General features: G+C 56.6%; 114 protein-coding genes and 4 tRNA genes (2 of these 118 only partly in view). 87 read left to right on the top strand and 31 right to left on the bottom strand.

Translation table 11 applies throughout. The features are described from left to right. From PQR63_RS00835 to PQR63_RS00805, 7 genes are all read left to right on the top strand, one after another. Positions 1 to 1,516, top strand: partial view of an ABC transporter substrate-binding protein gene (locus PQR63_RS00835; RefSeq protein ID WP_408164792.1) — the 3' portion only. 104 nt of this gene lie to the left of the window's left edge; 1,516 of the gene's 1,620 nt are visible here — the last part of the coding sequence; the start codon falls outside the window, past its left edge; the stop codon is at positions 1,514 to 1,516. A gap of 8 nt (positions 1,517 to 1,524) precedes the next feature. After that, complete coding sequence (locus tag PQR63_RS00830; protein WP_408164790.1) at positions 1,525 to 2,499, top strand: ABC transporter permease; 975 nt, start codon at positions 1,525 to 1,527, stop codon at positions 2,497 to 2,499. Positions 2,500 to 2,530: 31 nt separating this feature from the next. Next, on the top strand, positions 2,531 to 3,433 hold the full coding sequence (locus tag PQR63_RS00825) for an ABC transporter permease (protein ID WP_408164788.1): 903 nt from the start codon (positions 2,531 to 2,533) through the stop codon (positions 3,431 to 3,433). A gap of 10 nt (positions 3,434 to 3,443) precedes the next feature. Then, positions 3,444 to 3,989, top strand: a complete 546-nt coding sequence (locus PQR63_RS00820; RefSeq protein WP_408164786.1) for a carboxymuconolactone decarboxylase family protein — start codon at positions 3,444 to 3,446, stop codon at positions 3,987 to 3,989. Next, positions 3,986 to 5,365 (top strand): LLM class flavin-dependent oxidoreductase, encoded by a 1,380-nt coding sequence (locus tag PQR63_RS00815; RefSeq protein WP_408164784.1) that lies wholly within the window; start codon positions 3,986 to 3,988, stop codon positions 5,363 to 5,365. Before PQR63_RS00820 ends, PQR63_RS00815 begins: the two co-directional genes overlap by 4 nt. Before the next feature lie 34 nt (positions 5,366 to 5,399). Beyond that, complete coding sequence (locus tag PQR63_RS00810; protein WP_408164782.1) at positions 5,400 to 7,115, top strand: ABC transporter ATP-binding protein; 1,716 nt, start codon at positions 5,400 to 5,402, stop codon at positions 7,113 to 7,115. A gap of 128 nt (positions 7,116 to 7,243) precedes the next feature. Beyond that, positions 7,244 to 8,065, top strand: a complete 822-nt coding sequence (locus tag PQR63_RS00805; protein ID WP_408164780.1) for a MetQ/NlpA family ABC transporter substrate-binding protein — start codon at positions 7,244 to 7,246, stop codon at positions 8,063 to 8,065. 847 nt (positions 8,066 to 8,912) lie between these two features. On the opposite strand, the gene PQR63_RS00800 is transcribed toward PQR63_RS00805, so the two are convergent. From PQR63_RS00800 to PQR63_RS00780, 5 genes are all read right to left on the bottom strand, one after another. After that, entirely contained in the window at positions 8,913 to 9,779 is an 867-nt protein-coding gene (locus PQR63_RS00800) for an ABC transporter permease (RefSeq protein ID WP_408164778.1), read from the bottom strand. Between the two features lie 210 nt (positions 9,780 to 9,989). After that, complete coding sequence (locus tag PQR63_RS00795; protein WP_408164776.1) at positions 9,990 to 10,385, bottom strand: nuclear transport factor 2 family protein; 396 nt, start codon at positions 10,383 to 10,385, stop codon at positions 9,990 to 9,992. A 159-nt stretch (positions 10,386 to 10,544) separates the two neighbouring features. Continuing rightward, complete coding sequence (locus PQR63_RS00790; protein ID WP_408164774.1) at positions 10,545 to 11,417, bottom strand: ABC transporter ATP-binding protein; 873 nt, start codon at positions 11,415 to 11,417, stop codon at positions 10,545 to 10,547. After that, positions 11,398 to 12,399, bottom strand: a complete 1,002-nt coding sequence (locus PQR63_RS00785) for an ABC transporter substrate-binding protein (RefSeq protein WP_408164773.1) — start codon at positions 12,397 to 12,399, stop codon at positions 11,398 to 11,400. Before PQR63_RS00785 ends, PQR63_RS00790 begins: the two co-directional genes overlap by 20 nt. 1 nt (position 12,400) lies before the next feature. Beyond that, the gene (locus PQR63_RS00780) at positions 12,401 to 13,417 is read right to left on the bottom strand and encodes an ABC transporter substrate-binding protein (protein ID WP_094565800.1); all 1,017 of its coding nucleotides are present in this window, start codon (positions 13,415 to 13,417) and stop codon (positions 12,401 to 12,403) included. 415 nt (positions 13,418 to 13,832) lie between these two features. On the opposite strand from PQR63_RS00780, the gene PQR63_RS00775 reads away from it, so the two are divergent. After that, positions 13,833 to 15,734: a potassium transporter Kup gene (locus PQR63_RS00775; RefSeq protein ID WP_408164771.1), complete on the top strand. Its 1,902-nt coding sequence runs from the start codon at positions 13,833 to 13,835 to the stop codon at positions 15,732 to 15,734. A gap of 35 nt (positions 15,735 to 15,769) precedes the next feature. Here the strand turns inward: PQR63_RS00775 and PQR63_RS00770 are convergent, their stop codons facing one another. The 7 genes from PQR63_RS00770 to rsmB form a co-directional block, all read right to left on the bottom strand. Beyond that, the gene (locus PQR63_RS00770; protein ID WP_408164769.1) at positions 15,770 to 16,606 is read right to left on the bottom strand and encodes a DMT family transporter; all 837 of its coding nucleotides are present in this window, start codon (positions 16,604 to 16,606) and stop codon (positions 15,770 to 15,772) included. Positions 16,607 to 16,703: 97 nt separating this feature from the next. Beyond that, complete coding sequence (gene trmB / locus PQR63_RS00765) at positions 16,704 to 17,387, bottom strand: tRNA (guanine(46)-N(7))-methyltransferase TrmB (RefSeq protein ID WP_408164767.1); 684 nt, start codon at positions 17,385 to 17,387, stop codon at positions 16,704 to 16,706. A gap of 234 nt (positions 17,388 to 17,621) precedes the next feature. Beyond that, positions 17,622 to 17,879, bottom strand: coding sequence for a BTH_I0359 family protein (locus PQR63_RS00760; protein WP_050478365.1), 258 nt, complete (start codon positions 17,877 to 17,879; stop codon positions 17,622 to 17,624). 419 nt (positions 17,880 to 18,298) lie between these two features. Then, positions 18,299 to 19,036: a response regulator gene (locus tag PQR63_RS00755; protein WP_408164765.1), complete on the bottom strand. Its 738-nt coding sequence runs from the start codon at positions 19,034 to 19,036 to the stop codon at positions 18,299 to 18,301. A 212-nt stretch (positions 19,037 to 19,248) separates the two neighbouring features. After that, positions 19,249 to 21,564 carry a sensor histidine kinase gene (locus PQR63_RS00750; RefSeq protein WP_408164763.1) on the bottom strand — a complete coding sequence of 772 codons (2,316 nt, stop codon included), beginning with the start codon at positions 21,562 to 21,564 and terminating at the stop codon, positions 19,249 to 19,251. Beyond that, on the bottom strand, positions 21,561 to 22,103 hold the full coding sequence (locus tag PQR63_RS00745) for a DUF4390 domain-containing protein (protein ID WP_408165346.1): 543 nt from the start codon (positions 22,101 to 22,103) through the stop codon (positions 21,561 to 21,563). Before PQR63_RS00745 ends, PQR63_RS00750 begins: the two co-directional genes overlap by 4 nt. A gap of 127 nt (positions 22,104 to 22,230) precedes the next feature. Beyond that, positions 22,231 to 23,547, bottom strand: a complete 1,317-nt coding sequence (rsmB, locus tag PQR63_RS00740; RefSeq protein WP_408164761.1) for a 16S rRNA (cytosine(967)-C(5))-methyltransferase RsmB — start codon at positions 23,545 to 23,547, stop codon at positions 22,231 to 22,233. 375 nt (positions 23,548 to 23,922) lie between these two features. Between rsmB and PQR63_RS00735 the strand changes: the two genes are divergently transcribed. Beyond that, on the top strand, positions 23,923 to 25,140 hold the full coding sequence (locus PQR63_RS00735; protein WP_408164759.1) for an MFS transporter: 1,218 nt from the start codon (positions 23,923 to 23,925) through the stop codon (positions 25,138 to 25,140). Between the two features lie 71 nt (positions 25,141 to 25,211). Here PQR63_RS00735 and PQR63_RS00730 read toward each other — a convergent pair whose 3' ends face one another. The 4 genes from PQR63_RS00730 to PQR63_RS00715 all read right to left on the bottom strand — a co-directional run bounded on the left by PQR63_RS00730 (position 25,212) and on the right by PQR63_RS00715 (position 27,705). After that, positions 25,212 to 25,556: a DUF1840 domain-containing protein gene (locus PQR63_RS00730; protein WP_408164758.1), complete on the bottom strand. Its 345-nt coding sequence runs from the start codon at positions 25,554 to 25,556 to the stop codon at positions 25,212 to 25,214. 120 nt (positions 25,557 to 25,676) lie between these two features. Then, positions 25,677 to 26,192 (bottom strand): hypothetical protein, encoded by a 516-nt coding sequence (locus PQR63_RS00725; protein WP_408164756.1) that lies wholly within the window; start codon positions 26,190 to 26,192, stop codon positions 25,677 to 25,679. Positions 26,193 to 26,200: 8 nt separating this feature from the next. Further along, entirely contained in the window at positions 26,201 to 27,172 is a 972-nt protein-coding gene (locus PQR63_RS00720) for a DMT family transporter (RefSeq protein WP_408164754.1), read from the bottom strand. 107 nt (positions 27,173 to 27,279) lie between these two features. After that, positions 27,280 to 27,705, bottom strand: a complete 426-nt coding sequence (locus tag PQR63_RS00715; RefSeq protein ID WP_408164752.1) for a hypothetical protein — start codon at positions 27,703 to 27,705, stop codon at positions 27,280 to 27,282. Between the two features lie 149 nt (positions 27,706 to 27,854). Between PQR63_RS00715 and PQR63_RS00710 the strand changes: the two genes are divergently transcribed. Next, the gene (locus PQR63_RS00710) at positions 27,855 to 29,891 is read left to right on the top strand and encodes an OPT family oligopeptide transporter (RefSeq protein ID WP_408164751.1); all 2,037 of its coding nucleotides are present in this window, start codon (positions 27,855 to 27,857) and stop codon (positions 29,889 to 29,891) included. Positions 29,892 to 29,952: 61 nt separating this feature from the next. Here PQR63_RS00710 and PQR63_RS00705 read toward each other — a convergent pair whose 3' ends face one another. Further along, complete coding sequence (locus tag PQR63_RS00705; RefSeq protein WP_408164749.1) at positions 29,953 to 31,476, bottom strand: YifB family Mg chelatase-like AAA ATPase; 1,524 nt, start codon at positions 31,474 to 31,476, stop codon at positions 29,953 to 29,955. A 79-nt stretch (positions 31,477 to 31,555) separates the two neighbouring features. Continuing rightward, complete coding sequence (locus PQR63_RS00700) at positions 31,556 to 31,798, bottom strand: accessory factor UbiK family protein (protein WP_408164748.1); 243 nt, start codon at positions 31,796 to 31,798, stop codon at positions 31,556 to 31,558. Between the two features lie 622 nt (positions 31,799 to 32,420). Between PQR63_RS00700 and PQR63_RS00695 the strand changes: the two genes are divergently transcribed. From PQR63_RS00695 to PQR63_RS00380, 64 genes are all read left to right on the top strand, one after another. Next, complete coding sequence (locus PQR63_RS00695) at positions 32,421 to 33,206, top strand: TorF family putative porin (protein ID WP_408164746.1); 786 nt, start codon at positions 32,421 to 32,423, stop codon at positions 33,204 to 33,206. Between the two features lie 11 nt (positions 33,207 to 33,217). Continuing rightward, positions 33,218 to 33,556, top strand: coding sequence for a P-II family nitrogen regulator (locus PQR63_RS00690; RefSeq protein ID WP_007884397.1), 339 nt, complete (start codon positions 33,218 to 33,220; stop codon positions 33,554 to 33,556). Positions 33,557 to 33,568: 12 nt separating this feature from the next. Then, positions 33,569 to 35,119: an ammonium transporter gene (gene amt, locus PQR63_RS00685; protein WP_408164744.1), complete on the top strand. Its 1,551-nt coding sequence runs from the start codon at positions 33,569 to 33,571 to the stop codon at positions 35,117 to 35,119. 270 nt (positions 35,120 to 35,389) lie between these two features. Then, on the top strand, positions 35,390 to 36,685 hold the full coding sequence (gshA, locus tag PQR63_RS00680) for a glutamate--cysteine ligase (RefSeq protein WP_408164742.1): 1,296 nt from the start codon (positions 35,390 to 35,392) through the stop codon (positions 36,683 to 36,685). A gap of 34 nt (positions 36,686 to 36,719) precedes the next feature. Then, a complete protein-coding gene (gene gshB, locus PQR63_RS00675) occupies positions 36,720 to 37,667 on the top strand; it encodes a glutathione synthase (RefSeq protein ID WP_408164740.1) in 948 nt (315 codons plus the stop codon). Positions 37,668 to 37,728: 61 nt separating this feature from the next. Beyond that, positions 37,729 to 38,136: a PTS sugar transporter subunit IIA gene (locus tag PQR63_RS00670; RefSeq protein ID WP_050478379.1), complete on the top strand. Its 408-nt coding sequence runs from the start codon at positions 37,729 to 37,731 to the stop codon at positions 38,134 to 38,136. A gap of 92 nt (positions 38,137 to 38,228) precedes the next feature. Beyond that, the gene (locus PQR63_RS00665; RefSeq protein ID WP_050478380.1) at positions 38,229 to 38,498 is read left to right on the top strand and encodes an HPr family phosphocarrier protein; all 270 of its coding nucleotides are present in this window, start codon (positions 38,229 to 38,231) and stop codon (positions 38,496 to 38,498) included. A 208-nt stretch (positions 38,499 to 38,706) separates the two neighbouring features. Next, complete coding sequence (gene ptsP / locus PQR63_RS00660; RefSeq protein ID WP_408164737.1) at positions 38,707 to 40,500, top strand: phosphoenolpyruvate--protein phosphotransferase; 1,794 nt, start codon at positions 38,707 to 38,709, stop codon at positions 40,498 to 40,500. 270 nt (positions 40,501 to 40,770) lie between these two features. Beyond that, a complete protein-coding gene (gene metX / locus PQR63_RS00655; RefSeq protein WP_408164735.1) occupies positions 40,771 to 41,910 on the top strand; it encodes a homoserine O-succinyltransferase MetX in 1,140 nt (379 codons plus the stop codon). After that, entirely contained in the window at positions 41,907 to 42,509 is a 603-nt protein-coding gene (gene metW, locus PQR63_RS00650) for a methionine biosynthesis protein MetW (RefSeq protein ID WP_408164734.1), read from the top strand. The genes metX and metW overlap by 4 nt, the downstream gene beginning before the upstream one ends. A 151-nt stretch (positions 42,510 to 42,660) precedes the next feature. Beyond that, the gene (locus PQR63_RS00645) at positions 42,661 to 43,929 is read left to right on the top strand and encodes an AmpG family muropeptide MFS transporter (RefSeq protein WP_408164732.1); all 1,269 of its coding nucleotides are present in this window, start codon (positions 42,661 to 42,663) and stop codon (positions 43,927 to 43,929) included. 87 nt (positions 43,930 to 44,016) lie between these two features. Further along, a tRNA-Tyr gene (locus tag PQR63_RS00640) sits at positions 44,017 to 44,102 on the top strand. A gap of 62 nt (positions 44,103 to 44,164) precedes the next feature. Then, positions 44,165 to 44,238 (top strand) — tRNA-Gly (locus tag PQR63_RS00635). Positions 44,239 to 44,286: 48 nt separating this feature from the next. After that, positions 44,287 to 44,361, top strand: a tRNA-Thr gene (locus PQR63_RS00630). A gap of 99 nt (positions 44,362 to 44,460) precedes the next feature. Beyond that, on the top strand, positions 44,461 to 45,657 hold the full coding sequence (gene tuf / locus PQR63_RS00625) for an elongation factor Tu (RefSeq protein ID WP_116436317.1): 1,197 nt from the start codon (positions 44,461 to 44,463) through the stop codon (positions 45,655 to 45,657). 113 nt (positions 45,658 to 45,770) lie between these two features. Next, positions 45,771 to 45,846: transfer RNA gene (locus tag PQR63_RS00620), tRNA-Trp, on the top strand. Positions 45,847 to 45,881: 35 nt separating this feature from the next. Continuing rightward, positions 45,882 to 46,262, top strand: coding sequence for a preprotein translocase subunit SecE (gene secE / locus PQR63_RS00615; protein ID WP_094565775.1), 381 nt, complete (start codon positions 45,882 to 45,884; stop codon positions 46,260 to 46,262). 2 nt (positions 46,263 to 46,264) lie between these two features. After that, a complete protein-coding gene (nusG, locus tag PQR63_RS00610; protein WP_050480079.1) occupies positions 46,265 to 46,855 on the top strand; it encodes a transcription termination/antitermination protein NusG in 591 nt (196 codons plus the stop codon). A gap of 137 nt (positions 46,856 to 46,992) precedes the next feature. Next, complete coding sequence (rplK, locus tag PQR63_RS00605; protein ID WP_007875265.1) at positions 46,993 to 47,424, top strand: 50S ribosomal protein L11; 432 nt, start codon at positions 46,993 to 46,995, stop codon at positions 47,422 to 47,424. Continuing rightward, positions 47,424 to 48,119 carry a 50S ribosomal protein L1 gene (gene rplA, locus PQR63_RS00600; protein ID WP_408164729.1) on the top strand — a complete coding sequence of 232 codons (696 nt, stop codon included), beginning with the start codon at positions 47,424 to 47,426 and terminating at the stop codon, positions 48,117 to 48,119. Before rplK ends, rplA begins: the two co-directional genes overlap by 1 nt. A gap of 324 nt (positions 48,120 to 48,443) precedes the next feature. After that, complete coding sequence (gene rplJ / locus PQR63_RS00595) at positions 48,444 to 48,941, top strand: 50S ribosomal protein L10 (protein WP_094565773.1); 498 nt, start codon at positions 48,444 to 48,446, stop codon at positions 48,939 to 48,941. Between the two features lie 99 nt (positions 48,942 to 49,040). Continuing rightward, positions 49,041 to 49,418, top strand: coding sequence for a 50S ribosomal protein L7/L12 (gene rplL / locus PQR63_RS00590; protein WP_408164727.1), 378 nt, complete (start codon positions 49,041 to 49,043; stop codon positions 49,416 to 49,418). A 301-nt stretch (positions 49,419 to 49,719) separates the two neighbouring features. Then, a complete protein-coding gene (rpoB, locus tag PQR63_RS00585) occupies positions 49,720 to 53,826 on the top strand; it encodes a DNA-directed RNA polymerase subunit beta (RefSeq protein ID WP_408164725.1) in 4,107 nt (1,368 codons plus the stop codon). A gap of 279 nt (positions 53,827 to 54,105) precedes the next feature. Continuing rightward, positions 54,106 to 58,344 (top strand): DNA-directed RNA polymerase subunit beta', encoded by a 4,239-nt coding sequence (gene rpoC, locus PQR63_RS00580; RefSeq protein ID WP_408164723.1) that lies wholly within the window; start codon positions 54,106 to 54,108, stop codon positions 58,342 to 58,344. A 433-nt stretch (positions 58,345 to 58,777) separates the two neighbouring features. Further along, entirely contained in the window at positions 58,778 to 61,045 is a 2,268-nt protein-coding gene (locus PQR63_RS00575; protein WP_408164722.1) for a TonB-dependent hemoglobin/transferrin/lactoferrin family receptor, read from the top strand. Between the two features lie 45 nt (positions 61,046 to 61,090). Then, complete coding sequence (locus PQR63_RS00570; protein ID WP_408164720.1) at positions 61,091 to 62,230, top strand: hemin-degrading factor; 1,140 nt, start codon at positions 61,091 to 61,093, stop codon at positions 62,228 to 62,230. A gap of 341 nt (positions 62,231 to 62,571) precedes the next feature. Then, positions 62,572 to 62,955: a 30S ribosomal protein S12 gene (gene rpsL / locus PQR63_RS00565; RefSeq protein ID WP_094565768.1), complete on the top strand. Its 384-nt coding sequence runs from the start codon at positions 62,572 to 62,574 to the stop codon at positions 62,953 to 62,955. 137 nt (positions 62,956 to 63,092) lie between these two features. Continuing rightward, positions 63,093 to 63,563 (top strand): 30S ribosomal protein S7, encoded by a 471-nt coding sequence (gene rpsG, locus PQR63_RS00560; RefSeq protein WP_094565767.1) that lies wholly within the window; start codon positions 63,093 to 63,095, stop codon positions 63,561 to 63,563. Between the two features lie 128 nt (positions 63,564 to 63,691). Next, positions 63,692 to 65,797 carry an elongation factor G gene (fusA, locus tag PQR63_RS00555; protein WP_408164717.1) on the top strand — a complete coding sequence of 702 codons (2,106 nt, stop codon included), beginning with the start codon at positions 63,692 to 63,694 and terminating at the stop codon, positions 65,795 to 65,797. Positions 65,798 to 65,880: 83 nt separating this feature from the next. Then, positions 65,881 to 67,077, top strand: coding sequence for an elongation factor Tu (gene tuf, locus PQR63_RS00550; RefSeq protein WP_116436317.1), 1,197 nt, complete (start codon positions 65,881 to 65,883; stop codon positions 67,075 to 67,077). 81 nt (positions 67,078 to 67,158) lie between these two features. Beyond that, a complete protein-coding gene (gene rpsJ, locus PQR63_RS00545) occupies positions 67,159 to 67,476 on the top strand; it encodes a 30S ribosomal protein S10 (RefSeq protein ID WP_006464935.1) in 318 nt (105 codons plus the stop codon). A gap of 195 nt (positions 67,477 to 67,671) precedes the next feature. Then, positions 67,672 to 68,328 carry a 50S ribosomal protein L3 gene (gene rplC / locus PQR63_RS00540; protein ID WP_007875299.1) on the top strand — a complete coding sequence of 219 codons (657 nt, stop codon included), beginning with the start codon at positions 67,672 to 67,674 and terminating at the stop codon, positions 68,326 to 68,328. A gap of 3 nt (positions 68,329 to 68,331) precedes the next feature. Continuing rightward, positions 68,332 to 68,952 (top strand): 50S ribosomal protein L4, encoded by a 621-nt coding sequence (gene rplD, locus PQR63_RS00535; RefSeq protein WP_408164714.1) that lies wholly within the window; start codon positions 68,332 to 68,334, stop codon positions 68,950 to 68,952. Continuing rightward, the gene (gene rplW / locus PQR63_RS00530; protein WP_007875303.1) at positions 68,949 to 69,263 is read left to right on the top strand and encodes a 50S ribosomal protein L23; all 315 of its coding nucleotides are present in this window, start codon (positions 68,949 to 68,951) and stop codon (positions 69,261 to 69,263) included. The genes rplD and rplW overlap by 4 nt, the downstream gene beginning before the upstream one ends. Beyond that, positions 69,263 to 70,087: a 50S ribosomal protein L2 gene (rplB, locus tag PQR63_RS00525; RefSeq protein ID WP_050479919.1), complete on the top strand. Its 825-nt coding sequence runs from the start codon at positions 69,263 to 69,265 to the stop codon at positions 70,085 to 70,087. Before rplW ends, rplB begins: the two co-directional genes overlap by 1 nt. A 9-nt stretch (positions 70,088 to 70,096) precedes the next feature. Further along, positions 70,097 to 70,372 carry a 30S ribosomal protein S19 gene (gene rpsS / locus PQR63_RS00520; RefSeq protein WP_007875308.1) on the top strand — a complete coding sequence of 92 codons (276 nt, stop codon included), beginning with the start codon at positions 70,097 to 70,099 and terminating at the stop codon, positions 70,370 to 70,372. Between the two features lie 6 nt (positions 70,373 to 70,378). After that, positions 70,379 to 70,711 (top strand): 50S ribosomal protein L22, encoded by a 333-nt coding sequence (rplV, locus tag PQR63_RS00515; protein WP_183381547.1) that lies wholly within the window; start codon positions 70,379 to 70,381, stop codon positions 70,709 to 70,711. A gap of 9 nt (positions 70,712 to 70,720) precedes the next feature. Continuing rightward, on the top strand, positions 70,721 to 71,545 hold the full coding sequence (gene rpsC / locus PQR63_RS00510; RefSeq protein ID WP_408164711.1) for a 30S ribosomal protein S3: 825 nt from the start codon (positions 70,721 to 70,723) through the stop codon (positions 71,543 to 71,545). A gap of 2 nt (positions 71,546 to 71,547) precedes the next feature. Further along, complete coding sequence (gene rplP / locus PQR63_RS00505; protein ID WP_007875315.1) at positions 71,548 to 71,967, top strand: 50S ribosomal protein L16; 420 nt, start codon at positions 71,548 to 71,550, stop codon at positions 71,965 to 71,967. Positions 71,968 to 71,979: 12 nt separating this feature from the next. Then, positions 71,980 to 72,171 carry a 50S ribosomal protein L29 gene (gene rpmC / locus PQR63_RS00500; protein ID WP_007875317.1) on the top strand — a complete coding sequence of 64 codons (192 nt, stop codon included), beginning with the start codon at positions 71,980 to 71,982 and terminating at the stop codon, positions 72,169 to 72,171. Next, the gene (rpsQ, locus tag PQR63_RS00495; protein WP_007875319.1) at positions 72,168 to 72,440 is read left to right on the top strand and encodes a 30S ribosomal protein S17; all 273 of its coding nucleotides are present in this window, start codon (positions 72,168 to 72,170) and stop codon (positions 72,438 to 72,440) included. Before rpmC ends, rpsQ begins: the two co-directional genes overlap by 4 nt. Positions 72,441 to 72,642: 202 nt before the next feature. Next, on the top strand, positions 72,643 to 73,011 hold the full coding sequence (gene rplN, locus PQR63_RS00490; RefSeq protein ID WP_006464924.1) for a 50S ribosomal protein L14: 369 nt from the start codon (positions 72,643 to 72,645) through the stop codon (positions 73,009 to 73,011). A gap of 9 nt (positions 73,012 to 73,020) precedes the next feature. Continuing rightward, positions 73,021 to 73,335 carry a 50S ribosomal protein L24 gene (gene rplX / locus PQR63_RS00485; protein ID WP_094565762.1) on the top strand — a complete coding sequence of 105 codons (315 nt, stop codon included), beginning with the start codon at positions 73,021 to 73,023 and terminating at the stop codon, positions 73,333 to 73,335. Between the two features lie 6 nt (positions 73,336 to 73,341). Beyond that, complete coding sequence (rplE, locus tag PQR63_RS00480; protein ID WP_016836027.1) at positions 73,342 to 73,881, top strand: 50S ribosomal protein L5; 540 nt, start codon at positions 73,342 to 73,344, stop codon at positions 73,879 to 73,881. 7 nt (positions 73,882 to 73,888) lie between these two features. Then, a complete protein-coding gene (gene rpsN, locus PQR63_RS00475; protein ID WP_007875333.1) occupies positions 73,889 to 74,194 on the top strand; it encodes a 30S ribosomal protein S14 in 306 nt (101 codons plus the stop codon). Positions 74,195 to 74,208: 14 nt separating this feature from the next. Next, on the top strand, positions 74,209 to 74,604 hold the full coding sequence (gene rpsH / locus PQR63_RS00470) for a 30S ribosomal protein S8 (protein WP_007875335.1): 396 nt from the start codon (positions 74,209 to 74,211) through the stop codon (positions 74,602 to 74,604). Between the two features lie 10 nt (positions 74,605 to 74,614). Next, positions 74,615 to 75,148, top strand: a complete 534-nt coding sequence (gene rplF / locus PQR63_RS00465; RefSeq protein WP_408164707.1) for a 50S ribosomal protein L6 — start codon at positions 74,615 to 74,617, stop codon at positions 75,146 to 75,148. A 12-nt stretch (positions 75,149 to 75,160) separates the two neighbouring features. Beyond that, positions 75,161 to 75,523, top strand: coding sequence for a 50S ribosomal protein L18 (rplR, locus tag PQR63_RS00460; protein WP_016836025.1), 363 nt, complete (start codon positions 75,161 to 75,163; stop codon positions 75,521 to 75,523). Positions 75,524 to 75,534: 11 nt separating this feature from the next. After that, positions 75,535 to 76,053, top strand: a complete 519-nt coding sequence (gene rpsE, locus PQR63_RS00455; RefSeq protein WP_094565761.1) for a 30S ribosomal protein S5 — start codon at positions 75,535 to 75,537, stop codon at positions 76,051 to 76,053. A 10-nt stretch (positions 76,054 to 76,063) separates the two neighbouring features. After that, a complete protein-coding gene (gene rpmD, locus PQR63_RS00450; protein WP_007875342.1) occupies positions 76,064 to 76,243 on the top strand; it encodes a 50S ribosomal protein L30 in 180 nt (59 codons plus the stop codon). A 27-nt stretch (positions 76,244 to 76,270) separates the two neighbouring features. After that, positions 76,271 to 76,702: a 50S ribosomal protein L15 gene (gene rplO, locus PQR63_RS00445; RefSeq protein WP_094565760.1), complete on the top strand. Its 432-nt coding sequence runs from the start codon at positions 76,271 to 76,273 to the stop codon at positions 76,700 to 76,702. A gap of 25 nt (positions 76,703 to 76,727) precedes the next feature. Further along, positions 76,728 to 78,059 carry a preprotein translocase subunit SecY gene (gene secY / locus PQR63_RS00440; protein ID WP_007875347.1) on the top strand — a complete coding sequence of 444 codons (1,332 nt, stop codon included), beginning with the start codon at positions 76,728 to 76,730 and terminating at the stop codon, positions 78,057 to 78,059. Positions 78,060 to 78,093: 34 nt separating this feature from the next. Beyond that, entirely contained in the window at positions 78,094 to 78,312 is a 219-nt protein-coding gene (gene infA, locus PQR63_RS00435; RefSeq protein WP_005663428.1) for a translation initiation factor IF-1, read from the top strand. A gap of 36 nt (positions 78,313 to 78,348) precedes the next feature. Next, a complete protein-coding gene (rpmJ, locus tag PQR63_RS00430; RefSeq protein WP_014004415.1) occupies positions 78,349 to 78,462 on the top strand; it encodes a 50S ribosomal protein L36 in 114 nt (37 codons plus the stop codon). Positions 78,463 to 78,490: 28 nt separating this feature from the next. Next, positions 78,491 to 78,856, top strand: a complete 366-nt coding sequence (gene rpsM / locus PQR63_RS00425; RefSeq protein ID WP_007875348.1) for a 30S ribosomal protein S13 — start codon at positions 78,491 to 78,493, stop codon at positions 78,854 to 78,856. 51 nt (positions 78,857 to 78,907) lie between these two features. Beyond that, positions 78,908 to 79,312, top strand: a complete 405-nt coding sequence (gene rpsK / locus PQR63_RS00420) for a 30S ribosomal protein S11 (protein WP_007875349.1) — start codon at positions 78,908 to 78,910, stop codon at positions 79,310 to 79,312. A gap of 167 nt (positions 79,313 to 79,479) precedes the next feature. Next, the gene (gene rpsD / locus PQR63_RS00415) at positions 79,480 to 80,103 is read left to right on the top strand and encodes a 30S ribosomal protein S4 (RefSeq protein WP_016836019.1); all 624 of its coding nucleotides are present in this window, start codon (positions 79,480 to 79,482) and stop codon (positions 80,101 to 80,103) included. Positions 80,104 to 80,207: 104 nt separating this feature from the next. Beyond that, positions 80,208 to 81,185 (top strand): DNA-directed RNA polymerase subunit alpha, encoded by a 978-nt coding sequence (locus tag PQR63_RS00410; protein ID WP_007875351.1) that lies wholly within the window; start codon positions 80,208 to 80,210, stop codon positions 81,183 to 81,185. 190 nt (positions 81,186 to 81,375) lie between these two features. Then, entirely contained in the window at positions 81,376 to 81,765 is a 390-nt protein-coding gene (gene rplQ / locus PQR63_RS00405) for a 50S ribosomal protein L17 (protein WP_050479914.1), read from the top strand. Between the two features lie 280 nt (positions 81,766 to 82,045). Then, positions 82,046 to 82,987: an ATP-binding cassette domain-containing protein gene (locus tag PQR63_RS00400; RefSeq protein ID WP_408164701.1), complete on the top strand. Its 942-nt coding sequence runs from the start codon at positions 82,046 to 82,048 to the stop codon at positions 82,985 to 82,987. A 25-nt stretch (positions 82,988 to 83,012) separates the two neighbouring features. Then, positions 83,013 to 83,789, top strand: coding sequence for an ABC transporter permease (locus PQR63_RS00395; protein ID WP_094565758.1), 777 nt, complete (start codon positions 83,013 to 83,015; stop codon positions 83,787 to 83,789). Positions 83,790 to 83,824: 35 nt separating this feature from the next. Further along, the gene (gene cutA, locus PQR63_RS00390) at positions 83,825 to 84,157 is read left to right on the top strand and encodes a divalent-cation tolerance protein CutA (RefSeq protein WP_408164699.1); all 333 of its coding nucleotides are present in this window, start codon (positions 83,825 to 83,827) and stop codon (positions 84,155 to 84,157) included. Between the two features lie 121 nt (positions 84,158 to 84,278). Continuing rightward, positions 84,279 to 86,009, top strand: coding sequence for a protein-disulfide reductase DsbD (gene dsbD, locus PQR63_RS00385; RefSeq protein ID WP_408165344.1), 1,731 nt, complete (start codon positions 84,279 to 84,281; stop codon positions 86,007 to 86,009). A 323-nt stretch (positions 86,010 to 86,332) separates the two neighbouring features. Next, on the top strand, positions 86,333 to 86,971 hold the full coding sequence (locus PQR63_RS00380; protein ID WP_408164697.1) for a peroxiredoxin: 639 nt from the start codon (positions 86,333 to 86,335) through the stop codon (positions 86,969 to 86,971). 98 nt (positions 86,972 to 87,069) lie between these two features. Here PQR63_RS00380 and PQR63_RS00375 read toward each other — a convergent pair whose 3' ends face one another. Next, the gene (locus PQR63_RS00375; RefSeq protein ID WP_408164695.1) at positions 87,070 to 88,011 is read right to left on the bottom strand and encodes a LysR substrate-binding domain-containing protein; all 942 of its coding nucleotides are present in this window, start codon (positions 88,009 to 88,011) and stop codon (positions 87,070 to 87,072) included. 182 nt (positions 88,012 to 88,193) lie between these two features. Between PQR63_RS00375 and gbd the strand changes: the two genes are divergently transcribed. From gbd to PQR63_RS00360, 3 genes are all read left to right on the top strand, one after another. Then, positions 88,194 to 89,333: a 4-hydroxybutyrate dehydrogenase gene (gene gbd, locus PQR63_RS00370; RefSeq protein WP_408164693.1), complete on the top strand. Its 1,140-nt coding sequence runs from the start codon at positions 88,194 to 88,196 to the stop codon at positions 89,331 to 89,333. 14 nt (positions 89,334 to 89,347) lie between these two features. Beyond that, positions 89,348 to 90,943: an aldehyde dehydrogenase (NADP(+)) gene (locus tag PQR63_RS00365; protein WP_408164691.1), complete on the top strand. Its 1,596-nt coding sequence runs from the start codon at positions 89,348 to 89,350 to the stop codon at positions 90,941 to 90,943. A gap of 109 nt (positions 90,944 to 91,052) precedes the next feature. Further along, the gene (locus PQR63_RS00360) at positions 91,053 to 92,237 is read left to right on the top strand and encodes an ABC transporter substrate-binding protein (RefSeq protein WP_408165342.1); all 1,185 of its coding nucleotides are present in this window, start codon (positions 91,053 to 91,055) and stop codon (positions 92,235 to 92,237) included. Between the two features lie 254 nt (positions 92,238 to 92,491). Here PQR63_RS00360 and cuyB read toward each other — a convergent pair whose 3' ends face one another. From cuyB to yihA, 6 genes are all read right to left on the bottom strand, one after another. Continuing rightward, positions 92,492 to 93,193: a cysteate racemase gene (gene cuyB, locus PQR63_RS00355; RefSeq protein WP_408164689.1), complete on the bottom strand. Its 702-nt coding sequence runs from the start codon at positions 93,191 to 93,193 to the stop codon at positions 92,492 to 92,494. Next, positions 93,190 to 94,002, bottom strand: a complete 813-nt coding sequence (locus PQR63_RS00350; protein ID WP_408164687.1) for an ABC transporter ATP-binding protein — start codon at positions 94,000 to 94,002, stop codon at positions 93,190 to 93,192. Before PQR63_RS00350 ends, cuyB begins: the two co-directional genes overlap by 4 nt. Next, positions 93,999 to 94,808 (bottom strand): ABC transporter permease, encoded by an 810-nt coding sequence (locus PQR63_RS00345; RefSeq protein WP_408164685.1) that lies wholly within the window; start codon positions 94,806 to 94,808, stop codon positions 93,999 to 94,001. The genes PQR63_RS00350 and PQR63_RS00345 overlap by 4 nt, the downstream gene beginning before the upstream one ends. A gap of 28 nt (positions 94,809 to 94,836) precedes the next feature. Next, positions 94,837 to 95,868, bottom strand: a complete 1,032-nt coding sequence (locus PQR63_RS00340; protein ID WP_408164683.1) for a taurine ABC transporter substrate-binding protein — start codon at positions 95,866 to 95,868, stop codon at positions 94,837 to 94,839. Positions 95,869 to 96,161: 293 nt separating this feature from the next. Continuing rightward, on the bottom strand, positions 96,162 to 97,175 hold the full coding sequence (gene hemB, locus PQR63_RS00335) for a porphobilinogen synthase (RefSeq protein ID WP_408164681.1): 1,014 nt from the start codon (positions 97,173 to 97,175) through the stop codon (positions 96,162 to 96,164). Between the two features lie 359 nt (positions 97,176 to 97,534). Beyond that, on the bottom strand, positions 97,535 to 98,302 hold the full coding sequence (gene yihA, locus PQR63_RS00330) for a ribosome biogenesis GTP-binding protein YihA/YsxC (RefSeq protein ID WP_408164679.1): 768 nt from the start codon (positions 98,300 to 98,302) through the stop codon (positions 97,535 to 97,537). Positions 98,303 to 98,484: 182 nt separating this feature from the next. Here yihA and PQR63_RS00325 point away from each other — a divergent pair, with 182 nt between their 5' ends. The 6 genes from PQR63_RS00325 (at position 98,485) to PQR63_RS00300 (ending at position 104,703) form a co-directional block, all read left to right on the top strand. Next, a complete protein-coding gene (locus PQR63_RS00325; RefSeq protein WP_408164677.1) occupies positions 98,485 to 99,153 on the top strand; it encodes a c-type cytochrome in 669 nt (222 codons plus the stop codon). Positions 99,154 to 99,277: 124 nt separating this feature from the next. Further along, complete coding sequence (locus PQR63_RS00320) at positions 99,278 to 101,398, top strand: cytochrome c biogenesis protein ResB (RefSeq protein ID WP_408164675.1); 2,121 nt, start codon at positions 99,278 to 99,280, stop codon at positions 101,396 to 101,398. 110 nt (positions 101,399 to 101,508) lie between these two features. Then, positions 101,509 to 102,660, top strand: a complete 1,152-nt coding sequence (ccsB, locus tag PQR63_RS00315) for a c-type cytochrome biogenesis protein CcsB (RefSeq protein ID WP_408164673.1) — start codon at positions 101,509 to 101,511, stop codon at positions 102,658 to 102,660. Between the two features lie 12 nt (positions 102,661 to 102,672). After that, positions 102,673 to 103,332, top strand: coding sequence for an HAD family hydrolase (locus tag PQR63_RS00310; protein ID WP_408164671.1), 660 nt, complete (start codon positions 102,673 to 102,675; stop codon positions 103,330 to 103,332). 254 nt (positions 103,333 to 103,586) lie between these two features. Next, positions 103,587 to 104,219 carry a protein-methionine-sulfoxide reductase heme-binding subunit MsrQ gene (gene msrQ, locus PQR63_RS00305; RefSeq protein ID WP_408164669.1) on the top strand — a complete coding sequence of 211 codons (633 nt, stop codon included), beginning with the start codon at positions 103,587 to 103,589 and terminating at the stop codon, positions 104,217 to 104,219. Between the two features lie 244 nt (positions 104,220 to 104,463). Beyond that, positions 104,464 to 104,703 (top strand): hypothetical protein, encoded by a 240-nt coding sequence (locus PQR63_RS00300; RefSeq protein WP_408164667.1) that lies wholly within the window; start codon positions 104,464 to 104,466, stop codon positions 104,701 to 104,703. A 135-nt stretch (positions 104,704 to 104,838) separates the two neighbouring features. Here the strand turns inward: PQR63_RS00300 and PQR63_RS00295 are convergent, their stop codons facing one another. The 5 genes from PQR63_RS00295 to PQR63_RS00275 form a co-directional block, all read right to left on the bottom strand. Continuing rightward, complete coding sequence (locus PQR63_RS00295; protein ID WP_408164665.1) at positions 104,839 to 105,840, bottom strand: NAD(P)H-dependent glycerol-3-phosphate dehydrogenase; 1,002 nt, start codon at positions 105,838 to 105,840, stop codon at positions 104,839 to 104,841. A 160-nt stretch (positions 105,841 to 106,000) separates the two neighbouring features. After that, positions 106,001 to 106,453 (bottom strand): SH3 domain-containing protein, encoded by a 453-nt coding sequence (locus tag PQR63_RS00290; protein WP_408164663.1) that lies wholly within the window; start codon positions 106,451 to 106,453, stop codon positions 106,001 to 106,003. Between the two features lie 135 nt (positions 106,454 to 106,588). Then, positions 106,589 to 107,083 (bottom strand): protein-export chaperone SecB, encoded by a 495-nt coding sequence (gene secB / locus PQR63_RS00285; protein WP_007875372.1) that lies wholly within the window; start codon positions 107,081 to 107,083, stop codon positions 106,589 to 106,591. A gap of 56 nt (positions 107,084 to 107,139) precedes the next feature. Beyond that, positions 107,140 to 107,400, bottom strand: a complete 261-nt coding sequence (grxC, locus tag PQR63_RS00280; RefSeq protein ID WP_094565737.1) for a glutaredoxin 3 — start codon at positions 107,398 to 107,400, stop codon at positions 107,140 to 107,142. Further along, entirely contained in the window at positions 107,397 to 107,822 is a 426-nt protein-coding gene (locus PQR63_RS00275; protein WP_050479894.1) for a rhodanese-like domain-containing protein, read from the bottom strand. Before PQR63_RS00275 ends, grxC begins: the two co-directional genes overlap by 4 nt. A 112-nt stretch (positions 107,823 to 107,934) precedes the next feature. Between PQR63_RS00275 and gpmA the strand changes: the two genes are divergently transcribed. From gpmA to PQR63_RS00255, 4 genes are all read left to right on the top strand, one after another. Continuing rightward, on the top strand, positions 107,935 to 108,681 hold the full coding sequence (gpmA, locus tag PQR63_RS00270) for a 2,3-diphosphoglycerate-dependent phosphoglycerate mutase (protein ID WP_408164660.1): 747 nt from the start codon (positions 107,935 to 107,937) through the stop codon (positions 108,679 to 108,681). Positions 108,682 to 108,695: 14 nt separating this feature from the next. Then, the gene (locus PQR63_RS00265) at positions 108,696 to 110,123 is read left to right on the top strand and encodes a murein hydrolase activator EnvC family protein (RefSeq protein WP_408164658.1); all 1,428 of its coding nucleotides are present in this window, start codon (positions 108,696 to 108,698) and stop codon (positions 110,121 to 110,123) included. A gap of 3 nt (positions 110,124 to 110,126) precedes the next feature. Further along, on the top strand, positions 110,127 to 111,665 hold the full coding sequence (locus tag PQR63_RS00260) for a S41 family peptidase (protein WP_408164656.1): 1,539 nt from the start codon (positions 110,127 to 110,129) through the stop codon (positions 111,663 to 111,665). Positions 111,666 to 111,762: 97 nt separating this feature from the next. Beyond that, entirely contained in the window at positions 111,763 to 112,518 is a 756-nt protein-coding gene (locus PQR63_RS00255) for a HesA/MoeB/ThiF family protein (RefSeq protein ID WP_408164654.1), read from the top strand. 92 nt (positions 112,519 to 112,610) lie between these two features. On the opposite strand, the gene PQR63_RS00250 is transcribed toward PQR63_RS00255, so the two are convergent. Further along, positions 112,611 to 113,092, bottom strand: partial view of a hypothetical protein gene (locus PQR63_RS00250; protein WP_408164652.1) — the 3' portion only. 211 nt of this gene lie beyond the right edge of the window; the window shows 482 of its 693 coding nt (coding positions 212-693); the start codon falls outside the window, past its right edge — the gene reads right to left on this strand; it ends in the stop codon at positions 112,611 to 112,613.

Here is a 113,092-nt window from a genome sequence, read left to right as displayed (position 1 = left end):
CCAGCCCGAACCGGTGATTCTGACTTCCGCATTGAATACGGCGGCGCCGACCGGCTTCTTCAGCGCCAACGTCTTCGACGGCCTGGTGGAATACGACAACGACTTCAAGCTGCGCCCGGCGCTGGCAGAAAGCTGGGACGTCTCCAAGGACAGCAAGACGCTGACCTTCCATCTGCGCAAGGGCGTCAAGTGGCATGACGGCAAGCCCTTCACTTCGGCCGACGTCAAGTGGACGCTGGAAAACGTGTGGAAGAAAATCCATCCGCGCAATCAGATCATCTATGGCACCGTCACCGGCGTTGACACACCGGATGACTACACCGTGATCATCCGCTTCAGCGAACCGTCGCTGGCTGTCCTGAGCTCGCTCAACAGCAACGGCGCGCAAGTGCTGCCAAAGCACTTGTACGAAGGCACCGATATCCTCAACAATCCCTACAACAACAAGCCGGTCGGCACCGGCCCGTTTGTGTTCAAGGAATGGAGCAAGGGCAACTACATCACGCTGGAGCGCAATCCCAATTACTGGGACAAAAGCAAAGGCGTGAGCAAGCCTTACCTCGACAAGATCATCTTCAAGGTCGTACCTGACGCCGGTGCACGCGCTGCGGCATTGGAAAAGGGCGAAGCCCAATATGCGCCGTTCTCGCCGGTGCCGTTGAAGGATGCTGAACGCCTCGCCAAGCTGCCCGGCCTCAAGCTGGAAACCCGCGGCTACGACTGGATTTCGCCGTGGCTGTTCCTCGACGTCAACGTCGACCGGCCTTATTTCAAGGATGTGCGCGTACGCCAGGCACTGGCGTATGCGATCGACCTGAACGCCTTCAACAAGGTGGTTTGGTACGGCTTCGGCAAACCAGCGGTCAGCCCGGTGGTGTCGACGCTCAAGCAATTCCACACTGACGACGTACCGAAGTACGCCTACGACCCGAAGAAGGCGGAAGCCTTGCTTGACGAAGCTGGTCTCAAGCGCGGCGCCGACGGCACCCGCTTGCGTATCAACCTCGACTACCTGCCCTACGGCGACGACTACAAGCGCAGCGGCGAATACATCAAGCAGGCGTTGAAACGCATCGGCATTGACGTCAACGTGCGCGCACAAGATACGCCGACTTACACCAAGCGCGTCTATGGCGACCGTGATTACGATCTGTCGGTGGTGTGGTTCGCCGGCTTTGCTGATCCGTTGGTGGGCGTGACACGTGCGTACTGGAGTGATTCGGTCGGCAAGAATATCCCGTGGAGCAATGGTTCGGGCTATCGCAGCGCCGAAGCCGACAAGTTGATCGAACAGGCCCAGTCCTCGGCCAGCCAGACCGAACGCGTTGCGCTGTTCAAGAAACTGCAGCAACGCGTACAAACCGATCTGCCATCGATCCCGCTGCTTGAGCTGCACTTCTTCACCGTGCAGGCTTCCAATCTGAGAGATACCGTCACCGGTGTCGATCAGATCTACAGCTCGCTCAAGAACGCCTGGTTCGACAACACGGCCAAAGTCGCCAAAGCGGCTCCCTGAGGATAGCAATGAAGATTAACAACGTCGTCATCCGTCGCCTGCTGCAACTCGTCAGCGTGGCGCTGGGCGTGGCTGTCATCAACTTCTTCCTGCTGCGTCTGGCGCCGGGCGATGCCGCTCAGGTGCTGGCGGGGGAGGCCGGGGCGGCAACGCCGGAATACATGGCGGCGTTGCGCGCACAGTTCGGTCTGGATCAGCCTCTGCTGGTGCAGTTCGGCAAATATCTGCTGAATCTGGCGCACTTCAATCTCGGCTATTCCTTCCGTCACGGCATGCCGGTGGCGCAACTGATCGGCGAGCGCGTACCGGCGACGTTGCTGCTGATGGGCGCGAGCATTCTGTTTGCCGTGGTGGCTGGCGCGACGCTGGGAGCCATCGCTGCGTACCGTGCCGGCAAGATCGCCGACGTGGTGATTTCGACGCTGGCGCTGGTGTTTTTCGCCACGCCGCTGTTCTGGATCGGCCTGATGCTGGTGGTGGTGTTCTCGGTCTGGCTCGACTGGCTGCCGGTGGGCGGCATGTTCACGATCGAAGCCGGCTATACCGGCTGGGCGCACATCGTCGACGTGGCGCGCCATCTGGTGTTGCCGGCGGTGACCTTGGGCTTGTTCTACATGGCGGTGTACACGCGCCTGATGCGCGCGACCATGGTCGAGGTGCGCCGTCAGGACTTCGTTCGCACCGCTGTCGCCAAAGGCGCGCGGCCGCCACGCGTGCTGTTCGCGCATGTGCTGCGCAATGCCTTGCTGCCGCTAGTCACCATGCTGGGTGTGCAGGTCAGCTCCATCATCGGCGGCGCCGTGCTGGTGGAGACCGTGTTTTCGTGGCCGGGCCTGGGACGGCTGGCGTTTGAGGCGTTGTTCCAGCGTGATTTCAATCTGCTGCTCGGCATCTTGCTGTGCAGTTCCATCGTCGTGATCGTGGTGAACTGGGTGGTGGACTTTGTCTATACCCGTCTCGATCCGCGCATTCGCTTTTCCTGAACTAGATGATTTGTCTGAAAGTGACTCTGCAATGAGCGAGCTTGTTTCCACACTGGCGCTGACCAAGGCCGATGCGCCGGCCAGCCTGATCGCAGCGCCGACCACGCGCGGTTGGTTCGGCCGCCTGCTGCGCTCGCCATCGGCGCTGGTCGGTGGTGTGCTGCTGTTGGTGGTGGTGCTGATGGCGGTGTCGTCGCCGTGGCTGTTTCCCGGTGATCCGCTGGATATGGTGGCAGAACCCTTTCTGCATCCCGGCGTTGACGCCGCACATTTGCTAGGCAGCGACATGCTGGGCCGCGATTTGTTGAGCGGCATTTTTCACGGTGCGCGCGTGTCCTTGCTGATCGCTGTCGTATCAACCCTGCTGGCATTGCTGCTGGGTGTCAGCGGCGGCTTGCTGGCCGGTTACTACGGCGGGCTTGCCGATGCGGTGCTGATGCGCGTGACGGAATTTTTCCAGACCATCCCATCTTTCCTGTTCGCGCTGGCAATCGTCGCCGTCGTGCAGCCGACCTTGCTGACGATTGCATTGGCCATCGGCGTGACCGCATGGCCGAGTCTGGCGCGACTGGTGCGCGCCGAAGTGCTCAAGCTGCGGCATAGCGAAATGGTGCAGGCCAGCGCTGCGCTCGGTGCCACCGATCTGCGCATCATGCTGCGCGACATCCTGCCCAACACGTTGACGCCGATTCTGGTGTCGACCTCGCTGATGGTGGCTACCGCCATCCTTACCGAATCCAGCCTGGCCTTCCTCGGTCTGGGCGATCCCAACGCGGTGAGCTGGGGCAACATGGTCGGTTCCGGCCGCGAAGTGATTCGCACTGACTGGTACATCACGACGATCCCGGGCATTGCCATCGTGGTGACAGTGCTGGCATTGAATTTATTAGGCGACGGACTGGCCGACGTGCTCGATCCGCGCGACAGAAAATAGGAGAAACATCATGGCACGCGTAGTAACCCTGTTATCGAACCAACTGCCGGAAGGCACGGCACGCACGATCTTCGAGAAGGTCGAGAACGAATACGGCGCCTTCGGCAACATGCTCGGCGTGCTGGCGCATCGTCCGGCGTCGATCGAACACATCTACGGCCTGCTGTTGCAGTTCGCTGCGGAAGGCAACATCTCCAAACTGCATCTGGAGATCGTGCTGGTCACGGCTTCCAAGGCCAACGAATGCAGCTACTGCGTTTCGCACCACGCGCCGAAGCTGGCGGCACAACATGTATCGGCGGAGACCGTCGAACGCATCCTCGACGCTGACGTACCCGGCCTCGGTCCGGTCGAATTACTGGTGCGCGACTATGCGCTGGCCGTGACGCGGCAACGCGTCGGCGACAGTCTGGTGACGCGACTGCGCGAGCATTTTTCCGAATCGCAGGTTGTTGAACTGACCTTGCGCGCGGCACTGTGCGCCTTCTTTGCCCGTTTTAACGAAGCGCTCGACGTTCAGCTCGAGCCTGAATACGTGACCGCGGACGCAGCATGAGCAATAGCGACAAAAAAGAAATCCGCCTCAACGCATTCAACATGAACTGCGTGAACCACATCAACCACGGCTTGTGGACGCATCCACGCGACCGCTCGCAAGACTACACCGACATCGAATACTGGACCGACCTGGCGAAACTGCTGGAGCGCGGCAAGTTCGATGGCCTCTTCCTGGCCGACATCGTCGGCGTCTACGACGTGTACCAGAACTCGGTCGACATCACGCTGCGCGAATCCATCCAGCTACCGGTCAATGACCCGATGCTGTTGATTTCTGCAATGGGCCTGGTGACCAAGCATCTCGGCTTCGGCATTACCGCCAACCTGACGTATGAGGCGCCGTTCTTGTTCGCGCGCCGCATGTCGACGCTCGATCATCTGACCAAAGGTCGCGTCGGCTGGAACATCGTGACCGGCTATCTCGACAGCGCCGCCCGCGCGATGGGATTGTCCGAGCAGCTGGAACACGACCAGCGCTACGACCGCGCCGACGAGTTCATGGAAGTCGTCTACAAATTGTGGGAAGGCAGTTGGGAAGACGACGCCGTCATCCGCGACCGCGAAAATCGCATTTATGCGCAGCCGGACAAAGTCCACAAGATCCATCACAGCGGCGACTACTACAAGGTCGAGGGCTACCACCTCAGTGAACCGTCGCGCCAGCGCACGCCGGTGCTGTATCAGGCCGGTTCGTCCGGGCGCGGCCAGGCTTTCGGCGCGCGCCATGCGGAGTGTGTGTTCGTCTCCGGCCAGAGCAAGGAAGCCGTGCGCAAGCTGGTGACCGGCATCCGAGAAGGTGCCGTGCGTGAAGGCCGGCGGCCGGACGACGTCAAGATTTTCATGGGCCTGACCGTGGTGGTGGCGCCGACCGAAAAAGAAGCCCGTGACAAGTACGCAGAATATGCGCGTTACGCCAGCCCCGAAGCCGGTCTCGCGCATTTTTCCAGCGGCACCGGCATCGACTTCTCACAGTACGAACTCGACGAACCGATTCGCCAGGTCAAGACCAATTCCATCGAATCGCTGGTCAAGACTGTGACCAATCCCGAGCTCAACTGGACCAAGCGCAAGCTGCTGGAGCAACTGGAACTCGGCGGCCGCTACGCCACCATCGTCGGCTCGCCGCAACAGGTTGCCGATGAGCTGGAAGCATGGATACGCGAGACCGATATCGACGGTTTCAACCTGACCCGCACGGTGACGCCGGAAAGCTTCGAAGCCTTCGTCGATCTGGTCATCCCTGAATTGCAGACGCGTGGCTCCTACAAGCATGACTACGCACCGGGCACTTTGCGCGAAAAGCTTTTTGCCGGTGGCGCGCGCTTGCCGGAGCAGCATGCCGGCGCAGGCTATCGCAGCGGCGTTACTGCTTAAGTAGCGCTTGAGAACCGACCACAGAAAGACTCCCATGAGCCAGCTCCTCGACATCCGTAATCTGAATGTGTCCTTTCCGGGCCACGACGCCGTCAAGAATCTCAGCTTTGGCATCGAAGCCGGCGAGACGCTGGCGCTGGTCGGCGAGTCCGGCTGCGGCAAGTCGACGACGGCGCTGTCGCTGCTGCGTCTGTTGCCCGACAGTGCACGCGTATCGGGCAGTATCGTGTTTGAAGGCCGCGATCTGCAGACCCTGCCGGAAGAAGAAATCTGCGCGCTGCGCGGCAATGCAATCTCGATGATCTTCCAGGAGCCGATGACGTCGCTCAATCCGGTGCTGACCATCGGCCAGCAAGTTGTCGAAGCCATCCGCCTCCATCAACCCTTGTCGGCGCAGGCCGCCAAAGCGCGCGCCATCGAGTTGCTGGAACTGGTACGCATCCCTGAACCGCAACGCCGTTTCAACGACTATCCGCATAACTTGTCCGGCGGCCAGCGTCAGCGCGTCATGATCGCGATGGCGGTGTCTTGCCATCCCCGCCTGCTGGTGGCGGACGAACCGACCACCGCGCTGGACGTCACGATTCAGGCGCAGATTCTGGAGTTGCTGGATCAATTGCGCCGTGAGCTGTCGATGGCCGTGCTGCTGATCACGCACGATCTGGCCGTGGTCGAACAATGGGCTGATCGCGTCGTCGTCATGTATGGCGGCAAAAAAATCGAAGAAGCGCGCAGCGAGATCCTGTTCGAGCGGCCGCGTCATCCGTATACGCAAGGCCTGCTCGGTGCCTCCTTGCAGATGGAGCAGAACTATCACTATCGCGACGGACGACTCCCTGAGATTCGTACGGAACAGAAGGGCGACGAGCGCATCTTCACGCTGTCCGGGCGCGAGCATGCGGCGCCTTTGCCGCCGATTTCCCAGTCTGAAAAACCTTTGCTGTCGCTGCAGGATGTCCATACACACTATCGCTCCCGCAATGGCGTCGTCCATGCGGTGAAGGGCGTGTCCTTCGACGTCGCACCGGGCGAATCGGTCGGCCTGGTCGGCGAATCCGGTTGCGGCAAGTCGACCTTGTCGAAGACCATTGTACGTCTGGTCGCGTCCAGCGCCGGCAAGATCCTGCTGGACGGCGACGACATTGCAAAACTCGACGGTGCGCGTCTGCGTCCGTATCGCCGCCGCGTGCAGATGATTTTTCAGGATCCGTATGCATCACTCAATCCACGCCATACGGTTGCGGAGATTCTCGATGCGGCGCTGTTGATCCACGACGTCAAAGACAAGACAGAACGCCGTCGCCGCATCGAACAAATCGTTGATCTGGTCGGATTGCCGCAACGCGCCTTGCGCAGCTACCCGCATCAGTTCTCCGGCGGCCAGCGTCAGCGCATCGGCATCGCGCGGGCATTGGTGCTCAAGCCCGCACTGGTGATCTGCGACGAACCGGTCTCGGCGCTGGATGTATCGGTGCAAGCACAGATATTGAACCTGCTGGTGGATCTCAAGCGCGAGTTCGGTCTGTCGTATCTCTTCATTTCACACGACTTGTCGGTGGTGCGGTACATCGCCGACAAGGTGCTGGTGATGAACGGCGGACGCATCGTCGATTCGGGCGACCACAACAGCATCTGGCAGAATCCGCAGCATGAATACACGCGCTCGCTGATCGCAGCGGTGCCGTCCTCATCGGCACATCGACAATCCGGTCACGTCGAAGAGACGCAGCGAGAACTGCTGATCGCTTGATTGTGGTTTGATCATCGCTGGATTTCCGCACGATATGGCGGTCACCAAAAAGCAAATATTCAAGCGACAAAAGATTCGTTTTGTTCGTCGGCGGCGGCAGATAAATTAGCGCTATTTAAGGATGATTCATGGCGCGATTTTTTAACCGTCTGCTGACAGGTGTGTTGTTGGCGAGCATTGCAGTTGGGGTTGCGACGACTGCTGTGGCGCAGGACAAGACCTTGAAAGTTGGCGTCACCAGCGGCCCGCATGCGCAGATTTTTGAAGTGGTAAAACGCGTTTTTGAACGCAGCTATCCCGGCTACAAAATCCAGATCGTCGAGTTTAACGACTACATCCAGCCCGACGCCGCCCTTGATGCCGGCGAACTGGATGCCAACAGCTTCCAGCATCGTCCCTTCCTGAATGCGCAGATCAAGACGCGGGGTTACAAACTCTACGGCACCGGGCGTACCTTCATCGGGCCGATGGCGATTTACTCGAAGAAGTATCGCAGCCTGAGCGACATCCCTGTCGGCGCGAAGATCGGCATCCCGAATGATCCTGCCAACGAAAGCCGAGTCTTGCTGCTGTTGCAGAAACATGGCGTGATCAAGTTGCGTGCGGGGATTGATCCGTTGACTGGAGTCAACGCGACGCCGATCGATATTGTCGAGAATACGAAGAAGTGGAAGTTCATCGAAATCGATGCGGCGCAGTTGCCACGTACCCTGGATGATCTGGATGCGTCGGCGGTGAATGCGGACTATGCGGCGAAGGCGGGTTTGCATCCGGTGCGGGATAGCCTGGTGGTGGAGAATGGGGAGAGTCCTTATGCTTGCCTGATCGCTGTGCGGGAGAAGGATAAGGAGCAGGTTTGGTTGCCTAAGCTGGTGAAGGCTTATCAGTCGGATGAAGTGAAGAAGTTTATTGATTCGGAGTTTAAGGGGGGGATTTTGGCGGCTTGGTGATGGGGATTTCTTTTGTGTTTTGTTCCGGTCTTGCGTCAATACGTTGCTGATGCTGTTCTTTCTTCGATCGACCTTTGCCGGGGGCGGCCCGGCAGCCGCTTACTTTCTTTGCTTCGTCAAAGAAAGTAAGCAAAGAAAGGGTTGGAGCACTGCTCCAACACAACTGGGGCGTAGCCCCTTCGGGGTTCCCGGCGCCAGCGGGCGAAAATCGGGAAGGGAAAACAACTCGCTGCGCTCAAACATTTTTCCCTTCTTAATCCGATTTTCACCCACTGACACCGGCTACTCTCAAGCGGACTTCGAGACGGGCTCGCTTCGCCTCACCCTGGCTGGCTCGCCTTCGGCATTGCGGCGTCAAGTACTGGTGACGTCACAAACTTCAGTTCTCTCTTTTAATTTCGTCGTCCCAGCGAACGCTGGGATCCAGTGACGTTAGTGATTACTCAGCCGTCGTTAAGACGCTGGGTTCCAACTTTCCTTGGAACGACAAAGCAGAAGAGACTAAAGGAGTTCGCGTAGTCACCGTCCCCTGGCGATGCGCAGCGAGCCCGTCTTGAAGTCCGCTTGAGAGTAGCCGGTGACGGCGGGGTCAAATCGGAAAAAGAAGGGAAAAATGTTTGAGCGCAGCGAGTTGTTTTCCCTTCCCGATTTGAGCCTGCCGGCGCCGGGGACCCCCGAAGGGGGCTACGACCCAGCGGTCGCTTTCTTGGCTTACTTTCTTTGGCGAGACAAAGAAAGTGAGTAGCCGCCGGGCTACCCCCGGCAGGGTTGATCGAAGAAAGAAAAGAGGACACTACGACAAACCGTAGTCGGAACAAAACACAGAACAAAGCACACAACAAACCACCTACCTCTGCATCCCCCACCGCTTAACAGTAACCCTCTCAATCACATTAAACCCCAGATTCTCCACCAGCAACCCAATCAAAATCACCATCGCCAACCCAGCAAACACCTTATCGGTATACAGCTCATTGCGATTCTGAAAGATATACCAACCCAGCCCGCCCTTGCCACTGGAAGCCCCAAACACAAGCTCCGCCGCAATCAGCGTACGCCAGGCAAACGCCCAGCCGATGCGCAAGCCCGCGAGGATGGATGGCAACGCAGCGGGCACCAGCATGAAAATCACAAACCGTATTCCGCGCAAGCCATAGTTACGCCCCGCCATGCGCAAGGTATCCGAAACCCCGAGAAATCCTGCGTAGGTATTCAGTGCCAATGCCCACAACACCGAATGCACAAGCACAAAGATCAGGCTGTTCTCGCCCAGCCCAAACCACAGCAAAGCCAGCGGCAACATCGCGATGGCCGGCAAAGGATTGAACATCGACGTTAGCGTGCTGAGCAGATCGCGGCCGAGCTGCGTCGAGACTGCAAGCGTGGTGAGTGCAAACGCCAGCACGATGCCGATGAGATAACCCTTTACCAATACTTTCAGCGAAATCCACACCTTGCCGATCAGCTCGCCGGTGACAATGCCGTCGACAAATGCCTGTGCCGTCTGCACGAAGCTAGGCAGTAGTAAGTCATTGTCCTGGATACGCGCCACGACTTCCCAGATGACAGCCAGTATGAGCAGGATGACGGTCTTGCGCACCCAGCCTTGCTGCCATATCCGTTGCGGCAGGGATAGCGTGCGTTCCAGCGGGACGTTGTCCAGCGGCGTGAGCGCGATTTCATATTCGTCGCGAATGGGAGGGGAGAGATTCATGGCGGACTCGACGTTGTGGATTGCCGTACGGTGTTAAAAAATCATTCACCCTAGCGGATCTTGTCGTCGGCGCACACGAATCATTTCGCGCAAACAAATGCGTATTTTGTATATGGCGGTTTGCAGCGGGAAGCGGGACAAGCAAATCGCCGCCGGCGCCATGCGTGTGGATGGCCGGAGCGGCGATAAGGAGGCAGGAGAGGGCTTAGCTTAGCTTGGACGACCGTGGAAGGCCTTGTTGGCGATCTTCCAGCCATCGGCTGTTTTCAGCAGGACGAAATAATCGGTGAAAGTCACCGGGCCATGCACCAGCGTGATCTTGGCCGCGGCAGAGTGGCCGCCGACATCGATCCAGTCTACGGTACGGCGACGGCTCGCTTCATCGACGGCCGGCGTGCCTTTGAAGCGTTCGCAGTAGACATCCAGCGGCCATGAGGTGAAGACGCCTTCACGCATCGATTCGATATGCGCGGTCGGCAGAAAGGCTTGCCGCATGTGGCTGGCGTCGTCGCGCGCGTGGCCGAGGAAATACTGTTCGATGGGGGCCAGTACTTCGGCGTGTTCGGTGGTGTAGGTCGGCTGGGACGATGCGGTGGTTGTGCTCATGACGGACTCCTGAATTTGAGTTGCCCATGATGCGTGAACAACGCCGTCGTGGGCCGCTCGGCTGTTGATAACAGGTATATGCGAAGTCTGATAGTTGGTGACGTCTGCAGCGAGGTGGAATGCTCTCCCGCACCAACCTGCAGGCGGAAGAGCGGCACATCAATACGAAAAGCGTACATCCTTGAAATTGACCTGTGCGGCCGGCTCCGCCTGGCCTTCGTCGAACAGCAGGCGATGGATGCGCCGTGCGGTGTCCTGAAAGCCGACACTGCCCAGGCTTTGCAGATCGTATTCATGGCTGTTGATCTCGGCGCGCACCCGGCCCGGATGCGGCGACAGCAACAGAATGCGGTTGCCGACGACGAGTGCTTCTTCGATTGAGTGCGTGACGAAGAGCAGCGTGAAGCGGACTTCTTCCCACAGTATCAGCAACTCTTCCTGCATCTTGCGCCGGGTCAGCGCATCAAGTGCGGCGAAGGGTTCGTCCATGAGGAGGATCTTCGGCTGCATGGCCAGCGCACGCGCGATGGCGACACGCGCTTTCATCCCGCCGGAGAGGGTGTGCGGATAGGCATCGGCGAATTTGCCGAGACCGACCTTGTCAAGATAGTGCAAGGCGCGCTCAGCGGCTTCGCGCTTGCCTAGCGTGCGTGAAGCCAGCAGCGGGAACATGACGTTTTGCTTCACCGTTTTCCACGGTGGCAACTGGTCAAACTCCTGAAAGACGACGATGCGATCCGGCCCGGGTTGGTGAATGGCGACACCATCGAGACGGATTTCACCGGCAGCCGGTTTGAGAAAACCGGCGACGGCTTTCAGCAAACTCGACTTGCCACAGCCGGAGGGGCCGAGCAGCACGAAGCGGTCAGCCGGATAAACGTCGAAGCTGACGTCATGCGTGGCTTGCGCCACAGCGGTGGCGCTGCGGTATTGCAGGCCGACGCCGTCGACGTGCAACAGCGGCGTGTGGCTGACATTGTCGCCAACCGCATGCAACGCGCTACGCGACTGGTCAGCTGCCTGGTTGTGCATACGCTTCTTCAAAAAAGTAGTCTTTCCACGACGCCGCGCGGTTCTTCAATACGCCGATATCGTGCAGCTTGTCCGCGTAGACATAGCTGCGCTGCGGCGAGACGGTGAAATCGATTTCCGGATCTTCGACGATCTTGCGCACGAACTCCGGCGCCAGCTTAGATTTCTGCACGCGGATAAAAGTGTCGGCCGCCTTGGCCTTGTTGGCGCGGATGAATTGCGCCGCTTCGACCAGCGCATTGTAGAAGGCCTTATAGGTCTTCCGATTGTCGTCGTGGAATTTTTGCGTGGTGTAAAGCACGTTGAAGGTCGCCGGTCCGCCGAGGATGTCGTAGGAACTGAGGATCTTGTGAACGTTCTTGTTTTCCAGCGCCTGATATTGAAACGGCGGGCTGGAGAAGTGTGTACTAATCTCCGAGCCGCCGGAGATCAGGGCAACGGTGGCGTCGGGATGCGACAGGCTCACCGAGATGTTGTCGAAGCGCTTGTAGTCGGCCTTGCCGAATACCCGCGCAGTTTCGATCTGCAGCGTGCGCGACTGATAGCCGACGCCGGCCGCCGGCACGGCGATGCGGTCTTTGTCACTGAGATCTTGCAGCGTCTTGACCTTGGGATTGTTGCTCAACAGGTAGTTGGGCATGGAGCCGAGCGAGGCGATCGCCTTGACATTCTGGCGGCCGTGCGTGCGGTCCCACAACGTCAGCATTGGCGGCACGCCGGCTGAGACGACGTCGAGCGCGCCGGCCAGCAACGCCTCATTCATGGCGGTGGCGCCGGAGATGCTGTTCCATTCGACCTTGATGTCGACGCCTTGCTGCTTGCCGTATTTCTCGATCAGCTTCTGGTCTTGCACGACGTCGAGGATCAGATAGCCGATGCCGAATTGCTGGGCGATGCGGATCTGGCCTTCAGCGTGGGCGCTGGCGCTGAAACCGGCTGCCGCCGCGATGACGGTGGTAGCGATAAGTGAAGCGAAGCGCATCTCAGCTGCCTCCGTTGATATGGGCGTCGTCGAAGAAATAGTCTTTCACCGATGCCGGTTTGTTCTTGATGGCGCCGACGCGTTGCATGAATTCGGCGAGCGGGTAGGTGTTTTGCGGCGTGATCTTGAATTGCACTTCCGGGTTCTTGATGATCTTCAGCAGCAGGTCGCGGTCGATCTTGGCATTGCTGACGCGGATGTAGGTATCGGCCGCCTTGTCCGGGTTGGCGACGACAAATTTGGCGGCTTCATCCAGTGCGGCGACGAAGGCTTTGTAGGTCTTGGGATTATCTTTGCGGAATTTCTCGGTCGCGTACAGCACCGTGGCCGACGAGGGGCCGCCGAGCACCTGATACGAGTTCAGTACGATGTGTGCTTTGGGATTGCCCGCCAGTTCTTGTTCCTGAAACGGCGGGTTGCCGAAATGCGCGCTGATTTCGGTACCGCCGTTGATGATGGCGGCAGCGGCGTCGGGATGTGGCACGGCGACGCTGATCTTGTCGAGCTTGTTGTATTGGGCGTCGCCCCATTGTTTGGCGGAGGCCAGTTGCAGCACGCGCGATTGCACCGAGACGCCGACGGCAGGCAGGGCGATGCGGTCTTTGTCGCTCAGGTCGGCGATGGTTTTGACGTTGGGGTTGTTGCTCACCAGGTAGTAGGGCAGGTTGCCCAGCGAAGCGACGCCGCGTACGTTCTGGCGGCCGTGGGTGCGGTCCCAGATGGTCAGGAGCGGGCCGACACCGGCGCCGGCGATATCGATCGCGCCTGACAGCAATGCGTCGTTGACCGCCGAACCGCCAGACAGCTTGACCCAGTCAACCTTGATATCGACGCCTTGGGCTTTGCCGTGTTTCTCGATCAGCTTCTGATCCTGAGCGACATTGAGCAACAGATAAACGACGCCGAATTGTTCAGCGATGCGCAGCTGGCCTTCGGCGCGGGCAACGACCGGGGCCGTAGCGGCAGCGGCGAGCAGGCTCAGGCTCAGCGCGGCAGAGAGAAAACGTTTGGCGAACATGCATACTCCGGTGAATGCGACAGATTTTTAAAACAGTCTTAAGAACAAACAGCAGCGAAAGTCGTCCTTCCTTATGAGCTTGGAGTATATAAAGCTGAGGGAAGAATGAAAAACGTGTTTATTGCATATCTTTATGCGGTTTTCGCTGCATTTTGAAAGCCATTGGCGCACGTTCGCTGTATGGTGAAAAGCGGGCGATATGCAGAGGGGCGGGGTGCTTGGTCTTTTGCCAATGTCAAGGATGGCGCGCAAGACAGATGCCTTTGCGCAACGCAGCCTCCTATGAGGGAAATAGTGAGATAAAGTACGCGCTTACCGGTTCTGCAATCTGCGGCTGCCATCCTGCACACAACTGCACAGCCCCTGCCGGTACGCAACTCGAACTAAAAGCACCAAAACCAAATACGGGAAAACAATGAGTTCATCTCAGGTCAGACCAAATTATTCCTTCCGGTCACAAAAACTCCACATCATCACCCTGGCAGCACTGGGCGTCGTCTTTGGCGACATCGGCACCAGTCCGCTTTATGCGCTGAAAGAATGCTTCAGCCCGGAACACGGCATCGCGTTTTCGCATGACGCCGTCCTTGGCATCATCTCCATGCTGTTCTGGTCGATCACGATCGTGGTCTCGCTCAAATACGTGCTGTTCGTCATGCGCGCCGACAACAACGGCGAAGGTGGTGTACTGGCCTTGATGGCGCTGTCGTTGCGCACGGCCGTGAGCGGTTCGCCGCGTGCCAAATGGCTGATGATGCTGGGCGTGTTCGGCGCCTGTATGTTCTATGGCGACGTGGTGATCACGCCGGCGATTTCGGTGCTATCGGCGGTGGAGGGGATGGATATCGCGGTACCGGGGACCTCGCATTACGTGATCCCGCTGACGCTGGCGATTCTGATCGGCCTGTTCTTGATTCAGCGTCACGGCACCAATCTGGTCGGCAAGCTGTTTGGGCCGATCATGTTCATCTGGTTCATTTCGCTGGGCGCGCTGGGGGTATATCACATCCTCAAGGCGCCGGGCATCATGGTGGCGATCAATCCCTACTACGCCGTGCATTTCATGATCGAGCATTCGCTGCAGGCGTTCATCGTGCTCGGTTCAGTGGTGCTGGTGCTGACCGGTGCCGAAGCGCTGTATGCCGACATGGGGCATTTCGGCATTCGCCCGATTCGCTTTGCGTGGCTGTATACCGTGATGCCGTGCCTGGTGATCAATTACTTCGGCCAGGGTGCTAATCTGCTGACCAATCCCGCGGCGATTCAGAATCCGTTTTATCTGATGGTGCCGGAGGTGCTGCTGGTACCGATGGTGGTGCTGGCAACGTTTGCGACGGTGATTGCGTCGCAGGCGGTGATTTCCGGCGCATTCTCGCTGACCAGTCAGGCGATTCTGCTGGGCTTCGTGCCGCGCATGCGCATTCTGCATACGTCGGAAGACGAGCGTGGCCAGATCTATATTCCGCTGATCAACTGGATGTTGCTGGTGCTGGTGGTGGCAGTGGTGCTGGCGTTCAAGAAATCCGACAATCTGGCGGCTGCGTACGGTGTGGCGGTGACGACTACGATGGTGATTACCACCATACTGGCGGCGGTCGTGATGCGTATCGAATGGAAATGGCATCCTGTGCTGGTCACGCTGGTGATTGGCGCATTCTTTACTGTTGACTTCGCGTTCTTTGCCGCCAATTTGCTGAAGATCGCCGACGGCGGCTGGTTCCCGCTGCTGTTGGGCGGCGCCGCGTTCTTCCTGCTGATGACCTGGTATTCGGGGCGCATGTTGCTGCGCACGCGCATCAAGGACGACGGCATTCCACTGGAACCGTTCGTCGAGGGTTTGCTGGCGCATCCACCGCATCGTGTTGGCGGTACCGCGGTGTTCATGACCGGCAATATCAATACCGTGCCGGTGGCGCTGCTGCATAATCTCAAGCACAACCGCATCTTGCACGAACGCGTGTTCTTCCTGAAGATCAGTATCTGGGACGTGCCTTATGTTTCCAACGAAAATCGCCTGACGCTCAAGGACATGGGCGGCAACGTTTATTTGCTGCGTGCCGCGTTCGGCTTCAAGGAAGCGCCGGAAGTGAACAAGGTGCTGGATCTGACGGCGGCGCAGTTCAACATGGAGTTCGAGTTGATGGACACGTCCTTCTTCCTGGCGCGGGACACGGTGGTGCCGAGCAAGTTGCTGGGTATGTCGCTGTGGCGCGAACAGCTGTTCGCGTGGATGTATCAGAACGGCGCCAAGCCTTCGGACTTCTTCCACATCCCGGCGAACCGGGTGGTGGAGCTGGGAACGAAGGTCGAAATCTAAGGCTTCATTTACGTCGGTGCTATCAAGCTATCGTGCTAGCGATGCATCCCCAGCACGATAGCGCCGACGGTAATGACGATGCAGGCAAAGATGCGCCGCATCGTCAGTTTTTCTCCCAGAAAGATCGCACCGATCAACGCGGCAAACAGTACCGACGTCTCGCGCAATGCTGAGATGGTTCCCATCGGCGCCAGCGTCACCGCCCAGATCACAATCCCGTAAGCCAGCAAAGACATGACGCCACCGGCAAGACTGAGCCTGTTTTGCTTGCGCTCCGTTGCCATCGGCAGGCGTCGATGCATCCACATGAAAATCAAGGCCAGCGGAAAGCTGTCGAGCACAAACAACCAGCCTGAATAGGAGATGGAGTTGCCCGCCAGACGGGCGCCGATGCCGTCGGTGACGGTGTAGGCTGCGATGAAAGCGCCGGTGGTGAACGCGGCAATCGGGCCGGACAGGTTGCGGCGATCTTTGAGATGCGCGAGGCTGATGATGCCGATCGATACCAGGCCGACGCCGATCCAAGTGTAGCTGTTCATCTGTTCGCCGGCGAAGATCGCGGCGCCGATTGACACCAGCAGCGGCGACGAGCCGCGCGCGATCGGGTAGGACTGACCGAAGTCGCCAATGCGATAGGCACGGATCAGAAACAGGTTGTAGCCGGTATGCAGGATTGCGGAAAGGATGATGTAGAACCACGCGTCTGCATGCGGTAGCGGCGTGAACACCACCAGTGGGATAGCGGCGATGCCAGCGCCGATGGTCATGAGCGTGAGCGAAGCGAGACGGTCGCCGCTGCTTTTCAGTAAAGCGTTCCATGAGGCGTGCAACAGGGCGGCGCAGAGCACCAGTGCGATGACAGCGAGACTCATGCTGGATATCCGGGAAGAAGAGCCATGTTGGCGAGGATTAAGGGATAGGTTGAGCTTAGGTTGTGGACTCGGTGCGTGTGTTGGAATCTGGTTTATGTCAAAGCGCTGCGCTCACCTGCGCACAGCAACGCCACAAACCATGTCCCGAGGACAGGTACTTGCGCTCAAAGGGAGTGATCGGCGTTTCGGTCGCATAGGTTTCGCTGATGGCGATGCGATCCAGTCTGTCTGTGGCGACTTGATTGAGCGCTGCCGCGAATTCTTCAATGTAAATCTGCCAGTTGCTGCGGCATTCGACATACCCCCCCAAGGCGACGATCGTTGGGAACACCGCATGGCCTTGCCAGCGTCGCGCCACATGGCCGATCTTGGGCCAGGGATTGGGGTAGAGCAAATACTGACGGGCGGGGAAAATGCGTGCTTCCAGCAGCAGACGCCAATAATCGACCAGATCGGCGCGGACGAAGCACAGGTTGAGCGGCTCGGGCCCGCTCCAATGGGTATTACGCGCCAGCCGGTCTTCCGATTGATCGATGCCGATGATGAAATGATCCGGATACTGCACCGCCAGATGATAGGACGACAGGCCCACGCCGCATCCGGTATCCAGGATCAGCGGTGCTGCACCTGCCGTGCGCCATGTGGCGATGCTGCTGTCGAATGCCTTGCGATTGTAGTCAGTGACGGGCTTACGGAACGGCGTCGCCATATGTCTCACGACCAGCGTGGAGAGCTGTTCATGAATGCCGGTCTGGCTGCTGGTGATGGGAGACGAGTTCACTTCAGGCTTGAATGCGAGAGAAGCCTGACATTATAGCCGTGTGGAAAAATGCAAGTGACTGCCGGAGAATGGCGGAAACGGGAGAAAGCTAAAAGAGGGGAGGGAAGTTTTCCGCCGGATGCAGATGGATTGCCGAAGCTTGATGACGCGAAGCAATCCCGGTGGTGGCGTGGTGCCGCGGGATCGCGTCGCGATGGTCCGGAGATCTACGTACTTTATTTTTTCCGTAGGCTCTTAGTGCAAAGTCATCGGATGGCGCATCATCAGATCGTACTTGCTGAGGAAGGTATCGATGTCTTCCATCGACGGTTCCGTCGCGATCAATTCCTGCACATCCTTGCGAAACAACTCGGCGGCGGGGCCGTCGATGTAGATTTCGCGCTGTCCCGATTTGTCCATGATTTCATAACCGCCAAAGCGCAAGGCTTCATGGTCACGGTCGGCACCAAATTCAACGACGCTGTATTGCTCACTGTTGTAGATCAGGTTCATAGTGGCTCCTTATGCAAATGCTAGCTTTGTGAAGGAAGTGGCGTCATATCCGGGGATTTCAAGGTGGGGGTGTGCCCCTCTGGACTCGTTCTTTGATCTCCCTAAGTGTTTTACGGCGCAATTGGGGATAACTTGTGCCCCGGATGACAAAATGACATGAACGAACAGGCGAGCCGCCTTCAGAGTGGATAAACTTGCTGCGAGAAGGTTCCGGGAGAGAACATCCGGCGTTACCGGTGCTGAAAGTGATACGGTTAGTGTTAGCGCTTAATTAGCCAGGAACTAGCTCAAACGCACCGTAAATCTGCTGTAAAACCGCGGGTGAGTATGCCGCGCTTTTCTGTTGACGGGAAGAACCCGGTAAAAATACGGTATGCGGCAAAGCAGGTGATCCTGCTTTGCCGTGAGGCATCAACTCCTTAGATGCTCTTTTTGGACAGCTTGCCGGGTTCTACGCCCAGCTGCTTGAGTTTGCGGTAAAGGTGAGTACGTTCCAGCCCTGTACGCTCTGCTACGCGCGTCATGCTGCCATTCTCGCGCACCAGATGATATTCGAAGTAAGCGCGCTCGAACGCATCGCGCGCTTCGCGCAACGGCAGGTCAAAGGAAATATTGGAGGCATTGTCGGCGATGGGTGCGTACGCCGGGGCGATCGCCATGCCATGTCCGTGGTGCAGCGTGTCGGACGCGCTTGGCGGCGCGTAGGACGACGGCGGACTGGAGTGGTGATCGATGCTGTCGGTATTCGCCGTGACTGTCGGACGGATGTACGAGACCGGACGTGCAGGTTCGCGGCTGTGCGACAGGCCTTGCTGAACTGCTTTGAGCAGCTTTTGCAGTGCGATCGGTTTTTCCAGAAAGTTGAGAGCGCCGATGCGGGTCGCTTCGACAGCGGTGTCGATGGTCGCATGGCCTGACATCATGATGACAGGCATCGTCAACAGACCGTCGCGCTGCCATTCCTTGAGCAGCGTGACACCATCGGTGTCCGGCATCCAGATGTCGAGCAGCACCAGATCGGGAACGCTGCCCGATCTCAATTCACGCGCCTGTTGTGCATTCTCGGCGGTTGCTACGACATGTCCCTCATCGCCCAAAATTTCCGAGAGCAATTCGCGGATACCCATTTCGTCATCGACGACCAGGATGTTAGCCATGTGCCTGCTTTCCTCACTAGATATTTTTGAGATTTTCTGCGCTACCGGTGCACTCTTTGCAAAGCACCGCTACAAAATCAATCTGGCGTGTCGGCGAGGACAGTACGCATAAATGGTACGGCACGCAGACACAAAAAACGCCGGCCTAATTTCGCAACCTTACTCGGTAAAGACCCATGTATCAACGGCAGCTACGACAAAAATCTTAATCCTTATGCATCGGATGCTAACTTTAACAGCAAAATCAATATTTTTGCGCCTCTTGTTTCGCTTCTATTCTGTATATCGACTCGTCCGCCATGCTCGTCGATGATTTTCTTGACCATCGCGAGGCCTAAGCCAGTACCTTTTGGTTTCGATGTGACATAAGGTTCGAATGCGCTAGCTAAAATTTTCGAGGCGAAACCCGGGCCATTGTCGGTGATGGTCAGGCGTACCGCACTGCGTGCAGCGCCGCCCGAACCCTGATACTTGATCAATTCCGTCGCCACGTCGATATGCGGCGCTATGTCGCCATTTTCGGCGACAGCGTCTTGCGCATTCTGCAGCAGGTTGTGGATGACCTGGCGCAATTGGGTAGCGTCGCCCATGACTTTCGGCAAGTCTGGTGCCAGCTTGACGTGAATGCTGTCGCGACCGTCGCCGGCCAGATAAAGGTGCAGAATTTCTTCGGTCAGTGCGTTCAGGTCCAATGCAGAAGGTTTGGCCGGCGGCGTCTTCGCGTATTCGCGGAAGTCGTCGACCATGTGCTTCATGGCGGTGACCTGATTCACAATCGTTGTCGTGCTTTTTTCCAGTATCGCCGCGTCCTGCGGCATCAACTTGTCGGCCAGGCGCATCTGCAGCCGTTCGGCAGAGAGCTGAATGGGCGTCAGCGGGTTTTTGATTTCATGCGCCAGACGCCGCGCTACTTCGCCCCAGGCAATCGAGCGCTGGGCAGAAATCACGTTGCTGATATCGTCAAATACGACCACATAGCCCACGCCGCTTTCCACCGGCAAGTGCGAGCCGCGCGCCAGCAGGGTGATTTTGCCGCTGGCAGAGTCGCCTTCCTTGCTGTCTTCTCTGCGGGTTTCCGGGGCGGGTGAATCAATGCTCCCGGTGGTGGCATTTGTGCCGCGATGCGGCAGCTCAATCTGCTGTTGCCAGTGAAGACTGTCTTCGGCGACGTCGGACGCAAGATGGGCGCGCTGTTCCGAGAAGGCCTTGATGATCGCTTCGGCAAACAGCGCCTGGCCGTCGATGGTGTGCAGCGGCGTGCCGACACGGCCGCTGAAGTCGTAGCCGAGGATGCGGCGCACCGAGTCGTTGACGCTGACGATGGAGAACTCGCTGTCTAGCACCATCACGCCGGCGGACATATTGGCGAGCACGGATTCCAGATAGGCTTTGGCGTTTTCCAGCTCGGCGCGATTCTTCTCCACCGAGGTGCGCGCTTCCAGCAGCTGCCGCGTCATAGTGTTGAAGGATTGGGTCAGCGTGCCTAGTTCATCTGACGTGCTGACAATCGGGCGCGGTGACAGGTCGCCCTCGGCCACGGCCTTGGTGCCTTCCGCCAGCAGCAGCAAAGGTTTGGCGAGGTCACTGGCGATCAGGAAGGCGCTGGCGATGGCGCCGAAAATGGCCAGCAGCAGCGTCAGGGTCAGGGTGACGATATAAATCTTGCGCAGGCCGGAGCGTGACACCGAGCGTTGCTGGTATTCGCTGTAGGCCAGCCGCAGGGTTTCTGCATTGGTGGCGAGGTAGTCCGGCACGGGCTGCAGAATTTGCAGAAAACGATTGTCGTTTTGCAGGCCCATCGCTTTGGAAGACGTTGGTACGGAGATCACCACATGCAGGCGCAGGTTGCCGTCCGAATCCGATTCGCCGTTGAGCGGGCGTGAATCGTCGCTTTCCACGACCGAGAAGCCGCGTGTGACTTTGGCCTGGCGCATCATGGCTGCGGTCGGCACGGTCGGCGTCAGCACGCCGATACGGCCGCCTACCGCGGCCAGAACTTGGCCATTGGCATTGACGACGGTGATTTCCATGCTCTGATCGCGTTGTCGCGACAGATAGGTAACCTGCTCGGATTCAGACATGTCGGCCAGTTCCTGCGCCATGGCACGTCCACGCGCAGCCAGGTCGGTCAGGGAGGAGTCCAGTGCATTGCGGCCGAGATTGAGACCGGATTCCAGCGCTGCTTCCATCCGCACGTCAAACCACGATTCGATCGAGCGCGATACAAACTGCACCGACACCAGATAGATCACCGCGCCGGGCAGAATGCCAATCAGTGCAAACAGCATCACCAGCCGTGCCAGCAGCTTGGAGCCGAACTTGCCGCGCCGGTAGCGTTTGTACAGCCGTGTCAGCAGCAGCACGACCAGCAGCAGCAGAGCAACCGCCGCCAGTGCATTCAGGCCCAGCAGCCAGGGATAGTGCTGATCGAACAGTGCGGAGTTTTCAGAGGCCGAGGCCAGCAGGAACAACAGAATGCTGATGACACCGCCGCCCACCACCAGCAGATAGCGCAGGGTTCGGGTCATTCGACTTTGAAGGTGAATTCTTTCCAGTCGGAGGAAAGGCGCCAGTCGCTGTTATTGAGCGCGTTGATCTGGAACGGTTTGGGTAGCTGGGCCACATCCAGGCGCATGCGCAGGCCGACTTTATAGATATCGCCGGACGTGAGAGCGTTCTTGTCGGCAATGATCCAGCGTGGCGGCCGGCGGATCAGCGACATGGCATCTTCCAGCGATGAAAAACTTTGCTGCAGTTGGCCGCTGGTCGAGGCGTGATATTGACGGGTCAGCACATTGAAGGAGATGCGCACTGTGCGCGATACCGAAATCGACACCTCGTCGAACCAGTACCAGCGCCGTCGCGTCAGTTGCACGTCGGTGGTGAAGTAGAGCGGCACGCCTCGTACCAGGGCGTCTTCCAGACTGCGATTGAGTTCAAAGGCATACGACGTCGACAAGCGGTAACCGTCATCAGTGGCTTCCAGCGATGCTTGCGTGATATCGACTTCCGCGGCATGGCTGGTGGTCGGCGAGCATAGTAAAGCCAGCAAAACCAGCAGAACCATCGTCAACAGAAGCCCGCAGGTGCGCAGGCGCCACAACAGGCGGACGGCGGTGGATGCTCCCGACGACGCCGGTTGAGGACGGCGGAATGACGGCAGATGAGAGGAGATGAGAGCCGATTGCGTCAATTCATGGTCCAATTTTCTGAAACAGCGCATAAAACAGGCCGTCATGGTCGGCTTCTGCGCTGGCGGTCGGCAGCAGTTGACCTGGAGCCGGCAGTCGAAGAGCCTGGTTGCGCTGGGCAAAGGCGGCAGCCTGATCTTCCGATTCCTGCGGCCACAACGAGCATGTTACCAACAGCAATTTACCATTCGGCTTAAGCATCTGCCAAAGATTGTCGAGGATTTGCGAGGAAAGTGTTGTGAGTTGTGCCGTATCAGTTTTGCGACGCAGCCAGCGAATGTCGGGATGGCGACGCACGATACCTGAGGCGGTACAAGGAACATCGGCGAGGATACGATCGAATTGTTTGTCATCCCACCATCCGGCATCCGTTCTATCGCCGAGTGCATCGCCGGCTTTGAGCGTCGCGGTCAGTTGCAGACGCTGCAGGTTTTCTTCAATCCGGCGCAGGCGCTTGGGGTCATGATCCAGCGCGATCAGATCAATGTCGGCGCATTCCAGCAGATGACCGGTCTTGCCTCCTGGTGCGGCACAAGCGTCAAGTACAACCATGCCGTCGTGCACGTCCAGCAAAGGCGCCGCCATTTGGGCGGCGGCATCTTGTACCGACACCAGGCCATCGGCAAAGCCGGGGATCTGTGCCACCGGCGTGGGCTTGTCCAGGCGTACTGCATCCGGGCCAACCTGACGTGCGCCGACACCCTGTGCCGTCAGTGTTTGCAGGTAAGCGGCGACCGTGTTCTTGCGGCGATTGACGCGCAAGGTCAGCGGCGGCGGCGCGTTGCCCGCTTGCAGAATGGCTTGCCACTGATCCGGATACGCGCCTTTGAGGCGATCAATCCACCAGGTTGGATAATTCCATGTGCCGGCCGGGGTTTTTTCCGCTTGCGGCAGCAAGGTCGCGCGTTCGCGCAGAAAACGGCGCAGGATCGCGTTGACCACGCCTTTGGCATGGCCCATCTCGGGATCGGCAGCTGCCGCCTCGACCGCTTGATTGACCACGGTGAAATCGTCGTACGCCGGATTGGTGTTATCCAGCAGTAGGCAAAGCGCACAGGTCAGCAGTCCGTGCAGCACAGCCGGTTGCGGCGGCTTGTTGGCCAGCAGGCTGAGCAGTCCGTCAGCGACGCCCAGCTTGCGCATGCTCAGATAGGACAGATCCTGAATCGCGCCGCGCGCCTGCGGTGTGGCGTCGTAGTGCGCAAAGATGCGGGCCAATGCTTGCGGCAGTGCGGTGCCTTCGCGTACGGCGACAATCGCTTGCGCTGCGCCATGCAGGCTATAGGCCAGGGAATCTGTTTTTAAGGAGAATTGAGTCACATTAATGCAATTTAAAGGCTGGTTCGACGTCGAAGCCGACGTCCGTCAAAACGCCGCCGAGGGCGCGGTTGGTTATTTTCATCGGGCAATCGCCGATGAATCCCTACGTCCGCGCGGAGCGTCAGTGTACCAGCGACCACGGCTCCGCTGCTATTACGGATGACCGCCGTCGTCACAAAATACAAAAAAAGCGGGCGCACCGGCCCAAGGGCGGAATTCCGATGGAAGAGCGACTGCTCGGACAGCGTGAGTCGCAGCGATGCGATGGCCGCCAAATCTCTTTCCCGGTTTACAGCATGCAGATGGGCCTCACCGGCAGGATTTCGCCAATTCGGCTACAGTGTTCCCCTCTTTTTCGACCGGAAGACCCGTCTCATGGAAACCGCAACAGCAGTACAGGGCAAGCAACAGGATATCGCCGGCTGGATGATCATGCTGCTGGCCGCCGCCTGCGGCATTATCGTGGCCAATCTTTACTACGCGCAGCCGCTGATCGGTCCGATCGCCGTCGCCACCGGCATTTCTCCTGCTGCTGCCGGATTGATCGTCACGCTGGCGCAGGTCGGTTATGGATTGGGTTTGTTGTTCATCGTGCCGGCCGGAGATCTGCTGGAAAACCGCAAACTGGTGGTGTGCCTGATGGTCATCACATGCATTGCCCTGGTCGGCGCTGCCTATGCGAGCAACGCCAGCCAGTTCTTCCTAGCGGCCTTCATCATCGGCGTCAGCTCGGTCGGCGCGCAAGTGCTGGTGCCGTATGCGGCACACATGTCCTTGCCGGAAACGCGTGGACGCGCTGTCGGCAATGTCATGAGCGGTTTGTTGATGGGGATCTTGCTGGCGCGGCCGGTATCAAGTCTGGTGGCCGACTTGCTGGGCTGGCATGCGATTTTCGGCCTGTCGGCAGTCGCTACCGCTTTATTGGCACTGGTGTTATTGCGCTACCTGCCGCAACGCCGCCCGCCAGCCGGGATGCACTACTTTGCTCTGCTGGCGTCCATGTGGCATCTCGTCAAAACGACGCCGATTCTGCGTCGGCGTTCGATGTATCACGCGCTGATGTTTGCCGCCTTCAGTCTTTTCTGGACGACCTCGCCGCTCTGGTTGGCAAGCCCGGCATTCAATATGTCGCAAAAGGGAATCGCGCTGTTCGCCTTTGCCGGTGTGATCGGCGTGATCGCGGCGCCGATTGCCGGCCGCGTCGCGGACCGTGGCTGGAGCCGTCCGGCCACCGGCATTGCAATGTTTGCAGGGGCAGCGGCGTTTTTGCTGACGCATTTTTGGTCGGGTGGACGCGAGTCGTCGCTGGCGATCTTGCTGGCGGCGGCGATTTTGCTCGATTTTGGTGTATCAGCCAATCTGGTCCTGAGCCAGCGCGCCATTTATGCGCTCGGCGGCGAGATCCGCAGCCGTCTCAACGGTTTGTTCATGGCGACCTTCTTTGGCGGTGGTGCGCTTGGCTCCGCATTGGGTGCCTGGATTTATGCGGAAGGCGGGTGGGGCGCCACGTCCTTGCTGGGTTTTGCGTTTCCTGCGGCGGCGTTGCTGTATTACTTTACCGAGTTTCGCTCGGCAGCCAAAGCGGCCCTATAAGTTTTGTATGTCACAAAGCAACACAGGAGCCGCAGCTCCTGTGTTGTGTCCCAATCCTTGGCTTTTAAACTTCAAACGCCCCAGAGGATGTCGTAATTTCCCTTCTTTGCTTCACGCAGCATGTCCAGCAGCGGATAAGCGCGCGCCGAAAATGTCACCGGCTCGATCTTTTCGTGACCGTGGTCGTCGCCGTTGGCATTGTGATGCGCGTGCACATCGCGTTCCAGCGCTTCGGCGGCTTCATGCGATTTGCTGGAGTCGATTTGCTTTTCCAGCAAGGCGATCGCGTCGGCGCTCTCGGCAGCGGTGATCACACCGCGGGAGATGTCTTTGTGCAGCAGATCGAGGATGGGCTTGGCATGCGATTCATACATGACAACATCGGCAGCAGCTTTTGATTTGAACGTAACCAGCATATTTCCTCAGGGTATTGATGTTAATCAGAGCGTTTCCATTCGGACAACGCTAAATGCAACTATTCGGCGTACAGCAGTCCGATAGCATACCTCGGCATCGCTGCGCTTGTCATCCCCGCTTCAGACAGGCTTGAAGGAGGTGAAAAAAGTTTCGATGTTTTCTGGCGTCACGGCTTTTTCCTCGCCCACGATGAGTACCTGATAGATCCGCTTGTCTTTCGCGATCAGCCGCGCCATCAGCACCATGGGGCGGCCGCGTGCGACACCGGTCGCGACGACATCCAGCACCTGTGCGCCTTCAGTTTTGCCGGGAATGGGCGTGGCGCGCACAGTGCCGCCTATATTATTGATCAGGGCAGTGCGCATCGACGCCAGCCCCTGGGGCGCTTGCGCAGCGTCGGCCAGCTCAGCCGCACCGACGGCGAAAGTGACGTCGTCGATCTCGGCAGCGGTCATGGTCATGGCCACCGGTATGCCATTCAGGTCGATCTGACGCGAGAACGAGGCTGGTTTGGCAGGCAGCAAAACGGTGAACTGAATCCTGTCGCCATGCGCTTCACGCCAGTTGTATTTGGGAGAGCAGGCGGCCAGCAGGGCAAGCGTGCAGCTCAGGACGATAAGATGAAATGAACGCATGGGCGAGCTCACAGAGGAGGTGACACCGGCGCTTGCCGGGAAAAGGTGCGCACGCCGAAAACCACGCCCACGCACAGGAAGGCGACGCCGGCCAAGATCTTCATGTCCGGCGCCATGCCGCGCAACAAAAAGGCGTATAGCAGCGCGGCCAGGGTTTCGAACACGATCAGTTGGGCCACCAATGCGGTCGGCAGCAGCTGGCTGGCCTTGTTCCAGAGCAGCGTCCCGATCCACGAGGCGGACAAACCGATCAGCAGCATCATTAGAATATAGACAGTCGGGCGTGGCCCCAGCGGGAAGTCGTAGCTGTTGCCGGCGACATGGCTATAGATCCCATAAAGGATGAAGCCCACCAGCGCCATCGGTAGAGTAGCGAGACCTTGCGCCGTTGCCCAGGTTATCGAATTGATGCGGGGATGGGCGCGCAGATAGCGTGAATTGACGATCGGATACCAGGTCCAGGCCGCCACGGCACAGAGGGCGACGAGACATCCCAGCATGTAGTCCGAGGTGGAGCGCGTGTTATCCACATTGCTCCTGAGATGCTCAAGCTCGCTGCTGTTGACCAGCATCAGACCCATGCACAAAATTACCAGCGACGGCGCAAGACGGCTCCAGGCAACCGATTCCGATACATGTCCCGGCCGCCAGTTGGCACAGACGGAAATCACGATGGGCAAGGTGCCGATCAGCATCGTAGGCAACGGCGCATCGGCCAGCTGGATGGCGGTGGCGAGCATGGCGTAGTACAGCAGATTGCCGACCAGCGACAGCTTGAAGGCGACTTTCCAGTCTTCGCGACTCAGCGAAGCAATCCGCTTGCGGTCGAAGAAGGCGGGCACCAGCGCGATCAGACCGAAAGCGACATAGCGTCCCAGCGACAACACCACGCCGGGATAATCCGCCAGCAGCAACGGCGTGACAAACACCAGGCCCCACATCAGGCCCGCGCACAGGGCGCAAAGAATACCAATGAACATAGAAAACAATCGGATTTAAAAAAACGCCGGCCTCGACATTACCTACAAAGCCGAAGCAGCAATTCATCACACATAAAGCATGAAATCTGGAGCGTCAGTATCGCCGCTTAACGGCATTCGCGCTGGAATTGATCTTCGAGTCGTGCGCGCCGGCTATAGCGAATCTGGCCCAGTGTGCTGTTGGACGAATCGACCTGTATGCCGGGGATGGACGAGGGCGGAGGGACAAAACCCCCATCGCGCCGTCGCTCCTGCGGGTAAGTATTGTGATGAGTTTCTGGTTCGCCGTGTTGTGCACGGTCGATATCGGCGCGCAACTGGCGGCAGCGCGGACTGAGCTCCGGCTCTTTGACGGTTGCAGCTTTGGCGTCTCTGGCTGCATTTTCATCGAGGCTTTTTTGCACATCCGGCGGCAAAAGATTCATGGCTTTGCCGATATCGCGATCGCTGGCAATATTTTCGGCACCGAAAGCGAGTGCGCTGGTCAAAGCCAGCAACAGGGAAGCGGCGGCGATGCGGACGTGCTTGTTCATGGGGGCACAATTAGGCTGGAAGGCTCTCATGATAGCAAACGGGGCTGGTTCGGAAGCGGGTATGAAACAGACAACTATCTCGACCAAGCAGATGGAAACCATCCGGAACCAATAAGCGGCAAGCAGCGAACAACGAAGGAGACACTCCCATGCCCCATTCCACGCAACACAATCTGACCGAATTGACCGAGTTGACCGTGCGCGGCGTCATCCTCGGCGCTCTCATCACGGTGCTTTTCACCGCTTCCAACGTCTATCTGGGCCTGAAGGTCGGACTCACCTTTTCGTCCGCGATCCCGGCTGCCGTGATATCGATGGCGGTGCTGCGTCTGTTCGGCTCCTCCAGCATCCTTGAAAACAATATGGTGCAGACGCAGGCTTCTGCGGCAGGTACTTTGTCCGCCGTCATCTTCATTTTGCCGGGACTGGTGATGGTCGGGCACTGGCAAGGATTCCCTTATTGGCAGACGTTCGGCATCTGCGCCGCCGGCGGCATGCTGGGCGTGCTGTTCACCATCCCGTTGCGGCGCGTCATGGTGGTCAACAGCGACTTGCCCTATCCGGAAGGGCTGGCTGCGGCAGAAATTCTGCGCGTGGGTAACGCCAAGGATGCCGCAGGCAATGACAGCAACAGCGATGACGTGCGTAAAGGTCTCAACGATATCTGGGCCGGGAGCGTCATATCGGCGGCAGTAGCGCTGCTGACCAGCGGCTTTCGCGTCTTGTCGGAGGGGCTTAACGTCTGGCTTGCTGCAGGTACCGCGGTGTTCCGCCTACCGCTTGGCTTTTCACTGGCCTTGCTGGGCGCCGGCTATCTGATCGGCATCGTTGCCGGTGTTGCGGTGCTGATCGGCGTCATCATCTGTTGGGTATTCGCGGTACCCATCCTCACCGTATTAACGCCGACACCCGAGGGCACTGCCATCGCAACGTACGCCACCGGCATATGGAGCAAGCAGGTGCGCTTCATGGGCGCCGGTACCATCGGCGTGGCCTCCATCTGGACGCTCATTACCCTGTTCAAGCCGATGCTGGCAGGTGTGCGCGAGTCGCTTGCCGACCGCAAGCACGCAGCAGCGGGCGGGACGCGCGCGATGACTGATCGAGACTTGCCGGCACGCGCCATCGTGCTGATCGGTGTTGGCGTGATGGCAGTGTTGACGCTGATCTTCGCGTTGTTTCTGTTGGACGCTCAATTGTCTTTGCCCTTGCTGTGTGGGCTGGTGGCCATGAGCCTGTTGTTTTCTTGCGTATTCGGTTTTCTGGTGGCTGCAGCTTGCGGGTATATGGCCGGTCTGGTTGGCTCGTCCAGCAGTCCTATCTCCGGCGTCGGGATCATCGCGATGATTCTTGTGTCACTGCTGTTGCTGGCATCCGGAAGCATCGATCACTTGCTGGCGGCGCCTGGATCGAGCAAGCTGCCGATCGCACTGGCCATTTTTGTGACCTCGGCCATCATCGCGATCGCCGCTATCGCCAACGACAATCTGCAAGATCTGAAAACCGGCTGGCTGGTTGGCGCGACACCTTATCGCCAACAGATTGCTTTGTTGATCGGCTGCGTGGTGGGCGCTGCGGTGATTTCGCCGATCCTCGAACTGCTTTACAACGCTTACGGCTTCGTCGGTGCGCTGCCGCGCCCGGATATGGATGCGTCGCACGCGCTGGCGGCGCCGCAGGCTACGCTGATGACCGCGATCTCCACCGGCATTTTTACCCATGAACTGAACTGGACCATGATCCTGATCGGCGTGGCGATCGGCATTGTCCTGATTGCCATCGACTTCATCCTTGAACGCCGCGGGAGTCGCGCACGCCTGCCTGCGTTAGCGGTCGGCCTTGGTATCTACCTGCCGCCAACAGTCGGCATGGCGCTGGTGGCAGGGGCGCTGGTCGCGTGGGGGCTGCAGTTGCATCTGGCGAAGCGCAAGGCTTCCGGCGACAAGACCGAGCTTGAACGCGTTGAGCGTATCGAACGCCGCGGTGTGCTGGTGACTTCAGGACTCATTGTCGGAGAAAGCATCATGGGCGTGTTGTTGGCGGCGGTTATCGGCGCCAGCGGGCGCGATGAGCCATTGTCATTGGTCGGCTCCGGTTTTGCTCCGTCTGCGCAATGGCTGGCGTTGATCGTATTTGCTGCGGTGATTATTTGGTTCGTACGCAGGCTATTGCAGAAGGCCGCTTAATACGACGAGCCGCCTGCAAGTTTGCGGCCGGCCGGTGATTGTTTATTCGCGGCTATCTGGACTATTGTTCGCGCAAGGCGCGGCGGTATTGGATTGCTTCGGCGATGTGGGCCTTGCCGATGACGGGATCTTGCGCGAGATCGGCAATGGTACGCGCGACTTTCAGCACGCGATGATAGGCGCGTGCCGACCAGTTCAGCCGTGTCATGGCGGCTTTCAACAAATCCTCGCCAGCGCTGTCGGGTTTGCAGTGCAGGTCGATTTCACTTGTCGACAAAAGGTGGTTGCTCTTTTGCTGACGCTGCTGCTGTAAATCGAAGCTGCGCGCCACCCGTCCGGCGATGCTTGCCGATGTTTCGCCGTTGGCTTGCTGCAGCAGTTCGTCATGCGCGAGTGCGCCCACCTGAATTTGCATGTCGATGCGATCGAGCAAAGGGCCGGAGATTTTTCCCTGATACCGGCCGATTTGATCGGGCGTGCAGCGGCATTGTTTCTCCCGATGGCCAAAGAAACCGCATGGACACGGGTTCATGGCGGCAATCAACTGAAATCGCGCAGGAAAGTCAGCCTGTCGTGCCGCACGCGAGATGGTGATCCGGCCGGATTCCATCGGCTCGCGCAATACTTCCAGCACTTTGCGATCAAATTCAGGTAGTTCATCCAGAAACAAAACTCCGCGATGCGCCAGCGAGATTTCGCCCGGGCGGGGTGTTCCGCCGCCGCCGACCAGCGCCACGCCGGAAGCAGTATGGTGCGGCGACCTGTAGGGACGCGCTTTCCATCGTGTGGTGGAGAACCCGCCGGTGACTGATTGAACCGCCGCAGATTCCAGCGCTTCGTCGTCGGTCATGGGCGGCAAGATGCCGGGAAAGCGCGCCGCCAGCATGGATTTCCCTGTTCCTGGAGGACCTACCAAGAGGACGCTGTGGCCACCGGCTGCAGCAACTTCCAACGCACGTTTAGCTTGCAGCTGACCTTTGACGTCGGAAAAATCCAGATACGCTGGCGCAGCAGGCTGCACGGACGGGCGATGGCGGCTCAATCTCGCGTCCGGGTCGAAGCCGGCGAAATGTGCACACACCTGCAACAGAGAGTCAGCGGGGAAGATGGTCGCGTTGCTGACCAATGCTGCTTCGTCGGCATTCTCGCGCGGCAAGATGAAGGTGCGCGCGTAACCATCGCTGTGATTTGATTTGTGCATGGCGTAGGTCATTGCCAGTGCGCCTCGAATCGGCCTCAGGTCGCCGGAGAGTGACAGTTCTCCGGCGAATTCGTAGCCATCCAGCGCATCGCCCGGCATCTGGCCCGATGCGGCAAGAATGCCGAGTGCAATCGGCAGGTCGAAGCGGCCGGATTCTTTCGGCAGATCAGCCGGCGCCAGGTTGACAGTGATTCTTTTTGCGGGGAATTCGAAGCGCGCGTTCTGCAAGGCAGCGCGCACGCGATCTTTGGATTCCTTGACCTCGGTCTCAGGGAGGCCAACGATGGTGAAGGAGGGCAGGCCGTTGGCAAGGTGGACTTCCACCGTGACTTGCGGCGCATCCATGCCCGCAAGCGCACGGCTCTTTAATACAGCAAGACTCATCTACGGTTTGATAGCTTCGCAGCTATCAAGAAATTGAAAACTGAAGATTGGGGACGGACGCAATGTGACCGGCCGAATCTCAGGAGGTCTTGTGACGGGCTTCGAGCTCGACAACGCGTGCTTCCAGTTCTTCCAGCTTGGCGCGGGTTTTGGCCAGCACTTGCGCCTGGATGTCGAATTCTTCGCGGGTTACCAGATCGAGTTTGGAGAAACCCTGACTCAGCATGGCCTTGACGTTCTTTTCGATGTCCTTGGCGGGAGAGTTTTCGATGGCCTTATTGATTTTGGATTGCAGATCTTCGAAAAATTGTGGTTTGTCCATGATGGTCCTTTTTATCTGTGAGGTTTCGGTAATGACGATCTGGCAAGTGTAGCGCTTTCGCCATGCCGAAGGAATGTGAGGGGCAAAGAAACCGGGCGCGCATCTCTTCCTTTGTTCTGTTGCGACCAAAAACGTTCAGTAGTTTAGTTGCTATTTTGCAAATAAATCCGCATCCTTAAGTTTTGACGAGACTGATGAAGTGGTCACGATATCGTCCGAGCTGTCGCCAACATTCATAAGGGCGTTCTGCCGAATATTTTTTGCTCTATTTAATAGCGTTGAATGACTGCGAAAATAATGTTTTAAAGAAACAGTAGATTCCGCTCAGTGATGAAATTTGGCCGTATGCTGGCAAAGAATTTCGTTTGCACCATTAAAGACGTGTTATTTCCGTTGGGAAAATGTTGAATTGAAATTGTTGCGCCCTATTGTTGTGCGTGGCCATGCGTGGATCAGATTTATGCACTATATTTGGGAAAAAAAGAAAAAATGCCTAATTGGAATGTTGATTTGCGCTAAAAAAAGTAACGCAAACCCGTCAAAAAGGGGTGGCATGGCTCCTGCTATACAAATTGTGCAGAAATGAATAATTTGTTGTTTAACAGAAACCTAGAGGGACGCCATGAAAAAATTGATTCTTGCAGCAGCAGTCGCAGCATCGTTTGTATCCAGCTTCGCGCATGCAGAGGACGCACCGAAGCCAGATAATGAATTCACCTTCAACGCGGCTGTCGTCAGCGATTATCGCTACCGCGGTCTGACACAAACACGCTTCGATCCGGCTTTGCAAGTTGGTGCTGACTACACCAATAACCCAACAGGTTTGTACCTGGGTACATGGGCTACCAACATCAAGTGGATCAAGGACGCGGGTACGATCGCGGGCCAAAGCACCAAGGGCAATATCGAGTGGGATATCTACGGCGGCAAGCGCGGCGATATCGGCGGTGGTTTTACTTATGACGTCGGCGGTCTGTACTACTACTATCCAGGCAACACATTGGCAAACAGCGGCGTCAAGAATGCCAATACCTTCGAACTCTATGGTCAAGTCGGCTATGGTCCTGGTTACTTCAAGTACTCGCAATCGCTGACCAATCTGTTCGGCGCAGTCAACAGCAAATACAGCCAGTACTATGATCTGGGTGCCAACATCGACAGCTACTTCGGCACCGTGGTCGGCCTGCATCTCGGTCACCAAAGCGTACACGGCGCGACCGCCCAGTTCAGCTACAACGACTGGAAAATCGGCGTGAGCAAGACATTTGAAGATCTGGCCGGCATCACTCTGGGTGTGGCATACGTCGGTACTGATCTGAAAGACGGCGTCAGCACAACTCCAGCGTCGAATGGCACCAAAAATGTTGGTCGTAACGGCGTCGTTTTCTCCCTTAGCAAAACTTTCTAATTGAGGTCGGTATGAAACTGATTACAGCGATCATCAAACCATTCAAGCTCGACGAGGTGCGCGAAGCCTTGTCGGCGATCGGTGTGCAAGGCATCACCGTGACTGAAGTCAAAGGCTTCGGCCGTCAAAAAGGCCACACCGAGCTGTATCGCGGTGCGGAATATGTCGTGGACTTCCTGCCGAAGACCAAGATCGAAGCCGCAGTCGACGATTCGATCGTCGAGCGCGCGCTGGAAGCCATCGAGGCTGCAGCACGTACAGGCAAAATCGGCGACGGCAAGATTTTTGTACAAGATCTGCTGGACGTTATCCGCATCCGTACCGGTGAAACCGGCAAAGACGCTCTCTAAGGGGGAACAGTAATGAGTATCAAAAAAATGTTTTCAAGTGCGCTGGCAATCGGCACTTTGTTGTTGGCGGTAGGTTTTGCCGCTCCGGCGCAGGCGCAAGATGCGCCTAAGCCTGAAGCCGCTGCTGCAGCGCCGGCCGCAGAAGCTCCTAAGGCTGATGCACCGAAAGCAGCTGAAGCAGCACCTGCTGCGGCTCCAGCCGCCGCCACAGCAGCAGCTCCGGCTGCTCCGGCAGCCGCTGCTCCAGGCCCTGTTCCTAACAAGGGCGACACGGCATGGATGCTGATTTGTACAGCGTTCGTGATTCTGATGACACTGCCAGGCCTGGGCCTGTTCTACGGCGGCCTGGTCCGCAGCAAGAACATGTTGTCCGTGCTGATGCAATGTTTCGTGATCTTCTCGTTGATCTATATCCTGTGGTTCGTCTACGGCTATAGCATCGCGTTCACAGAAGGCGGCGCATTCTTCGGTGGCTTCGATCGTCTGTTCCTGCACGGTCTGACCGGCGACTCGAATACAGCAACCTTCAGCAAGGGCGTCGTGATTCCTGAGCTGTCGTTCGTGGCCTTCCAGGGCGCGTTCGCTGCGATCACCGTCGCGCTGATCATCGGTTCGTTCGCTGAGCGTGTGAAGTTCTCCGCCGTGATCGTGTTCTCGATCATCTGGTTCACGTTCTCGTACCTGCCAATGGCCCACATGGTCTGGTTCTGGCCAGGTCCGGATGCATTCACCGACGCTGCCGCTGCTGAAAAAGCAACTGCAATCTCCGGCTGGTTGTTCCAAAAGGGCGCGCTGGACTTTGCGGGTGGTACCGTGGTTCACATCAACGCTGCGGTTGCTGGTCTGGTTGGTTCCTACGTCATCGGCAAGCGTGTCGGTTTCGGCAAGGAAGCGTTCAAGCCGCATAGCCTGACTCTGACTATGGTCGGTGCCTCGCTGCTGTGGTTCGGCTGGTTCGGTTTCAACGCCGGCTCCGGTCTGGAAGCCAACGGCGGTGCAGCTCTGTCCTTCGTCAACACCATCCTGGCAACAGCGGCTGCTGTCTTGTCGTGGAGCTTCGGTGAATGGATCGGCAAGGGCAAGCCTTCGATGCTGGGTGCGGCTTCGGGTGCGGTTGCCGGTCTGGTGGCAATTACTCCTGCAGCCGGCTTCGTCGGTGTCTGCGGCGCGGTTGTCATGGGCCTGATCGCTGGTCTGCTGTGCTTGTGGGGTGTTACCGGCCTGAAGAAGATCCTGGGCTCGGACGATGCACTGGACGTCTTCGGCGTGCACGGCGTGGGCGGTATCCTGGGTGCGATCCTGACTGGCGTGTTCGCTGCGCCTAGCCTGGGCGGCACAGGTATCTATGACTACGTTGCCAACGCAGTTGCTCCTGACTACTCCATCGGCGGTCAAGTGTGGATTCAGTTCCAAGGCGTGCTGACTACCGTGATCCTGTCGGGTGTGGTCTCCTTCATCGCCTTCAAGCTGGTCGACATCGTGATCGGTCTGCGTGTGACGGAAGAAGAAGAACGCGAAGGTCTGGACATCTCCAGCCACGGCGAATCGGCTTACCACTCGTAATTTGTCTCCCGGGAGCCCTTGTGGCTCCCTTCAGAAGCGCCCGCGACCTTCGGTTCGGGCGCTTTTTTTATGGGGGCTTTAAAAAAACGACAACGCCACCACGTAAATGACCTCTCCACCAGATATTGCCGGACGGCTGACGACGTAATAGCAAGAATCCCGCTAAAATGGCCGGTTCCTGTCGGTTTTGTTATCGATTGTTATTGATTGTTATTGATTCTCCGACCGCTATTCGTCTCCATCGCCCCAGTACGCGCAGAAGGTCTTTTTATGGTTCCGCATCTTGTCACCGCCCTCAATGGTCCGCTTCTGGACCTCGAAAAGAAAATCCTGGGCGCCACCCCCGCGATCGAGCGCTGGTTCCGTATGGAATGGCAAGAGCACACGCCGCCGTTCTATTGTTCGGTCGACTTGCGCAACGCCGGCTTCAAGCTGGCGCCGGTAGACACCAACCTGTTCCCGGGCGGCTTTAATAATCTGTCGCCGGAAATGCTGCCGCTGGCCGTGCAGGCCGCCATGGCCGCCATTGAAAAATATTGCCCGGATGCCAAGAACTTGCTGCTGATTCCTGAGAATCACACACGCAACAGTTTCTACCTGCAAAACGTCGCGCGGTTGATGCAGATCTTCCGCCAGACCGGCCTCAATGTGCGCCTCGGTACGCTGGAAGACATCAAGAAGCCGAAGCAGATCGACTTGCCGGACGGCACCAGTATCACGCTGGAGCCGTTGGAGCGTTCCAAGAACGGCCGTCGCCTCGGGTTGAAGAATTTTGACCCCTGTACCGTGCTGTTGAACAACGACCTGTCGATCGGCATTCCGTCAGTGCTGGAAAACCTCGACGAGCAAAACGTCTTGCCGCCGTTGCATGCCGGCTGGGCTGTGCGCCGCAAGAGCAACCACTTTGCCGCCTACGACGAAGTGGTCAAGAAATTCTCCAAGCTGGTCGATGTCGATCCGTGGATGCTGAACCCCCTGTTCGCCAAATGCGGCGAGCTCAATCTGCAGGAAGACGCCGGCTCCGACTGCTTGGCCGACAACGTCAGCAGCCTGTTGTCGAAGATCCGCAAGAAGTACAAGGAATACGGCATCAAGGAGCAGCCGTTCGTGATCGTCAAGGCCAACGCCGGCACCTACGGCATGGGCATCATGACCGTCAAGGACGCCAGCGAAGTCAAGGACTTCAATCGCAAGCAGCGCAGCAAGATGGTGGTCGGCAAGGAAGGCCTGGAAGTCAGCGAACTGATCATCCAGGAAGGCGTGCATTCGTTTGAACGCATCAATGAAGCCGTCGCCGAGCCGGTGGTGTACATGATCGACCGTTACGTGGTCGGCGGTTTCTACCGCGTGCATGCGGATCGCGACGTCAACGAAAACCTGAATGCGCCGGGCGCGCATTTCGTGCCCTTGGCCTTCCAGCAACAGCACGCGTTGCCGGATCTGCAAGCCAAACCGGGCACGGCGGCGCCGAACCGTTTCTATATGTATGGCGTGGTGGCGCGCCTGGCGCTGCTGGCCGCTTCGCTGGAAATGGAAAAGACTGATCCGAATCCGGAAGTCTATTAATCCTTATTTGCCTGACATTTTTGACGGACATTTCATGAAAATCGCATTCCTGGCCGACCCGCTCGACACCTTCAAGACCTACAAGGACTCGACCTTCGCGATGATGCGCGAGGCTGCTAAACGCGGTCACGCCATCTATGCCTTCGAACAGACCGACGTCGTGCTCGAAAGCGGGCTGGTGACCGCGAATGTCGCCAAGATCACGCTCACCGGCGACGCCGATGACTGGTACCGCGCCGATGCACCGGTCTCGACCTTCCTGTCCGAGTTCGACGCCATCGTGATCCGCAAGGATCCGCCGTTCGACATGGAATACATCTACACCACGTACTTGCTGGAGCTGGCCGAAAAGCAAGGCGCGCGCGTCTTCAACAAGCCCGAAGCGATTCGCAGCCACAACGAAAAGTTGGCGATTGCACAATTTCCGCAATACACCGCGCCGACGCTGGTCACGCGCGACGCCAAGCGCCTGCGCGCGTTCCACGCCGAACACAAGGACGTGATCCTGAAGCCGCTCGACGGCATGGGCGGCATGGGCATCTTCCGCATCGGCCAGGACGGCATGAATCTCGGTTCGGTCATCGAAACCCTGACCGACAACGGCAACCGCACGATCATGGCGCAACGTTTCATCCCGGAAATTTCCAAGGGTGACAAGCGCATTCTGCTGATTGGCGGTAAAGTGGTGCCGCACGTTTTGGCGCGGATTCCGCAAGGCGGCGAAGTGCGCGGCAATCTGGCGGCCGGCGGTCTCGGCGTTGCGCAGCCTATTTCGCCGCGCGAATTGGAAATCGCCGAAGCACTGGCGCCGATTTTGGCGCAGCGGGGGTTGTTGCTGGTAGGATTGGACGCTATTGGCAATTATTTAACAGAAATCAATGTCACCAGTCCGACTTGTTTTCAGGAAATCACGCAGCAAAGCGGCTTCGATGTTGCCGCCATGTTCGTCGATGCGCTGGAAACCGCAGTCGCAGGCAGCTGAAGCAATCAACCCGGCGCCCGTTCTGGCAACGTACCAACGTACATATAGCAAGTAGAAATTCATGGTCGGTATCCTTCTTCTCACGCATGCCCCGCTGGGTCAGGCTTTCATCGCGGCGGCAACGCACGTATTTCGTGGTTTGCCAGAGCGCATCGAAGCCATTGACGTCATCGCCGATCAGAACCCGGCAGAAGTACAAAAGCTCGCAGCGGAAGCCGTGCGTCGTCTCGACGACGGCAGCGGCGTGCTGGTGATCACCGACGTCATGGGCGGTACGCCTTCCAACTGCACCGGTTATCTGTGCGCCATCGACAACGTCGAAGTCATTGCCGGCATCAGCCTGCCAATGTTGCTGCGCGCGTTGACGTATCGCAACGATACACTTGACGTCGTCATGGAAATGGCGCTCGCCGGCGGTCAGAGCGGGGCCGTACGCGTGGACAATCGCGTTCGTGTTTCCTCCCAATAAGAAGGCTGGCAATATAGCGCTATATCGCTATGGCGATATAAGTGTGCTGGCGGTGTTTGACCCCAATAGACAAGAACAAAGAAAGAACTCCCATGATTCAAAAAGAACTTGAGATCATCAACAAGCTCGGTCTGCACGCACGCGCCTCAGCCAAGCTCACGCAACTGGCTTCCAAATACAAGTGCGAAGTCTGGATGACCTTCAACAAGCGCCGCGTCAACGCCAAATCCATCATGGGCGTGATGATGCTGGCGGCAGGCAAGGGCAGCAAGGTTTTGCTGGAAACCGAAGGCGACGACGAGCAGGATTGCTTTACTGCACTGGAAGCGCTGATCAACGATCGTTTCGGCGAAGGTCAGTAAGGCATTGCAGGGGACGACGGCCATCTTGGGCCGTCATTCATCCTCATTAGTCGTCGCAAATCAGTCGTAAATATCGAATTTTTCCTGTTTGTTTCCCACTTGTTTTTCCGCATGATTGCCAAACATGGCGTTGTCCGGTAAGGTTTTGAGAGCTACCGCGATCATGATTTACATCAAGGCATAACAAATAACGCAGGAGACAAACGCGATGGCATCTTTTACCTTACACGGTATCCCAGTTTCAAAAGGCATCGCGATCGGCCGCGCGCATCTGCTTGCCCCCGCCGCTCTCGACGTCAAGCATTACCTCATTCCCGACGATCAGGTCGAGGCGGAAGTCTTACGCCTTAAAAACGCCATCGCCACCGTCCATCAGGAGTTGCAGACCATCCGCAGCGAACTGCCGAAAGAAGCGCCGCCTGAATTGGGCGCCTTCATCGACGTGCATGCGCTGATCCTGTCCGACCCGATGCTGGCGGAAGTGCCGCTCAATATCATCCGGCATCGCTACTACAACGCCGAATGGGCGCTGGTAACGCAAATCGATGGGCTATCGGCGCAGTTCGACGAGATCGAAGATCCTTACCTGCGCGAACGCAAGGCCGACATTCAGCAAGTCGGCGATCGCGTGCTTAAAGTACTTACCGGCAGCGCAATCAACCTGCCGCCGGCCGAAGGCGGCGATGGTGCCACCGCCAGCATCATCGTCGTGGCGCACGATATTTCGCCTGCCGACATGCTGCAGTTCCGCGACGGTGCTTTCGGTGGCTTTGTTACCGACTTGGGCGGCCAGAACTCGCACACGGCCATTGTTGCCCGCAGTCTTGATATTCCGGCCGCCGTCGGCATGAACAACGCCTCGGCGCTGGTCAAGCAGGACGACGTCCTCATCATCGACGGCGACGCCGGCGTGACCATCGTTAATCCGTCGCCGTTGGTGCTGGCGCAATACCGTGCGCGCCAGGAGCGCATGCTGCGCGACCGCAAGAAGCTCGGCCGCCTCAAGAAGACGCCTGCCATCACGCAGGACGGTACCGAAATTACCCTGCTGGCCAACATCGAGTTGCCTACGGATAGCGCGCCTGCGCTGGAAGCAGGCGCCAATGGTGTCGGTTTGTTCCGCTCCGAATTCTTGTTCATGGGGCGAGCCGGTCATCTGGAAAAATTTCCTACGGAAGACGAACAGTTCGATTCGTATTGCCAGACGGTAGTGTCGATGAAAGGGCGCCCCGTCACGATCCGCACGCTCGACGTCGGCGCCGACAAACCGCTGGACGAAGATGAACAAACTGCGTTGAATCCTGCTCTGGGTTTGCGTGCGATTCGCTATTGCCTGAGCGAGCCGCAGATGTTCTTGACGCAGTTGCGGGCGATCTTGCGCGCTTCCGCTTTTGGCCCGATCAAGCTGCTGATCCCGATGATGGCGCATGCTTTCGAGGTGGATCAGACGCTGGCCCTGATCGAGCAAGCGAAGGAGCAGTTGCGTCAGCGCAAGCAAAAATTCGACGAAGACATCGAGGTCGGCGCCATGATCGAAATCCCGGCTGCTGCGCTGGCCTTGCCGATTTTCATCAAGCGCCTCGACTTCCTGTCCATCGGCACCAACGATCTGATTCAGTACACACTGGCGATCGACCGCGTCGATCATGAAGTGGCGCATCTCTACGATCCGCTGCATCCGGCGGTGCTGTTCCTCCTGTCGAGCGTGATTGCGATGGGGCGCAAGGCGGGTATTCCTGTCGCCGTCTGCGGTGAAATGGCGGGTGACGTGAAATGGACGCGTTTGTTGCTGGGGATGGGCTTGCTGGAATTCTCCATGCATCCGTCGCAACTGCTGTCGGTCAAGCAGGAAATCCTCAACAGCGATCTGACCTTGCTGGAACCGCAGGTCAAGAAGGTGTTGAAAGCCACTGAGCCGTCCGTGATCGAAGCCGCCATGGCGCAATTGCGCACGCTCAACGCTGAACCGGAGATCAAGGCGACGGCCGCACGCCGTCGCTGAGTTGCTGTAATGGCATGCCGTCAATCGTGGTTTGACGGCATGCCTCGACTTGGTTATTCTTACACCACTGCGCCGATTTGAATGGTTTATCCAAACCTCAGCTTGCGGGCGCCGGAACCCAGGTTCCATCTAAATACGGCTAAAGCGAGCTTGGAGCAGTAACAGACAAGCCCATTATTTAGCCCGCGAGCGCAAGCTTCCGGGCTTTTTTGTTTTTAATCCATAGTTTTGTCTGTGGATGGTTTAACTGTGAGATTACAAAGAGAGCCCATGTCGATCGGAATCGTATCGCCGCAAATCATGCATTTTCCCGAGCCCTTGCCGCTCAAGAACGGGACGTCGCTTGCCGACTACATGCTGATGTATGAAACCTACGGCACGCTCAATGCCGACAAGTCCAATGCCGTGTTGGTGTGCCATGCGCTCAACGCTTCGCATCATGTGGCAGGCGTCTACGCCGACGATCCGGACAATGTGGGCTGGTGGGACAACATGGTCGGGCCGGGCAAGTCGCTCGATACGGACAAGTTTTTCGTCATTGGCGTCAACAACCTCGGCTCCTGTTTTGGTTCGACCGGCCCGATGCACACCAATCCGGCAACCGGCAAGCCTTACGGTGCGAGTTTTCCGGTGGTGACGGTGGAGGACTGGGTCAATGCGCAGGCGCGCCTGGCCGATCAACTGGGTATCGCGCAGTTTGCCGCGGTCATGGGTGGGTCGCTCGGCGGCATGCAGGCGGTGGCCTGGAGCATGATGTTTCCCGATCGTTTGCGCCACTGTATCGTCATCGCCTCCACACCAAAATTGTCGGCCCAGAATATCGCCTTCAATGACGTTGCGCGTCAGGCGATCCTGACCGATCCCGACTATCACGGCGGCGACTTTTACGCGCATGGCGTGGTACCGAAAAACGGCCTGCGTGTAGCGCGCATGGTAGGGCACATCACATATTTATCCGACGATGACATGGCCGAAAAATTCGGCCGTGATTTGCGCTCGGGTGAATATCAATTCGGTTTCGGCATCGACTTTGAGATCGAATCCTACTTGCGCTATCAGGGTGACAAATTCTCGACCTACTTCGACGCGAATACCTACCTGCTGATCACCAAGGCGCTCGATTATTTTGATCCCGCCAAGGATTTCGGCGGCGATCTGGCGAAGGCGTTTGCCAACACCAAGGCGCAGTTTTTGCTGGCGTCATTCAAGACCGACTGGCGTTTTTCACCAGAGCGCAGCCGCGAAATGGTACAGGCACTGGTGAGCAACAAGCGCCGCGTGACCTATGCAGAAATCGATGCCCCGCATGGCCATGATGCCTTCTTGCTCGAGGATGAGCGCTACATGAAATTGCTGCGCGAATACTATCAACGCGTGTGGGCTGAAATCGCCTTGGAGGAGTGCGCATGAATTTCCCTGAACTGAGCGTATTGCGCCCCGACCTTGCCTTCATCGCTCACTGGATCCGCGCGGGCTCGCAAGTACTGGACGTCGGTTGCGGCGATGGTGTGATGCTCGACTATCTGCAGACCGACAAGGCTTGCAGCGGTTATGGCATCGAGATCGATGACGCGCGCATCCCCGAATGTGTTGCGCGCAACGTTTCCGTGATCCAGCAGGATCTGGAAGGCGGTCTGGCGATGTTCGAGGACAATGCCTTTGATACCGTGCTATGTCTGTCGGCGCTGCAGATGGTCAAGGACGTCGAAGGCATTTTGCGAGAAATCGCCCGTGTCGGGCGCGAGGCGACTGTGTCCTTCCCCAACTTTGCTTATTGGACTCACCGTGTGGCATTGCTGCGCGGACGCATGCCAGTGTCGAAGTCGCTGCCTTACGAGTGGTACGACACACCTAACTTGCGTTGCGCCACCATCAAGGACTTTGAACAGCTGGCCAATGAAGTCGGCCTGGAGGTGCTCGAATGCGTGGCGCTGCATGACGGCAAGCCGGTCACGTTTTTGCCCAACTGGCGCGGCAGCCTTGCGGTCTTTCGTCTGAAAAAGAAGTAGCCGGCTCTGGTGGACGCGCCGGAAAAACAGACCGGCGCCGACAAATTCCTTATACTCCGCAAACGCCTCCGCTCATGTATGTCTACGCATCATGAGCGGAGCGCCGGCGTCTTGCCGTGCGCACCATCCAATTGCCCCTCATTGCTTCTTTATGACCTCATCCCCGATTTCCTGGCATAGCTATCTCAATCGTCGCATGCTGATTTGCGTGTTTCTGGGCTTTTCTTCGGGGCTGCCGCTGTTCATCCTGTTGAGTCTGTTGCAGGCGTGGCTGGCGAAATCGGGGTTGAACGTCAAGGCGCTCGGTCTGTTCGCGCTGGTGATGTTTCCCTATACCTGGAAATTTCTCTGGTCACCGCTGATGGACCGCTTTCACTTCGGCAAGATGGGACGTCGCCGCGGGTGGATGTTCTTCACGCAGATCGCGCTGTTTTTCGGCATTGGCGGCATGGGGATGCTCAATCCGCACACGCAGGTCGGCACCATCGCCTTCATGGCATCGGTAGTGGCATTTCTTTCCGCCAGCCAGGATATCGTCATCGACGCCTTTCGCCGCGAAATCCTCCCGGAAGAAGAGCTTGGCCTGGGCAGCGCCATCCACGTCAACGCCTACAAGCTGTCCGGCATGGTGCCCGGCGCTTTGTCGCTGGTGCTGGCGGATCTGATGGCCTGGCAAAGCGTGTTCTGGATTACTGCGGCGTTCATGCTGCCTGGCTTGATCTGTACCTTGCTGGTGAAAGAGCCCAAGGTCTACGGTTCGCCGCCAAAAAGCCTGCGCGAGGCCGTGGTCATGCCTTTTCAGGAATTCGTGACGCGCGACGGCTGGAGTTCGGCGCTGTGGGTGCTGGGATTCATCTTTCTGTACAAGCTTGGTGACAGCATGGCGACCGCGCTGGCAACCAAGTTTTACATCGATCTCGGCTTTTCGATGACGCAGATCGGCGTTGTCTCCAAGACCACCAGCCTTTGGGCCAGTGTGGTGGGCGGGATTGTCGGCGGCGTCTGGATGATCCGACTGGGCATCAACAAGGCCCTGTGGGTATTCGGGGTGATCCAGGCTGTCGCCATTCTGGGTTTCGCCTGGTTGGCGCAGGCCGGGGCCGATACGCTGGTGCTGGCCTTGGTGATCGGCTTTGAAGCATTTGGCGTTGGTTTGGGCACGGCGGCATTCGTTGCCTACATCATGCGCGAAACCGATCCGCGCTATACGGCAACGCAGTTTGCGTTGTTTACGAGCCTGGCCGCAGTGCCTCGGACTTTCGTCAATTCTTCGGTCGGCTATATCGTGGCCGATATGGGCTGGTTCAACTTTTTTATCCTTTGCTTCATCCTGGCGTTGCCGGGAATGGCGATGCTGGTTAGAATTGCGCCCTGGAATCAGGTCGGGCGTCGCGCCAATGACGTGATTTCAGGAAACTAAGGGCGTCAAAGAAAAAATAATGCATCTCTTCTCGCATTTTAGTTGACAAGGGATAAGTGTTCGCCTATAGTTTTGAGTTCCCTGCGCGGAGAGGTGGCCGAGTGGTTAATGGCAGCAGACTGTAAATCTGCCCTCTTACGAGTACGCTGGTTCGAATCCAGCCCTCTCCACCATTTTGGGATCAGTTTGCATTTGTTGCGGCTGTGAAGTGATAGGTAGTTCGATGTAGTTCCTCGCGGGTGTAGCTCAATGGTAGAGCTGAAGCCTTCCAAGCTTATGACGAGGGTTCGATTCCCTTCACCCGCTCCAAGTTTTGTCCGGTTGCGTCGTTTGGTTGTTGGCGCAATTGGCAGGTAAGCCCTTGTAGCTCAGTGGTAGAGCACTCCCTTGGTAAGGGAGAGGCCACGTGTTCAATCCACGTCAAGGGCACCAGTTGTATTGCAGTTGTTGTTACAGCAATTAGCGCTTCAAAGTCAGCAAGTCGATCGGGCGCGTTGCCTGAACATTCTCATCAATCGTTAGGAGTCTAAGATGGCAAAAGGCAAATTCGAGCGGACCAAGCCGCACGTGAACGTTGGTACGATTGGTCACGTTGACCACGGCAAGACCACGCTGACAGCAGCAATCGCAACTGTGTTGTCGAAGAAATTCGGCGGCGAAGCGAAGGCCTACGATCAAATTGATGCGGCGCCAGAAGAAAAGGCACGCGGCATCACCATCAACACAGCCCACGTCGAATACGAAACAGCCAACCGTCACTACGCCCACGTTGACTGCCCAGGCCACGCCGACTATGTGAAGAACATGATTACCGGTGCTGCGCAGATGGACGGCGCGATCCTGGTTTGCTCCGCAGCAGACGGCCCAATGCCACAAACACGCGAACACATCCTGCTGTCGCGTCAAGTTGGCGTTCCTTACATCATCGTGTTCCTGAACAAGGCTGACATGGTGGATGATGAAGAGCTGCTGGAACTGGTCGAAATGGAAGTGCGCGAGCTGTTGACCAAGTACGAATTCCCAGGCGACGACCTGCCAATCATCAAGGGTTCGGCGAAGCTGGCTCTGGAAGGTGACACTGGCCCATTGGGCGAGCAAGCCATCATGGCACTGGCCGAAGCACTGGACACTTACATCCCGACACCGGAACGTGCTGTTGACGGCGCCTTCCTGCTGCCAGTGGAAGATGTGTTCTCGATCTCCGGCCGCGGTACCGTTGTGACCGGTCGTGTTGAGCGCGGTATCGTCAAGGTTGGCGAAGCCCTGCAAATCGTTGGTATCCGTGACACACAAGACACCGTTTGTACTGGCGTTGAAATGTTCCGCAAGCTGCTGGACCAAGGTCAGGCAGGCGACAACGTTGGCGTGCTGCTGCGCGGCACCAAGCGTGAAGACGTGGAGCGCGGTCAAGTGTTGGCGAAGCCAAACTCGATCAAGCCACACAAGCACTTCACAGGCGAGATCTATGTGTTGTCGAAAGACGAAGGCGGTCGCCACACACCATTCTTCAACAACTATCGTCCACAGTTCTACTTCCGTACAACGGACGTGACTGGTTCGATCGAGTTGCCGAAGGACAAGGAAATGGTTATGCCAGGCGACAACGTGTCGATCACAGTGATGCTGATCAACCCGATCGCGATGGAAGAAGGTCTGCGTTTCGCGATCCGCGAAGGTGGCCGTACTGTCGGTGCAGGTGTTGTTGCCAAGATCCTGCCTGACGCGTAATAAAAAGAGTAGCAATCGCCGCGATTCGGGAAGCTCCCGTCTCGCGGCGTTGATGTCTGAGCGGCAAGCATTAAGTTGGCTGGCCAGGTTCTTCAGGCAAGTGTTTTAAACGTAGGGGTGTAGCTCAATTGGCAGAGCGCCGGTCTCCAAAACCGGAGGTTGGGGGTTCGATGCCCTCCGCCCCTGCCACCGATTCAGGTGTGTAGGGTACTGAAAGTAAATAAATGTCTAACCAGCCTGTACAAACCGTCAGCGCATCAAGCGACAAGCTCAAGGTTGCCCTGGCAATCGTAGCGGTGCTTGCCGGCGTGGTCGGTTTTTTCGTGTTGTCGGGTCAAGCTACAGCTGTGCGTGCACTGGCTTTGGTCGCAGGTTTGCTGGTGGCAGTTGGTTTTGCCTGGACGTCGGCGCAAGGTCGCGGCTTCGTCGGCTTTGCCAAAGAATCAGTACGTGAAACCAAAAAAGTTGTCTGGCCTACACGCAAAGAAGCAATGCAGATCACGGCGATCGTTTTCGCCTTCGTGTTGATCATGGCAATCTTCTTGTGGGGTACGGACAAGTTGCTCGAATTCCTGTTGTATGACGTAATTTTGGGCTGGAAATAAAAATGAGCGATAGCACACAAGACAGCGCACCGATTGGTGCGCAAAGCGTTTCAAGCGCGAGTAAAAAGCGCTGGTACGTTGTGCATGCCTATTCCGGCATGGAAAAGAGTGTGCAGCGTGCACTGACCGAGCGCATTGTTCGCGCCGGCATGGAAGAGCAGTTCGGCCAGATTCTGGTGCCGACGGAAGAAGTTGTTGATGTCAAGAATGGTCACAAGTCGGTAACCGAACGTCGTTTCTTCCCAGGTTATGTCCTGGTTGAAATGGAAATGACGGATGAAACTTGGCACTTGGTGAAGAACACCAGCAAAGTCACTGGTTTCATCGGCGGCAAGTCGAATCGCCCAACGCCTATTCCGCCGCATGAAGTTGATAAGATCATGCAGCAAATGCAAGACGGCATCGAAAAGCCGCGTCCAAAGGTGTTGTACGAAGTGGGCGAGCTGGTACGTATCAAGGATGGTCCTTTTACCGATTTCAACGGCAACGTGGAAGAAGTGAATTACGAAAAATCCCGCGTGCGTGTATCGGTCACTATTTTCGGTCGCGCTACACCGGTTGAGCTTGAGTTCGGCCAGGTCGAAAAAGTCTAAGCATTACCCCAGTCAAGCGCCCGCAGGAGCGCGGCGAAATGTAAATTTCATCAAATCCGGCAAGCAGCAGAGGAGCCTTAGTACCGTATCGCAAGATGCCGAAAAGGCGCTAACACTCAATCAACGTAGGAGCCATCATGGCAAAGAAAATCATCGGTTTTATCAAGCTGCAAGTGCCAGCTGGTAAAGCAAATCCATCCCCTCCGATCGGTCCTGCGCTGGGTCAGCGCGGTCTGAACATCATGGAATTCTGTAAGGCATTTAATGCCCAGACTCAAGGCGTTGAGCCAGGTCTGCCAATTCCAGTCGTGATCACTGCATTTGCTGACAAGTCCTTCACATTCGTGATGAAGACTCCTCCAGCAACTATTCTGATCAAGAAGGCTGCCGGTATTCAAAAGGGTTCTGCCAAGCCGCATACAGACAAGGTTGGCAAGATCACTCGTAAACAAGCGGAAGAAATCGCTACCCAGAAGAAGCCGGATCTTACCGCTGCTGATCTGGAAGCGGCTGTGCGCACCATCGCTGGTTCGGCACGTTCCATGGGCATCACGGTGGAGGGTCTGTAATGGCTAAGTTGACAAAACGCGCTAAGGCGCAAGAAGGCAAGATCGATCGTACCAAGGCTTATCCTTTCGATAACGCACTGGCGCTGGTCAAAGAATTCGCAACAGCAAAGTTCAACGAATCGATCGACGTGTCCGTCCAACTGGGCGTTGACGCGAAGAAGTCGGACCAAGTGGTTCGCGGTTCCGTGGTTCTGCCGGCTGGTACAGGCAAGACCGTTCGCGTGGCTGTATTTGCTTCGGGCGAAAAGGCTGAGCAAGCCAAGGCAGCTGGCGCAGACGTGGTTGGTATGGAAGATCTGGCTGAAATGGTTAAGGCCGGTAACATGCCTTTCGACATCGTCATCGCCTCGCCAGACACAATGCGTATCGTCGGTACTCTGGGCCAAATCCTGGGCCCACGTGGCCTGATGCCTAACCCGAAGGTCGGCACTGTTACTCCTGACGTCGCTACCGCGGTCAAGAATGCCAAGGCTGGTCAAGTGCAATACCGTACCGACAAGGCCGGCATCATTCACGCCACTATCGGTCGCAAGTCGTTCAGCGATGCAGATCTGAAGTCCAATCTGGTTGCGCTGATCGATGCACTGAACAAGGCTAAGCCAGCGACCAGCAAGGGTGTTTACCTGCGCAAGGTTTCGCTGTCGTCCACCATGGGCACTGGCGTCCGTGTGGATCAGGCAACTCTGGCTGCTTAAGTAAAGAATCAAGTCCTCGTTTCCTGATGGAAGCGGGGCGCATCTTTGGGCTGGAGCATTTTGCAATTGTGAAGTGCTTCAGGCAATCAAAGACCGTTGGGCGGCGTGCAGCAGGCAGGCACAAAGTTAAAACGTCAAAAACCTCTGTTTTTGATTACCCAGCGCAGATGGTGACCCCGAACAAGTTTTGCAGTCTCACACAGCGTTTCAGGTTTTCGAAACGTTGCAATGAACTCCTAACGTCGGACGCCGTGTTCGAACCGATGTAAGGCAAGCAGGTTTTTCGCCTGTGTCGTCGCCAAACATCATTTTTGGAGGTTGATCTTGAGTCTCAATCTGAATGACAAAAAGGCCGTTGTCGCCGAAGTCGCTGCAAAAGTAGCAACTGCACAGACTATCGTCGTGGCTGAATACCGTGGCATCCAGGTTGGTCACTTGACGCAACTGCGCGCCAAAGCGCGTGACCAAGGCGTGTACCTGCGCGTGTTGAAGAACACACTCGCACGTCGTGCTGTTGAAGGTTCCGCGTTTGCTGACCTCGCTTCTGAAATGACCGGCCCGTTGATCTATTCGATCTCGGAAGATGCCGTTGCTGCAGCTAAAGTCATCTCTGACTTTGCTAAAACCAACGACAAACTGGTCGTCAAGGCAGGTAACTATGCAGGTAAGCCGCTGGATAAGGCTGCTGTTACTGCATTGGCAAATATCCCATCCCGCGAAGTTCTGCTGGCCCAATTGCTGGGCATGATGCAGGTTCCGGTCGCTGGTTTTGCGCGTGGTCTGGCTGCTCTGGCAGCCAAGAAAGAAGCCGAAGCAGCTTAAGAATGCTCGCCGCAGCAATGCGGCAGTTGTTCATAAGAACTTTGGCCTCTGCGTCAGTACCGATTAGATGTTATTACCGAAATAAATTAGGAGTTTCAAATGGCAATTAGCAAAGACGATATCTTGGAAGCCGTAGGCGCCTTGACCGTGTTGGAATTGAATGACCTGGTGAAGGCATTCGAAGAAAAGTTTGGCGTTTCCGCTGCAGCAATGGCTGTTGCTGGTCCTGCTGGTGGTGGCGCTGGCGCCGCTGCTGCTGAAGAGCAAACAGAGTTCACCGTTGTTCTGGCTGAAATCGGCGCGAACAAGGTTGGCGTCATTAAGGCAGTTCGCGAAATCACCGGTCTGGGCTTGAAAGAAGCTAAAGATCTGGTTGACGGTGCACCGAAGCCAGTCAAGGAAGCAATTCCTAAGGCTGATGCTGAAGCAGCTAAGAAGAAGCTGGAAGAAGCTGGCGCGAAAGCAGAAATCAAGTAAGTTTTTACTTGAGCTGGAATATCGCCGGTTCGCCGGCGCATTGTTCCACCGGAGTCAAAGTGCAGAGTCCTTTGAAAAAAGGATTCGGCTTTGGCTCCTTTGTCGTTTCGAAATTTTGTATGTTTAGTGGTTAGCAATTTCTTGTTTTGCGGCTAGTTTTAGCTGAATAAGAGGTGGCGCCAGACCAAGACTGAAGGGCTGAGACTTGAGGTTTCGCTGTTAACGGATTGCGGCAACAAGGTAATAAGCAATCTGGGCGAGTCCTGAACTCTCTATCCTTCCTGTCACTCACGGAGTGTCCATGCACTACTCATTTACTGAGAAGAAGCGTATTCGTAAATCCTTTGCGAAACGCGCTAACGTCCACAACGTTCCGTTCCTGCTAGCGACTCAGATCGAGTCATACCAGACATTCTTGCAAACGGACAAAGCAACGTCCCAACGTAAGAACGAAGGTCTGCAATCGGCCTTTACATCGATTTTTCCTATCGTTTCGCACAATGGTTTTGCGCGTCTCGAGTTTCTCTCCTATGTGTTGGGCGCGCCGCCGTTCGACGTCAAGGAATGCCAACAACGTGGCCTGACGTTCGCGTCGCCGCTGCGTGCCAAGGTGCGTCTGGTGATTCTGGATAAAGAATCGCCAACCAAGCCAGTCGTCAAGGAAATGAAGGAACAGGAAGTCTACATGGGCGAATTGCCGCTCATGACGACTACTGGTTCGTTCGTCATCAACGGTACCGAGCGCGTCATCGTGTCGCAGCTGCACCGCTCGCCTGGCGTGTTCTTTGAACATGACCGCGGCAAGACCCACTCGTCCGGCAAGTTGCTGTTCTCTGCACGTATTATTCCTTACCGTGGTTCGTGGCTCGACTTCGAATTCGATCCGAAGGACATTCTGTTCTTCCGCGTCGACCGTCGCCGCAAGATGCCTGTGACGATCCTGCTCAAAGCAATCGGCATGACATCCGAGCAGATCCTTGCGAACTTCTTCGTGTTCGACAACTTCACGCTGCACGCTGAAGGCGCCGAGATGGAATTCGTCCCTGAACGTCTGCGTGGTGAAGTTGCGCGTTTCGACATTCTCGACAAGTCCGGCAAGCCGCTGGTCGCGAAAGACAAGCGTATCAACGCCAAGCACGTGCGCGACATCGAAGCTGCCGGCATCAAGCAAATTTCCGTGCCGGAAGACTACCTGCTGGGCCGCGTATTGGCGAAGAACATCGTCGACGGCGACACCGGTGAAGTCATTGCCTCGGCTAACGACGAGCTGACCGAAGAATTGCTGGCTCGCCTGCGCGAAGCTGACATCGATGCGATCCAGACGCTGTACACCAACGATCTGGATCAGGGCGGCTACATCTCGCAAACATTGCGTACCGACGACACAGCGGATCAAACCGCTGCGCGCGTGGCAATCTACCGCATGATGCGTCCTGGCGAACCGCCAACCGAAGATTCGGTGGAAGCGCTGTTCAACGGCCTGTTCTACAGCGAAGACCGTTACGACCTGTCGGCAGTTGGCCGCATGAAGTTCAACCGTCGTATCGGCCGTGATGAACTGACTGGCGCCATGACATTGTCGAACGAAGACATCCTGGCTGTGATCAAGATTCTGGTTGAGTTGCGCAATGGCCGTGGCGAAGTCGATGACATCGATCACTTGGGTAATCGTCGCGTCCGTTGCGTCGGCGAACTGGCGGAAAATCAATTCCGTGCCGGTCTGGTTCGCGTTGAGCGCGCCGTCAAGGAACGCCTCGGTCAAGCCGAAGCGGACAACCTGATGCCGCACGATCTGATCAACTCCAAGCCGATCTCGGCCGCGATCCGCGAATTCTTCGGTTCGTCGCAGTTGTCGCAGTTTATGGATCAAACCAACCCACTGTCGGAAATCACGCACAAACGCCGTGTATCCGCTCTGGGACCTGGTGGTCTGACCCGTGAACGCGCCGGCTTTGAAGTTCGTGACGTGCACCCGACCCATTACGGCCGCGTGTGCCCGATCGAAACGCCTGAAGGCCCGAACATCGGTCTGATTAACTCGCTGGCGCTGTATGCCCGTCTGAACGAATACGGTTTCCTTGAAACCCCATATCGCAAGGTCGAAGGCAGCAAGGTCACCAACCAGATCGACTATCTGTCGGCAATCGAAGAAGGCCGCTACATCATCGCTCAGGCGAATGCGACCATCGACGCTTCGCTGAAGCTGTCCGATGAACTGGTCTCTGCACGTGAAGCCGGCGAAACCATTCTGGTCTCGCCAGAGCGCGTTCAGTACATGGACGTGGCCCCAGGCCAGGTCGTTTCGGTGGCGGCGTCGCTGATTCCGTTCCTCGAACACGATGATGCGAACCGTGCATTGATGGGCGCCAACATGCAGCGTCAGGCTGTGCCTTGCTTGCGTCCGGAAAAACCGCTGGTCGGTACCGGTATCGAGCGTACCGTTGCCGTTGACTCCGGTACGACCGTGCAAGCGCTGCGTGGCGGTATCGTCGATTACGTCGATGCAGGCCGTGTGGTGATTCGTGTAAACGATGAAGAAGCGCAAGCTGGTGAAGTCGGCGTCGACATCTACAACCTGATCAAGTACACACGTTCGAACCAGAACACCAACATCAACCAACGTCCTATCGTCAAGGTTGGTGACCGTGTTGCCAAGCATGACGTGATCGCCGACGGCGCATCCACTGACTTGGGCGAACTGGCTCTGGGTCAGAACATGCTGGTGGCGTTTATGCCATGGAACGGCTACAACTTCGAAGATTCGATCCTGATCTCCGAAAAAGTTGTGGCTGATGACCGCTACACCTCGATTCACATCGAAGAGTTGTCTGTTGTGGCGCGTGACACCAAGCTCGGCGCGGAAGAAATCACCCGCGATATTTCGAACCTGGCTGAAAACCAACTGGCGCGTCTGGACGAGTCCGGCATCACCTACATCGGTGCTGAAGTCGAAGCCGGCGATACGCTGGTCGGTAAGGTGACGCCAAAGGGCGAAACCCAGCTGACACCGGAAGAAAAGCTGCTGCGCGCGATCTTCGGCGAAAAAGCTTCGGACGTTAAAGACACCTCGCTGCGCGTGCCTTCGGGCATGGTCGGTACCGTCATTGACGTGCAAGTGTTCACCCGCGAAGGCATCCAACGCGACAAGCGCGCACAACAGATCATCGATGATGAACTGAAGCGCTATCGCCTGGATCTGAACGATCAGCTGCGTATCGTTGAAGGCGATGCCTTCCAACGTCTGGAAAAGACGTTGATCGGCAAGGTCGCCAATGGCGGTCCGAAGAAGCTGGTCAAGGGCACCAAGCTCGACAAGGCTTATCTGGATGATCTGGATAAGTACCACTGGTTCGACATCCGTCCGGCTGACGACGACATGGCTGTGGCACTGGAAGCGATCAAGGAATCGATCGCCGAGAAGCGTCACCAGTTCGATCTGGCGTTTGAAGAAAAGCGCAAGAAGCTGACACAAGGCGACGAACTGCCGCCAGGCGTGCAAAAGATGGTTAAGGTTTACCTGGCCGTGAAGCGTCGTCTGCAACCAGGCGACAAGATGGCGGGTCGTCACGGTAACAAGGGTGTGGTTTCGCGCATTCTGCCGATCGAAGATATGCCACACATGGCCGACGGTACTCCAGCAGACATCGTGCTGAACCCGCTGGGCGTGCCGTCGCGTATGAACGTCGGTCAGGTGTTGGAAGTCCATCTGGGCTGGGCAGCCAAGGGTCTGGGCCTGCGTATCGGCGAAATGCTGAACGCACAGGTGCAGATCGCTGAACTGCGCAAGTTCCTGACCACGATCTACAACGAATCGGGCAAGAAGGAAGCGCTCGACGAGTTCACCGATCACGAGATCCTGGAACTGGCAGCCAACCTGAAGAAGGGTGTTCCGTTCGCTACACCGGTGTTTGACGGTGCGCACGAAGACGAAACACGCCGCATGCTGGATCTGGCCTACCCGGATCACATCGCCAAGCAACTGGGCATGACTCCGTCGAAGAATCAGGTCACCATGTATGACGGTCGTACCGGCGAAGCTTTCGAGCGCACCGTGACAGTCGGCTACATGCACTACCTGAAGCTGCATCACTTGGTTGATGACAAGATGCATGCACGTTCGACCGGTCCTTACTCGCTGGTTACTCAGCAGCCTCTGGGCGGTAAGGCACAGTTCGGCGGTCAACGCTTCGGTGAAATGGAAGTCTGGGCACTGGAAGCCTACGGCGCATCGTATGTGCTGCAGGAAATGCTGACCGTGAAGTCCGATGACGTGAACGGCCGTACCAAGGTTTATGAAAACCTGGTTAAGGGCGATCACGTGATTGACGCCGGCATGCCGGAGTCCTTCAACGTGCTGGTCAAGGAAATCCGTTCGCTCGGTATCGACATCGATCTCGAACGCGACTGATGTCCTCAAGGGCAAGGCGGCGTGGCCGTCTTGCCCTGTTTCACCGTCTGATCCTGCCGCCTGAAACAAAGGCGGCAACGTAGTAAAGTAAGCAGTTCAGCAAGCAGCTACAAGCAATTGTAAGCAGTCAAGGACGACCAAGTCTGTCCCGGTACATGCGGAACCCGGCGCAAGCCACGGCTCTCCCGCAGGTGCGAACAGGGTGTGCGCAGATTGTGGTGCGGCCGTCTCGATATACATAGCATTACCTAGCGTTCTCACGCCAACCTGGAGTGATACATGAAAGCACTGCTCGATCTATTCAAGCAAGTTCAGCAAAACGAACAATTCGACGCGATCAAAATTGGTCTGGCGTCCCCGGAAAAAATCCGTTCGTGGTCCTACGGCGAAGTCAAAAAGCCGGAAACCATCAACTACCGTACCTTCAAGCCTGAGCGCGACGGTCTGTTCTGCGCCAAGATCTTTGGCCCGATCAAAGACTACGAATGTCTCTGCGGCAAGTACAAGCGCCTGAAGCACCGCGGCGTTATCTGCGAAAAATGCGGCGTTGAAGTCACGCTGGCCAAAGTGCGCCGTGAGCGCATGGGTCACATCGAACTGGCTTCGCCAACTGCACACATCTGGTTCCTGAAATCGCTGCCGTCACGTCTGGGCATGGTCCTCGACATGACCCTGCGGGATATCGAACGCGTGCTGTACTTCGAAGCCTACGTCGTGACCGATCCAGGCATGACTCCGCTGAAGAAGTGCCAGATCATGTCGGAAGACGACTACGCCGCCAAGTACGAAGAGTACGGCGACGACTTCACCGCATTCATGGGCGCCGAAGGCATCCGTGAACTGTTGCGCTCGATCGATATCGATCGCGATGCAGAAACCCTGCGCGTGGAACTGAAAGAATCGAAGTCCGAAGCCAAGATCAAGAAATACGCCAAGCGTCTGAAGGTTCTGGAAGCGTTCCAACGTTCGGGCATCAAGCCTGATTGGATGATCATGGAAGTGCTGCCGGTGCTGCCACCGGAACTGCGCCCACTGGTCCCGCTGGACGGCGGCCGCTTTGCGACTTCCGATCTGAACGATCTGTATCGCCGCGTCATCAACCGTAACAACCGCCTGAAGCGCCTGATGGAATTGCGCGCTCCGGAAATCATCACGCGCAACGAAAAGCGCATGCTGCAAGAAGCGGTTGACTCGCTGCTGGATAACGGCCGTCGCGGTAAGGCGATGACTGGCGCCAACAAGCGTCCGCTGAAGTCGCTGGCTGAAATGATCAAGGGTAAGGGCGGTCGTTTCCGTCAAAACTTGCTCGGTAAGCGCGTCGACTATTCCGGTCGTTCCGTCATCGTGGTGGGCCCGCAGCTCAAACTGCATCAGTGCGGTCTGCCGAAGCTGATGGCGCTGGAATTGTTCAAGCCGTTCATTTTCAACAAGCTGGAACTGATGGGTCTGGCAACGACCATCAAGGCAGCGAAAAAACTGGTCGAAATCCAAGAGCCTGTGGTCTGGGACATCCTGGAAGACGTGATCCGCGAACATCCGGTCATGTTGAACCGCGCGCCGACACTTCACCGTCTGGGTATCCAGGCGTTTGAGCCGGTTCTGATCGAAGGCAAGGCGATCCAGCTGCATCCGCTGGTTTGCGCCGCGTTCAACGCCGACTTTGACGGCGACCAGATGGCGGTTCACGTTCCACTGTCGATCGAAGCACAGATGGAAGCACGTACGCTGATGCTGGCGTCGAACAACATCCTGTTCCCATCGAACGGCGAACCGTCGATCGTGCCGTCCCAGGATATCGTGCTGGGTCTGTACTACGCGACACGTGAAGCGATCAACGCCAAGAACGAAGGCATGTTGTTCCAGGACGTTTCGGAAGTTATCCGTGCGTACGACAACAAGGAAGTCGAACTGGCTACCCGCGTCACCGTGCGTATCGTTGAAAATCCAAAGGATCCGGTCACCGGCGAATTCGTGCGTACCGTCAAGCGTTACGAAACGACCGTCGGCCGTGCAATCCTGTCGGAAATTCTGCCGAAGGGTCTGCCATTCTCCGTGCTGAACCGCGCGTTGAAGAAGAAAGAAATTTCGAAGCTGATCAACACGTCGTTCCGCAAGTGCGGTCTGCGCGCAACCGTTGTGTTCGCCGACCAACTGATGCAATCGGGCTTCCGCCTGGCGACACGCGCCGGTATCTCGATCTGCGTGGACGACATGCTGGTGCCGCCACAAAAGGCGACCATCATTGCGACCGCTGAAAGCGAAGTCAAACAGATCGAACAGCAATACTCGTCCGGTCTGGTTACTGCCGGCGAACGCTACAACAAGGTTGTGGACATCTGGGGTAAGGCCGGTGATGACGTCGGCAAGGCGATGATGGACCAACTGAAGGTCGAAGACGTGGTTCGCCGCGACGGCACCAAGGGTACACAAGAGTCGTTCAACGCGATTTACATGATGGCCGACTCCGGCGCCCGCGGTTCCGCAGCGCAGATTCGTCAGCTGGCAGGTATGCGTGGTCTGATGGCGAAACCGGACGGTTCGATTATCGAAACGCCGATTACCGCGAACTTCCGCGAAGGCCTGAACGTGTTGCAGTACTTTATTTCGACGCACGGCGCCCGTAAGGGTCTGGCCGATACGGCGCTGAAGACTGCGAACTCCGGTTACCTGACACGTCGTCTGGTTGACGTGACCCAGGATCTGGTCGTGATCGAAGATGATTGCGGTACCTCCAACGGCGCATCCATGAAGGCGATGGTTGAAGGCGGTGAAGTCATTGAAGCGCTGCGCGACCGTATCCTCGGCCGTGTTGCTGCGACCGACATCATCAATCCTGAAACCCAGGCTACGCTGTACGAAGCCGGTACCCTGATGGATGAAGATACGGTTGAAGAAGTCGAACGTCTGGGCATCGATGAAGTCAAGGTTCGCACTCCGCTGACTTGCGACACACGCTATGGTCTGTGCGCCAAGTGCTACGGCCGCGATCTGGGCCGCGGTGTGTTGGTCAACAGCGGCGAAGCAGTCGGCGTTATCGCTGCGCAGTCGATTGGTGAGCCAGGTACTCAGCTGACCATGCGTACGTTCCACATCGGTGGTGCGGCATCGCGTGCAGCAGTTGCTTCGTCGGTGGAAGCCAAGTCCAACGGTACGATCCGCTTCACAGCGACAATGCGTTACGTCACTAACGGCAAGGGCGAGCTGATCGTCATTTCCCGTTCGGGCGAAGTGCTGATTACCGACGACCTCGGCCGCGAGCGTGAGCGTCATAAAGTACCGTACGGTGCGACCCTGATCGTCAAGGACGGCATGGTCATCAAGGCCGGTACGGCACTGGCAACATGGGATCCGCTGACTCGTCCGATCATCACCGAGTACACAGGTACCGTGAAGTTCGAAAACGTCGAAGAAGGTTCGACCGTCGCCAAGCAGATCGACGAAGTAACCGGTCTGTCGACACTGGTGGTTATCGATGCCAAGCGCCGCGGTTCTTCCGCTGCCAAGGTGTTGCGTCCACAAGTTAAGCTGCTGAACGAGCAAGGCGAAGAAGTCAAGATCGCCGGCACCGAACACGCAGTGACGATCGGCTTCCAGGTCGGCGCGCTGATTACCGTCAAGGACGGTCAGCAAGTTCACGTGGGTGAAGTGCTGGCACGTATCCCGACTGAATCGCAAAAGACACGCGATATTACCGGTGGTCTGCCACGCGTTGCCGAACTGTTCGAAGCACGTTCGCCGAAGGATGCAGGTATGCTGGCTGAAGTCACAGGTACTGTGGCGTTCGGTAAGGAAACCAAGGGCAAGCAACGTCTGGAAATCACAGACATGGACGGCGCCAAGCATGAGTTCCTGATCACCAAGGACAAGCAAGTGCTGGTGCATGACGGCCAGGTGGTGAATAAGGGCGAAATGATTGTTGACGGTCCTGCCGATCCGCAAGACATCTTGCGTCTGTTGGGTATCGAAGCACTGGCACGTTACATCGTCGACGAAGTTCAGGACGTGTACCGTTTGCAAGGTGTGAAGATCAACGACAAGCACATCGAAGTCATCGTGCGTCAGATGCTGCGTCGCGTACAAGTTGTGGATCCGGGCGATACCAACTACATCACCGGTGAACAGGTCGAACGTTCCGAGCTGCTGGACGAAAACGATCGTGTCAACGCAGAGACCAAGATCCCTGCAACGTACGAAAACGTTTTGTTGGGTATCACCAAGGCATCGCTGTCGACCGACTCGTTCATCTCGGCTGCATCGTTCCAGGAGACCACACGTGTCCTGACCGAAGCTGCGATCATGGGCAAGAAGGACGGCCTGCGCGGTCTGAAGGAAAACGTCATCGTTGGTCGTCTGATCCCGGCTGGTACCGGTCTGGCGTTCCACCGCGCACGCAAGGAAAAAGACGCATGGGAAGCCGACGAGCGCGCAGCGCTGTTGGAATCCGAGCGTGTGGCGCGTGTGACCGAAACCGAAGCGCACTCCACCGAGACTTTCGGCGGTGCGGACGGCGAAGCGTAATGGCATAGCAGCACACGGCAGCCTTCATCGGCTGCTACAGCAGTGAAGAACAACGGCGTCAGAAGAAATTCTGGCGCCGTTTTTTTATGGAGAAAAATGAATGGCCCGCGCCTGCGTCCATATGTTTTCTCCTATATGCATGAGGCCATGAGCAATATTGCGAGAATCATATTGAGTATCTGTAAGATTTCTCCTACAATCATTGAATAAGAATTATTCTTATTAAAATCGTTTCGCTTCAAGCATCGTTCAATAAGCAGCGGCCCCAAATCTTTCTGGATTCGACGTCCCGCGCATTATTCCGATCACCTTAAAGTCTCCGGCGCAACTTGCCGGCAGACGCCACGAAGCGATCGATACTCTCGTCAAACACAATCAGGTAGCCAGCATAGAACATCGCCAGTGACCGAATCCACACAGGGGAATGGGTCTCATGGCTCTATGCAAAAAGAAGCTTGCATTGGCGACAGCTGTCGTCTTGCAACAATGGTCGATGGCGCCGGTCATGGCGCAACAAGCACAACAATCCACGCCGCAATTGCTGGCGCAGAGCCGTCCGCTTGAAGAAATCACCGTCACGTCGACCCGTGGCGTCGGCACCGATCTTAATCGTGTGGCTGCTACCGTATCGGTCATCACTTCCGAGGAAATCGAGCAGCAAAACGCCAAGGACATCAAGGATGCGCTGCGCTATGAGCCGGGCGTAGAAGTGCGCCGCTCGGTCTATCGCGTGGGCGGTGTTACCGGTGCGTCGGCGACGATGGGGCGCGGCGGTAATGAAGGCATCAGCATCCGCGGTCTGGACGGTAATCGGGTCATGCTGCTGGAGGACGGCGTTGCGCTGCCACGTTCGTTCAGCCAAGGCACGCTGTTCGCCGGCCGAGGCGCCTACACGGATACTGATCTGTATCAACGTATTGAAATCCTGCGCGGGCCTGCCTCGTCAATGTACGGTAGCGATGGTTTGACCGGTGTAGTCAACTTCGTCACCAAGGATCCGCAGGATTTGCTGAACGTATTCGGCAAGAGCAGCTATTTCGCCGTGCGACCTTCCTATGATTCCAGCGACAGCAGCTATGGCACAACGGGCACCATGGCATTCGGCAACGACGTCGTTCAAGGCATGCTGGTCTTGAACGCACGCCACGGCAACGAGACCGAAACCAACGGTAGCGTTGGTGGTGCCGGGGCAACGCGCACCAAGGCTGATTCGCTGACTTACAACAACCGCTCAGCACTGGGTAAAGTGGTTTTCAAGATCGATCCGCGCAACGTCGTCAAACTTAGTTTTGAAACAGTGGACAACCGCCTGCGCGGCGACAGCCTGTCGGCGATTACCACAGTGATCAGCGGCTACCAAAGCAATAGCAACGTGAAGAGCAACAAGCTGCAGGCGATCTTCGAGCACGACGATGCCGACAACAGGCTGATCCAGAAATTGCGCGCCAATGTGTACTACCGCGATTCCAAGACGCAGCAATATTCTTATGAAAGTGGTACGACCGTCGGCGCGACAGTACGTCCTCGATTCCGCGACATCTCGTATCAGGACGATATCTTCGGTGGTGGCGTGCTGGGAGAGAGTTCGTTCGTCACGGGCGCCATCAAGCACAAGATGACATACGGCGTCGACGCCAGCACGGCGACGATGAAAATGAATGCGAACGGCACCGGTTGGACAACATGTACCGGGACACAATATTGCGAATATTTCCCCAAGACGGAATACAGCGTATTGGGCGCGTACTACCAGTACGACATGCGCGTAGGCCCTGTCAGCGTGGTGCCCGGCCTGCGTTATGACAGCTATAAGCTGAAGCCGCAGGCGAGCGCCAAGTACGACGCGCAAGCGATTGCCAACAATCAACCGGCATCGACCAGCAAGGACAGCGCCTGGTCGCCGCGTCTGGCGTTCGTCTACGAAGTGGCGCCCGCGTTCGCACCCTACGTGCAGTACGCCCGTGGCTTCCGCGCACCGTCGCCGCAAGAGGTGAACTCCTACTTCAACAACGCCAGCCAAGGCTATTCGCAGATTGCCAATCCGAACCTGAAGCCGGAAACCAGCAACTCTTATGAAATCGGTTTCCGCGGCAAGTTGCCGACGTCGGCAGGCATGTTCAACTATAGCGCTGCGGCTTATACCGGTGAATATCGCAACTTCATTGACTCACTCACCATTTCCGGCGGCGGTACGGTATTGAACCCGACCATTTATCAATATGTGAACGCCGCAAAAGCCTCGATCCACGGCGTTGAAGGACGTCTCGACTGGCGTATGGAAAACGGTTTGTCTCTCAAGACCGGCTTCGCCTATACCAAGGGCACGACAACCAGCAACGCTGGAGTCAAGACCGGGCTGGAGTCGGTCGCGCCATTGTCGATCGTCACAGGCGTGCGCTACGAGCCGAACCAGGTCTGGTTCGTACAAAGCGACATGATCTACAACGCAGCAAAAAAGAAGGATGACATCGCCACCAAGACCAACTTTGTGTCGCCGTCGTTCTTCGTCGTGGATCTGCGCAGCGGGTATCGATTCAACAAGAATCTTTCGTTCAACGCAGGCATCCGCAATTTGTTCGATCGCAAATATTGGAGCTGGACCGATATCCGTGGTCTGTCTCTGGCCGACAGCGCAACCAACAAGGATGCGTACACCGAACCTGGCCGCAGCTTCAACGTCAGCATGAAGTATGAGTACTGACATCCGCAGAACGCCGCAAGGCACTTAACCGAAAAGAGGCATGGAATGAAATATAAGAAACTGAGCGCATTGTTGTGGGCGGCCGGGATGATCAGCATCGCCGCTTGCACGACGACATCGGCGCCGCAGAATAGCGACCTGGCGGATCGCTGGTCGGCGCTGCGTATAGCGGAACCAAAGACTCACCCGCGCGACGCCGCGCAGAAGCTGGGCGTGTCCGAGGCTGAGCTGGTGGCGACCAATGTCGGCAAGGGCGTGACACGTCTGCAGGACGGTGGCAAAACATACAAGGCGGTGTACGACCGATTGTATGAGCTGGGCCAGATCAAGTCGATTACCCGCAACGACAACGCAGTGCTTGAGCGTGTGGGCACTGTCACCAAAGCCAAACTGAACGACGAAGGCCGTGTTATCCCGGGAACGGGCTTTGCCGGTGGCCCGATCGATCTGCGCTTTGGTACCGACAACTGGCGCTCAGCCTTCGCAGTAGTACAGCCGGGACGTGAAGGCAAGATCAGCCGCAGCCTGCAGTTCTTTGACGTGCACGGCAATGCCGTGAACAAGATCTATCTGGACAATGAGGCTGGCGTCGCCGTATTCGACAAGTTGATTGCTGATTTCAAGGCGGCCGATCAATTTGCTGGCTTGAAGGTGGATCGCGCGCCGACTAAAGTCATCAAGAAACCCAACGGGGAAGTCGATGTCAAAGAGTTGCGCGCCTCGTGGGATGAGTTGACGGATGTGCACGAGTTTCCGCGTCTGCTGAAGGACTTGGGCATTACTCGCGAGCAAGCGCTGGACCTGATCGGTAGAGATGCCGCTTATCGCATCAATGCGCAATCCGTGCAGACCTTGCTCAACAGTGCCTCAAACCAGGCTCAGCCGATCATGGTGTTTGTGAGCAATCTGGGCATGACGCAGATTTTTAGCGGTACGGTCAAGAAGGTGAAGGCGACCGACGAGTGGTTCAATGTGCTGGATCCTGATTTCAACCTGCACCTGCGTCAGGCAGGCATCGATCACGGCTGGGTGGTCAAGCGGCCAGCCAAGGACGGTATGATAACTTCGGTGGAGTTTTACGACGCCAACGGAGAGCAAGTGGTCAACTTCTTTTCGCGGCGCGATCGCAATAAAGAAGAGTCGGCCCTCTGGCGCAGCATTGTTGCCAGTCTGGCACGTGTTTGAAGGTCGTAGCGACAGGTATTTCTGAATATTCTTGCTGAAAGCCAATCAGAAAGCGGCTTTTGGCAGGGTAAGAAGAGCGTCGTAAATTTGCCAATGGGGTCGAGGTGCTGGAAACGGCCCTTGACCCCTTGACTTTTCAGGCATATACTCGCGAGTTCTCGAATTTAGGCTCTCCTGAGCTTAAGCGTTCTTTGGTCTGCTTCCGGTTTTCCTCGGCGCTTCTCTCGTTTTCTCTAAAGTCGGTGTGCACAGGTTTCTTTCGTGCAAGTTTCTTGTTTAATTCCAGGCAACCGTTTCTGGGATTAATGTTATTAACGTCGTAATTTTGTTGGATTAAAACGATGCCAACCATCAATCAATTGATTCGCAATCCACGCGTCTCCGCGATCGTGAAGAGCAAATCGCCGGCGCTGGAAAACAGCCCGCAAAAACGTGGCGTATGTACCCGCGTTTACACAACGACTCCTAAAAAGCCAAACTCCGCTTTGCGTAAGGTTGCAAAAGTGCGTTTGACCAACGGTTTCGAAGTGATTTCGTACATCGGTGGTGAAGGCCACAACCTGCAAGAGCATAGCGTCGTGTTGATTCGCGGCGGCCGTGTGAAGGATTTGCCGGGTGTGCGTTACCACATGGTTCGCGGTGCTCTGGATACCCAAGGCGTCAAGGATCGTAAGCAAGCTCGCTCGAAGTACGGTGCCAAGCGCGCCAAGGCAGCTAAGAAGTAATTTGTTTTCGTCGGGCGCAAGCCGGGTGAAATGTGTCGGTCCGTGATGGGCCGAGTAAGTGGGTGGCTATGATGGCCGTCCGCGAGTGCGGTGAGAATTTATTCTGCCCGCTCAACTGAAGACTGAAAGGAATTGAAATGCCACGTCGTCGTGAAGTACCCAAGCGGGATATCCTGCCTGATCCAAAGTTCGGCAATGTTGATGTTGCTAAGTTCGTCAACGTGTTGATGCTGTCCGGCAAAAAGTCGGTCGCTGAAAACATCATCTACGGTGCGTTTGATCACATTCAAACCAAGACCGGTAAAGACCCGCTGGAAGTGTTCGCCGCTGCGCTGAGCAACTGCAAGCCGATGGTCGAAGTGAAGTCCCGTCGTGTCGGCGGCGCTAACTACCAGGTTCCGGTTGAAGTGCGTCCAGTCCGTCGTATGGCGTTGTCGATGCGTTGGTTGCGCGAAGCCGCAAACAAGCGTAGCGAAAAATCCATGCCGCAACGTCTGGGTGGCGAGTTGATCGAAGCGGCTGAAGGCCGTGGCGGTGCGATGAAGAAGCGTGACGAAGTTCACCGTATGGCTGAAGCGAACAAGGCGTTCTCCCACTTCCGCTTCTAACAAGACAGGGCGGAGCTTTTCAGATGTTTTTGAAATGGCTCCGTTTGTATCTAAAATTTGTTCGAGCCGAGCGACTATTTTACAAAAATGGCGCTCGGTTTCGCGCATTAAAGACTTAGGAATAAATCATGGCTCGCAAGACCCCCATTGAGCGTTACCGCAACATCGGTATTTCGGCTCACATTGACGCTGGTAAGACAACGACGACTGAGCGCGTTCTGTTTTACACAGGCGTGAACCACAAGATCGGTGAAGTGCATGATGGCGCCGCCACCATGGACTGGATGGAACAAGAGCAAGAGCGCGGTATTACCATTACTTCCGCTGCGACGACCTGTTTCTGGAAGGGCATGGCGAACAACTTCCCAGCTCACCACATCAACATCATCGACACCCCGGGCCACGTTGACTTCACGATTGAAGTTGAACGCTCGATGCGCGTGCTCGACGGCGCTTGCATGGTTTACTGTGCAGTCGGCGGCGTGCAGCCACAATCAGAAACTGTTTGGCGTCAAGCAAACAAGTACAAGGTTCCACGTCTGGCGTTCGTCAACAAGATGGATCGTACCGGTGCGAACTTCTTCAAGGTGTACGACCAAATGCGTGCACGCCTGAAGGCCAATCCTATTCCTATGCAAGTGCCTATCGGCGCCGAAGATCTCTTCGAAGGCGTGATTGATCTGGTCAAGATGCGTGCGATTTACTGGGATGACGCCAGCCAAGGCATGAAATTCGACTACCGTGATATTCCTGAAAATCTGAAGGAAGAAGCGCAAAAGTGGCGCGAAAACATGGTCGAAGCGGCTGCTGAAGCATCCGAAGAACTGATGAACAAGTACCTGGAAGACGGCGACCTGAGCGAAGCCGACATCAAGGCTGCGATTCGTCAACGTACCATCGCCAGCGAAATCGTTCCGATGATGTGCGGTACTGCGTTCAAGAACAAGGGCGTGCAAGCCATGTTGGACGGCGTGATCGAATACCTGCCGTCGCCGGTTGATATTCCTCCTGTTCCAGGTCTGGATGAAGATGACGAGCCAGTCGTGCGTAAAGCAGAAGACACCGAGAAGTTCTCGGCGCTGGCATTCAAGATCGCAACTGACCCGTTCGTTGGTCAGCTGTGCTTCATCCGTTGCTACTCGGGTACCCTGAACTCGGGCGACACCGTGTTCAACTCGGTGAAGTCGAAGAAAGAGCGTATTGGCCGTATCGTTCAGATGCACGCCAACCAACGTGAAGAAATCAAGGAAATGCTGGCAGGCGACATCGCTGCTGTGGTTGGTCTGAAAGACACCACAACCGGCGACACCCTGTGCGACGACAAGGCTGTTGTTGTGCTGGAACGCATGGTCTTCCCTGAGCCTGTGATTTCGCAAGCTGTTGAGCCAAAGACCAAGGCTGACCAGGAAAAGATGGGCCTGGCGCTGAACCGTCTGGCTGCTGAAGATCCATCGTTCCGCGTGCGTACTGACGAAGAATCGGGTCAAACGATTATCGCTGGTATGGGCGAGTTGCATCTGGACATTATCGTCGACCGCATGAAGCGTGAATTCAACGTGGAAGCAACTGTCGGTAAGCCACAAGTCGCGTATCGCGAAACCATCCGCAAGACTTGCGAAGAAATCGAAGGCAAGTTCGTCAAGCAATCCGGTGGTCGTGGTCAGTATGGTCACGTGGTTCTGAAGATCGAGCCGCAAGAACCGGGCAAGGGCTTCGAATTCGTTGACGCAATCAAGGGCGGTACCGTTCCTCGCGAATTCATCCCTGCAGTTGAAAAGGGTGTGCGTGAAACACTGAACACCGGCGTGTTGGCCGGCTACCCAGTGGTTGACGTCAAGGTCACTCTGTTCTTCGGTTCCTACCATGACGTTGACTCGAACGAAAATGCATTCCGCATGGCCGGTTCGATGGCGTTCAAGGATGGTTGCCGTAAAGCCAGCCCGGTTATTCTGGAGCCAATGATGGCAGTTGAAGTTGAGACGCCAGAAGACTACGCTGGTACTGTGATGGGCGACTTGTCGTCCCGTCGCGGTATGGTGCAAGGTATGGATGAAATCGCCGGCGGTGGTGGCAAGATCATCAAGGCAGAAGTGCCGCTGTCGGAAATGTTCGGTTACTCGACTTCGTTGCGTTCGGCAACTCAAGGTCGTGCGACATATTCGATGGAATTCAAGCACTACTCCGAAGCACCGAAGAACGTCATCGACGCGATCGTTACTTCCAAGACCAAGTAAGTTAAGTTTTGCTCACTCCCTGCGTTGGCAGGAAGTGAGCTTTTAATTGTTAAGAAAATCGTTCTTTTTGAAGGAAATGCAAAATGGCAAAAGGTAAATTCGAGCGGACCAAGCCGCACGTGAACGTTGGTACGATTGGTCACGTTGACCACGGCAAGACCACGCTGACAGCAGCAATCGCAACTGTGTTGTCGAAGAAATTCGGCGGCGAAGCGAAGGCCTACGATCAAATTGATGCGGCGCCAGAAGAAAAGGCACGCGGCATCACCATCAACACAGCCCACGTCGAATACGAAACAGCCAACCGTCACTACGCCCACGTTGACTGCCCAGGCCACGCCGACTATGTGAAGAACATGATTACCGGTGCTGCGCAGATGGACGGCGCGATCCTGGTTTGCTCCGCAGCAGACGGCCCAATGCCACAAACACGCGAACACATCCTGCTGTCGCGTCAAGTTGGCGTTCCTTACATCATCGTGTTCCTGAACAAGGCTGACATGGTGGATGATGAAGAGCTGCTGGAACTGGTCGAAATGGAAGTGCGCGAGCTGTTGACCAAGTACGAATTCCCAGGCGACGACCTGCCAATCATCAAGGGTTCGGCGAAGCTGGCTCTGGAAGGTGACACTGGCCCATTGGGCGAGCAAGCCATCATGGCACTGGCCGAAGCACTGGACACTTACATCCCGACACCGGAACGTGCTGTTGACGGCGCCTTCCTGCTGCCAGTGGAAGATGTGTTCTCGATCTCCGGCCGCGGTACCGTTGTGACCGGTCGTGTTGAGCGCGGTATCGTCAAGGTTGGCGAAGCCCTGCAAATCGTTGGTATCCGTGACACACAAGACACCGTTTGTACTGGCGTTGAAATGTTCCGCAAGCTGCTGGACCAAGGTCAGGCAGGCGACAACGTTGGCGTGCTGCTGCGCGGCACCAAGCGTGAAGACGTGGAGCGCGGTCAAGTGTTGGCGAAGCCAAACTCGATCAAGCCACACAAGCACTTCACAGGCGAGATCTATGTGTTGTCGAAAGACGAAGGCGGTCGCCACACACCATTCTTCAACAACTATCGTCCACAGTTCTACTTCCGTACAACGGACGTGACTGGTTCGATCGAGTTGCCGAAGGACAAGGAAATGGTTATGCCAGGCGACAACGTGTCGATCACAGTGATGCTGATCAACCCGATCGCGATGGAAGAAGGTCTGCGTTTCGCGATCCGCGAAGGTGGCCGTACTGTCGGTGCAGGTGTTGTTGCCAAGATCCTGCCTGACGCGTAATAAAACGTAGTAGTGCAGTAGCAACTATTTATCATTGCCGCGGGTGGCTGTCATCCGCGGTTCGTTCTTTAAAGGAAAATCATGTCAGTTCCTAGCCAAAAAATCCGTATCCGCCTGAAGGCATTCGACTATCGTCTGATCGACCAATCCGCACTGGAAATCGTCGACACAGCAAAGCGCACCGGCGCTGTCGTCAAGGGTCCTGTTCCGCTGCCAACACGCATTCAACGTTTCGACGTTCTGCGTTCCCCGCACGTCAACAAGACTTCGCGCGATCAATTCGAAATCCGTACGCACCAACGTCTGATGGATATCGTTGATCCGACCGACAAGACTGTCGATGCATTGATGAAGCTGGATCTGCCGGCTGGCGTTGATGTAGAAATCAAGCTGCAATAAGCATTTGCGGCAAGTGTTGTAAAAAGTATGATCGGATAGAACTTTGACATACCACGACACTGTCGGGTATTGCAAATAAAAATTTACCCGGTTATACTGATCGGCTTCGGTGGAGTCGCGGGATTCGTGACTCCACATATTTTAGTTGTACAAACATCAGCCCCGCCCAATCGCAGGCGGGAATGGAGAAAAACAATGAGCCTAGGCCTTGTTGGTCGCAAGGTTGGTATGATGCGTATCTTCACGGAAGACGGGGATTCTATTCCTGTGACCGTGTTGGATGTGTCGAACAATCGCGTGACCCAAATCAAAACGCCTGAAGTGGATGGTTATTCCGCTGTTCAGGTCGCATTCGGTCAGCGTCGCGCCTCGCGTGTGACTAAAGCTGCTGCCGGTCATTACGCCAAAGCTGGCGTTGAAGCCGGGACCGTTCTGAAAGAATTCCGCATTGATGCAGCTAAAGCTGCTGAGTTGAAAGCTGGCGACGTTGTCGCTGCAAGCTTGTTCGAAGCTGGCCAAAAAGTGGACGTGCAAGGCGTGTCCATCGGTAAGGGCTACGCTGGTACGATCAAGCGTTACAACTTCGCATCCGGTCGCGCATCGCACGGTAACTCCCGCTCGCACAATGTTCCAGGCTCCATTGGTATGGCGCAAGATCCAGGTCGTGTTTTTCCTGGTAAGCGCATGACCGGTCACCTGGGTGATGTTACCTGCACAGTGCAAAACCTCGAGATCGCACGCATCGACGCTGAGCGTCAATTGCTGATGGTCAAGGGTGCTGTTCCAGGCGCGAAAAACGGCCAAGTGGTCGTTTCCCCGGCAGTTAAAGTTAAAGTCAAGAAGGGAGCCTAATTCATGGAACTCAAGCTCCTGAATGATCAAGGTCAAGCCGCATCGAACGTCGCTGCTCCTGATACCATCTTTGGTCGTGATTACAACGAAGCGCTGATTCACCAAGTCGTCGTGGCTTATCAAGCCAATGCTCGCAGCGGTAACCGCAAGCAAAAAGACCGTGAAGAAGTGCATCACACAACCAAGAAGCCATGGCGTCAAAAGGGTACTGGCCGCGCTCGTGCCGGTATGTCGTCTTCGCCTCTGTGGCGCGGCGGTGGTCGTATTTTCCCGAATTCGCCTGACGAAAACTTCTCGCACAAGGTCAACAAGAAGATGTATCGCGCAGGTGTCTGCTCGATTCTGTCCCAGTTGGCTCGCGAAGGTCGTCTGTCGATCGTCGAGAATTTCTCGGTCGAAGCGCCGAAGACCAAGCTGTTGTCCGAAAAACTGAAAGTCATGGGTCTGGACTCCGTGCTGGTCATCACTGACACGCTGGACGAAAACCTGTTGCTTGCGTCGCGCAATCTGCCGAACGTGCTGGTTGTTGAGCCACGTCAAGCCGATCCGGTCTCCCTGGTTTTCTACAAGAAAGTGCTGATCACTAAGCAAGCACTGGCTAAGATTGAGGAGTTGCTGGCATGAACGCAATTAAACATAGCGAAGAGCGCTTGATGAAAGTGCTGCTGGCGCCGGTGATCTCTGAAAAAGCAACTTTCGTCGCTGAGAAAAACGAGCAAGTCGTTTTTCTGGTAACGCAAGATGCGACCAAGCTGGAAGTTAAGGCTGCGGTCGAATTGCTGTTCAAGGTTCAAGTGGAGTCTGTTCAGGTCGCGAATCGTCAAGGTAAGCAAAAGCGTTCCGGCCGTTCGGTTGGTCGTCGCAACCACACACGTCGCGCATTTGTCAGCCTGAAGCCCGGTCAAGAAATCAACTTCACCGAGGAGGCTAAATAATGGCACTCGTAAAAGTTAAGCCAACCTCGCCCGGTCGGCGCGGTATGGTCAAGGTCGTTAGCGACCTGTACAAAGGTCGTCCATTCGCCGGCCTGATCGAAAAGAAGTCGAAGACCGCTGGTCGTAACAACAACGGTCACATCACTACTCGTCACATCGGTGGTGGTCATAAGCAACATTACCGCGTTGTCGACTTCCGTCGCAACAAGGACGGTATCGTTGCCAAGGTCGAACGCATCGAATACGATCCAAACCGCACTGCGCACATTGCTCTGCTGTGCTACGCAGACGGCGAGCGCAAGTACATCATTGCTCCTAAGGGCATTGCTGTCGGCGATCAATTGGTTAGTGGTTCGGAAGCGCCGATCAAGGCTGGTAATGCACTGCCGATCCGCAACATTCCTGTCGGTACAACAATCCACTGCGTGGAAATGTTGCCTGGCAAGGGTGCTCAGATCGCTCGTACAGCCGGCGCCGGCGTTGTGCTGATGGCACGCGAAGGTACTTACGCTCAAGTTCGTCTGCGCTCCGGCGAAGTGCGCCGCATTCACATCGAATGCCGTGCAACGATCGGTGAAGTCGGCAACGGCGAGCACAATCTGCGCAAGATTGGTAAAGCTGGTGCAATGCGTTGGCGCGGTGTTCGCCCGACAGTGCGTGGTGTGGTCATGAATCCGGTCGATCACCCGCACGGTGGTGGTGAAGGTAAGACTGCAGCAGGTCGTCATCCAGTTTCGCCGTGGGGTCAACAGACCAAGGGCAAGAAGACACGCAGCAACAAGCGTACGACTTCAATGATTGTCTCGCGCCGCGGCAAGAAATAAGGATAAAACATGACACGTTCATTGAAAAAAGGTCCATTCTGCGACGCCCACCTGGTTAAAAAGGTTGAGGCTGCTCAAGCGACCAAAGACAAGAAGCCAATCAAGACATGGTCCCGTCGTTCGACAATCATGCCGGATTTCATCGGTTTGACGATCGCGGTTCACAACGGCAAGCAACACGTGCCGGTTTATGTGTCCGAAAACATGGTTGGTCATAAGCTCGGCGAATTCGCGCTGACCCGTACTTTCAAGGGTCACGCTGCCGATAAGAAGGCTAAGAAATAAGGTCCTATGATGGAAACTAAAGCTACCCTGCGTGGTGTGCACCTGTCGGCTCAGAAGGGCCGTTTGGTTGCAGACCTGATCCGCGGCAAAAAAGTTGATCAAGCACTGAATATCTTGGCCTTCAGCCCTAAAAAGGGTGCGGTCATCATCAAGAAGGTTCTGGAGTCCGCAATCGCGAACGCCGAGCACAATGATGGCGCCGACATTGACGAGCTCAAAGTCAAGACCATTTATGTGGAAAAAGGTACGGTCCTCAAGCGCTTCACAGCGCGTGCAAAAGGCCGTGGTGATCGTATTTCCAAGCAATCCTGTCACATTTACGTGACTGTCGGAAACTAAGGAGTCACGATGGGACAGAAGATTCATCCAACCGGTTTCCGTCTTGCGGTTACACGTAACTGGGGATCGCGCTGGTATGCAGGCAATAACAATTTTGCCGACATGCTCAACGAAGATCTGAAGGTTCGTGCTTACCTGAAGACAAAACTGAAGAACGCTTCGGTTGGTCGCGTCGTTATCGAGCGTCCAGCGAAGAATGCCCGCATCACCATTTACAGCTCCCGTCCAGGTGTTGTGATCGGTAAGAAGGGTGAAGACATCGAAGTGCTGAAGGCAGCGCTGGGTAAATTGATGGGCGTGCCAGTGCACGTTAACATCGAAGAAATCCGCAAGCCAGAAGCCGATGCTCAACTGATCGCTGACTCGATTGCTCAGCAGCTCGAAAAACGCATCATGTTCCGTCGCGCAATGAAGCGTGCGATGCAGAACGCAATGCGTTTGGGTGCTCAAGGCATCAAGATCATGTCGTCCGGTCGTTTGAACGGTATCGAAATCGCTCGTAAGGAATGGTATCGTGAAGGCCGCGTGCCTCTGCATACACTGCGTGCTGATATCGACTACGGTTTCGGCGAAGCACAAACCACATACGGCATCATCGGTATCAAGGTTTGGGTTTACAAGGGCGATCGTCTGGCTAACGGCGACGCACCAGTGTTGGTCGGTGAGCCAGAGGACGACAAGAAGCGTCGCGGTCCACGTCGTGATGATGGCAAGCCAGGTGCTCGTCCTCGTCCGAAGACCGCTGGTGCACCAGCAGGTGCAGGTGCCAAGCGTGCGCCGCGTGCGCCTCAAGCTACTGATGCCGGCGTATCGGCTGAGAAGGCAGGAGAATAATCATGCTGCAACCAGCACGTAGAAAATATCGTAAAGAACAAAAAGGTCGCAATACGGGTATCTCGCACTCGCGTGGTACAGCCGTATCGTTTGGTGAGTTCGGTCTGAAAGCAGTTGGTCGTGGTCGTATCACGGCACGTCAGATCGAAGCCGCTCGTCGCGCTATGACCCGTCACATCAAACGTGGCGGTCGTATCTGGATTCGCGTTTTCCCGGACAAGCCGATTTCCCAAAAGCCTGCTGAAGTGCGTATGGGTAACGGTAAGGGTAATCCAGAGTACTACGTGGCTGAAATTCAGCCAGGTAAGATGCTGTACGAGATGGATGGTGTTGACGAAGCTCTGGCGCGTGAAGCGTTCCGCTTGGCAGCAGCCAAATTGCCACTGTCGACGACTTTTGTTGTTCGTCAAGTCGGTCAATAATAGGAGCGGAATATGAAAGCATCTGAACTCCGTGGTAAAGACGAAGCGGCTCTGGCCAAAGAACTGAATGAGCTGTTGAAGGCTCAATTCAGCTTGCGCATGCAAGTGGCTACGCAGCAACTGAACAATACCGCGCAACTGAAGAAAGTACGTCGCGATATCGCACGTGTGAAAACAGTCATCAATTCGAAGGGTCAACAATGAACGATCAAGTGAAACAAGCGCTCAAGCGCACGCTGATTGGCAAGGTTGTGTCCGACAAGATGGATAAGACTGTTACCGTTCTGATCGAACGTCACGTCAAGCATCCGCTGTACGGCAAAATCATCGTGCGTACTAACAAGTACCACGCTCATGATGAGTCGAATCAAGCGAAGACTGGCGATACCGTCGAGATCCAGGAAGGTCGTCCAATCTCCAAGACCAAAGCTTGGAGCGTGACACGCGTTGTACAAGTGGCACAGATTGTATAAGTAAGGCTTGCAGACTGAGCATTATGGTGCCATAATGCTCAGCTCTTCTTTTGCTTCTTGGTGTTTGGCGAGGGTAAGAGGCAAGATGCAGTTACGTAGCTTAATCGTCCCCTAACTAGCGAGTTCGCTTGCTAACAGGACCAAGACTGACCGCGACTCACATTGTGTGATTTGAGCGGATTAAGTTGGGAAAGAAAATATCATGATTCAAACTGAAAGCCGGCTCGAAGTGGCCGACAATACTGGTGCGCGCGAAGTTTTGTGCATCAAAGTCTTGGGTGGTTCCAAGCGCCGTTACGCAGGCATCGGCGACGTGATTAAAGTTACCGTGAAGAGCGCAGCTCCTCGTGGTCGCGTCAAAAAAGGTGAAATTTATAACGCTGTCGTCGTTCGTACCGCTAAGGGCGTGCGTCGTCAGGATGGTTCCCTGGTTAAGTTTGATGGCAATGCTGCTGTCTTGCTGAATGCCAAGTTGGAACCAATCGGTACCCGTATTTTCGGGCCAGTTACTCGTGAGCTGCGTACAGAGCGCTTCATGAAGATCGTCTCTCTGGCGCCTGAAGTTCTGTAAGGAGTGGTCATGGGAAAGATTCGTAAGAACGATGAAGTCATCGTGCTGACCGGTAAAGATAAAGGTAAGCGCGGTGTGGTAACTCAGCGTGTCAGCGCTGATTACGTGGTTGTTGAAGGCATTAACGTTGCTAAAAAAGCGACTAAGCCTAATCCAATGACTGGTGCAACTGGCGGCATTGTCGATAAGCTGATGCCAATTCATGTGTCGAACATTGCATTGTTTAATGCGGCGTCCGGCAAGGCAGATCGCGTGGGTTTCAAGAGCGTGGACGGTAAGAAAGTCCGTGCTTACAAATCCAGCGGCGAAGTTGTTAAGGTTTAATAGATCATGGCACGTCTCCAAGAGTTCTATAAAGAAAAAGTCGTTGCCGACTTGACTGCTAAGTACGCTTATAAGTCGGTAATGGAAGTTCCGCGCATTCTGAAGATCACATTGAACATGGGTCTGTCGGAAGCTGTTGCGGATAAGAAAATCATCGAGCACGCTGTCGGCGATTTGACCAAGATTGCAGGTCAAAAGCCGGTCGTGACCAAGGCGCGTAAGGCGATTGCGGGTTTCAAAATCCGTGAAGGCTACCCGATTGGTTGTATGGTGACCCTGCGTGGCGCTCAAATGTATGAGTTCCTGGATCGCTTCATCACCGTGGCTCTGCCGCGTGTGCGTGACTTCCGCGGTGTGTCCGGTCGTGCTTTCGATGGTCGTGGTAACTACAATATCGGTGTGAAAGAGCAGATCATTTTCCCCGAAATTGAATACGATAAAATCGATGCGCTGCGTGGCTTGAATATCAGCATCACGACTACCGCGAAGACCGACGACGAAGCGAAATCGCTCCTCGCCGCATTTAAATTTCCGTTCAGAAACTGAGGCTGCCATGGCAAAACTGGCACTGATTAACCGTGAACAAAAGCGTGCAGATCTGGTAAAGAAATACGCCGGCAAGCGCGCTGAGTTGAAGGCTATCATTGACGATCAATCCAAGTCGGAAGAAGAACGTTACGAAGCGCGCCTGAAGTTGCAAGCGCTGCCGCGTAACTCTGCTCCGACCCGCCAACGTAATCGTTGCGCATTGACAGGTCGTCCACGTGGCACATTCCGTAAATTCGGTTTGGGCCGTATTAAGGTCCGTGAAATCGCCATGCGTGGTGAGATCCCGGGTTTGACTAAAGCCAGCTGGTAATAGGAGAACAAGCAATGAGTATGAGCGATCCTATCGCCGATATGCTGACCCGTATCCGCAATGCGCAAGTTGTGCAAAAGACGACCGTAGCAATGCCGTCGTCCAAAGTCAAAATCGCAATTGCAAACGTCCTCAAGGACGAGGGCTATATCGAAGATTTCGCCGTGGCTGAAGCCGGCGGCAAAGCAGAACTGAAAATCGGCCTGAAGTACTACGCCGGTCGTCCAGTTATCGAGCGCCTCGAGCGCGTGTCCCGTCCTGGCCTGCGTATTTACAAAGGCAAAGACGAGATTCCTAACGTGATGAACGGCCTGGGTGTGGCAATCGTTTCCACTCCACGTGGCGTCATGACAGATCGCAAAGCGCGCGCTACCGGTGTCGGTGGTGAAGTGATTTGCTACGTGGCCTAAGGAGTGCAATATGTCTCGTGTTGGTAAAATGCCGATTGCACTGCCGAGTGGCGCGGAAGCGACCATTACTGCAGCGCAGATCACAGTAAAAGGCCCGTTGGGCTCGCTTTCCCAGCCATTGACTGGCTTGGTGAAGGTCGCAAACAACAATGGCACGCTGAACTTCGAGGTTGCAAATGACAGCCGTGAAGCAAATGCGATGTCCGGTACCCTGCGTGCGTTGGTCAATAACATGGTCAACGGTGTCACAAAGGGTTTCGAAAAGAAGCTGAACTTGGTTGGTGTGGGTTTCCGCGCTCAAGCACAAGGCGACAAGCTGAATCTGTCGCTGGGCTTTTCGCACCCAGTCGTTCACCAGATGCCACAAGGCATCAAGTGTGAAACCCCGACTCAAACCGAGATCTTAATCAAGGGTATCGACCGCCAAGTAGTTGGCCAGGTCGCCGCTGAAATCCGTGCATATCGTCAGCCAGAGCCTTACAAGGGCAAGGGCGTTCGTTATTCGGATGAAGTGGTTGTACTCAAAGAAACCAAGAAGAAGTAATAGGGGTTGACGATGGACAAGAAACAATCACGTCTGCGCCGCGCGACTCAAACCCGTGCCAAGATCGCAGAATTAAAGGTCAATCGCCTGGCCGTGCATCGTACCAATACGCACATCTATGCGAGCATCATCGGCCCCGACGCAAACGTACTGGCTTCGGCATCGACGTTGGAGGCGGAAGTTCGCCAACAACTGGCTGGTCAATCGGGCAAGGGCGGCAACGCTGCTGCTGCGACACTGGTAGGCAAGCGCGTCGCCGAGAAGGCACTGAAAGCTGGAGTCACCGAAGTAGCGTTTGACCGCTCCGGTTTCCGTTATCACGGTCGCGTCAAAGCGCTGGCTGAAGCTGCGCGTGAAGCCGGCCTGAAGTTCTAAGGAAAATCATCATGGCAAAAATGCAATCCAAAACGCAAAGCGACAAGCCTGATGACGGCATGCGCGAAAAAATGATCGCGGTCAACCGTGTCACCAAAGTGGTGAAGGGTGGTCGTATCATGGGTTTCGCAGCGCTGGCAGTTGTTGGTGACGGCGATGGCCGCATCGGCATGGGCAAGGGCAAGTCGAAGGAAGTGCCAGTTGCAGTGCAGAAGGCAATGGAAGAAGCCCGTCGCAAGATGATCAAGGTCACCTTGAAGAACGGCACTCTGCAACACACAGTGACCGGCAAGCACGGCGCGTCGTCAGTTCTGATGTCGCCAGCTAAAGACGGTACTGGCGTGATCGCTGGTGGTCCAATGCGCGCAATTTTCGAAGTGATGGGCGTGACTAACGTCGTTGCTAAGTCGAATGGTTCTACCAATCCTTACAACATGGTCCGTGCAACACTCGACGGTTTGTCCAAAATGAACACTCCAGCAGAAATTGCAGCCAAGCGCGGCAAGTCTGTTGAAGACATCCTGGGCTAAGGTGAAACAGATGGCAAACACAATTAAAGTGCAACTGGTCAAAGGTCTGATCGGTACTCGCCAAGACCACCGTGCAACTGTGCGCGGTCTGGGACTGCGTCGCGTGAATTCGGTCTCCGAATTGCAAGACACTCCATCGGTTCGCGGCATGATCAACAAAGTGTCCTATCTTGTGAAAGTGGTTTCGTAAGCCTTGGGCTTGCGAACGGAGCAAATCATGGAATTAAACACAATCCAACCCGCAGAAGGCGCCAAGCACTACAAGCGTCGCGTCGGTCGTGGTATCGGTTCTGGCTTGGGTAAGACAGCCGGCCGTGGTCACAAGGGTCAAAAATCGCGTTCGGGCGGTTTCCATAAAGTCGGTTTCGAAGGCGGTCAGATGCCTCTGCAACGCCGTCTGCCAAAGCGTGGTTTCAAGTCGCTGGCAACGCCGTACAAGGCTGAAGTTCGTTTGTCCGACCTGGAAAGCCTGCCAGTTACTGAAATCGATATCCTGGCATTGAAGCAAGCCGGTGTTATTGGCGAACTGGCCAAGGTTGTCCGCATCATTTTGTCGGGCGAGCTGACAAAAAAAGTAACAGTCAAAGGTCTGATTGCTACCAAGGGCGCTAAAGCAGCTATTGAAGCTGCCGGCGGTTCGGTAGCTTAATCTGACAGTTGACGCGGAGCATTAATTGGCGACTACACCCCAACTTGCTAAAGGCGCTGCAAAAGGTTTCCCTTGGGGCCGTTTGTGGTTTTTGCTGGCAGCATTAGTTGTATATCGCATCGGTGCTCATATTCCTGTCCCAGGAATTGACCCGACGCAGTTGGCGCAATTGTTTAAGCAAAACCAGGGTGGCATTCTGGGCATGTTCAACATGTTCTCCGGTGGTGCCCTGTCGCGTTTCACAATTTTCGCTCTTGGGATCATGCCGTATATTTCGGCGTCGATCATCATGCAGTTGCTGTCGGTGGTATCGCCGCAGCTTGAAGCGTTGAAAAAAGAAGGTGAAGCTGGTCGTCGCAAGATTACTCAGTACACCCGCTACGGCACCTTGGTGCTGGCGACGTTTCAGGCGCTGGGTATTGCTGTTGCATTGGAATCGCAAGCTGGTCTTGTGTTGGATCCTGGTCTGGCGTTTCGCCTGACGACGGTTGTGACGCTGGTGACCGGTACGATGTTCCTGATGTGGTTGGGTGAGCAAATTACAGAGCGTGGTCTGGGTAATGGTATTTCCATCATTATCTTTGCCGGTATCGCAGCTGGTTTGCCGAACGCATTGGGTGGTTTGTTTGAGCTGGTTCGTACAGGTTCGATGAACGCATTGTCCGCAATTCTGATCTGCCTGATCGTCGCTCTGGTTACGTTCCTGGTTGTGTTCATTGAACGCGGCCAGCGCAAGATCCTGGTGAATTATGCGAAGCGTCAGGTTGGCAACAAGATTTACGGCGGTCAAAGCAGTCATTTGCCGCTGAAGCTGAATATGGCTGGTGTGATTCCTCCTATTTTTGCTTCGTCGATCATCTTGTTCCCGGCAACGATCACGAGCTGGTTCACTTCCGGCGATACATCGAATCCTTTCATTCGCTTTCTGAAGGATTTGGCTGCATCGATGGCGCCAGGTGAGCCGATTCATGCGCTGCTGTATGCGATCGCAATTGTTTTCTTCTGTTTTTTCTACACTGCGTTGGTATTCAACAGCAAAGAAACTGCAGATAACCTGAAAAAGAGCGGCGCGTTTGTTCCTGGTATTCGTCCTGGTGATCAAACAGCACGCTACATCGACAAGATCTTGATGCGCTTGACGTTGGCTGGTGCGGTGTATATCACACTGGTTTGCTTGTTGCCGGAATTCTTGATCGCACGTTGGAAGGTGCCTTTCTACTTCGGTGGAACCTCCCTTCTGATTATTGTGGTTGTCACCATGGATTTCATGGCGCAGGTTCAGAATTATGTAATGTCACAGCAGTATGAATCGTTGCTTCGTAAGGCAAATTTCAAGGGCGGTATGACTTCACGATAGGTGAAGGGTAGCGCCCAAAGGAACAGACGACGGAATGGCAAAAGACGACGTTATTCAGATGCAAGGCGAGATTCTGGAGAATCTGCCTAATGCGACATTCAGAGTTAAGTTGGAAAACGGACATGTTGTACTCGGCCATATTTCCGGGAAAATGCGGATGAACTATATTCGCATCCTCCCAGGAGATAAGGTAACGGTGGAACTGACTCCTTATGATTTGAGCCGGGCACGTATCGTGTTCCGTACCAAGTAGTGAAACGAACCTAGTATTGAAAGAAAGAGGGCCACAATGAAAGTGCTCGCATCAGTCAAGCGGATCTGCCGCAACTGCAAAATCATCAAGCGCAAAGGCGTTGTTCGTGTTATCTGCACAGAACCGCGTCATAAACAGCGCCAAGGTTAATTTAACGTTATTGATCGAGGAATAACGCATGGCACGTATTGCAGGGGTGAATATCCCCAACCATCAGCACACTGTTATCGGCCTGACAGCCATCTACGGTGTTGGCCGCCCACGAGCAGAAGAAATCTGCGTCGCTACGGGTGTTCCGACCAACAAAAAGGTCAAGGATCTGGACGATAACGAGCTGGAAAAGCTTCGTGACGAAATTGCAAAATTCGTCGTCGAAGGTGACCTGCGTCGTGAACTGTCCATGAACATCAAGCGTTTGATGGATCTGGGCTGCTACCGTGGTATGCGTCACCGTAAGGGTCTGCCTTGCCGTGGCCAACGTACCCGCACCAACGCACGTACTCGCAAGGGTCCGCGCAAGGCCGCTCAATCGTTGAAGAAATAATCCCCTAGCGTCTCTGTAACTGCTAGTCGGTTCGGAATCAAGGAAATAATTATGGCAAAAGCCCCAAATAACGCCGCAGCAGCACGTGTGCGCAAGAAAGTTAAGAAGAACGTTGCAGAAGGTATAGCTCACGTTCACGCTTCGTTCAACAATACCATCATCACGATCACTGATCGCCAAGGTAATGCTTTGTCTTGGGCGACTTCGGGTGGTGCCGGTTTCAAGGGTTCGCGTAAATCGACTCCGTTTGCTGCCCAGGTCGCTGCTGAAGCTGCCGGCAAGGTTGCAATCGAATGCGGTATCAAGAATCTGGAAGTTCGCATCAAGGGCCCAGGCCCAGGTCGTGAATCGGCTGTCCGCGCACTGAACAATCTGGGTATCAAGATCACCCAGATCCAGGACGTGACTCCGGTCCCGCACAACGGCTGCCGCCCACCAAAGCGTCGTCGTATCTAATCTGTAGTATAATCTTGCGCTTTCGCCGAATACGCGAAAGTGTCGGAAATCACCCGCCAATGACCTTGGCGGGTTTTGTTCTTAAGCCCACTGTTTGATAGCACGCAGATCAAACTAGCGTTCAGGCCAGCGATGGTCTTGGAACGTCATTTAATAAAGGAAATACCGTGGCACGTTATATCGGACCAAAAGCAAAACTTTCCCGCCGCGAAGGCACCGACCTGTTCCTCAAGAGCGCACGCCGCTCGCTGGATTCCAAGTGCAAACTGGATTCCAAGCCAGGTCAACACGGTCGCACTTCCGGTGCTCGCACTTCGGACTACGGCAACCAATTGCGCGAAAAGCAAAAGGTCAAGCGTATCTACGGCGTGCTCGAGCGCCAATTCCGCCGCTACTTCGCTGAAGCGGACCGTCGCAAGGGCAACACCGGTGAAACACTGCTGAAGTTGCTGGAAGCGCGTCTGGACAACGTCGTTTATCGCATGGGCTTCGGCTCGACTCGCGCCGAAGCGCGTCAGCTGGTGTCCCACAAGGCGCTGACTGTTAACGGTATCGTCGTGAACATCGCTTCGTACCAAGTCAAGGCTGGTGACGTTGTTGCCGTTCGCGAAAAGGCCAAGAAGCAAGTGCGTATCGCTGAAGCGCTGTCGCTGGCTGAGCAGTCCGGTTTCCCATCGTGGGTTTCCGTTGATGCGAAGAAGCTGGAAGGCACTTACAAGACTTCCCCGGACCGTAACGAAATCGCTAACGACGTCAACGAATCGCTGATCGTCGAACTGTATTCGCGTTAATCCGTACCCTGATTTTCCCTGTGCCCACCTATCGGTGGGCATTTTTCCGACATGCCATCAGCCTTATCGGTGTAACGAACCGAGGGTATTGAAAAGGACATTTCATGCAAAATAGTTTGTTGAAGCCACGTATTATCGAAGTTGAAGCGCTCGGCGCCGGTCACGCAAAAGTCGTGATGGAGCCGTTCGAACGTGGTTATGGCCACACTCTGGGCAACGCGCTGCGCCGCGTTCTGCTGTCGTCGATGATCGGTTATGCCCCAACCGAAGTCACCATCGCCGGCGTCGTACATGAATATTCTTCCCTCGACGGCGTGCAAGAAGACGTCGTTGACATCCTGTTGAACCTGAAGGGCGTGGTCTTCAAGTTGCATAATCGCGACGAAGTCACTCTGACCCTGAAGAAGGAAGGCGAAGGCGTGGTGCTGGCATCGGATATCGATCTGCCGCACGATGTTGAGCTGATCAATCCTGACCACGTGATTGCCAATCTGACAGCAGGCGGCAAGCTGGACATGCAGATCAAGGTCGAAAAGGGCCGTGGCTATGTGCCGGGTAACGTTCGCCGTTTGTCCGAAGATGCAAACAAGACCATCGGTCGCATCATCCTGGACGCGTCGTTCTCGCCAGTGCGCCGTGTTTCCTACGCTGTTGAATCGGCGCGTGTGGAACAACGTACCGACCTGGACAAGCTGGTCATCAATATCGAAACCAACGGTGTGATCACCCCTGAAGAAGCGATCCGTCAATCGGCCCGCGTCCTGGTTGATCAACTGAACGTGTTCGCTGCTCTGGAAGGTACCGAAGCGACTGCCGAAGCACCATCGCGCGCACCGCAAGTCGATCCTATCCTGTTGCGTCCGGTCGACGATCTGGAACTGACTGTCCGTTCGGCAAACTGCCTGAAGGCCGAAAACATTTACTACATTGGCGATCTGATCCAACGTAGCGAAAATGAACTGCTGAAGACGCCGAATCTGGGCCGCAAGTCCCTGAACGAAATCAAGGAAGTTCTGGCATCCCGCGGTCTGACCCTGGGCATGAAGCTGGAAAACTGGCCGCCAGCCGGCCTGGAAAAGTAATTGTTGCAATGATGGCGAGCGCTTGAGAGATCGCTCGCCAGACAAAGCAAGTCAGAACTGAATCAAGCAGCACCGTAGTAGAAGCGACAAGTCCTGGCAACAGGCAATAACCTAATCGATACCGGTCCGCGGCAACTAGACACTGCCGATAGAAGAGCTGGATTAAAACTGTAATCTGAAAGGAAATATCATGCGTCACCGTCACGGTCTCCGTAAACTGAATCGTACTTCCTCGCACCGCCTGGCAATGCTGCGCAACATGACAGTATCCCTGCTGCGCCACGAAGCCATCAAGACAACTTTGCCAAAAGCCAAGGAACTGCGCCGCGTTGTCGAGCCTATCCTGACTCTGGGCAAGACCGATACACTGGCTAACAAGCGTCTGGCATTCTCCCGCCTGCGCGACCGCGAAATCGTCGGCAAGCTGTTCTCCGAACTGGGCCCACGTTACGCTACCCGTAACGGCGGCTACCTGCGCATCCTGAAAATGGGTTTCCGCGTCGGCGATAACGCACCGATGGCTTTCGTTGAACTGGTCGATCGTCCAGACGTCTCCGAAGAAGCGCCAAGCGTTGAGTAATCTCAGCTGCATGCAGACATCGCGTCAAGCACGATGAAGAAAAGCCAGGCTCTGCCTGGCTTTTTGCATTTCCGGGTTTCAGAATGCGGATGCGCTTGTAAGGTCGGCAGTACATGAAACGACCAAAGCTGCAGACGGTCGAAGAGTCTGAGGTACAGATCGCCACGTGCTATCTAAGCAGTTGGACGATCAAACGATCATCAGGACAGACAGCTATAAGGCACGAACCCGTGGGTTGAATTGAACGGCAGTCAGCGTGACAGGCGACCACAAGGACAACATGGCAGAAACCACAGAGACATCGATACTTTCAGTCCGCAATTTACATAAAGCCTTTGGCTCCGGCGCTGAACGTACAGCCATCATCAATGACCTCAGTTTTGCGCTGCGTCGTGGCGAATGCTATGGTCTGCTCGGTCCTAATGGCGCGGGCAAGACAACGACGTTGCGCCTGTGTCTCGGATTGTCTACGCCTGACAGTGGCGAGATTCTGCTGAACGGTCAACAGATTCCCGATCACGCGCGCATTGCGCGCATGCGTGTCGGCGTCGTACCGCAGGCCGACAATCTCGATCCTGATTTCACAGTGCAAGAGAATCTGCTGGTCTTCGCGCGCTATTTTGGTATTGCCGACGACGTGACGCGATTAAGGATTCCGGAACTGCTCGAATTCGCTAACCTGACCGCGAAGAAAGACGCGCGCATTGGCGAGCTGTCTGGCGGCATGAAGCGTCGTCTGACGCTTGCGCGGGCACTGGTCAATGATCCCGATCTGCTCTTCATGGATGAACCGACCACCGGTCTGGATCCACAGGCGCGCCATATGATCTGGGAGCGCCTCAAGAGCCTGCTTGCGCGCGGCAAGACGATCTTGCTGACGACGCACTTCATGGATGAAGCCGAGCGCCTGTGCGACCGTCTCGCGGTGATCGATCACGGCAAGATGATTGCCGAGGGCTCGCCGCAGAGTCTGATCGCGCAGCATATTGAATCCGAAGTGTTGGAAGTCTACGGCGAAAGCGCCAGGTCCTGGGCTGAGCAACACGGTCACGGCAATGCCTCTCGCGTCGAATACAGCGGTGAAACGGTGTTCTGCTACACCAACGACGTGCGGCCGTTGCTGGCCACCCTGCAGCATGCGCAGGGGCTGCGCTATCTGCATCGGCCGGCCAATCTGGAAGATCTTTTCCTGAAGCTGACCGGCCGCGAGATGCGCGATTGAGAACATCGAGAACCAAGGACCCGACATGACAAGCCTCTACGCCATTCCCGCATTCTCGCTGCGTTTCTATCCGATCTGGCGGCGTAATTTTCTGGTCTGGAAAAAGCTCCTGGTCGCCAGTGTCCTGGGCAACATTGCCGATCCGCTGATTACGCTGATCGCCTTCGGCTACGGCCTCGGCAGCATGCTCAAGGAAGTCGACGGTATTCCTTACATCCACTATCTGGCATCCGGCTCGATCTGCATGTCGGTCATGATGGCGTCGTCGTTCGAGGCGTTGTATTCCGCTTATTCGCGCATGAGCGTGCAGCGCACCTGGGATGCGCTGATGAATGCCCCGTTGGCGCTGGACGACATTGTGTTGGCAGAGCTGCTCTGGAGCGCCACCAAATCCTTGTTCAGCGGCGTCGCCATTCTCTGCGTGATGTTCGCGCTCGGCATCGGCCTGCATGTGCAGGTGCTGCTGGTGTTGCCGGTACTGTTCTTCGCCGGCATGACCTTCGCGGCGCTGGGTCTGATCATGAATGCACTCGCGCGCGGTTATGATTTCTTCACCTACTATTTCACACTGATTCTGACGCCGATGGTTTTCCTGTCGGGCGTGTATTATCCGGTTGCGCAGCTACCGTCGTGGCTGCAGCTGATATCGCAATTTCTGCCGCTGAGCGCGGCCGTCAATCTGGTGCGCCCGCTGGTGCTTGGCGGCTGGCCGCAGACACCTTTGCTGGATCTGGCGATATTGGCAGTGTATTGTTGCGGCGGCTTTTATGTGGCGATGATTTTTACGCGCCGTCGTTTTTGATGCCGGTTGCAACGCCACTCTCGGGGAGAATTGCCATGGAACAAACTCTGCTCGTCTTGAGCAATGTACCGGACGCCGAGCTGGCCAACAGCATGGCGCGTACTCTGGTGGAAAAGAGGCTGGCCGCCTGCGTCAATATCATGCCTGCGGTACAGTCGGTATATCAATGGCAGGGGGCCATCGAGCACGCCAGCGAGGTTACGCTGATGGTCAAGACGACGCAGGCGCGCTACGCCGAACTGGAAGCGGCGATCAAAGCCGCGCACCCGTATGATGTGCCCGAGATTATTGCGATCCCGATCGCGGCCGGTTTGCCGGCCTATCTGAACTGGATCGTGGCAGAAACAAGGAAAGAGTTGAATGTTTAAGCGTTTGCAGGTTGCCGCGCGAAGCGGTGCCGAATGGGGACAATCAGACCAATCGGGAAAACAAGGAGGCTGGAAAAACTGGCTGACTGCGCTGCAGTTGTTCGTCGCTATCGTTGCAACCATGTCGGTTGCATTGTTGATGCTGCCGACGACCGCGCACGCAGAGGACTATCTGGCCCCCGAAGTCGCGTTCAAGTTTTCCGCCACGATGCTCGACGCCAAGACGCTGGAAATCAACTATGCGATTGCCGACGGCTATTACATGTATCGCGACCGTTTCCATTTCAAGGCGGAAGGTGCGACGCTCGGCCAGCCTGATTTTCCGCACAGTAAAGTGAAGTACGACGACAACTTCCAGAAGGAAGTTGAAACCTATCGCAACAGCGTCAGCGTTCGCATTCCGGTCGACGCCGCCGGCGCGTTCAAACTGACGGCAACCGGGCAGGGTTGTGCCGATCAGGGCTTGTGCTATCCGCCGATGGATACCGTCGCGACCATGTCGCCGGACGCTGTCGGACAAGTCGTCAAAGCCGCCAATGCGGCTGATCCAGCCAATGTAGACAATGCCGGCGAAGCGGGTGCCTCCGACATGGACAAGATCGCCGCAATTCTCAAGAGCGGCAAGTTGTTGGCCGTGTTGTCTTTGTTCTTCCTGTTTGGCATCGGCCTGTCATTTACGCCTTGCGTGTTGCCGATGGTGCCCATTCTGTCATCCATCATTGTTGGTGAGGGCGCGCAGACCAGTCGCGGACGCGGCCTGCTGCTGTCGGTCACGTATGTGCTCGGCATGGCGCTGGTCTACACGGCTCTTGGTGTCGCCGCCGGCATGATTGGCGAAGGTCTCTCCGCGGCATTGCAGAATCCCTGGGTGCTGGGCTTGTTCGCTCTGCTGATGATTGGCTTGTCGCTGTCGATGTTCGATTTCTATCAGTTGCAGGTGCCTGCGGCGCTGCAATCAAAACTGACGCAGGTATCCGGGCAGCAGGGTGGCGGCAAGCTGGCCGGTGTCTTTGTCATGGGGGCCATCTCTGCATTGATCGTCGGACCGTGCGTCGCGGCACCGCTGGCCGGCACCTTGCTCTATATCAGTCAGACACGCGACGTGGTACTCGGCGGCAGCGCCTTGTTCGCCATGGCGATCGGCATGGGCGTACCTTTGCTGATCATCGGCGCATCGGCCGGCACCTTGTTGCCACGCGCCGGTGCCTGGATGGATGCTGTCAAACGCTTCTTCGGCGTGCTCATGCTGGCGACGGCATTGTGGATGGTCTCGCCGGTTATCCCGGCGTGGTTGTTCGTTGCGGGCTGGGCGGCACTGGGTATCGCGTATGGCGCTTATCTGCTGTGGCGGCAGCCGGCGCGCTGGATCTCACGTGCTTTTGGTCTGGCGTTTGCTGTCCTGGGATTGCTGCAACTGGTTAGCGTCGCCACCGGCGGGCGGGATGCATTGGCGCCACTGTCGCACTTGCGTGGTGGTGGTGCCACTCAGATCGCGCATACCGACTTTGTGCGCGTACGCTCGATTGCCGAACTGGACGCCGCCTTGGCGCAGACCGGCGGCAAACCGGCACTGCTGGATTTCTATGCAGACTGGTGCGTCTCCTGCAAAGAGATGGAAAAATTCACCTTCACCGATGCTCGCGTACGTGAACAGTTCTCGCAAATGGTCTTGCTGCAGATTGATGTCACCGCCAACAATGCCGACGACAAAGCCATGCTCAAACGTTTTCAGCTCTTCGGGCCACCGGGCATCATCCTGTTTGACCGGCAGGGACGCGAATTGCCGGGCAAGCGGGTAATCGGCTATCAGAGCGCGGATCAGTTCCTGCAAAGCTTGCAAGCCGTCCGCTAAGAACTTCACAGCTTTCTCGTCTCTCTGCTCTCTTAACGACGATGACCTGACCGGCATCGTCGCTTTGCTTTCACCTTCCTCTCATTTGTCGTCCTGCCAACTTCTTGCGTTCAGCGGCGCGTGAATTTGTCATAGCCCGCGGTTATTAGGTTAGGCGTTAATAGTTGTTGGAACGCGATCAACATAGACGCTATAGTTAACGTCCTGTTTAAGAGCGCGTTTCACGATCCGCACAGTTGTTCATTGCCAATTGCGTCGCTGCGTGGTTGCAGCGACGGATACGAAGCGCGTTTCCCTGACCAATTCGTTACTAGGAGACTAAGATGACCTTACGTTTGGGCGATACCGCGCCGGATTTCGAGCAAGATTCTTCGATCGGCAAAATCAAGTTTCACGAATGGGCGGGCGACTCCTGGGTTGTCCTGTTTTCGCACCCGGCCGACTTCACGCCGGTCTGCACCACCGAGCTGGGCCTGACTGCCAAACTCAAGCCTGAATTCGACAAGCGCGACGTCAAGGCCATCGCGTTGTCGGTGGACGGCGCCGAAGCGCACAATCAATGGATCAAGGACATCGAAGACACGCAAAAGACCGTGGTCGGTTTCCCTATCGTTGCCGACGTCGACAAGAAAGTCGCCGGCCTGTACGACATGATCCACCCGAATCAGTCGGAAACAGCGACGGTCCGTTCGCTCTTCATCATCGATCCGAAGAAGAAGGTGCGCCTGATCATCACTTACCCGATGAGCACCGGCCGCAACTTCGACGAAGTGCTGCGCGTGCTGGATGCGCTGCAACTGACGGACGGCTACACCGTCGCAACACCAGGTAACTGGAAAGACGGCGACGACGTCATCATCCCGTTGTCGGTCAAGGATGAAGAAGTCATCAAGCAAAAGTATCCAAAGGGTTACACCTCGCCACGTCCTTATCTGCGCATCACACCGCAGCCGAACAAATAAGCAGACGTTTAGGGCCAAGCTTGTCACCAAGTCAGGCACCCACAAAAAAGCGCTCCCGACCGGAGCGCTTTTTTTTACGTTTGCAATCAGTAGCGCAGCTACGCCAGCTCCGGCGGCACTTCAGCAAATTCGTCGATGAACAACTGCGCCACCGAGGAGCGCATGCTGCCGTGACGCGTCACCAACTGATACGGTTCGCTGCGCGACTGCAGTGGCAGCGGCAGGATGGTCGTCATGCCGAAGCGAGTGCAAAACTGCGCCACGTCGACCGACATCAGCGCGACGAAAGATGGATTTCTCTGTAACAAGGACAAGGTCGTGAAGGCCGAGGTGGTTTCCAGCAGATGCAGCGGGAAGCGCAGATTGGCTTCGTGGAATTCGCGTTCCAGCAGTAGGCGCATCGGCATGTTGGCCGAATAGACCACCCAGCGCGAGTCGGCCAGATCGCTCAATTGCAGCGTCTGCTGCTGCGCGAGCGGATGGTGGATGTTGGCCACGACGGCAAGCTTTTCGTTATGGATATTGATGCTGTCGTACAGGTGCGGCTGCTGACTGATGCTGGTACGGCAGATTGCCATGTCGAGCCGGCCCTGATCCAGCATCCGCAGCAGCCGTGCGCTGGTGTCTTCGACGATTTCTACGGAAAGGGCGGGGCGCTTCTCCAATAAGCGCGTGAGCGCATCGGTCAGCAGCGGTACCGCACCCATGATCACGCCCAGCGCCAGCCGCCCGCCATGACCTTGCAGAATGCCGATCATGTCCTCGCGCAGGTGGGCCAGGTCAGTCTGGATCAGTCTGGCGTAGCGGATCACGCAATGACCGAGGTCGGTGGCTTCCAGTCCGCGGTTGGTGCGCACGAACAGCTTTGCGCCCAAGGTCGTCTCAATCTCTTGCAAAGCCTTGCTGGCGCCGGGTTGTGTCAGTGCAACCTGCTCCGCCGCCTTGAGCAGCGAGCCGTGGTCGGCCAGCGCGGTCAGGAGCCGCAATTGCTTGAGATGCAGGCGGGAAGTGATAGAGCTGAGGGAAGGGATATCTTGCATTATTATGTATGAGTCCGAGTTATAGCTGTATCAATAGCTCTCATTAGGCAAAGCGTGATGATTGGCATACAGTTTCGCCTCTAAAGCTTGATTTGCGTAGGGAAATGCCGTGCGCAAAGACATTTGGAGACTGCCGGATCTGAATGGCATTGCAAGTATATCTATAACTTTAAGGCTATGTAATGGCACTGATTAACTACATTACCCAGGTTCAGTTCGACTACGGCGCACTCGCGCTGCTGCAGCAGGAATGCGACCGCATCGGTATTCGTAAACCGCTGATCGTCACCGACATGGGTATTCGCAACGCCGGCATCCTCGACAAGGTCGTGGCCCAGCTGAAAGACGGCGCACAAGTCGCCGTGTTTGATCAAACTCCCCCGAACCCGAATGAAAACGCCGTGCGCGCTGCGGTCAAGATGTTCCGCGACGGCGCCTGTGACGGCATCATCGCCGTCGGCGGCGGTTCGTCGATCGACCTCGCCAAGGGCGTGGCCGTATGCGGCACGCATGAAGGCACGTTGAAGTCCTTCGCTCTGATCGAAGGCGGCCTGGCCAACATCACCGCCAAGACGGCGCCTGTGATCGCCATTCCAACCACTGCGGGTACCGGCAGCGAAGTCGGTCGTGGTGCGATTCTGATTCTTGACGACGGCCGCAAGGTCGGCGTGTTGTCGCCGTATCTGGTGCCACGCTTGGCGATCTGCGATCCGGAACTGACACTGAATCTGCCGGCGATGATGACTGCGGCCACCGGCATGGACGCGATTGCGCATTGCCTGGAAACCTTCATGGCGCCGTCCTTCAATCCGCCGGCTGACGGTATCGCGCTGGACGGTTTGTGGCGCGCCTGGGCGCATATCGAACGCGCTACCAAAGAACCGCACGACCGCGAAGCGCGTCTGAACATGATGAGCGCATCGATGCAAGGCGCGATGGCATTCCAGAAGGGTCTCGGTTGCGTGCATAGCCTGAGCCACTCGCTGGGCGGCATCAATCCGCGTCTGCATCACGGTACATTGAACGCGATCTTCCTGCCTGCCATCATTGAATTCAACAAGGATTCGGAGTCGGTCATCAAGGAAAAGAAACTGGCGCGCATGGCGCACGCCATGGGTCTGGCAAATGAAGCCGATATCGGCCCTGCCATCAAGGACATGAGCAAGCGCCTCGGCTTGCCGACCGGCCTGGCCGAACTGGGCGTGACCGAAGACATGTTCCCCAAGATTATCAAGGGGGCGCTGGCTGACCACAGCCACAAGACCAATCCGCGTGTCGCGTCGGAAGACGACTACACACGCATGCTCACACAATCGATGTAAACGGAGAGAGACAAATGACCATCCTCGGACATAACTACATCGGCGGCACACGCAGCGGCAAGGGCGACGTCAAGTTGCTCAGCATCGCAGCAGCGACCGGCGAAGCACACGCAGTTCCATTTCTGACCGCGACCGAAGCAGAAGTCACCGCAGCGGTTGACGCGGCCAGCGCTGCCTATCCTGTCTATCGCGCTTTGTCGTCTGAAGCACGCGCCAAATTCCTCGACGCCATCGCGGAAGAAATCGACGCCCTTGGCGACGACTTCATCGCTGAAGTGTCGCGCGAAACCGCCTTGCCGGCAGCCCGTCTGCAAGGCGAGCGCAGCCGCACCAGCAACCAGATGCGCCTGTTCGCAAAGGTCTTGCGCCGTGGCGATTTTTACGGTGCGCGCATCGATACGGCACTGCCGCAACGTCAGCCGTTGCCGCGTCCCGATCTGCGTCAATACCGTATCGGCGTTGGTCCGGTCGGCGTGTTCGGCGCCAGCAATTTCCCCTTGGCGTTTTCAGTTGCCGGCGGCGATACCGCAGCCGCATTGGCAGCCGGTTGCCCGGTCGTGTTCAAGGCGCACAGCGGCCATCTGATCACCTCCGAACGGGTGGCTGATGCCATCGAACGCGCAGTCAAGCGCAGTGGCGTACCTGCCGGTACCTTCAACATGATTTACGGCGATCGCGTCGGTGCACAACTGGTTAAGAGCGCAGGTATTCAGGCGGTCGGTTTCACCGGTTCGCTGCGCGGCGGCCGTGCATTGTGCGACATGGCGGCAGCGCGTCCGCAACCGATTCCGGTGTTCGCCGAAATGTCGAGCATCAACCCGATCATCCTGTTGCCGCAAGCACTGGCAACACGCGGCGAAGCGATTGCACGCGATCTGATCGGCTCGGTCGTGGTCGGCGTCGGCCAGCTGTGCACCAGCCCGGGTCTGGTGCTGGGCGTACGTTCGCCGGAACTGACCAAGTTCATCGAACAACTGCGCGATGCGATGGCTGCACAATCTCCTCAGACCATGCTCAACAGCGCCGGTCTCAAGACCTATGGTGGTGGCGTGGAGCGTCTGAGCAAGGTTCCTGGCGTGGTTACCGTTGCCGCCGGCGGCAGCAGCGATACGCAGGCTGTGCCGCATCTGTTCAAGGCGGAAGCATCCGTCTTGTTCACCAAGGATGCGCCGCTGGAAGAAGAAGTGTTCGGCCCGGCAACAGTCATCGTCGAGCTGGAAAGCCGCGAACAACTGATCGACTTCGCCCGCAACATGCACGGTCAGCTGACCGCGACTTTGCAGGCGCAACCGGAAGATCTGCGCGCCTATCAGGATCTGATCGCGCTGCTGGAACACAAGGCCGGCCGTTTGCTGGTCAACGGTTTCCCGACCGGCGTTGAAGTCAGTGACGCGATGGTGCACGGTGGTCCGTATCCAGCGACTTCGGATGCGCGCGGCACGTCCGTCGGCACGTTGGCGATCGACCGTTTCCTGCGTCCGATCTGCTATCAAAATTATCCGGACGAACTGTTGCCGGCAGCGTTGCAAAACGCGAATCCGCTGGGCCTGATGCGTCTTGTCGATGGTGAACAAACCAAGGCTGTGGTGAACGATCCGCGTACAGCGTAAAGCAGTAAAAAGAGGGAGGTAGCGCGCAGCCATTCATGATGCTGCGCGTTACGGTGGAACCATAACAACAGAGGAGACGGGTTTGAAAAAATTTCTGAAACTGGCAGCGATGTCTGCTGCAATGTGCGCAGCATTCGCAGGCAACATGACTGCGGCTAACGCCGCAGGCGACACCATCAAGATCGGCTTCATCACCGATCTGTCCGGCACCTACGCCGACATGGACGGCCAGGGCGGTATCGAAGCCATCAAGATGGCGATCGCCGATGCCGGCGGCACCATCAACGGCAAGAAGGTCGAATTCGTTTTTGCCGATCACCAGAACAAGGCCGACATCGCCGCCAACAAGGCGCGTGAATGGTTCGACCGCGACGGCGTCGACATGCTCGTCGGTGGTGTGAATTCGGCAGCCAGCCTGGCGATGGGTAAAGTCGCCGGCGAAAAGAAAAAGGTCTTCATCTCGGTTGGCGCCGGCACCACGCGCCAGACTAACGAAGAATGCAACGCCTACACCATCCAGTACGCTTACGACACCACTGCACTGGCGCGTGGTACAGGCGCTGCGATCACCAAGCAAGGCGGCAAGTCGTGGTACTTCGTGACGGCTGACTACGCGTTCGGCACATCGCTGGAAAAAGACACCAGCGATGTGGTCAAGGCTGGCGGCGGCACCGTCGTGGGTCAGGTGCGTGCGCCGTTGGCAACGTCCGACTTCTCTTCCTTCCTGCTGCAAGCGCAATCTTCCAAGGCGCAGATTCTTGGCCTGGCAGTGGCGGGCGGCGACGTGATCAACGCCATCAAGGCAGCTAATGAATTCGGCGTCAACAAGACCATGAAGCTGGCGGGTTTGCTGATCTTCATCACCGACACGCACTCGCTGGGCCTGCAAGTCACACAAGGCATGTACCTGACCGACGGCTGGTACTGGGACATGAACGACCAGTCGCGCGCATGGGGCAATCGCTACTTCGGCAAGATGAAGAAGATGCCGACGATGTTCCAGGCCGGCGATGCATCAGCGGTGGGGCAATATCTGAAGGCAGTCAAGGCGACCGGCAGCACCGACGCCGACAAGATCATGGACTACCTGCGTAAAAACAAGATCAACGATTTCTTCACCTCCAACGGCGTGGTTCGTCCGGATGGCCGCATGGTGCATGACATGTACCTGATGGAAGTGAAAAAGCCGTCCGAATCCAAGCGCCCATGGGATTACTACAAGCTGGTGCAGACGATTCCAGGCGATCAGGCTTACATGACCAAGGCGGAGTCGAAGTGCTCCCTGTGGAAGTAATCATCAACCGGACATCAACGAAATATCAACCTGTCTTTGGACCGTAGCGGAACTCGGTCGCGGAACCCTTGGAATGTACTTCCGTACATGAGGATTATGAGCACCGCCCGACGCCGGATCATGGCCTCGCGGTAGTCGCAGCAGGTGCAAAGGCAGGTTAAGAGCTTCTGAGCAGAAGTCGGCGTAAGCCGATGCATTTCAGCGCATCTCGACTCACGTCGGGGTGCGCTTTTTTTTTGCGGCGTCAGAAGAGCTTATGTGTTTTGCTCGCGCCAATACTGCAGGCAGGTGCGTGCCAGCGCTTCATTAGTGTCGACCGATGCCGCGAGCTGGGGAGAGTTGATGCGTTCCAGACCGGTGGCAATTTCCGTACAGGCAAGCACCAGCTTCGTGGCGCCACGCGCCAGCAAGCGTTTCCCGGCAGCTTCCAGCAAACGCCCGCCTTCAACGATCTTGCCGTGCTTGATCGCATAACAACCGGGCATGAACAACTCATCGAGTTCGTCTTCCGTATTGACGGCGTAGCGCTGTCGCAAGGCGTCGAAACGGTCTTGATACAGGAGGGATTGCAAGGCACCACGCGTCGCCAGCAAGCCGACGATTTCCTGCTGGCCGCCCAGTTGTGCCAACGTCGCGTCGACGATGTGAAACAACGGTGCCGTACTCGCTGCTGCGAGTTCATCGAACCAGTGATGCGCGGTATTACAGGGGATCGCAATACGGGTCGCTCCCGCAGCATTCAACACAGCGATGCCTTGCAGCATCGCGGGCAAAGGCGAGGGGCCGCCGCGCGACAGGGCGAGCTGACGATCCGGGATTTGCGGCACGTTCCATAGTAGTGTCGGTATGTGCTGCTGCTCCGTTTCCACCTTATTCAACGCAAGCAGCTTGCGCGCAAAATCCAATGCTGCCAGCGGCCCCATGCCGCCGAGCACCCCAAGCAAAGGCGTGCTCATTGTGCGGTGCCGGTCATACTCTTGCGCGCTTCTTCACGCACGATGTGCAGTATCTTTTGCTTGAGCGCGCCGTAGCCGACATCGGCCACCAGCACCTCGACATCGCGCGGCCGCGGGAAGGGGATCTTGAACTCCGCACAGATGCGGCCTGGCCGTGCCGACATCACCAGCACGCGATCGGCGAGGAACAGCGCCTCGTCAACATCGTGGGTGATGAACAGGATCGTGGTGCCGGTCTTTTGCCAGACGCTGGTGAGCAGTTCCTGCATCATCAAACGCGTCTGAGCATCGAGCGCGCCGAAAGGCTCGTCCATCAGCAGGATTTCCGGATTGGGCAGCCAGGCGCGTGCGAGTGCAACCCGCTGCCGCATGCCGCCGGACAATTGCCACGGCATGTGATGATGAAAGTCCTGCAGGCCGACCAGACGCAGATAGCGCTCCGCTTCCGGCAGATAGACGGACTTTTTCACACCCGCCATGCGCGGGCCGAAGGTCACGTTGTCCAGCACCGACAGCCACGGAAACAGTGTCGGTTGCTGAAACACGACCCCGCGTTCCGGCCCGGGTTTGTTGACCGGCGATCCATCGAGCAGGATGGCGCCGCTGTCGGTTTGTTCGAATCCGGCAATCAGATTGAGGATGGTCGACTTGCCGCAACCGGAAGGGCCGAGCAGACAGACCAGTTCGCCTTGTTCCAACTCCAGCGAGATATCGGATAGCACCGGTGTGGCGGCTTGCTTGCCGGAGGCAAAACTTTTGCTGATGCCGGCGAGCCGCACGCGTGCGGGCAATTGTGCAATTTGGTTCATGCGTCGCGTCCCGCCCAAGGTACAAAAGTGCGTTGCAGCAGCACCAATGCCAGATCGAACAAATAACCGATGCCGCCAAGCAGCAGAATGCCGAGCATGACGACATCGGTGCGTAGATAAGTACCGGCGTTGATCACCATCCAGCCGAGACCGGAGTTGGCGGCGACCATCTCGGCTGCGATCAGCGAAGTCCAGCCGATGCCGATGGACAAGCGTACGCCGGTAAAAATTTCCGGTAAGGCATTCGGCAGCACCACGCGCGTGAACACCTGATAGCGGTTGGCGCCGAGTGTCTGTGCGGCGCGTATGCGATTTTTGCTGACGCCGACTGCGGCTGCCGCGGCGCTCACCACGACACTCAGGAAGCAGGAAATATAGATGAGGAAAAACTTGGATCCTTCATCAATGCCGAACCACACCACCGTCAAGGGAATCAGCGCGATCTTCGGCAGCGGTCGCAAGAACTGCACGAACGGCTCCAGTACTGCGCTGACCGGCTGCGACAAGCCCATTGCCAGTCCCAGCGGAATCCCCGTTGCAATGGCGGCGGCAAACGCCACCGTCGCGCGCAGCACGCTGACCCAGATGTGTTGCCACAACGAGACCTGGCGGTAGCCGTCGGCGAGGATGTCGACCGTCGTCTGGAAGATCTCGGTCGGCGGCGGCAGCAGCAAGGGATCGATCCACTTCAGGGTGCCGGACAGCTGCCAGACGCCCAGCACCAGCGCAACTGCGCCGGTGCTGACGGCAACGCGTTGCGTGGTGCTCAGGCCCGGCTGTGAGCGTGTGTTCACTGTGTTACTCATGCGTGCTCTCGCTCAATCATGTGCCGCATTACTTGCTTACCGCCTGCTTCAGGTAGGTCGTATTGATCGCGGTGGCAAACGATTCCGGAACGTCGCTCTTGCGCAGATCGCCGATTTCCACGAGGAAGTTCGCGGTGTCTTTTGCTGCTTTGGCGATACCGGAAGTCGGGGTGGTCGCGCCATTGCCAAGATACGCAGGGGTCAGCTGCTCGGTGTTGGACGGATACTCCAGGCCGGTCAACACGCTGCGCGCGGTTTCAAACGGAATGTCGAGGTGCTTGGCGATCAATTGCGCAGAGCCGTCCGGATCCTTCTTGTATTGATCGACTTTCTCTTGGTAAGTACGCAGGAATTTCACGACCAGCTGCGGATATTTTTCTGCGAATTCCTTGCGGACGACGAAGTTGTTGTAGATCAGGAAGCCGTCTTTTTGCAGTTGTTTGGTGACGAAAATCTCATGTCCGCCATCGGCTTCGAATTGTTGCGTGAACGGCCCCCAGACATAGGCGGCGTCGATGTCGCCACGCTTCCATGCGGCGACCTGGTCGGCTGGCTTCAGCGGCACCAGGCGGATCTTGGATTTGTCGAGACGATTGACCTTGATGGCCAGCTCCAGTGCATATTGCGCAGTGGAGTTTGGCGGGTAGGCGACGGTCTTGCCTTCGAGATCCTTGATGCTGTTGATGTTCTTGCTCTTGCGGCCGATCAGGCGTTCGCTGGTGGCGATGACTTCGGGCACGCTGATGATTTCAATAGGCAGTTTGCGCGCGACGCCGGCGACGGCCGGGCTGGAGCCAAAACGTGCGATGTCGATTTCTTTGGCGGCAAACAGCGACAGCACGTCGGCGCCGGTGGCGAAGGGAATCCAGCGCACCGGGGCGCCGAAGGATTTGTCGAAGGACTTGTCGATCTTGCCGAGAACCCAGACGCGCGGACCGCCAGCCCAGGCGAAGCGGACTTCCTGCGGGACGTCTTCGGCGTGAGCGATGTTGATATTGGCGACGCTAAGCGTGAGCGCGGCGACTGCCGCGAGTTTCTTGAACAGAGTATGCAATGTCATTCCCGGACCTTTTTTCTTGTTGAGCGAGAGGCGAGCGCGGCATTGTCATGAACATGCAAAGCGCGCCCGCCAAAAGAATCGGAGCCCGACAGGACTCCGTATTCCGCTGACTATAAAGAGTCCGGCGACTTTGTAAAAATACCAATTCAGAGATTGGATATCCGGATTTCAACTATGCCGCGTGGGTGCGGTGAAATCCGTGGAAGGGGATGGGTGCGAAAGAGAAAGGCGTCGCCTGAGTGGCGACGCCGGTAGATTTATTTCCCGCGTTACTGCGCGAGTTATTGCGTGGCTTATTTCTTGAGGTAGCGCGCGATGTCGCGGGCGAAGTAAGTCAGTACGCCGTCGGCGCCAGCGCGTTTGAAGGCCATCATCGCTTCCATCATTGCCTTGTCGTGATCGAGCCAGCCGTTTTGTGCAGCCGCTTTGATCATGGCGTATTCACCGCTGACCTGATAGGCGAAGGTCGGGACTTTGAATTCGTCCTTCACGCGGCGCACGATGTCGAGATAAGGCATGCCGGGTTTGACCATGACCATGTCGGCGCCTTCTTCCAGATCGAGCGCGACTTCGCGCAGCGCTTCGTCGCTGTTGGCCGGATCCATTTGGTAGGTGCTCTTGCTGCCCTTGCCGAGATTGGCGGCCGAGCCGACTGCATCGCGGAACGGGCCGTAAAACGCCGAGGCGTATTTGGCCGAGTAAGCCATGATGCGGGTGTAGATGAACTTGTCCGCTTCCAGCGCGTTGCGTACGGCGCCGATGCGGCCGTCCATCATGTCCGAAGGGGCGACGATGTCGACACCGGCCTGCGCCTGTGTGAGGGCTTGCTGGACCAGCAGGGCGGTGGTTTCGTCATTGAGGACGTAGCCGCTGTCGTCCATCACGCCGTCCTGGCCGTGGCAGGTATAGGGATCGAGTGCCACATCGGTCAGGATGCCCAGTTCGGGAAAGCGTTGTTTCAGCGCGGCGACGGCGCGTGGCACCAGGCCGTCTGGATTGGTGGCTTCGATGCCGTCCGGGGTTTTCAGCGAAGGATCGATGACCGGGAACAAGGCCAGCACCGGAATGCCAAGCGCGACGGTGTCTTCTGCGACATGCAGCAATTGATCGATGGACAGGCGTTCAACACCGGGCAGGGAGCCGACCGCGGTACGCAGGTTCTGGCCTTCCTGGATGAATACCGGATAAATCAGATCGGCCGGGGTGATGACGTTTTCCTGCATCATCGCGCGCGAAAAAGCGTCCTTGCGCATACGGCGCATGCGAATGGCGGGAAACTGGGAAGATGATTTGATAGGCGACGACATGTTGATACTCGCTAAAGCGCTTGAAAAAGGACATGAACGCGACGCCGAGGCGATGCCGGTGCGGAGGATGATTACCTTGGACCCGGTATGTTGTCAGCGGCGCCAAATGCAGACAAATTCAAACAAATTCAATTAAAAAATACTCAAAAGACGATAATTAAAAAATCCATTCGGCCTTTGAAACTTTTCTTCGGAGAGGGGTTCTTACACGCAGGCAATGTATGTTGCCTCCCGCTTCCCCTTCCCTCCCTGAGCGGGGCTCATCGTGCAAACGATAGGCGTTTTGCCCTGGAACGGTTTCCCCCCTTCCAGGGCATTTTTACATCTGGCGTCAGGCTTTCACCCGATCGCCCTTTTTCTTACTTATCCTCGCCTTCAGCAGCATCGATCGCATCGGTATCCGGCGTCTCATGCGCCGCCGCAGATGCTGCGCCATCGCCCTCGCCATCGCTACCTATATCGTCATCGGTCAGCCCGGCCAGTTCCATAATCTTGTCGGAAGCTTCGTCGATGCCGGTACGCTTGAGCGCCGAAAACAATTGCGCCGTGAACGGAAACGGCTTGCCGTCTGCATCGACATAACTGGCCAAAAACGTCTCAGCCTGACGCAGCGCGTTGGTAGCTTCATTGCGGTTGAGCTTGTCGGCTTTGCTCAGGATGCAATGCATGGGTTTGCCGGTTGGCGCAAACCATTCAACCATCTGAATATCGAGTTCGGTAAACGGTCGGCGCGAATCGATGATCATGACCAGCGCGGCCAGCTGTTCGCGGCGGCGCACGTAGTCACCGAGCAGTTCCTGCCAGTGCAGCTTGGCCGAGCCGGAGACCTGGGCGTAGCCATAGCCGGGCAAGTCGACCAGCAGAGCGCGGATTTCATCAACTTTTGTCTCATCTTTGCGATGCTGCGCCACATGAGCGCCGCCGATGGAAAAATAGTTGATATGCTGTGTCCGTCCTGGCGTTTTTGAAGCGAATGCCAACTTCTTTTGATTGCACAACACATTAATTGCGGTAGATTTGCCGGCATTGGAGCGGCCGGCGAAGGCAATCTCGGGTACCTGAGTGGTTGGCAAATCACGGAGATGATTCACCGTGGTGAAGAAACGGGCTTGCCAAAGTTGGGACATAGTAGGAGGAATGCATTAAAAGTGGGCAAAAATGCCGAAAAGCTATTGTACAATAAGGGGTTACCTCTTGTTGTGTTGTGCTGGAGGAAACACTTTTCAGGCATTTTCTGAAAAGATTAAGGAAAGAAGCATCGTCGCCAACCTGGCAATTTATTAATATAATCAAGTCTCAGGGTGTTTGAATGAATCGTGCCTTTTCACCATTGTTGAAATCCTTGTTTATTGCAGTGCTGGCGGTATCTTCCACAGCATTTGCAGCCGAAGAAAAGAAACCAGAGCCCGTCGCCAAGGTTGATCCGGCCAAGGGTGAGGCGCTTTACACCAACGGCGACACTACCCGAAATATCACCGCTTGCGTGTCCTGTCATGGCGCTGCGGGCAATTCCACGATTACCGCCAATCCGCGTCTGGCCGGCCAGCATACTGCTTATATCATCAAGCAGCTGACCGACTTCCGTTCGGCCGGTCGCAACAACCCTATCATGTCGCCGCTGGCCAAGGCCTTGTCGGATGAAGACGTGAAAAACATCGCCGCCTACCTCAATGCGCAGGCGCCGAAACCGGGTGCGGCCAAGAACAAGGACACGCTGGATCTGGGCAAACAAATCTGGCGCGGCGGCATCGCTTCCAAGAATGTTCCCGCCTGCGCAGGCTGCCACAGCCCGAACGGCGCCGGCATCCCGGCACAGTATCCGCGTCTGGCCGGTCAGCATCAGGATTACACGGTGGCCGAACTGACCAATTTCCGCGGCGGCACACGCAGCAACAGCCCGCAAATGGTCACGATTGCGGAACGTTTGTCGGATAAAGAAATCAAGGCGGTAGCAGACTACATCGCCGGTTTGAAGTAAAAATTAGCTGGTAACAAACTGGAGGGGGTGGCTGAGAAGCCGCCCCTTTTTCATTTTATTTCCGCGCGGGGCCGCGGGGCAGTCGCTGAAAACTGTACAAGCAGCATCGATAAAGGTAGCACTTATGACAGGCAGTACCGCAGGCATACAACTGAAAACCCGGCAACGATGGCTTGCCGACGTCGTTGAACTGTTTTCTTCCATGCGCTTTGCGATCAGCCTGCTTACGCTGATCGCCATCGCCGCCATCATCGGCACCGTGCTCAAGCAGAACGAACCGATGCCGAACTACGTCAATCAGTTCGGGCCGTTCTGGTTCGAAGTCTTCAACAAGGCTGGTTTGTATGCCGTGTATTCGGCCTGGTGGTTCCTGCTGATCATGGGATTTTTGGTGCTGTCGACCTCGCTGTGTATTACGCGTAATGGTCCCAAGATGCTCAAGGATGTCAAAAGCTGGCGCGAAAACGTGCGCGAGCAATCGCTGCAGAATTTCCACCACAAAGCAGAATGGACTGTCGCCACGCCGGTCGCCGCGCTGGCGCAGCAACTGGCGCAGCGCATCGGCGCCAACGGCTATAAAGTCAAACTGGTAGAGAAAGAAGGGGCGACGCTGATCGCCGCCAAGAAAGGCGCCGCCAACAAATGGGGTTATATCTTTGCGCATAGTGCCATCGTCATTATTTGCATCGGCGGGTTGCTCGATTCCGACTTGCCGATTCGCTTCCAGCAATGGTTTTACGGCAAGACGCCGTTCGCCGGAAATGGCGTGATCTCGCAGATCCCGGCAGAGCATCGCTTGGGATTGGGCAATCCGACCTTCCGCGGCAACACGCTTATTCCGGAAGGCGCCAGCAGCAGTACGGCGATTATTCCGCAGCAAAACGGCGTGATGATTCAGGACTTACCCTTCACGATCCATCTCAAACGTTTCGTCATCGATTACTACTCGACCGGCATGCCGAAGTTGTTTGCCAGCGATGTGATCGTACGCGACAACGCTACCGGCAAAGACTTTTCCGCCACGATCAAGGTCAATGAGCCGTTGATCTATAACGGCGTCGCGGTCTATCAATCCAGCTTCGAAGACGGTGGCAGCAAGCTGCGCCTGACCGGGCACGCGATGAGCGGCGCCGAAGACAAAACCTTCCAGATCGCCGGTGAAGTCAACGGCAGCACGCCGCTGGCCTCTGCTGATAAAGGAAAGGACAGCGACTACACCGTTGAATGGACGGGTTTCCGTCCCTTCAACGTTGAAAACATGAGCAACAGCGCCAGCCAGGATGTGCGCAGCGTCAATAAAAACGTCAACAAGAGCTTTGCGGCAGGATTCGACAAGCATCTCGGTTCCGGTGCCAAGAACGCCAACAACAAGGATCTGAAGAATGTCGGACCGAGCGTGCAATATAAATTGCGCGACAAGACCGGGCAGGCGCGCGAGTTTCTCAACTACATGATGTCGGTGCAGGTCGACGGCGCTTATGTTTTCCTGGCGGGTGTGCGCGATATGCCGGATGAGCCCTTCCGCTATCTGCGGATCCCGGCCGACGAGAACGATAGCGTCAACGAATGGATGCGTCTGCGCGCTGCGCTGGCCAACCCGGCGTTGCGCGAAGAAGCAGCGGCACGCTATGCGCGCCAGGCCATGAAAGGCACCAGCACCGCTTCCGACCAGTTACGCGAACAGGTGCAGCAGTCGGCGTTGCGCGGCCTGAGCATTTTTGCAGGCGACGGCAAGGAGTCGGGTTATATCGCCGTATCGCGATTCATTGAAAAGATCCCGGCTGCGGAGCAGGAGAAAGCCGCGGATATTTTCATGAAAATCCTCAACGGCAGCATGTGGGAGCTGTGGCAAGTGGCGCGCGAGAAATCAGGTCAGCCGCCGATGGCGACCGATGAGAAGCATGCGCGCTTTCTCCAATTGGCGATCAACGCCATGGCGGACGCTGGTTTTTACCACGCGCCTGTCTATCTGCAGCTGAGCAGTTTCGATGAGGTCAAGGCCTCGGTGTTCCAGGTAACGCGCTCGCCGGGCAAGAAAGTGGTGTATCTCGGTTGCCTGTTTCTGGTGTTGGGCGTGTTCTCGATGCTGTATATCCGGGAGCGTCGCCTCTGGGTGTGGATTCGCCCTCAGGAGAGCGATGCAGGTGGTTCGCATGCGCTGATGGCGATGAGCACGCAGCGCAAGACGCTGGATTTCGAGAAGGAATTCGAATTACTCAAAGCGAAGCTGGCGCAAACGGCGTAAGCTAGCGCTCGAGATTATGGGCATTTGCGTTTAACGCTTATGCCTGAAACGACATATCTCCCGCACCACAGACGGGTAGGATGGCGGCAGGAGACAAATCGGAGAATATGATGGAACTGAGCCAAACCCACGCTTACTCGCAGGATATCGGCTTTTTTAAACGTCTCAGCGTGCTGGACTGGATTTACGCAGCTGCATTGGTTGCGGCGTCGCTGTTTGCGCTGAATCGCTACGGCAACCATATGGACTACTACGAGAAGGCAGTCCTGGTGCTGGCAGCGCCCACTTTTGCCTGGCTCGGCTGGCATTGGAAGCAGGTGCGTTGGCTGATGGTCTTGCTGGCGATGCTGGCCTTGTCGACGATCGCGATGTACGGCGGCAATCTGGAGCTCGCCGACAAGAAATTCTTCCTCAAATACTTTCTCTCCAGCCAATCCGCGATCTTGTGGATGAGCGCTTTGTTCGTGCTGTCGACCTTGTTTTACTGGATCGGCCTGATCGGCCGTTCGCCGGTCGGCTCGGCGATCGGCTCCAAGCTTTGCTGGGCGGCGGTGGTGCTGGGTTTTACCGGCATGCTGGTGCGCTGGTACGAGTCTTATCTGATCGGCGCTGATATCGGCCATATCCCGATTTCCAATCTGTATGAAGTGTTCATTCTGTTTTGCATGATCACGGCGCTGTTCTATCTGTATTACGAAGAGCGTTATGAAACCCGTCAGTTGGGCGCTTTTGTGCTGCTGGTAATTACGGCGGCGGTCGGCTTTCTGTTCTGGTACACCATGTCGCGCGACGCGGCCGAGATTCAGCCGTTGGTGCCGGCCCTGCAGAGCTGGTGGATGAAGATTCACGTGCCGGCCAATTTCATTGGCTACGGCACGTTCGCTTTGTCGGCCATGGTCGCGGTGGCCTATCTGCTCAAATCCAAGGGCTATCTGGCGGATCGCCTGCCGTCACTGGAAGTGCTCGACGACGTGATGTACAAAGCCATCGCCGTCGGCTTCGCTTTCTTCACGATCGCCACCATCCTTGGGGCATTGTGGGCGGCGGAAGCCTGGGGCGGCTATTGGTCCTGGGATCCGAAGGAAACCTGGGCGCTGATCGTCTGGCTCAACTACGCGGCGTGGCTGCACATGCGCCTGATGAAAGGCCTGCGCGGGCCCTTCGCTGCCTGGTGGGCGCTGGTGGGCTTGCTGGTGACCACGTTTGCCTTCCTTGGCGTCAACATGTTCTTGTCGGGCCTGCATTCCTACGGCGAGCTTTAAAAGGATTTTGGTTTGAAGAAAGACGCAAGGTCTGAGTTCGATCTGGTGCTGTTCGATTGCGACGGCACCCTGGTCGATAGCGAAGTAGTGGTTGCCGATGCCTGGTCGCAATACGTAGAGCGCTACGGCGTTACCCTGACTGCCCAGGAGGCCTTGCAGCAATTTCGCGGCACCAGCATGAAGCTATGCTTGGCGCGCATCGAAGAATTGCATGGCGCCCCATTGCCGGCCGTATTCGAGCAAGAGTTGCGTGGCGTCATGACCGAGATGTTGAGCGAGCGTCTGCAGCCCATCAATGGCGCCCTGGAGATGGTGCAAGCGCTGTCGGTACCGTTTTGCCTGGCCTCCAACGCACCGCGGGCCAAGATTGAATTGTGTTTGAAGGTCACTGGCATGTTGTCGTATTTTGCCGGCCGTATTTTCAGCGCCTACGATGTCCAGAAATGGAAACCCGATCCGACCTTGTTTCTTCACGCGGCAGCCAGTCTGGGCGTGCCGTCGCACCGCTGTGCGGTCGTTGAAGACAGCCTGCCGGGCATCCAGGCCGGGCTAGCCGCAGGCATGACCGTTTTTGCGCTGCAGCCGGAAGATCATATTCTGGACTTGCCGGAAGGCGTGCACGTCATTCGCGAGCTGGCCGAATTACCGGGACGCTTGCATCCCGTAGCCTGAGTCGACGGTCTGACTTCGAAGACGCACTGCAAATCCTCTCCCGCAAATTGCCGGGACAATCCAAATCATGAATTTCGGTAAGATGGTGTCGATGCCTGCAGGGGCAATTGGCGCCTTTTTCGGCGATTTTTGCCCTTGTTTTTGCTTATCACCGCTTATGGAGTTCGCATGCTGATCAAGCGTTTGTCTTGCAACGTCGACGTTTTCCCTTGCTTCGGCCTCTTATCGTGCGCGACGACTTCATCGGTGGCGATATGAATATCATCCACGCCATTCGCAAACTGACGACCCGGCAAGTCGGCATTCTCAAAGCGGTATTGTTTGCAGCGTCGCTATTGCCATTCTTGCGTCTGGCCGTGTTTGTCTTCCTTGACAAGCTTGGCGCCAATCCCATCGAGTTCATTACACGCAACACCGGCGACTGGACGCTGTATTTCCTCTGCATCACGCTGGCGGTCACACCGCTGCGCCGGCTGACCGGCTGGAACTGGCTGATCCGCTTGCGCAGGATGATCGGGCTATTTTCCTTTTTTTATGTCGTGCTGCATTTCATGACGTTTTTCTGGTTCGATCATTTCTTCGACGTCGAGGAAATGTGGAAGGACGTGATCAAGCGGCCTTTCATCACGGTCGGTTTCATTGCTTTTGTGCTGCTGATCCCGCTGGCGGTAACGAGCACCAACGGCATGGTGCGCAGACTGGGCGGCAAACGCTGGCAATGGCTGCACCGTTTGATGTATGTGATATTGCCATTGGGCATTTTGCACTTCTGGTGGATGAAGGCGGGAAAGAACCTGCTGGCCCAGCCGATACTTTTTGCAACAATTGTTTCCATCTTGCTGCTACTGCGTATGTTCTATAAATTCAGGTCGCAGAAAGCAATGTAAGTTATTGAAAATAAATGATATTTCATGTTTTTGCATTGCGACAAACACGCCGGTACTTTTACTTTTCTTGCTATTTCCTGACGAAAAATCGTTTTTCGCGTATTCCAAATCGTATTTGGTGCGTTAGATGACGTACAGCGCGCCAAAAACGCGCAGCGACAAACGCACAACGATGACAGATCACACCATCAATGTTGCGCGGAAGTTACGAACAGGAACGTCAGAAGACGGTAAGGATAGAGTTATGCAAGCAATCGAACGCAACGCAAAGACAAAGCTCGGCGCCAGCCATCACCAGTCATACGCGCTGGCGGCCAAGGAAGGTCGTTTCAGCAAGGCAGCAAAATCGTTTCGCTCCAAAGAGCGTGAAGACGATTGCTCAATGTATGACAAGCTGCCGAAGCAGATCGACGATATCGTCGAGGGCGAATCGCCCAAGCGTTTCAAACGCCCCAAAATGGAAAGCGACATCGTCGCTCGCTAAGTCAGGCAAGGCCTGATTGCATCAGGATGATGCCGGGACTGCAAGGATTGTAGAGGTGCAGTCCGGTATTTCCGGGATGTCGAGGATTTCTGAAGCAGGCGTTTGTTTTACTGCTTTCCAGGTTTTAGTTTTTTTTCAGTTTTCTTCGCGCGGATCGCGCGACAGCAATTGCGCAACCATTTCCTGTACGGAAATACCATCGAACAAGGCGCCAGCCACTGCATCAGTGATCGGCATGTCGATGTTCAACTCTTGCGCCAGCGAGCGCACGGCTTGTGCGCAACGTACGCCTTCGGCTACATGACCGAGTTCGGCGACGATCGTCTCCAGTTTTTTTCCTTGCGCCAGTCCTAATCCGACACGGCGATTGCGCGACAGATCGCCGGTGCAGGTGAGGATGAGGTCGCCTACGCCGGACAAGCCCATGAAGGTTTCCGCACGTCCGCCGAGCGCGATGCCGAGACGGCTGATTTCCGCCAGACCGCGCGTAATCAGGGCTGCGCGCGCATTCAGACCCAGTTGCAGGCCGTCGGCCGCGCCGGTGGCGATGGCGAGAATGTTTTTCACCGCGCCGCCGATTTCCACGCCAATCAGATCATCACTCGAATACACGCGCAGATTGCCGCCATGCACCGCTGCGACGACGCGCTCGCACAAGGCCTTGTCGTTGCTGGCGATAGTCAGTGCGCAAGGCAGGCCACGCGCAACCTCCTGAGCGAACGACGGACCCGACAAGGCACCGGCGGGCACGCTGTCACCCAGGACTTCACGCACGATCTGATGGGGCAGCAGGCGGGTTTGTTCTTCCAGACCTTTGCAGAGCCAGACGATGTTGGGGATGTCGCGGTCGCGCAAGGTTTCTGCCAAGGCACGCAGGCCGGACACCGACGAGGCGACGATGAGCAGGCTGTCGGCGGGGATTTGTGTGACGTGACCGACCGCAAGATCGAAATCGGCCGTGACCTTGAGCGACTCCGGCAGGTGGAAGCCGCGCAGGTAGTCCATGTTCTCGCGCTGTGCAGCGGCGTCCTGCATGGCCTTGGTATTGCGGCCCCACAGGACGACTTTGTGACGTTGCACCAGATTGATGGCCAGTGCTGTACCCCAGGCGCCTGCGCCGAGTATCGAAATGTTCATGAGGGCAATCGCTAATGGCTAATGACTAATGTCTGAGGCTGGCTGGATGATGCTTCGCGTGCTGCGTGTGTATCTGAAGTTCTGAACATGCGAGCATGCGCCCGGCCTGGCATCGGTGAACAAGATTGAGGCGGCAGGGTACACACTGAAGATGGAAGAATTAATCCCCCCATACCTCTGCGGTCTTGATGAAACCGCTTTGGCCATCACGATGTTTGACCTTGACCCAACCAGAGACCGGTGTCGAGTCGGTCAGTTCCAGCAATACGTTTTTATCGGCGCTGAACACGGTCGCGCTGGCCTCATCAGCTGCGGCGTGAATCTTGGCGTTCGGCGCGCTGACAACGACGTTGCGCTTCGCTGCCAAGGCCTTCGACTGTACCCACGACAGCGCGCCGGAGGCATCGCGTACCTTGCTCCAGTCGCCATAGGTCAGCACGACTTCCACCGGCATGCCGCGTGGCGCGATCGAGACACGGCGACCTTTTTCGGATGGCGCGTCGTACAGAATCGCCGGCGCGGCACCGACCGATTTGAAATCGAGCGCATAAGCAGGCGCTGCTGCAGCCGAACTAAGTACGAGAGCGGATAGGACGAGAGAGGAAAATTTCATGGACTTGCTCCGCTGTAGAGGTTGAAGCCGCGTGCCGAAAAACAGTGGCACGCCAAGGCGTCGAATAGCAGGAAAAGAGGCGCGCCGCATTGCCGTTCACGCCAAGCGCAATGGCAATGCAGCGGTACGGCAGAATCAGTTGACGGTCGTCGAACCGGTGACCAGTGTGCCATCGGTTTGTTGCTCGGCCAGCGCTTGCAGGCGTTGCTGATAGAACACTTCAAAATTGATTTCGGCCAGATGAATCGGCGGGAAACCGGCGCGCGTGATCACGTCGGCGATGTTGGCACGCAGGTAGGGATAGATGATGTTCGGGCAACCGATGCCCAGCAGCGGATCCAGTTGCTCGGCAGGAACGTTGCGCACTTCAAAGATGCCGGCTTGCTTGCCTTCAACCAGGAAAGCGACCTTGTCCTTGACCTTGGCGGTCACGGTGATGGTGACGGTGGATTCGAAAATGCCGTCAGCCAGCGCTTCGGCGCCGACGTCGACCGACACTTCGATTGCCGGTGCATCCTGTTCCAGGAAAATCGCCGGGGAATTCGGTTGCTCCAGCGACAGGTCTTTCAGGTAGACGCGTTGAATCTGGAATACAGGTTGCTGTTCAGCTTGTTGGTTCTCTTCCGCCATGGAATGCTCTCGTTTCAGGTTGGATTAATGCAATTATGCAGGAATGATTCAGTACATCAGGCTTGCAGCAGGGGATCGAGTCCGCCCGCACGGTCCAGTGCGCTCAGATCGTCGAAGCCGCCGACATGGGTGTCGCCGATATAGATCTGCGGCACGGTGCGGCGACCGGTCTTTTGCATCATGATGTCGCGTTGCTGGGGATCGAGGTCGACACGGATCTTTTCGATGTCTTCGATACCTTTGCTCTTGAGCAGCCGCTCAGCCATCATGCAATACGGGCAGACGGCAGTGCTGTACATGACGACGCGGGCTGTCATTTGGCGACCTTAGGGCTGTTTTGGCTGGCGGTCGGGAGACCTTGGGCTTGCCATGCTGCGATACCGCCGGTCAGGCCGTGTACTTCCGGGAAGCCGGCTTTCTTCAGGATGCCTTCCGCCTTGGCGGTCTGGGTACCCGACTGGCAGACGACGATAACGTTCTTGCCCTTGAACTTGTCCAGCTCGCCGACGCGTTGCGCCAGGTCTTTGAGCGGGATATTGCGGGCGTCGCGCAGGTGAGCGGCGTTGAACTGCTCGACGTCGCGGACGTCCAGAACCAGGGTTTTACCCGTGTTGATCAGTTGTGTGGCCTGCAGCAATGTCAGCTTGCTACCGCGCTGTTGCAGGAAGGGAACGAGCAGCGCGCCACCGGAAATGATGACGAGGCCGATCAGGAAAATATTGTCTACGATGAATTTCACGGGATCTCAATGGGTTTACTGAATCCCGGCATTATAAAATAGAAGCTGACACGCTATTTGATTCTTCAATTGCTATTTTCTCATCGCTTCCTTTTTCTGACTGTTCCTCACTATGTACAAAATCGTTTTCATGCGCCACGGCGAGTCAACCTGGAATCTTGCCAACCGCTTTACCGGCTGGGTTGACGTCGATCTGACCGAAAAAGGCGTGGCTGAAGCCAAACAGGCCGGCAAGCTGCTCAAAGAAGCCGGTTTCACCTTCGATCTGGCCTACACCTCGGTGCTCAAGCGTGCCATCCGTACGTTGTGGACGACGCTGGACGAAATGGATCTGATGTATCTGCCGGTGCAACACGACTGGCGCCTCAACGAGCGTCACTACGGTGCCCTGCAAGGTCTGAACAAGGCGGAAACCGCCGCCCAGTATGGCGATGAGCAAGTGCTGGTCTGGCGCCGCAGCTACGACACGCCGCCGCTGCCGCTGGAGCCGACCGACCCGCGCGCGTCGTTCAACGATCCGCGCTATGCCGATCTGAAGCGCGAGCAAATTCCGCTGACGGAATGCCTCAAGGACACCGTCGCCCGTGTGCTGCCGGCCTGGAACGACACGATTGCTCCGGCCATCCGCGCCGGCAAGAAGATCATCATTTCGGCTCATGGCAACAGCCTGCGCGCCTTGATCAAGTATCTGGACGGCATCAGCGACAACGACATCGTCGGCCTGAACATCCCCAACGGCCAGCCGCTGGTGTATGAACTGGACGCTGACCTGAAGCCGATCAAGAGCTACTACCTTGGCGACCAGTCCGCCATCGAAGCAGCTCTGAAAGCTGTCGCCAGCCAAGGGAAATCGAAATAACTACCTTTCGCGGCATGCTCAGGCAGCACATCAGGCAGCTAGCCCTGCAACACATTCAGCAGCCATGGCAGCTGCGGCCGGCGAGTGCGTTCTCGGCGGTTGTGGCTGCGGTTTTCCTGTCGGCGGCGTTGTGGCAGCCCAGCGCTTCGGCGCAACAAGTCACCGAGCGTACCCGGCAAAAGCAGGCGGCGGAGAAAGAGCGCGCCGACCTGCAGCAAAAACTGGCCAATCTCAAGCGCGACATCGACAAGACCGAAACCGCCAAGGGCAACGCAGCCGATTCGCTGGCGGAGTCGGAGCAGGCCATCTCCAAGGCGAACCGATCCTTGCGTGAGCTGACGCAGGAGCAAGCCGATACCGAAGCGAAACTCGGTGTGCTGGTCAAGCAGCAGTCGGAGCTGTCCGGGGTCGTCAACGTCCAGCAGGCACAGTTGTCCAAGCTGTTGCGCGAGCAATACGTGGCCGGCAACGAGGATCGCATCAAGTTGCTGCTCTCGGGAGACAATCCCAATCGCATCAACCGCGAATTGCAGTACATGGGCTATGTTTCGCAGGCGCAGGCGCGTCTGATCGAAACCCTGCGCGTGAACCTGCAGGCGATCAAGGACAACAAGGCTGCAACCCAGAACGCCAAGTTTGAACTGGAAGAAATCGCCCAGGAAGAGAACGAGCAAAAGAAGTTGCTGGAGAAAGAAAAGGCCAAACGCAGCACTCTGTTGGCCCAGTTGTCGACCAAACTCACGTCTCAGCGCAAGGAAGTCGGCAATCTTCAGCGTGACGAGCAGCGCTTGTCCGGCCTGGTCGACAAGCTGGCGCAGATTATCGAAGAGCAAAAGAAGGCCGAAGCAGCCGCACGTGAAAAACGTCGTCAGGAACAATTGGCCAAAGCCAAGGCCGAACATGACAAGCGCGTAGCCCAGCAAGCGAAGGCTGCGCCGGGAACCAAGAGCAAGCCCGCGCCGTCCGACGCAATTGACGACGACGAAGCGCCGCAATCATTGGGCAGGAACGATGCGACGCCGTCGCCGGAAGAAAATTTTGGTAAACCGTTCGCCAGCCTGCGCGGCCAGCTGCGTCTGCCGGTGCGCGGCGATCTGCTCGCCAAGTTCGGTGGCAAACGCGGCGACGGGCCAAGCTGGAAGGGGCTCTTCATCCGTGCGCCGGAAGGTACGGAAGTCAAGGCCGTGGCGGCAGGGCGGGTGGTCTATGCGGATTGGTTGCGCGGTTTCGGCAACCTGATCATCGTCGATCACGGCAATCAGTACATGACCATTTATGGCAATAATCAGTCCGTCTTGAAACGGGCAGGGGATCTCGTCAAAACCGGGGATGTCATCGCCAGCGCAGGTAATAGCGGCGGCAATGAGCAATCGGGTTTATACTTTGAAATGCGGCATCAGGGCCGCGCTTTCGACCCACTCGGCTGGGTAACTACTAGGTGAAACATGGGCAGCAAACTCAAGAATATCGGTCTTATCGGTCTGGGCATGATTGCAGGTGTGGCGGCTTCGATGCAGTTGGACGCCATCGCACAGAAGAGCGGAGCAGAGCCGCTGCCGCTGGAAGAGGTCCGGCAGCTGACCGACGTGTTCGGGATGATCAAGTCCAACTATGTTGAACCTGTCGAAGACAAGAAGCTGCTGACGGAAGCAATTTCCGGCATGGTCGCCTCGCTCGACCCGCATTCCGCTTACCTCGACAAGAAGGCTTTCAAAGAACTGCGCGAAAGCACCATGGGCAAGTTTGTCGGCCTGGGTATCGAAGTCGGTATGGAAGACGGCTATGTCAAAGTGATCTCGCCGATCGAAGATTCTCCTGCCTACCGTGCAGGCATCAAGGCGGGCGATCTGATCACCCGTCTTGACGCGACACCGGTCAAGGGCCTGACGCTGGATGAAGCCGTCAAGAAAATGCGCGGCGAACCCAATACCAAGATCACGCTGACGATTGCCCGCAAGGACGAAGACCGTCCGATCATCGTGACCATCATGCGCCAGGAAATCCGCATGCAAAGCGTGAAGTCGAAGGTGATCGAGCCTGGCTACGCCTGGTTGCGCGTGACGCAATTCCAGGAACCGACCGTCGACGACATGGCCAAGAAGATCCTCGCGTTCTACGCACAGGAACCCAACCTGAAGGGTCTGGTGCTTGACCTGCGTAACGATCCGGGTGGTGTCTTGCCAGGCGCGATCGGCGTATCGGGCGCTTTCCTGCCCAAGGATGCCGTGGTCGTGACGACTAACGGTCAACTGGCCAGCTCCAAGGTTATCTACGCCGCCAAGCGCGACGAATATGCACAAGGTTCGCTGACCGATCCGCTGGCGCGTTTGCCGGATGCGATCAAGAAAGTGCCGATGGTTGTGCTGATCAATTCGGGTTCGGCTTCTGCCTCCGAGATCGTGGCTGGCGCGTTGCAAGACTACAAGCGCGCCACCATCATGGGTACGCAGTCGTTCGGCAAGGGTTCGGTGCAATCGGTCATTCCGCTGCCACCTGATCGCCAGACCGCGGTCAAGCTGACTACTGCGCGTTACTACACACCGAATGGCCGTTCGATCCAGGCGCGCGGCATCGTGCCGGATATCATGGTCGATGAATACGCCGACGGCGATGGTCTCAACGGCCTGCGTCTGCGTGAAGCCGACCTGACCAAGCATCTGATCAACGACAAGGACAAGGACCCGACTGAAGTCAAGGCCACCACCGTCGACGAGAAGGAAGAAGAGCGTCTGATCGCGCTGGAGAAGAAACGCAAGCCATTGGAATTCGGCAGCAAGGAAGACTTCCAGCTGGCACAGGCGTTGAATCATCTGAAGGGACTGCCGGTTCAGGTCTCGAAGGTCAAGGCCGAGATTCGCGACACTTCCAGCAAGGACGACAAGCCGGTGAAGGACATCCGTAAGGACGGCAAGGATAGTAAAGACAGCAAGACACCGCCGGAAAAGATTGAAAAGGCTCCAGCAGAAAAGATCGAAAAGAAGTAAAAGAAGCAAAGCAAGGAATTGCGTTACATTAAGAGGGCTGCAGAAATGCGGCCCTCTTTTCATTTATCGCTCCGCCACTCTTCGTCACCGCCACGCCATGAACGACCAGCAATTGCTGCGCTATTCGCGCCATATCCTTCTCGACGACATCGATATTGCTGGCCAGGAAAAGCTTCTGGCGGGGCACGCACTGGTTATCGGCGCCGGCGGCCTGGGTTCGCCGGCAGCCTTGTATCTGGCGTCGGCGGGGATGGGCAAGATCACGCTGGTGGATGACGACACCGTCGATCTCACCAATCTGCAGCGTCAGATCATGCACACTACGACGCGCGTCGGCCAGCTTAAGGTGGAATCAGGACGGCAGGCCTTGGAAGAAATCAATCCGGACATAGAAATCGTCACCGTCGCCGAACGCGTCAGCGATGCGCGGCTGGCGGAGCTGGTGAACAAGGCTTCCGTGGTGCTCGACTGCAGCGATAATTTCGCCACTCGCCATGCCGTCAATCGTGCCTGCGTGCAGCACAAGGTGCCGCTGGTATCGGGTGCCGCCATCCGTTTTGACGGCCAGATCAGCGTGTTCGATACGCGCCGGGACGATGCCCCGTGTTACGCCTGCCTGTTTCCCCCCGATCAGCAGTTTGAAGAAGTGCAATGCTCCACCATGGGCGTGTTTTCGCCGCTGGTCGGCATCATCGGCACCATGCAAGCGGCTGAAGCGCTCAAATTGGTGGCGGGCGTTGGCGAATCGTTGTCCGGCCGCCTGCAAATCCTCGACGCGCGCAGCATGGAATGGACCAGCATCCGCTTCGCACGCAATGCCGCTTGTCCGGTTTGCGGAGCCACCCACACCTGAAGGTCGGCTTTATCACGCAATAAAAGCCCGCAACAACGCGCGCAGCATGGTTGACGCACCGCAAAAGGGGTGCGCGAAGTGCTATTTATGCGTCAAGTTCTGGTATACACTGTATTGGTTTTGCATTTATAGGCGTTGCGAGCCGGAGACGGCAACTGATCTACCGCAGACCGGGTAACTGGGAGAGGGAAGTCTATGGGCGTCATCGCAAAGAAAACCGTCAAGAAAAGTACCTCCGGTGCGAGCAGAGTGGCCGTAGTCGGTCCAGCCGCTGCCAAGTCTGCCGCCAAATCCGCCGTTGCAACGCCAAAAACGGTCGCTAAAGCGCTTCCGAAAATGGCAAGCAGGGCGGCAACGCCGGTAAAAAAGACAGAAACCCGTGCCGCTACCGGTAAAGCATCTCCGGCGGGCAGCAAGACCCAAAAAAGCACGGTAACAGCAGCAAAAACTGCAGTGGCGCCGAAGAAAAACACAACTTCGTCGACAGGCAATGTTGTTGTAGTAAAATCCCTGACCGTTAAAAAAACGGCACCAGCGTCGGCGAAGCCCGGCACAGGGAAGAGCGCAGGCGAGG

Source organism: Herbaspirillum rhizosphaerae, from assembly GCF_046025915.1.
GTDB classification, from domain to species: Bacteria; Pseudomonadota; Gammaproteobacteria; order Burkholderiales; family Burkholderiaceae_D; genus Herbaspirillum; species Herbaspirillum rhizosphaerae_A.
This window is presented reverse-complemented; position numbering and strand designations above follow the sequence as displayed.

What these genes read in the sequence shown, in the direction of transcription:
- PQR63_RS00830 (WP_408164790.1), top strand. Translation starts at nt 1,525, where the DNA reads ATGAAGATTAACAACGTCGTCATCCGTCGCCTGCTGCAACTCGTCAGC.
- PQR63_RS00825 (WP_408164788.1), top strand. Translation starts at nt 2,531, where the DNA reads ATGAGCGAGCTTGTTTCCACACTGGCGCTGACCAAGGCCGATGCGCCG.
- PQR63_RS00820 (WP_408164786.1), top strand. Translation starts at nt 3,444, where the DNA reads ATGGCACGCGTAGTAACCCTGTTATCGAACCAACTGCCGGAAGGCACG.
- PQR63_RS00815 (WP_408164784.1), top strand. Translation starts at nt 3,986, where the DNA reads ATGAGCAATAGCGACAAAAAAGAAATCCGCCTCAACGCATTCAACATG.
- PQR63_RS00810 (WP_408164782.1), top strand. Translation starts at nt 5,400, where the DNA reads ATGAGCCAGCTCCTCGACATCCGTAATCTGAATGTGTCCTTTCCGGGC.
- PQR63_RS00805 (WP_408164780.1), top strand. Translation starts at nt 7,244, where the DNA reads ATGGCGCGATTTTTTAACCGTCTGCTGACAGGTGTGTTGTTGGCGAGC.
- PQR63_RS00800 (WP_408164778.1), bottom strand. Translation starts at nt 9,779, where the DNA reads ATGAATCTCTCCCCTCCCATTCGCGACGAATATGAAATCGCGCTCACG.
- PQR63_RS00795 (WP_408164776.1), bottom strand. Translation starts at nt 10,385, where the DNA reads ATGAGCACAACCACCGCATCGTCCCAGCCGACCTACACCACCGAACAC.
- PQR63_RS00790 (WP_408164774.1), bottom strand. Translation starts at nt 11,417, where the DNA reads ATGCACAACCAGGCAGCTGACCAGTCGCGTAGCGCGTTGCATGCGGTT.
- PQR63_RS00785 (WP_408164773.1), bottom strand. Translation starts at nt 12,399, where the DNA reads ATGCGCTTCGCTTCACTTATCGCTACCACCGTCATCGCGGCGGCAGCC.
- PQR63_RS00780 (WP_094565800.1), bottom strand. Translation starts at nt 13,417, where the DNA reads ATGTTCGCCAAACGTTTTCTCTCTGCCGCGCTGAGCCTGAGCCTGCTC.
- PQR63_RS00775 (WP_408164771.1), top strand. Translation starts at nt 13,833, where the DNA reads ATGAGTTCATCTCAGGTCAGACCAAATTATTCCTTCCGGTCACAAAAA.
- PQR63_RS00770 (WP_408164769.1), bottom strand. Translation starts at nt 16,606, where the DNA reads ATGAGTCTCGCTGTCATCGCACTGGTGCTCTGCGCCGCCCTGTTGCAC.
- PQR63_RS00760 (WP_050478365.1), bottom strand. Translation starts at nt 17,879, where the DNA reads ATGAACCTGATCTACAACAGTGAGCAATACAGCGTCGTTGAATTTGGT.
- PQR63_RS00755 (WP_408164765.1), bottom strand. Translation starts at nt 19,036, where the DNA reads ATGGCTAACATCCTGGTCGTCGATGACGAAATGGGTATCCGCGAATTG.
- PQR63_RS00750 (WP_408164763.1), bottom strand. Translation starts at nt 21,564, where the DNA reads ATGACCCGAACCCTGCGCTATCTGCTGGTGGTGGGCGGCGGTGTCATC.
- PQR63_RS00745 (WP_408165346.1), bottom strand. Translation starts at nt 22,103, where the DNA reads ATGGTTCTGCTGGTTTTGCTGGCTTTACTATGCTCGCCGACCACCAGC.
- PQR63_RS00735 (WP_408164759.1), top strand. Translation starts at nt 23,923, where the DNA reads ATGGAAACCGCAACAGCAGTACAGGGCAAGCAACAGGATATCGCCGGC.
- PQR63_RS00730 (WP_408164758.1), bottom strand. Translation starts at nt 25,556, where the DNA reads ATGCTGGTTACGTTCAAATCAAAAGCTGCTGCCGATGTTGTCATGTAT.
- PQR63_RS00725 (WP_408164756.1), bottom strand. Translation starts at nt 26,192, where the DNA reads ATGCGTTCATTTCATCTTATCGTCCTGAGCTGCACGCTTGCCCTGCTG.
- PQR63_RS00720 (WP_408164754.1), bottom strand. Translation starts at nt 27,172, where the DNA reads ATGTTCATTGGTATTCTTTGCGCCCTGTGCGCGGGCCTGATGTGGGGC.
- PQR63_RS00715 (WP_408164752.1), bottom strand. Translation starts at nt 27,705, where the DNA reads ATGAACAAGCACGTCCGCATCGCCGCCGCTTCCCTGTTGCTGGCTTTG.
- PQR63_RS00710 (WP_408164751.1), top strand. Translation starts at nt 27,855, where the DNA reads ATGCCCCATTCCACGCAACACAATCTGACCGAATTGACCGAGTTGACC.
- PQR63_RS00705 (WP_408164749.1), bottom strand. Translation starts at nt 31,476, where the DNA reads ATGAGTCTTGCTGTATTAAAGAGCCGTGCGCTTGCGGGCATGGATGCG.
- PQR63_RS00700 (WP_408164748.1), bottom strand. Translation starts at nt 31,798, where the DNA reads ATGGACAAACCACAATTTTTCGAAGATCTGCAATCCAAAATCAATAAG.
- PQR63_RS00695 (WP_408164746.1), top strand. Translation starts at nt 32,421, where the DNA reads ATGAAAAAATTGATTCTTGCAGCAGCAGTCGCAGCATCGTTTGTATCC.
- PQR63_RS00690 (WP_007884397.1), top strand. Translation starts at nt 33,218, where the DNA reads ATGAAACTGATTACAGCGATCATCAAACCATTCAAGCTCGACGAGGTG.
- amt (WP_408164744.1), top strand. Translation starts at nt 33,569, where the DNA reads ATGAGTATCAAAAAAATGTTTTCAAGTGCGCTGGCAATCGGCACTTTG.
- gshA (WP_408164742.1), top strand. Translation starts at nt 35,390, where the DNA reads ATGGTTCCGCATCTTGTCACCGCCCTCAATGGTCCGCTTCTGGACCTC.
- gshB (WP_408164740.1), top strand. Translation starts at nt 36,720, where the DNA reads ATGAAAATCGCATTCCTGGCCGACCCGCTCGACACCTTCAAGACCTAC.
- PQR63_RS00670 (WP_050478379.1), top strand. Translation starts at nt 37,729, where the DNA reads ATGGTCGGTATCCTTCTTCTCACGCATGCCCCGCTGGGTCAGGCTTTC.
- PQR63_RS00665 (WP_050478380.1), top strand. Translation starts at nt 38,229, where the DNA reads ATGATTCAAAAAGAACTTGAGATCATCAACAAGCTCGGTCTGCACGCA.
- ptsP (WP_408164737.1), top strand. Translation starts at nt 38,707, where the DNA reads ATGGCATCTTTTACCTTACACGGTATCCCAGTTTCAAAAGGCATCGCG.
- metX (WP_408164735.1), top strand. Translation starts at nt 40,771, where the DNA reads ATGTCGATCGGAATCGTATCGCCGCAAATCATGCATTTTCCCGAGCCC.
- metW (WP_408164734.1), top strand. Translation starts at nt 41,907, where the DNA reads ATGAATTTCCCTGAACTGAGCGTATTGCGCCCCGACCTTGCCTTCATC.
- PQR63_RS00645 (WP_408164732.1), top strand. Translation starts at nt 42,661, where the DNA reads ATGACCTCATCCCCGATTTCCTGGCATAGCTATCTCAATCGTCGCATG.
- tuf (WP_116436317.1), top strand. Translation starts at nt 44,461, where the DNA reads ATGGCAAAAGGCAAATTCGAGCGGACCAAGCCGCACGTGAACGTTGGT.
- secE (WP_094565775.1), top strand. Translation starts at nt 45,882, where the DNA reads ATGTCTAACCAGCCTGTACAAACCGTCAGCGCATCAAGCGACAAGCTC.
- nusG (WP_050480079.1), top strand. Translation starts at nt 46,265, where the DNA reads ATGAGCGATAGCACACAAGACAGCGCACCGATTGGTGCGCAAAGCGTT.
- rplK (WP_007875265.1), top strand. Translation starts at nt 46,993, where the DNA reads ATGGCAAAGAAAATCATCGGTTTTATCAAGCTGCAAGTGCCAGCTGGT.
- rplA (WP_408164729.1), top strand. Translation starts at nt 47,424, where the DNA reads ATGGCTAAGTTGACAAAACGCGCTAAGGCGCAAGAAGGCAAGATCGAT.
- rplL (WP_408164727.1), top strand. Translation starts at nt 49,041, where the DNA reads ATGGCAATTAGCAAAGACGATATCTTGGAAGCCGTAGGCGCCTTGACC.
- rpoB (WP_408164725.1), top strand. Translation starts at nt 49,720, where the DNA reads ATGCACTACTCATTTACTGAGAAGAAGCGTATTCGTAAATCCTTTGCG.
- rpoC (WP_408164723.1), top strand. Translation starts at nt 54,106, where the DNA reads ATGAAAGCACTGCTCGATCTATTCAAGCAAGTTCAGCAAAACGAACAA.
- PQR63_RS00575 (WP_408164722.1), top strand. Translation starts at nt 58,778, where the DNA reads ATGGCTCTATGCAAAAAGAAGCTTGCATTGGCGACAGCTGTCGTCTTG.
- PQR63_RS00570 (WP_408164720.1), top strand. Translation starts at nt 61,091, where the DNA reads ATGAAATATAAGAAACTGAGCGCATTGTTGTGGGCGGCCGGGATGATC.
- rpsL (WP_094565768.1), top strand. Translation starts at nt 62,572, where the DNA reads ATGCCAACCATCAATCAATTGATTCGCAATCCACGCGTCTCCGCGATC.
- rpsG (WP_094565767.1), top strand. Translation starts at nt 63,093, where the DNA reads ATGCCACGTCGTCGTGAAGTACCCAAGCGGGATATCCTGCCTGATCCA.
- fusA (WP_408164717.1), top strand. Translation starts at nt 63,692, where the DNA reads ATGGCTCGCAAGACCCCCATTGAGCGTTACCGCAACATCGGTATTTCG.
- tuf (WP_116436317.1), top strand. Translation starts at nt 65,881, where the DNA reads ATGGCAAAAGGTAAATTCGAGCGGACCAAGCCGCACGTGAACGTTGGT.
- rpsJ (WP_006464935.1), top strand. Translation starts at nt 67,159, where the DNA reads ATGTCAGTTCCTAGCCAAAAAATCCGTATCCGCCTGAAGGCATTCGAC.
- rplC (WP_007875299.1), top strand. Translation starts at nt 67,672, where the DNA reads ATGAGCCTAGGCCTTGTTGGTCGCAAGGTTGGTATGATGCGTATCTTC.
- rplD (WP_408164714.1), top strand. Translation starts at nt 68,332, where the DNA reads ATGGAACTCAAGCTCCTGAATGATCAAGGTCAAGCCGCATCGAACGTC.
- rplW (WP_007875303.1), top strand. Translation starts at nt 68,949, where the DNA reads ATGAACGCAATTAAACATAGCGAAGAGCGCTTGATGAAAGTGCTGCTG.
- rplB (WP_050479919.1), top strand. Translation starts at nt 69,263, where the DNA reads ATGGCACTCGTAAAAGTTAAGCCAACCTCGCCCGGTCGGCGCGGTATG.
- rpsS (WP_007875308.1), top strand. Translation starts at nt 70,097, where the DNA reads ATGACACGTTCATTGAAAAAAGGTCCATTCTGCGACGCCCACCTGGTT.
- rplV (WP_183381547.1), top strand. Translation starts at nt 70,379, where the DNA reads ATGATGGAAACTAAAGCTACCCTGCGTGGTGTGCACCTGTCGGCTCAG.
- rpsC (WP_408164711.1), top strand. Translation starts at nt 70,721, where the DNA reads ATGGGACAGAAGATTCATCCAACCGGTTTCCGTCTTGCGGTTACACGT.
- rplP (WP_007875315.1), top strand. Translation starts at nt 71,548, where the DNA reads ATGCTGCAACCAGCACGTAGAAAATATCGTAAAGAACAAAAAGGTCGC.
- rpmC (WP_007875317.1), top strand. Translation starts at nt 71,980, where the DNA reads ATGAAAGCATCTGAACTCCGTGGTAAAGACGAAGCGGCTCTGGCCAAA.
- rpsQ (WP_007875319.1), top strand. Translation starts at nt 72,168, where the DNA reads ATGAACGATCAAGTGAAACAAGCGCTCAAGCGCACGCTGATTGGCAAG.
- rplN (WP_006464924.1), top strand. Translation starts at nt 72,643, where the DNA reads ATGATTCAAACTGAAAGCCGGCTCGAAGTGGCCGACAATACTGGTGCG.
- rplX (WP_094565762.1), top strand. Translation starts at nt 73,021, where the DNA reads ATGGGAAAGATTCGTAAGAACGATGAAGTCATCGTGCTGACCGGTAAA.
- rplE (WP_016836027.1), top strand. Translation starts at nt 73,342, where the DNA reads ATGGCACGTCTCCAAGAGTTCTATAAAGAAAAAGTCGTTGCCGACTTG.
- rpsN (WP_007875333.1), top strand. Translation starts at nt 73,889, where the DNA reads ATGGCAAAACTGGCACTGATTAACCGTGAACAAAAGCGTGCAGATCTG.
- rpsH (WP_007875335.1), top strand. Translation starts at nt 74,209, where the DNA reads ATGAGTATGAGCGATCCTATCGCCGATATGCTGACCCGTATCCGCAAT.
- rplF (WP_408164707.1), top strand. Translation starts at nt 74,615, where the DNA reads ATGTCTCGTGTTGGTAAAATGCCGATTGCACTGCCGAGTGGCGCGGAA.
- rplR (WP_016836025.1), top strand. Translation starts at nt 75,161, where the DNA reads ATGGACAAGAAACAATCACGTCTGCGCCGCGCGACTCAAACCCGTGCC.
- rpsE (WP_094565761.1), top strand. Translation starts at nt 75,535, where the DNA reads ATGGCAAAAATGCAATCCAAAACGCAAAGCGACAAGCCTGATGACGGC.
- rpmD (WP_007875342.1), top strand. Translation starts at nt 76,064, where the DNA reads ATGGCAAACACAATTAAAGTGCAACTGGTCAAAGGTCTGATCGGTACT.
- rplO (WP_094565760.1), top strand. Translation starts at nt 76,271, where the DNA reads ATGGAATTAAACACAATCCAACCCGCAGAAGGCGCCAAGCACTACAAG.
- infA (WP_005663428.1), top strand. Translation starts at nt 78,094, where the DNA reads ATGGCAAAAGACGACGTTATTCAGATGCAAGGCGAGATTCTGGAGAAT.
- rpmJ (WP_014004415.1), top strand. Translation starts at nt 78,349, where the DNA reads ATGAAAGTGCTCGCATCAGTCAAGCGGATCTGCCGCAACTGCAAAATC.
- rpsM (WP_007875348.1), top strand. Translation starts at nt 78,491, where the DNA reads ATGGCACGTATTGCAGGGGTGAATATCCCCAACCATCAGCACACTGTT.
- rpsK (WP_007875349.1), top strand. Translation starts at nt 78,908, where the DNA reads ATGGCAAAAGCCCCAAATAACGCCGCAGCAGCACGTGTGCGCAAGAAA.
- PQR63_RS00410 (WP_007875351.1), top strand. Translation starts at nt 80,208, where the DNA reads ATGCAAAATAGTTTGTTGAAGCCACGTATTATCGAAGTTGAAGCGCTC.
- rplQ (WP_050479914.1), top strand. Translation starts at nt 81,376, where the DNA reads ATGCGTCACCGTCACGGTCTCCGTAAACTGAATCGTACTTCCTCGCAC.
- PQR63_RS00400 (WP_408164701.1), top strand. Translation starts at nt 82,046, where the DNA reads ATGGCAGAAACCACAGAGACATCGATACTTTCAGTCCGCAATTTACAT.
- PQR63_RS00395 (WP_094565758.1), top strand. Translation starts at nt 83,013, where the DNA reads ATGACAAGCCTCTACGCCATTCCCGCATTCTCGCTGCGTTTCTATCCG.
- cutA (WP_408164699.1), top strand. Translation starts at nt 83,825, where the DNA reads ATGGAACAAACTCTGCTCGTCTTGAGCAATGTACCGGACGCCGAGCTG.
- dsbD (WP_408165344.1), top strand. Translation starts at nt 84,279, where the DNA reads ATGTCGGTTGCATTGTTGATGCTGCCGACGACCGCGCACGCAGAGGAC.
- PQR63_RS00380 (WP_408164697.1), top strand. Translation starts at nt 86,333, where the DNA reads ATGACCTTACGTTTGGGCGATACCGCGCCGGATTTCGAGCAAGATTCT.
- PQR63_RS00375 (WP_408164695.1), bottom strand. Translation starts at nt 88,011, where the DNA reads ATGCAAGATATCCCTTCCCTCAGCTCTATCACTTCCCGCCTGCATCTC.
- gbd (WP_408164693.1), top strand. Translation starts at nt 88,194, where the DNA reads ATGGCACTGATTAACTACATTACCCAGGTTCAGTTCGACTACGGCGCA.
- PQR63_RS00365 (WP_408164691.1), top strand. Translation starts at nt 89,348, where the DNA reads ATGACCATCCTCGGACATAACTACATCGGCGGCACACGCAGCGGCAAG.
- PQR63_RS00360 (WP_408165342.1), top strand. Translation starts at nt 91,053, where the DNA reads ATGTCTGCTGCAATGTGCGCAGCATTCGCAGGCAACATGACTGCGGCT.
- cuyB (WP_408164689.1), bottom strand. Translation starts at nt 93,193, where the DNA reads ATGAGCACGCCTTTGCTTGGGGTGCTCGGCGGCATGGGGCCGCTGGCA.
- PQR63_RS00350 (WP_408164687.1), bottom strand. Translation starts at nt 94,002, where the DNA reads ATGAACCAAATTGCACAATTGCCCGCACGCGTGCGGCTCGCCGGCATC.
- PQR63_RS00345 (WP_408164685.1), bottom strand. Translation starts at nt 94,808, where the DNA reads ATGAGTAACACAGTGAACACACGCTCACAGCCGGGCCTGAGCACCACG.
- PQR63_RS00340 (WP_408164683.1), bottom strand. Translation starts at nt 95,868, where the DNA reads ATGACATTGCATACTCTGTTCAAGAAACTCGCGGCAGTCGCCGCGCTC.
- hemB (WP_408164681.1), bottom strand. Translation starts at nt 97,175, where the DNA reads ATGTCGTCGCCTATCAAATCATCTTCCCAGTTTCCCGCCATTCGCATG.
- yihA (WP_408164679.1), bottom strand. Translation starts at nt 98,302, where the DNA reads ATGTCCCAACTTTGGCAAGCCCGTTTCTTCACCACGGTGAATCATCTC.
- PQR63_RS00325 (WP_408164677.1), top strand. Translation starts at nt 98,485, where the DNA reads ATGAATCGTGCCTTTTCACCATTGTTGAAATCCTTGTTTATTGCAGTG.
- PQR63_RS00320 (WP_408164675.1), top strand. Translation starts at nt 99,278, where the DNA reads ATGACAGGCAGTACCGCAGGCATACAACTGAAAACCCGGCAACGATGG.
- ccsB (WP_408164673.1), top strand. Translation starts at nt 101,509, where the DNA reads ATGGAACTGAGCCAAACCCACGCTTACTCGCAGGATATCGGCTTTTTT.
- msrQ (WP_408164669.1), top strand. Translation starts at nt 103,587, where the DNA reads ATGAATATCATCCACGCCATTCGCAAACTGACGACCCGGCAAGTCGGC.
- PQR63_RS00300 (WP_408164667.1), top strand. Translation starts at nt 104,464, where the DNA reads ATGCAAGCAATCGAACGCAACGCAAAGACAAAGCTCGGCGCCAGCCAT.
- PQR63_RS00295 (WP_408164665.1), bottom strand. Translation starts at nt 105,840, where the DNA reads ATGAACATTTCGATACTCGGCGCAGGCGCCTGGGGTACAGCACTGGCC.
- PQR63_RS00290 (WP_408164663.1), bottom strand. Translation starts at nt 106,453, where the DNA reads ATGAAATTTTCCTCTCTCGTCCTATCCGCTCTCGTACTTAGTTCGGCT.
- secB (WP_007875372.1), bottom strand. Translation starts at nt 107,083, where the DNA reads ATGGCGGAAGAGAACCAACAAGCTGAACAGCAACCTGTATTCCAGATT.
- grxC (WP_094565737.1), bottom strand. Translation starts at nt 107,400, where the DNA reads ATGACAGCCCGCGTCGTCATGTACAGCACTGCCGTCTGCCCGTATTGC.
- gpmA (WP_408164660.1), top strand. Translation starts at nt 107,935, where the DNA reads ATGTACAAAATCGTTTTCATGCGCCACGGCGAGTCAACCTGGAATCTT.
- PQR63_RS00265 (WP_408164658.1), top strand. Translation starts at nt 108,696, where the DNA reads ATGCTCAGGCAGCACATCAGGCAGCTAGCCCTGCAACACATTCAGCAG.
- PQR63_RS00260 (WP_408164656.1), top strand. Translation starts at nt 110,127, where the DNA reads ATGGGCAGCAAACTCAAGAATATCGGTCTTATCGGTCTGGGCATGATT.
- PQR63_RS00255 (WP_408164654.1), top strand. Translation starts at nt 111,763, where the DNA reads ATGAACGACCAGCAATTGCTGCGCTATTCGCGCCATATCCTTCTCGAC.